107 protein-coding genes and 1 pseudogene (2 of these 108 cut by a window edge) are annotated in these 115343 nt (G+C 58.7%); 53 read left to right on the top strand and 55 right to left on the bottom strand.

All coding sequences use genetic code 11. The annotated features are described in order from the left end of the window. The 4 genes from ugpE to G518_RS0107505 form a co-directional block, all read left to right on the top strand. Nucleotides 1-744 carry the 3' portion of a sn-glycerol-3-phosphate ABC transporter permease UgpE gene (gene ugpE / locus G518_RS0107520; RefSeq protein ID WP_028602001.1) on the top strand. The gene continues 111 nt to the left of window position 1, outside the view, so the window shows 744 of its 855 coding nt (coding positions 112-855); its start codon lies off the left edge, out of view; it ends in the stop codon at nt 742-744. Between the two features lie 74 nt (nt 745-818). Next, nucleotides 819-1841: a sn-glycerol-3-phosphate ABC transporter ATP-binding protein UgpC gene (gene ugpC, locus G518_RS0107515; protein ID WP_028602000.1), complete on the top strand. Its 1023-nt coding sequence runs from the start codon at nt 819-821 to the stop codon at nt 1839-1841. A 65-nt stretch (nt 1842-1906) separates the two neighbouring features. Beyond that, nucleotides 1907-2644: a glycerophosphodiester phosphodiesterase gene (gene ugpQ, locus G518_RS0107510; protein WP_028601999.1), complete on the top strand. Its 738-nt coding sequence runs from the start codon at nt 1907-1909 to the stop codon at nt 2642-2644. A gap of 102 nt (nt 2645-2746) precedes the next feature. After that, complete coding sequence (locus tag G518_RS0107505; RefSeq protein ID WP_028601998.1) at nt 2747-3760, top strand: Bug family tripartite tricarboxylate transporter substrate binding protein; 1014 nt, start codon at nt 2747-2749, stop codon at nt 3758-3760. 65 nt (nt 3761-3825) lie between these two features. On the opposite strand, the gene G518_RS0107500 is transcribed toward G518_RS0107505, so the two are convergent. Continuing rightward, nucleotides 3826-4095, bottom strand: a complete 270-nt coding sequence (locus tag G518_RS0107500; protein WP_028601997.1) for a hypothetical protein — start codon at nt 4093-4095, stop codon at nt 3826-3828. A gap of 72 nt (nt 4096-4167) precedes the next feature. Between G518_RS0107500 and hemA the strand changes: the two genes are divergently transcribed. The 12 genes from hemA (at nt 4168) to G518_RS0107435 (ending at nt 17911) form a co-directional block, all read left to right on the top strand. Next, nucleotides 4168-5433, top strand: a complete 1266-nt coding sequence (gene hemA / locus G518_RS0107495) for a glutamyl-tRNA reductase (RefSeq protein ID WP_028601996.1) — start codon at nt 4168-4170, stop codon at nt 5431-5433. A 555-nt stretch (nt 5434-5988) separates the two neighbouring features. Further along, nucleotides 5989-6558, top strand: coding sequence for a GspH/FimT family pseudopilin (locus G518_RS0107490; RefSeq protein ID WP_084651561.1), 570 nt, complete (start codon nt 5989-5991; stop codon nt 6556-6558). Nucleotides 6559-6600: 42 nt separating this feature from the next. Beyond that, the gene (gene pilV / locus G518_RS0107485) at nt 6601-7212 is read left to right on the top strand and encodes a type IV pilus modification protein PilV (protein WP_028601994.1); all 612 of its coding nucleotides are present in this window, start codon (nt 6601-6603) and stop codon (nt 7210-7212) included. Then, nucleotides 7209-8213: a PilW family protein gene (locus G518_RS0107480; protein WP_051236183.1), complete on the top strand. Its 1005-nt coding sequence runs from the start codon at nt 7209-7211 to the stop codon at nt 8211-8213. Before pilV ends, G518_RS0107480 begins: the two co-directional genes overlap by 4 nt. A gap of 45 nt (nt 8214-8258) precedes the next feature. Continuing rightward, nucleotides 8259-8864, top strand: coding sequence for a pilus assembly PilX family protein (locus tag G518_RS0107475; protein WP_051236181.1), 606 nt, complete (start codon nt 8259-8261; stop codon nt 8862-8864). 34 nt (nt 8865-8898) lie between these two features. Further along, the gene (locus tag G518_RS34275) at nt 8899-9393 is read left to right on the top strand and encodes a type IV pilin protein (protein ID WP_036593827.1); all 495 of its coding nucleotides are present in this window, start codon (nt 8899-8901) and stop codon (nt 9391-9393) included. A gap of 85 nt (nt 9394-9478) precedes the next feature. After that, nucleotides 9479-13669, top strand: a complete 4191-nt coding sequence (locus tag G518_RS34270; protein ID WP_245597917.1) for a pilus assembly protein — start codon at nt 9479-9481, stop codon at nt 13667-13669. Between the two features lie 163 nt (nt 13670-13832). Further along, a complete protein-coding gene (prfA, locus tag G518_RS0107455; protein WP_028601991.1) occupies nt 13833-14915 on the top strand; it encodes a peptide chain release factor 1 in 1083 nt (360 codons plus the stop codon). A gap of 28 nt (nt 14916-14943) precedes the next feature. After that, entirely contained in the window at nt 14944-15309 is a 366-nt protein-coding gene (locus G518_RS0107450) for a BON domain-containing protein (RefSeq protein ID WP_028601990.1), read from the top strand. Next, nucleotides 15306-16160, top strand: a complete 855-nt coding sequence (gene prmC / locus G518_RS0107445; protein WP_028601989.1) for a peptide chain release factor N(5)-glutamine methyltransferase — start codon at nt 15306-15308, stop codon at nt 16158-16160. Before G518_RS0107450 ends, prmC begins: the two co-directional genes overlap by 4 nt. A gap of 6 nt (nt 16161-16166) precedes the next feature. Beyond that, nucleotides 16167-17111: an ATP-binding cassette domain-containing protein gene (locus G518_RS0107440; RefSeq protein ID WP_028601988.1), complete on the top strand. Its 945-nt coding sequence runs from the start codon at nt 16167-16169 to the stop codon at nt 17109-17111. Between the two features lie 38 nt (nt 17112-17149). After that, complete coding sequence (locus tag G518_RS0107435; RefSeq protein WP_051236209.1) at nt 17150-17911, top strand: ABC transporter permease; 762 nt, start codon at nt 17150-17152, stop codon at nt 17909-17911. A 23-nt stretch (nt 17912-17934) separates the two neighbouring features. Here the strand turns inward: G518_RS0107435 and G518_RS0107430 are convergent, their stop codons facing one another. Next, nucleotides 17935-18708, bottom strand: a complete 774-nt coding sequence (locus G518_RS0107430; RefSeq protein ID WP_028601986.1) for a helix-turn-helix domain-containing protein — start codon at nt 18706-18708, stop codon at nt 17935-17937. 137 nt (nt 18709-18845) lie between these two features. On the opposite strand from G518_RS0107430, the gene G518_RS0107425 reads away from it, so the two are divergent. From G518_RS0107425 to G518_RS0107415, 3 genes are all read left to right on the top strand, one after another. After that, nucleotides 18846-19844: a Bug family tripartite tricarboxylate transporter substrate binding protein gene (locus tag G518_RS0107425; protein ID WP_084651559.1), complete on the top strand. Its 999-nt coding sequence runs from the start codon at nt 18846-18848 to the stop codon at nt 19842-19844. A 135-nt stretch (nt 19845-19979) separates the two neighbouring features. Further along, nucleotides 19980-20948 (top strand): fumarylacetoacetate hydrolase family protein, encoded by a 969-nt coding sequence (locus tag G518_RS34265; RefSeq protein WP_084651558.1) that lies wholly within the window; start codon nt 19980-19982, stop codon nt 20946-20948. A 12-nt stretch (nt 20949-20960) separates the two neighbouring features. Beyond that, nucleotides 20961-21767: a molybdate ABC transporter substrate-binding protein gene (locus tag G518_RS0107415; RefSeq protein WP_051236178.1), complete on the top strand. Its 807-nt coding sequence runs from the start codon at nt 20961-20963 to the stop codon at nt 21765-21767. 36 nt (nt 21768-21803) lie between these two features. Here the strand turns inward: G518_RS0107415 and G518_RS0107410 are convergent, their stop codons facing one another. Next, a complete protein-coding gene (locus G518_RS0107410) occupies nt 21804-22370 on the bottom strand; it encodes a DUF2889 domain-containing protein (RefSeq protein WP_028601983.1) in 567 nt (188 codons plus the stop codon). 260 nt (nt 22371-22630) lie between these two features. Here G518_RS0107410 and G518_RS0107405 point away from each other — a divergent pair, with 260 nt between their 5' ends. Further along, nucleotides 22631-23485, top strand: a complete 855-nt coding sequence (locus G518_RS0107405) for a 3-hydroxybutyryl-CoA dehydrogenase (RefSeq protein ID WP_028601982.1) — start codon at nt 22631-22633, stop codon at nt 23483-23485. Between the two features lie 366 nt (nt 23486-23851). Further along, nucleotides 23852-24419, top strand: a pseudogene (locus tag G518_RS40935) (TerC family protein); the annotation flags it as partial. Between the two features lie 934 nt (nt 24420-25353). On the opposite strand, the gene G518_RS0107395 reads toward G518_RS40935, so the two are convergent. Then, the gene (locus G518_RS0107395) at nt 25354-27615 is read right to left on the bottom strand and encodes a protein-disulfide reductase DsbD family protein (RefSeq protein ID WP_036593825.1); all 2262 of its coding nucleotides are present in this window, start codon (nt 27613-27615) and stop codon (nt 25354-25356) included. Nucleotides 27616-27880: 265 nt separating this feature from the next. On the opposite strand from G518_RS0107395, the gene G518_RS0107390 reads away from it, so the two are divergent. The 6 genes from G518_RS0107390 (at nt 27881) to G518_RS0107365 (ending at nt 37162) form a co-directional block, all read left to right on the top strand. Beyond that, a complete protein-coding gene (locus G518_RS0107390) occupies nt 27881-29128 on the top strand; it encodes an SAM-dependent methyltransferase (protein ID WP_051236175.1) in 1248 nt (415 codons plus the stop codon). 483 nt (nt 29129-29611) lie between these two features. Then, nucleotides 29612-30439: a creatininase family protein gene (locus tag G518_RS0107385; protein ID WP_028601979.1), complete on the top strand. Its 828-nt coding sequence runs from the start codon at nt 29612-29614 to the stop codon at nt 30437-30439. A gap of 898 nt (nt 30440-31337) precedes the next feature. Continuing rightward, nucleotides 31338-32318 carry a Bug family tripartite tricarboxylate transporter substrate binding protein gene (locus tag G518_RS0107380; RefSeq protein WP_028601978.1) on the top strand — a complete coding sequence of 327 codons (981 nt, stop codon included), beginning with the start codon at nt 31338-31340 and terminating at the stop codon, nt 32316-32318. Nucleotides 32319-32481: 163 nt separating this feature from the next. Next, on the top strand, nt 32482-35346 hold the full coding sequence (locus G518_RS0107375) for a xanthine dehydrogenase family protein molybdopterin-binding subunit (protein ID WP_028601977.1): 2865 nt from the start codon (nt 32482-32484) through the stop codon (nt 35344-35346). Beyond that, nucleotides 35343-35888 carry a (2Fe-2S)-binding protein gene (locus G518_RS0107370; RefSeq protein WP_028601976.1) on the top strand — a complete coding sequence of 182 codons (546 nt, stop codon included), beginning with the start codon at nt 35343-35345 and terminating at the stop codon, nt 35886-35888. The genes G518_RS0107375 and G518_RS0107370 overlap by 4 nt, the downstream gene beginning before the upstream one ends. Continuing rightward, nucleotides 35888-37162, top strand: coding sequence for a cytochrome c (locus G518_RS0107365; protein WP_028601975.1), 1275 nt, complete (start codon nt 35888-35890; stop codon nt 37160-37162). The genes G518_RS0107370 and G518_RS0107365 overlap by 1 nt, the downstream gene beginning before the upstream one ends. A gap of 368 nt (nt 37163-37530) precedes the next feature. Here G518_RS0107365 and G518_RS0107360 read toward each other — a convergent pair whose 3' ends face one another. The 5 genes from G518_RS0107360 to G518_RS0107340 form a co-directional block, all read right to left on the bottom strand. Then, nucleotides 37531-38487, bottom strand: a complete 957-nt coding sequence (locus G518_RS0107360) for a threonine dehydratase (RefSeq protein WP_036593821.1) — start codon at nt 38485-38487, stop codon at nt 37531-37533. 11 nt (nt 38488-38498) lie between these two features. Next, nucleotides 38499-39410, bottom strand: a complete 912-nt coding sequence (locus tag G518_RS0107355) for a PhzF family phenazine biosynthesis protein (RefSeq protein WP_028601973.1) — start codon at nt 39408-39410, stop codon at nt 38499-38501. 166 nt (nt 39411-39576) lie between these two features. Beyond that, nucleotides 39577-40806 carry an aminotransferase-like domain-containing protein gene (locus G518_RS0107350; RefSeq protein ID WP_028601972.1) on the bottom strand — a complete coding sequence of 410 codons (1230 nt, stop codon included), beginning with the start codon at nt 40804-40806 and terminating at the stop codon, nt 39577-39579. A 44-nt stretch (nt 40807-40850) separates the two neighbouring features. Continuing rightward, complete coding sequence (locus tag G518_RS0107345) at nt 40851-41780, bottom strand: DMT family transporter (protein WP_028601971.1); 930 nt, start codon at nt 41778-41780, stop codon at nt 40851-40853. Further along, nucleotides 41777-42385: a LysE family translocator gene (locus G518_RS0107340; RefSeq protein ID WP_028601970.1), complete on the bottom strand. Its 609-nt coding sequence runs from the start codon at nt 42383-42385 to the stop codon at nt 41777-41779. Before G518_RS0107340 ends, G518_RS0107345 begins: the two co-directional genes overlap by 4 nt. Nucleotides 42386-42511: 126 nt before the next feature. Between G518_RS0107340 and G518_RS0107335 the strand changes: the two genes are divergently transcribed. Beyond that, nucleotides 42512-43975: an aminotransferase-like domain-containing protein gene (locus G518_RS0107335; RefSeq protein ID WP_028601969.1), complete on the top strand. Its 1464-nt coding sequence runs from the start codon at nt 42512-42514 to the stop codon at nt 43973-43975. A gap of 6 nt (nt 43976-43981) precedes the next feature. On the opposite strand, the gene G518_RS0107330 is transcribed toward G518_RS0107335, so the two are convergent. From G518_RS0107330 to G518_RS0107305, 6 genes are all read right to left on the bottom strand, one after another. Further along, nucleotides 43982-44377 carry a RidA family protein gene (locus tag G518_RS0107330; RefSeq protein ID WP_028601968.1) on the bottom strand — a complete coding sequence of 132 codons (396 nt, stop codon included), beginning with the start codon at nt 44375-44377 and terminating at the stop codon, nt 43982-43984. Nucleotides 44378-44577: 200 nt separating this feature from the next. After that, a complete protein-coding gene (locus G518_RS0107325) occupies nt 44578-46212 on the bottom strand; it encodes an AMP-binding protein (protein WP_028601967.1) in 1635 nt (544 codons plus the stop codon). Then, nucleotides 46209-47396, bottom strand: a complete 1188-nt coding sequence (locus G518_RS0107320) for an acyl-CoA dehydrogenase family protein (protein ID WP_245597916.1) — start codon at nt 47394-47396, stop codon at nt 46209-46211. The genes G518_RS0107325 and G518_RS0107320 overlap by 4 nt, the downstream gene beginning before the upstream one ends. Continuing rightward, nucleotides 47396-48253 carry an enoyl-CoA hydratase family protein gene (locus G518_RS0107315; RefSeq protein ID WP_028601965.1) on the bottom strand — a complete coding sequence of 286 codons (858 nt, stop codon included), beginning with the start codon at nt 48251-48253 and terminating at the stop codon, nt 47396-47398. The genes G518_RS0107320 and G518_RS0107315 overlap by 1 nt, the downstream gene beginning before the upstream one ends. Beyond that, nucleotides 48250-48717, bottom strand: coding sequence for a MarR family winged helix-turn-helix transcriptional regulator (locus G518_RS0107310; protein ID WP_028601964.1), 468 nt, complete (start codon nt 48715-48717; stop codon nt 48250-48252). The genes G518_RS0107315 and G518_RS0107310 overlap by 4 nt, the downstream gene beginning before the upstream one ends. Further along, nucleotides 48717-51077 (bottom strand): bifunctional salicylyl-CoA 5-hydroxylase/oxidoreductase, encoded by a 2361-nt coding sequence (locus G518_RS0107305; protein WP_156909313.1) that lies wholly within the window; start codon nt 51075-51077, stop codon nt 48717-48719. Before G518_RS0107305 ends, G518_RS0107310 begins: the two co-directional genes overlap by 1 nt. A gap of 172 nt (nt 51078-51249) precedes the next feature. On the opposite strand from G518_RS0107305, the gene G518_RS0107300 reads away from it, so the two are divergent. Next, complete coding sequence (locus G518_RS0107300) at nt 51250-51570, top strand: DUF1840 domain-containing protein (protein ID WP_028601962.1); 321 nt, start codon at nt 51250-51252, stop codon at nt 51568-51570. 180 nt (nt 51571-51750) lie between these two features. On the opposite strand, the gene G518_RS0107295 is transcribed toward G518_RS0107300, so the two are convergent. The 9 genes from G518_RS0107295 to G518_RS0107260 form a co-directional block, all read right to left on the bottom strand. Beyond that, nucleotides 51751-52752: a tripartite tricarboxylate transporter substrate-binding protein gene (locus tag G518_RS0107295; protein ID WP_051236173.1), complete on the bottom strand. Its 1002-nt coding sequence runs from the start codon at nt 52750-52752 to the stop codon at nt 51751-51753. A gap of 149 nt (nt 52753-52901) precedes the next feature. After that, nucleotides 52902-54158, bottom strand: a complete 1257-nt coding sequence (locus G518_RS0107290) for a phenylacetate--CoA ligase family protein (protein WP_028601960.1) — start codon at nt 54156-54158, stop codon at nt 52902-52904. 329 nt (nt 54159-54487) lie between these two features. Further along, the gene (locus G518_RS0107285) at nt 54488-55306 is read right to left on the bottom strand and encodes an ABC transporter ATP-binding protein (protein WP_028601959.1); all 819 of its coding nucleotides are present in this window, start codon (nt 55304-55306) and stop codon (nt 54488-54490) included. A 49-nt stretch (nt 55307-55355) separates the two neighbouring features. Beyond that, nucleotides 55356-55496 (bottom strand): hypothetical protein, encoded by a 141-nt coding sequence (locus G518_RS39870; protein WP_156909312.1) that lies wholly within the window; start codon nt 55494-55496, stop codon nt 55356-55358. Between the two features lie 171 nt (nt 55497-55667). Continuing rightward, the gene (locus tag G518_RS0107280; protein ID WP_028601958.1) at nt 55668-56996 is read right to left on the bottom strand and encodes an ABC transporter substrate-binding protein; all 1329 of its coding nucleotides are present in this window, start codon (nt 56994-56996) and stop codon (nt 55668-55670) included. A gap of 59 nt (nt 56997-57055) precedes the next feature. Then, nucleotides 57056-58132: a branched-chain amino acid ABC transporter permease gene (locus tag G518_RS0107275; RefSeq protein WP_028601957.1), complete on the bottom strand. Its 1077-nt coding sequence runs from the start codon at nt 58130-58132 to the stop codon at nt 57056-57058. A 13-nt stretch (nt 58133-58145) separates the two neighbouring features. Beyond that, complete coding sequence (locus G518_RS0107270) at nt 58146-59075, bottom strand: branched-chain amino acid ABC transporter permease (protein WP_028601956.1); 930 nt, start codon at nt 59073-59075, stop codon at nt 58146-58148. 84 nt (nt 59076-59159) lie between these two features. Then, nucleotides 59160-59948, bottom strand: a complete 789-nt coding sequence (locus G518_RS0107265) for an ABC transporter ATP-binding protein (protein ID WP_028601955.1) — start codon at nt 59946-59948, stop codon at nt 59160-59162. After that, a complete protein-coding gene (locus G518_RS0107260) occupies nt 59945-61879 on the bottom strand; it encodes an AMP-dependent synthetase/ligase (protein WP_028601954.1) in 1935 nt (644 codons plus the stop codon). The genes G518_RS0107265 and G518_RS0107260 overlap by 4 nt, the downstream gene beginning before the upstream one ends. A gap of 417 nt (nt 61880-62296) precedes the next feature. On the opposite strand from G518_RS0107260, the gene G518_RS0107250 reads away from it, so the two are divergent. From G518_RS0107250 to htpG, 3 genes are all read left to right on the top strand, one after another. Beyond that, entirely contained in the window at nt 62297-63004 is a 708-nt protein-coding gene (locus G518_RS0107250; protein WP_028601952.1) for a Crp/Fnr family transcriptional regulator, read from the top strand. 52 nt (nt 63005-63056) lie between these two features. After that, a complete protein-coding gene (locus G518_RS0107245; RefSeq protein ID WP_051236171.1) occupies nt 63057-63881 on the top strand; it encodes a pseudouridine synthase in 825 nt (274 codons plus the stop codon). A 376-nt stretch (nt 63882-64257) separates the two neighbouring features. Then, a complete protein-coding gene (htpG, locus tag G518_RS0107240; protein ID WP_028601950.1) occupies nt 64258-66342 on the top strand; it encodes a molecular chaperone HtpG in 2085 nt (694 codons plus the stop codon). Nucleotides 66343-67284: 942 nt separating this feature from the next. On the opposite strand, the gene G518_RS0107235 is transcribed toward htpG, so the two are convergent. After that, nucleotides 67285-68448, bottom strand: a complete 1164-nt coding sequence (locus tag G518_RS0107235; RefSeq protein ID WP_028601949.1) for an aminotransferase class V-fold PLP-dependent enzyme — start codon at nt 68446-68448, stop codon at nt 67285-67287. A gap of 183 nt (nt 68449-68631) precedes the next feature. Here G518_RS0107235 and G518_RS0107230 point away from each other — a divergent pair, with 183 nt between their 5' ends. The 3 genes from G518_RS0107230 to G518_RS0107215 all read left to right on the top strand — a co-directional run bounded on the left by G518_RS0107230 (nt 68632) and on the right by G518_RS0107215 (nt 71018). Beyond that, nucleotides 68632-69309 carry a MarC family protein gene (locus tag G518_RS0107230; RefSeq protein ID WP_028601948.1) on the top strand — a complete coding sequence of 226 codons (678 nt, stop codon included), beginning with the start codon at nt 68632-68634 and terminating at the stop codon, nt 69307-69309. 158 nt (nt 69310-69467) lie between these two features. Further along, nucleotides 69468-70436, top strand: a complete 969-nt coding sequence (locus G518_RS0107225) for a Bug family tripartite tricarboxylate transporter substrate binding protein (RefSeq protein ID WP_028601947.1) — start codon at nt 69468-69470, stop codon at nt 70434-70436. Nucleotides 70437-70805: 369 nt separating this feature from the next. Continuing rightward, a complete protein-coding gene (locus G518_RS0107215) occupies nt 70806-71018 on the top strand; it encodes a hypothetical protein (protein WP_028601945.1) in 213 nt (70 codons plus the stop codon). A gap of 47 nt (nt 71019-71065) precedes the next feature. Here the strand turns inward: G518_RS0107215 and G518_RS39185 are convergent, their stop codons facing one another. The 5 genes from G518_RS39185 to G518_RS0107195 all read right to left on the bottom strand — a co-directional run bounded on the left by G518_RS39185 (nt 71066) and on the right by G518_RS0107195 (nt 74306). After that, entirely contained in the window at nt 71066-71530 is a 465-nt protein-coding gene (locus G518_RS39185; RefSeq protein ID WP_156909311.1) for a tetratricopeptide repeat protein, read from the bottom strand. 173 nt (nt 71531-71703) lie between these two features. After that, a complete protein-coding gene (locus G518_RS39865) occupies nt 71704-72087 on the bottom strand; it encodes a DUF4279 domain-containing protein (protein WP_156909310.1) in 384 nt (127 codons plus the stop codon). A gap of 184 nt (nt 72088-72271) precedes the next feature. Further along, nucleotides 72272-72736 (bottom strand): tetratricopeptide repeat protein, encoded by a 465-nt coding sequence (locus tag G518_RS39180; protein WP_156909309.1) that lies wholly within the window; start codon nt 72734-72736, stop codon nt 72272-72274. A 163-nt stretch (nt 72737-72899) separates the two neighbouring features. Then, the gene (locus G518_RS0107200; RefSeq protein ID WP_169457910.1) at nt 72900-73388 is read right to left on the bottom strand and encodes an Imm42 family immunity protein; all 489 of its coding nucleotides are present in this window, start codon (nt 73386-73388) and stop codon (nt 72900-72902) included. A 231-nt stretch (nt 73389-73619) separates the two neighbouring features. Then, nucleotides 73620-74306, bottom strand: coding sequence for a YggS family pyridoxal phosphate-dependent enzyme (locus G518_RS0107195; RefSeq protein WP_028601943.1), 687 nt, complete (start codon nt 74304-74306; stop codon nt 73620-73622). A gap of 48 nt (nt 74307-74354) precedes the next feature. Here G518_RS0107195 and G518_RS0107190 point away from each other — a divergent pair, with 48 nt between their 5' ends. The 3 genes from G518_RS0107190 (at nt 74355) to G518_RS0107180 (ending at nt 77806) form a co-directional block, all read left to right on the top strand. Beyond that, nucleotides 74355-75398 (top strand): type IV pilus twitching motility protein PilT, encoded by a 1044-nt coding sequence (locus tag G518_RS0107190; protein ID WP_028601942.1) that lies wholly within the window; start codon nt 74355-74357, stop codon nt 75396-75398. A 330-nt stretch (nt 75399-75728) separates the two neighbouring features. Beyond that, nucleotides 75729-76865, top strand: coding sequence for a PilT/PilU family type 4a pilus ATPase (locus G518_RS0107185; RefSeq protein WP_028601941.1), 1137 nt, complete (start codon nt 75729-75731; stop codon nt 76863-76865). 23 nt (nt 76866-76888) lie between these two features. After that, on the top strand, nt 76889-77806 hold the full coding sequence (locus G518_RS0107180; protein ID WP_028601940.1) for an NAD(P)-dependent oxidoreductase: 918 nt from the start codon (nt 76889-76891) through the stop codon (nt 77804-77806). Between the two features lie 82 nt (nt 77807-77888). On the opposite strand, the gene G518_RS34255 is transcribed toward G518_RS0107180, so the two are convergent. The 3 genes from G518_RS34255 to G518_RS0107165 all read right to left on the bottom strand — a co-directional run bounded on the left by G518_RS34255 (nt 77889) and on the right by G518_RS0107165 (nt 79788). Beyond that, nucleotides 77889-78659, bottom strand: coding sequence for a BON domain-containing protein (locus G518_RS34255; RefSeq protein ID WP_084651553.1), 771 nt, complete (start codon nt 78657-78659; stop codon nt 77889-77891). Then, nucleotides 78656-79255, bottom strand: coding sequence for an SIS domain-containing protein (locus G518_RS0107170; RefSeq protein ID WP_028601939.1), 600 nt, complete (start codon nt 79253-79255; stop codon nt 78656-78658). Before G518_RS0107170 ends, G518_RS34255 begins: the two co-directional genes overlap by 4 nt. 143 nt (nt 79256-79398) lie before the next feature. Next, nucleotides 79399-79788: a YraN family protein gene (locus G518_RS0107165; RefSeq protein WP_028601938.1), complete on the bottom strand. Its 390-nt coding sequence runs from the start codon at nt 79786-79788 to the stop codon at nt 79399-79401. Between the two features lie 28 nt (nt 79789-79816). On the opposite strand from G518_RS0107165, the gene rsmI reads away from it, so the two are divergent. The 5 genes from rsmI (at nt 79817) to G518_RS0107135 (ending at nt 85736) form a co-directional block, all read left to right on the top strand. Beyond that, nucleotides 79817-80755 carry a 16S rRNA (cytidine(1402)-2'-O)-methyltransferase gene (gene rsmI / locus G518_RS0107160; RefSeq protein WP_051236169.1) on the top strand — a complete coding sequence of 313 codons (939 nt, stop codon included), beginning with the start codon at nt 79817-79819 and terminating at the stop codon, nt 80753-80755. Between the two features lie 631 nt (nt 80756-81386). Beyond that, nucleotides 81387-82070, top strand: coding sequence for a response regulator transcription factor (locus tag G518_RS34250; protein ID WP_051236166.1), 684 nt, complete (start codon nt 81387-81389; stop codon nt 82068-82070). Between the two features lie 73 nt (nt 82071-82143). Next, complete coding sequence (locus G518_RS0107145) at nt 82144-83907, top strand: ATP-binding response regulator (RefSeq protein ID WP_028601936.1); 1764 nt, start codon at nt 82144-82146, stop codon at nt 83905-83907. 95 nt (nt 83908-84002) lie between these two features. Then, on the top strand, nt 84003-85376 hold the full coding sequence (locus tag G518_RS0107140) for a hypothetical protein (RefSeq protein ID WP_028601935.1): 1374 nt from the start codon (nt 84003-84005) through the stop codon (nt 85374-85376). 63 nt (nt 85377-85439) lie between these two features. Further along, on the top strand, nt 85440-85736 hold the full coding sequence (locus G518_RS0107135) for a hypothetical protein (RefSeq protein ID WP_028601934.1): 297 nt from the start codon (nt 85440-85442) through the stop codon (nt 85734-85736). A 72-nt stretch (nt 85737-85808) separates the two neighbouring features. Here G518_RS0107135 and G518_RS0107130 read toward each other — a convergent pair whose 3' ends face one another. The 15 genes from G518_RS0107130 to hpaR form a co-directional block, all read right to left on the bottom strand. Continuing rightward, nucleotides 85809-86819, bottom strand: coding sequence for a DUF2272 domain-containing protein (locus G518_RS0107130; RefSeq protein ID WP_028601933.1), 1011 nt, complete (start codon nt 86817-86819; stop codon nt 85809-85811). Between the two features lie 725 nt (nt 86820-87544). Further along, nucleotides 87545-88792: a nucleoside recognition domain-containing protein gene (locus G518_RS0107125; protein WP_028601932.1), complete on the bottom strand. Its 1248-nt coding sequence runs from the start codon at nt 88790-88792 to the stop codon at nt 87545-87547. A gap of 59 nt (nt 88793-88851) precedes the next feature. After that, nucleotides 88852-89670: a YecA/YgfB family protein gene (locus G518_RS0107120; RefSeq protein WP_028601931.1), complete on the bottom strand. Its 819-nt coding sequence runs from the start codon at nt 89668-89670 to the stop codon at nt 88852-88854. Nucleotides 89671-89753: 83 nt separating this feature from the next. Next, complete coding sequence (locus G518_RS0107115) at nt 89754-90659, bottom strand: EamA family transporter (protein ID WP_028601930.1); 906 nt, start codon at nt 90657-90659, stop codon at nt 89754-89756. A 6-nt stretch (nt 90660-90665) separates the two neighbouring features. Then, nucleotides 90666-91667, bottom strand: a complete 1002-nt coding sequence (locus G518_RS0107110; RefSeq protein WP_028601929.1) for a 2-dehydropantoate 2-reductase — start codon at nt 91665-91667, stop codon at nt 90666-90668. Continuing rightward, nucleotides 91668-92420, bottom strand: coding sequence for a class II aldolase/adducin family protein (locus G518_RS34245; RefSeq protein ID WP_051236162.1), 753 nt, complete (start codon nt 92418-92420; stop codon nt 91668-91670). It abuts the gene before it with no gap. After that, nucleotides 92417-93223, bottom strand: coding sequence for an aldolase/citrate lyase family protein (locus tag G518_RS0107100; protein ID WP_028601928.1), 807 nt, complete (start codon nt 93221-93223; stop codon nt 92417-92419). Before G518_RS0107100 ends, G518_RS34245 begins: the two co-directional genes overlap by 4 nt. A 9-nt stretch (nt 93224-93232) precedes the next feature. Then, entirely contained in the window at nt 93233-94048 is an 816-nt protein-coding gene (gene hpaH, locus G518_RS0107095) for a 2-oxo-hept-4-ene-1,7-dioate hydratase (protein ID WP_028601927.1), read from the bottom strand. Nucleotides 94049-94051: 3 nt separating this feature from the next. After that, nucleotides 94052-94483 carry a 5-carboxymethyl-2-hydroxymuconate isomerase gene (locus G518_RS0107090; protein ID WP_028601926.1) on the bottom strand — a complete coding sequence of 144 codons (432 nt, stop codon included), beginning with the start codon at nt 94481-94483 and terminating at the stop codon, nt 94052-94054. A 17-nt stretch (nt 94484-94500) separates the two neighbouring features. After that, nucleotides 94501-95424: a 3,4-dihydroxyphenylacetate 2,3-dioxygenase gene (hpaD, locus tag G518_RS0107085; protein WP_028601925.1), complete on the bottom strand. Its 924-nt coding sequence runs from the start codon at nt 95422-95424 to the stop codon at nt 94501-94503. Between the two features lie 42 nt (nt 95425-95466). Next, nucleotides 95467-96429: a tripartite tricarboxylate transporter substrate binding protein gene (locus tag G518_RS0107080; protein ID WP_028601924.1), complete on the bottom strand. Its 963-nt coding sequence runs from the start codon at nt 96427-96429 to the stop codon at nt 95467-95469. A 2-nt stretch (nt 96430-96431) separates the two neighbouring features. Continuing rightward, nucleotides 96432-97901 (bottom strand): 5-carboxymethyl-2-hydroxymuconate semialdehyde dehydrogenase, encoded by a 1470-nt coding sequence (hpaE, locus tag G518_RS0107075; protein WP_028601923.1) that lies wholly within the window; start codon nt 97899-97901, stop codon nt 96432-96434. A gap of 56 nt (nt 97902-97957) precedes the next feature. Next, nucleotides 97958-98734: a fumarylacetoacetate hydrolase family protein gene (locus tag G518_RS0107070; protein ID WP_028601922.1), complete on the bottom strand. Its 777-nt coding sequence runs from the start codon at nt 98732-98734 to the stop codon at nt 97958-97960. Further along, a complete protein-coding gene (locus G518_RS0107065) occupies nt 98731-99396 on the bottom strand; it encodes a fumarylacetoacetate hydrolase family protein (protein WP_028601921.1) in 666 nt (221 codons plus the stop codon). The genes G518_RS0107070 and G518_RS0107065 overlap by 4 nt, the downstream gene beginning before the upstream one ends. Continuing rightward, on the bottom strand, nt 99393-99878 hold the full coding sequence (gene hpaR, locus G518_RS0107060) for a homoprotocatechuate degradation operon regulator HpaR (RefSeq protein ID WP_028601920.1): 486 nt from the start codon (nt 99876-99878) through the stop codon (nt 99393-99395). The genes G518_RS0107065 and hpaR overlap by 4 nt, the downstream gene beginning before the upstream one ends. Nucleotides 99879-99934: 56 nt before the next feature. On the opposite strand from hpaR, the gene G518_RS0107055 reads away from it, so the two are divergent. Together G518_RS0107055 and G518_RS34240 are read left to right on the top strand one after the other, a co-directional pair. After that, nucleotides 99935-100981: an NAD(P)H-dependent flavin oxidoreductase gene (locus G518_RS0107055; RefSeq protein WP_028601919.1), complete on the top strand. Its 1047-nt coding sequence runs from the start codon at nt 99935-99937 to the stop codon at nt 100979-100981. A gap of 778 nt (nt 100982-101759) precedes the next feature. Continuing rightward, on the top strand, nt 101760-102743 hold the full coding sequence (locus tag G518_RS34240; protein WP_051236161.1) for a Bug family tripartite tricarboxylate transporter substrate binding protein: 984 nt from the start codon (nt 101760-101762) through the stop codon (nt 102741-102743). Between the two features lie 26 nt (nt 102744-102769). Here G518_RS34240 and ruvA read toward each other — a convergent pair whose 3' ends face one another. After that, nucleotides 102770-103345 (bottom strand): Holliday junction branch migration protein RuvA, encoded by a 576-nt coding sequence (gene ruvA, locus G518_RS0107045; protein ID WP_028601918.1) that lies wholly within the window; start codon nt 103343-103345, stop codon nt 102770-102772. Between the two features lie 126 nt (nt 103346-103471). On the opposite strand from ruvA, the gene G518_RS0107040 reads away from it, so the two are divergent. Together G518_RS0107040 and ybeY are read left to right on the top strand one after the other, a co-directional pair. Next, nucleotides 103472-104425, top strand: coding sequence for a PhoH family protein (locus G518_RS0107040; RefSeq protein WP_028601917.1), 954 nt, complete (start codon nt 103472-103474; stop codon nt 104423-104425). A 73-nt stretch (nt 104426-104498) separates the two neighbouring features. Continuing rightward, nucleotides 104499-104972: an rRNA maturation RNase YbeY gene (gene ybeY, locus G518_RS0107035; protein ID WP_028601916.1), complete on the top strand. Its 474-nt coding sequence runs from the start codon at nt 104499-104501 to the stop codon at nt 104970-104972. 39 nt (nt 104973-105011) lie between these two features. Here ybeY and dtd read toward each other — a convergent pair whose 3' ends face one another. Beyond that, nucleotides 105012-105452, bottom strand: coding sequence for a D-aminoacyl-tRNA deacylase (dtd, locus tag G518_RS0107030; protein ID WP_028601915.1), 441 nt, complete (start codon nt 105450-105452; stop codon nt 105012-105014). Nucleotides 105453-105580: 128 nt separating this feature from the next. On the opposite strand from dtd, the gene G518_RS0107025 reads away from it, so the two are divergent. Next, nucleotides 105581-106126, top strand: coding sequence for a hypothetical protein (locus tag G518_RS0107025; protein WP_028601914.1), 546 nt, complete (start codon nt 105581-105583; stop codon nt 106124-106126). 322 nt (nt 106127-106448) lie between these two features. Here the strand turns inward: G518_RS0107025 and tyrS are convergent, their stop codons facing one another. Next, a complete protein-coding gene (tyrS, locus tag G518_RS0107020; protein WP_028601913.1) occupies nt 106449-107684 on the bottom strand; it encodes a tyrosine--tRNA ligase in 1236 nt (411 codons plus the stop codon). 152 nt (nt 107685-107836) lie between these two features. Here tyrS and G518_RS0107015 point away from each other — a divergent pair, with 152 nt between their 5' ends. Then, complete coding sequence (locus G518_RS0107015) at nt 107837-109180, top strand: M23 family metallopeptidase (protein WP_028601912.1); 1344 nt, start codon at nt 107837-107839, stop codon at nt 109178-109180. 119 nt (nt 109181-109299) lie between these two features. Here G518_RS0107015 and erpA read toward each other — a convergent pair whose 3' ends face one another. The 4 genes from erpA to rplM all read right to left on the bottom strand — a co-directional run bounded on the left by erpA (nt 109300) and on the right by rplM (nt 111251). Next, nucleotides 109300-109680, bottom strand: a complete 381-nt coding sequence (gene erpA / locus G518_RS0107010) for an iron-sulfur cluster insertion protein ErpA (RefSeq protein ID WP_028601911.1) — start codon at nt 109678-109680, stop codon at nt 109300-109302. 78 nt (nt 109681-109758) lie between these two features. Then, nucleotides 109759-110223, bottom strand: coding sequence for a bactofilin family protein (locus G518_RS34235; protein WP_051236159.1), 465 nt, complete (start codon nt 110221-110223; stop codon nt 109759-109761). A 183-nt stretch (nt 110224-110406) separates the two neighbouring features. Next, the gene (gene rpsI / locus G518_RS0107000) at nt 110407-110799 is read right to left on the bottom strand and encodes a 30S ribosomal protein S9 (RefSeq protein WP_028601910.1); all 393 of its coding nucleotides are present in this window, start codon (nt 110797-110799) and stop codon (nt 110407-110409) included. Then, on the bottom strand, nt 110796-111251 hold the full coding sequence (gene rplM / locus G518_RS0106995; RefSeq protein ID WP_028601909.1) for a 50S ribosomal protein L13: 456 nt from the start codon (nt 111249-111251) through the stop codon (nt 110796-110798). Before rplM ends, rpsI begins: the two co-directional genes overlap by 4 nt. Before the next feature lie 444 nt (nt 111252-111695). On the opposite strand from rplM, the gene G518_RS0106990 reads away from it, so the two are divergent. From G518_RS0106990 to paaC, 4 genes are all read left to right on the top strand, one after another. Further along, nucleotides 111696-112637, top strand: a complete 942-nt coding sequence (locus G518_RS0106990) for a 23S rRNA (adenine(2030)-N(6))-methyltransferase RlmJ (protein ID WP_028601908.1) — start codon at nt 111696-111698, stop codon at nt 112635-112637. Between the two features lie 857 nt (nt 112638-113494). Then, on the top strand, nt 113495-114523 hold the full coding sequence (gene paaA, locus G518_RS0106985) for a 1,2-phenylacetyl-CoA epoxidase subunit PaaA (protein WP_028601907.1): 1029 nt from the start codon (nt 113495-113497) through the stop codon (nt 114521-114523). After that, on the top strand, nt 114520-114849 hold the full coding sequence (gene paaB / locus G518_RS0106980) for a 1,2-phenylacetyl-CoA epoxidase subunit PaaB (protein ID WP_051236157.1): 330 nt from the start codon (nt 114520-114522) through the stop codon (nt 114847-114849). The genes paaA and paaB overlap by 4 nt, the downstream gene beginning before the upstream one ends. Before the next feature lie 55 nt (nt 114850-114904). Further along, nucleotides 114905-115343 carry the 5' portion of a 1,2-phenylacetyl-CoA epoxidase subunit PaaC gene (gene paaC, locus G518_RS0106975; RefSeq protein WP_051236155.1) on the top strand. Its footprint extends 383 nt past the window's final position, so only the first 439 of its 822 coding nucleotides appear in the window; its start codon is at nt 114905-114907; its stop codon lies beyond the right edge, outside the window.

The following is a 115343-nucleotide window of genomic DNA, read 5'->3' as shown; positions in this document are numbered from 1 at the left end:
GCGCAGCAGATTGCTGGCAGCCACCCGCTGTCTCTTGTGCCGGGAAGCAACTTTGCCTACACATACAAACTGGCTCTGCTAGGCGGAAAAACCGCCAACGGCGCCACCATTGCAGCGGGCTGGCCCATGCTCTGGGTGAGTTTTGTGACCGCAATGACCATTGCGCTGGGCAAGATTGCGATTTCCTTGTTGTCGGCGTTTGCGCTGGTTTACTTTCGCTTCCCTTTCCGCGGATTGGTGTTCTGGATGATCTTCATCACCCTGATGCTGCCCGTGGAAGTGCGCATTGGCCCGACCTATGAAGTCATTTCAGACCTGAAGATGCTCAACAGCTACGCGGGCTTGACCGTACCGCTGATCGCCTCTGCCACTGCCACCTTCCTTTTCCGCCAATTTTTCCTGACCGTGCCCGATGAGCTGGCGGAGGCTGCGCGCATTGATGGTGCCGGCCCCCTGAGGTTCTTCAAAGACATTCTGCTGCCTCTTTCCAAAACCAGCGTGGCTGCCTTGTTCGTGATCCAGTTCATCTATGGCTGGAACCAGTACCTGTGGCCCCTGATAGTGACCACCAGTGAAAATATGTACCCCATCGTGCTGGGGATCAAGCGGGCCATCTTCGGCGAAATCTACGTCGAGTGGAACGTCGTCATGGCCACCGCCATCCTGGCTATGCTGCCACCGGCACTGGTGGTCATGCTGATGCAGAAATGGTTTGTGAAGGGCCTGGTAGACACCGAGAAGTGATTGGCCGCTCGGCGGTAAAAACAACAACTTCCGACTCTGACGGCTCTCATCAACGCACAAAGTACAACTCCAACATGGCTTCCATCGAATTCAACAACGTCATCAAACGCTACGGCTTTGGTCCCAAGGCTAACCAGGTGATTCACGGCGTCAATGCCGAGATCAATGATGGCGAGTTCGTGGTCATCGTAGGCCCTTCGGGCTGCGGAAAATCGACCCTGTTGCGCATGGTGGCTGGGTTGGAGGAGATCACTGACGGAACCATCAGCATTGGTGGCCGCGTGGTGAACAATCTGGAACCCGCCGAGCGCGACATTGCCATGGTGTTTCAGAACTACGCTCTCTACCCCCACATGAGCGTGTTCGACAACATGGCCTACGGGTTGAAGATCAAGAAAGTGCCTGTCGATGAAATCAAGGCGCGGGTAGACAAGGCCGCAGGCATCCTGGAGCTGGGAGCGTTGCTACAGCGCAAACCACGCGAATTGTCCGGCGGCCAGCGCCAACGCGTGGCCATGGGCAGAGCCATTGTTCGGCAACCACAAGTGTTTCTCTTCGATGAGCCCCTGTCCAACCTGGATGCCAAGCTCCGCGCCCACACCCGGCTGGAGATTGAGAAGCTGCATCGCGAGCTCGGTATTACCAGCCTGTTCGTGACCCATGATCAGGTGGAGGCCATGACCCTGGCCCAGCGGATGATGGTTATGAATGGCGGACGCATGGAGCAGTTCGGCACCCCCGAGGAGGTGTATCACCGCCCCGCCACCGCATTTGTAGCCACCTTCATCGGCTCACCACCGATGAACTTGCTCAAGGGCGTGGAAGGCGTGCGCGATGGCGTATTGCTGGGTATCCGGCCCGAACATCTGCGTGTGGTGGAGTCAGGCGGCTGGCAACTGACCGTGGAAACCGTGGAAATGCTGGGAGCTGAGCGCCTGGTGTACGGCCATCTCGGCGGCGAACAGGGTCCATTAACCATTTTGCGCATGCACGAAACTGAAATGCCCCCCGCGATTGGCCAGACGCTTCAAGTTTTGCCGCTAGAGGACCGCATCCATGGCTTTGATGAGGCCAGCGGAAACCGGCTTGAGCAGTAGTGGACGCCTAAGAACGCGTTCCTAGGTAGGCCTTCGAGCAGAAAAAGGCTCTCCGCCCACACTCAATGACCACTGACTGGCCTTACCCGTTCTGGATTGCCCACCGCGGTGCAGGCAAGCTGGCTCCTGAAAACACGCTGGCAGCCTTTCGCCTGGGTGCGCAGCACGGCTGGCGCATGTTTGAATGCGACGCCAAGTTGAGCGCCGATGGCGTGCCCTTTCTCCTGCACGACAGCACCCTGGAACGCACAACGAGCGGCCAGGGCACGGCGGGAGACCTCGCCTGGTCAACACTGGCCCAACTCGACAGCGGCAGTTGGCATTCCCGGGCCTATGTGGGAGAGCCCATCCCCACGCTTGAAAACGCTGCCCGCTGGTGCCTGGCAAATGGCCACTTCCTCGACATTGAGATCAAACCCACGCCCGGTGAAGAAGAACGCACTGGCCAGGTCGTTGCTCAGCTCGCCGCCCGCCTTTGGGCCCAGGCCTCCACGCCACCTCTGCTCACCTCATTCCGGCCCGAATCTCTTCTGGGCGCCGTGAAAGCCGCGCCGCAACTGCCACGCGGGCTGCTGCTCGACACCTTGTGGGACGACTGGAGCGATTACGCGCAGCAGCTCCAATGCGCAGCGGTCGTATGCCAGCATGCACTGTGGGATGCAGCCCTGGTGGCCCGTGTCAAGGCGATGGGCATGCGCTGCCTCTCCTACACCGTCAATGACGAAAGCACCGCGGAGCGCTTGATCAGCCTGGGCACAGACGGCATCGTGAGTGACCGGGTGGACCTGTTCGTACCGGGTTGAAAAAAATCGCACAGGTTCGTGCTGTTTCAGCACCACATTGCTGACAATGTGCACGCAAAATCGGGCATCAAATAAGCCAATTCAACGAGGAAGATCTACGCCATGCATCCCACACAAGCTCTGAAAACCCCTCTGCGCCGCTCCGCCATGCTGGCTTGCAGCCTGTTCACCTTCATGGGCCTTACTGCAGCAGCGCTACCTGTGATGGCTGAAGACGCCAGCGCTTATCCCTCCCGCCCGATCACCATAGTGGTTGGTTATCCACCAGGGGGTAGCACCGATTTGATGGGCCGCCTTGTCAGCACCGAGCTGTCGGCCCGACTGGGGCAATCTGTGGTTGTCGAGAACGTTGGCGGCGCTGGTGGCACGATTGGCGCGCAGAAGGTGGCGAACGCCGCAGCCGATGGTTACACGCTGCTCGTCGGCGCCAACAACGAGTTGGCGATCGCCAAGCTCGTGAGCAAGAGCGTGAAGTACAACATCAACAACTTCACGCCTATCGGACTCATCGGCTCGCAGCCTATGGTGTTTGTCGCGTCGACGGCGTCGGGCGTGAAAACGGCGCCTGAATTCATACAGCGTGTGAAGAAAACCCCCGGAAAATTCAGCTACGGGAGCTCTGGCGTGGGCACTGCGCTGCATCTGGCGGGCGAGATGCTCAAGGAACAAGGCGGCCTTTACATGACGCACATTCCCTATCGCGGGGTGGCACCTCTCACGAATGATCTGCTCGGTGGGAACCTTGAGTTTGGAGTATTTGTGCTCTCCAGCGGGCTCCCGCAAATCAAGGCGGGCAAAGTCATCGCTCTGGGCACGACCGAAGCCAAGCGCTCAGCGGCCTCTCCTGACATTCCTGCGCTGGCCGAATTCCCGCAGTTCAAAAACGTGGACATCAGCTCGTGGTTCGCATTGATGGCCCCGGCAAAGCTGCCACAGCCCATCGCAGCCAAGATCAAAAAGGCGCTCGACGAGGCATTGCAGTCGCCAGAGTTTCGCCAGAAGATGGCCGCCGCGGGCTCAAATGTGGCCTCACCCAACGTAGAAATGAACGGTTTCCTCGCCGCCGAAATCGCAAAATACACAAAAATCGTTCAGTTCGCGAAGATTGAGGAATAACCCAGGGGGCGTGTTCAGCAAGCAGCGCCGCCCCAATTCCGCCACCCGTCAGCGGCCAGGTAGACCTATTTTGGCCTGAACACCATCTGGCTGGTAGCCACCACCAGCACCAGCGCGACATAAGTCCACATGCGCCCGTCGTGCCCGCTGAGCACCAATCCCGCCACGGACACCGCCAGCCCCGCAACAAAACTGATGGCGAACTGACGAAAAATTACCCGGGTAGAAAGCGCTTTTTTCATGAAAACCTGAGCGAGCAACGTGACACCGAGCGCCACAAAAAGAGCGGGTGCTATGAAGCCCGCAAGGTGCCAAAACAGGTCGATGACGTTCATATTCTTGATATTGATCAAGCCCTCGCACGATCGGAGAGCAGGAGTCCTCCTACAAATTTTATAATCAGGGCTATGGCCGTATGGGCACTTGGACTTAATCACAACACCGCGCCGCTAGATCTGCGCGGTCGTTTCGCGTTCGCGCTCGATCAATTAGCCCCCGCGCTCACTGGTCTGAGGCAGTCGCACAGCCGCCACCCGGAGGCGGCGATTCTCTCCACCTGCAACCGCACGGAGGTCTATTGCGCCAGTGAAAGTGTTCAGATCGATCACACGCTGGGGTGGCTAGCCCGCGCGGGCGATGTGCCTGCAGATACCCTGCGCGATCACACCTACGTTCTGGAAAACGGGCTGGCTGCGCGTCATGCCTTCCGCGTAGCCAGTGGCCTTGATTCCATGGTGCTGGGCGAGCCCCAGATCCTGGGTCAAATGAAAAGCGCCGTGCGCGCTGCCGAAGATGCCGGGGCGCTGGGCAGCACACTGAATCAGTTGTTCCAGCGCAGCTTCGCCGTCGCCAAACAAGTCAGAAGTTCCACCGAGATCGGCGTTCACAGCATCAGCATGGCCGCTGCGGCTGTGCGCCTGGCGGGCAACCTGTTCGAAGACATGCGGCAGGTCAAGATTTTGTTCGTAGGCGCCGGGGAGATGATCGAGTTGGCGGCCACTCACTTCGCCGCCAAAGAGCCAAAATCAATGGCCATTGCCAACCGGACGCTGGAACGTGGCGAAAAACTCGCTACCCGTCTGGGAGGGGAAGTGATGCGCCTGGCGGATCTCCCGGATCGTCTGCATGAGTTTGACGCCGTCATCAGCTGCACCGCCAGCACACTCCCCATCATTGGCCTGGGCGCCGTGGAGCGCGCACTGAAAAAGCGCCGCCATCGGCCCATTTTCATGGTTGATCTGGCTGTCCCGCGCGATATTGAGCCTGAAGTTCGAGAGCTGGACGACGTTTACCTCTATACCGTGGACGATCTGGCGCAAGTCGTTCAAACAGGCCAAGCCAACCGCCAGGCGGCCGTGGCACAAGCTGAGGCCATTATTGATGCCGGGGTGCAAAGCTTCATGCACTGGGTGGATCAGCGCGATCCAGCCGGCGGAGTCGTGCCCTTGATCCGCCAACTCAATGCGCAGGCTGATCAATGGCGCGACGTAGAGCTGGAACGCGCCCGCAAACGCCTGGCCAAAGGGGAAAGCACAGACGATGTGCTGGAAGCCCTGAGTCGCGGCCTCACACAAAAAATGCTCCACGGCGCACTCGCTGAATTGCGCACGGCCGATCCCGCCCAACGGGAGCAGATGGCCCAGGCCATTTCCCGGCTGTTTCTGCGGTCTTAGGCAGCCTCGTCAAAGCCATCAGCGCGGATCTTTAAACTCCCTGGCCCCTAGGAATGACGGCCGGTTTTGACTCCCGTCCCCTTTGGAGACGGCGGGTTTTAACTACCTCCCCCCATTGGAGACGGCAGTTTTAACTCCCTCTCCCCCTGAGAGAGCCTGATGCAAGCGCGCCTGCCGACTTGAGCCCAGAGCCCGAGGCCGTGAGCTGGTCTTACTCCCTCTCCCGCAGGCGGGAGAGGGTGGGGTGAGGGCAAGCGGCGGTTGATTGAGCGCTGCGGTAACCAATAGCCTTCCGCTCTTACACAAAGGCCCGAGGCCCAAATAGGCGAACCTATCTGGGCGCACCGGAACCGCCAGCCTCAACCTACAGATTCGCAGCTCTTCCCAGACCGCATCCCCATACCGGCTGAAAAACGTGAAATACCTCACACACAGTGAAACACACGTTTCCTTTCGTCATTTACCCATGACCGTTCGTCGTTGAGCTCCCCATCCAAACGGCCGATGAGGATAAGTTCAGCCTAGCCCCGCTCCGCTTTCCTACCCGCCACGCCCATGCGCTTACAGACCACCCGCTCCCGCCGAACCCATCGGCAGAACGGCTTTACCCTTATCGAGCTGCTGATAACGATCACCATTCTGGCGATCTTGATCGGTCTGGCTGCGCCTCCTATTGCACGCTTTCTCAACCAGTGGCAAGTGACGAATGCAACCAACGCCTTCACCGGCAGCCTGAGGACCGCGCGCACGGAGGCTATTGCACGCGTCAAACCCGTGGTGATGTGCCGTGTGGCCAACAACACCAGCGAGACCTGCCTTTCGGCGGTGGGTACAACGGGCTTCGCAACAGGCTGGATCGTCTTCGTCAACTACGACAACGACAGTAACTTCAACTACAACCCGAACAACGGAGATGAACTCCTGCTGCGCCAGCAAGCGCCCGGAGGCATTGAAGACATCACCCCCACCAACGCCGGCAGATTCGTGTTTTTGCCCAATGGTTTGCTCAATTCCAACAATAACCGTGTCAATTTCAATGGGGTCAATGGCATCCGCAAGGGCGTTTGCATAAGCACACCAGGACGTGTTCGGTATGTGGCTGACTCCGCCGACTGCACAGAGTGAATCAACATTTAGCTCCATGAACCTGATGTTCCCGGATTAACGATGATCAAGCGTAAACAAAACGGCGGCACATTAATAGAAGTGCTGGTGGCCATGGTGATTCTGGCCATTGCCCTCTTGGGCATGGCGGGCCTCACTTCCGCATCCATGAAGTACAACCAGATGTCGCGTGCGCGTGCAACTGGATTGAGCTTAGTAACCGATTACGCGGAACGTGCCCGCTCAAACCTATTTGGATTCGCCAACTACGCGTACACAGCGGCGTACACAGCGGGCACGCGAGAGGCCGCCACATCAGACCCCACCGATGCACCTGATGCCTGCTCAGTAGACACCAGTAATCCCAGCAGCATTGTCAATACATGCGCAGCCTCCATTGCCGCATACGACCAGGCACAGTGGCTCACCAATGTAGCCAACCGCCTTCCGGGCGGCACGGCCTATATTGAAACCTCGCTAACCAATGCGCCACCTGGCGTTGCTGGATTACCCCCTACGCGTGTTCTAGATATTTGGCTCATCTGGACGGAAATCGATCAACTTAAAGGCTTCAAGCAAAGCCAAACATGCCCCAGTGGCGCCAACATCTCAGAAAAAGATGATGGCTCAGGAGAGCTGGCGGTATCTTGCATGTACTTCAGGATTACGCTATGAGCGCAGCAGTACCCTTATTTAGCGCCAAGGCGTACCCCACGCAAATGCAGAAATCCAATGCAGGCTTCACGCTGCTTGAGCTACTGATCGCGCTCACTATTGGTTTGGTAATCCTAACTGCTGGTCTTGCTCTTTATTCTTCTACGAGCAGAGGCAGTCAAGTTTCCCAATATGAGGCGCAGCTGAATGAAGATGGGCTAGTTTCTTTGAATTTGATACAAAATCAAATCAAACAGGCCGGATATTCACAGCAAATCATCCCCACCAACGGAGCCACCATCTCCGGTAATTTTTTTGGTATTGCTGTTCGAGGCTGCGATGGCGGCTTCTCAAGTGAAACAGTCGCCTTTGGGAGCCTGGCTTGTACAACAGGATCAGGCAGTGATGCAATTGCTATTCGATACCAGGCAACGCCCCTTAACACCTATCGAACAGCGGGTGGCGCAGCAACCAATTGCATCGGAAATGGAATTACGGCGAACGCGGCCTCACAAGCCGCGCCAGCGCCGAGCCCGGCCCCTGGAACTTATGCCCTTGCGGACAATCGCTATTTTGTTAGGACTTCCAGCGGGTTACCCAACCTGATGTGCCGTGGAATAACCAATAGCATCCCCGCAACTCCTACGGGCGATACTCAGCCACTGATGCCCAATGTGGAAGAAATGCAGTTGCTTTATGGCGTAGCGTCTCATCCCAGCGCGGAGCTTGCGACCAGTTACGACCCTATGCGCCATCAGATCATCGCCTATCTGACGGCGACTCAGATCGATGCATTACCCTCCAGCAGTAAGTTACCGAATATTACGGATGATCGCTGGGGGCGCGTATTGAGCGTGCGCATCTGCTTACTCATACGCAGCGAACAACCCATGCGCGATGTGCCTACTGGGGGGCATGCCTATAAAACTTGCGACAACTCAGATGCCGCTGGAACTGATGGATATCTGCGCAGAACCTTTACGACGACTGTGCTGTTAAGAAATCGATTAATCATTCCTTGAATAAAATATAGAAATCGCAAAATCTATATTAAATTGAAGAATTATATGCCTGCTCCAAAAAAACTCACGCACGGAATTGCTCACCCTACATCAGAGAAAGGCGTAGTGCTGGTTATTACGCTCATCTTGATCGTCGTACTTTCACTTCTGGGCACTTTCGCGATTCGAAATGCAAACCAAACTGAACGGGTCGTTAATGGGGTTCGCACAAGTCAGGTTGCACAGGAAGCTGCCGAAACCGCATTAAGATTTTGTGAGCAAATTGTTCATTTTTCCGATGCAGGGAAAGATTATACGGAGTATGGCACAACAAACCTTAAAGAAAAGGTTATTCTGACCAACATCACCTCCGAGCAAGACACAAATGCAGAGTGGCGCACGGCGAGCAACTGGATTGGAAACAATGTCATTGACGTGCCAGATGCATATGTTAATAAATATAAAAACGCATCCGTTGACCCCGATGCTTCTCCGCTTGCAATTGCTCCGAAATGCCTTATTCAGAGAATAAGAAGCTCCAGCACGCCACCGCTGGTGGGCTACTTGATAACCGCCCGTGGATTCGCAAATAACGCCAACTACGATACATCCACCGGCAAGACAACGAACGGCGCAGAAGCCTGGATGCAATCCATCCTTATCAAGAGCTAGTTGAATAAGTACCCTCTATTTCTAGGAATTTCCTGTGTTTAAAGCTCAACCAAAATCACGATTCAGTAACGGCTTCACGCTCATAGAAGTGATGGTTGTCGTGACCATTATTGGAATTCTGGCTGCCATTGCATTGCCCAGCTACTCTGATTACATCAAGCGTTCAAAACGCAACGAAGCTCATGGGGTCGTGCAAGAAGCAGCTCAATTCATGCAACGGTATTACTCCGCGAACGACCGCTATACAGCCAGCGCAGGCACCACGTCTACCGAGTCGGAGCAAACAACGGGCACACCTGCAGCCAGCTTGCTACCCGCAGGGCTTCGGGCATCTCCTACATCAGGAACCGCTAGCTACACCATCAGCGTCTCAGCAAGGGATAGCCCGGCCACCTTCACCATCAGAGCCACCCCGACGGGAGGCATGGCCTCCGACGCGTGCGGCGAGCTCACCTTGAATAGCCGAGGTGTGAAAGCCATTATCCCACCCTCCGGCAGCACCAAGACGATCGCTGATTGCTTGAAATAACTGAACGCCTCGCACTGTTCTACAGGAAGATCCCATTATGTTCAGGCACTCAATCCCAAGCCCGACTATTATTTATTCAAATAATATGAGCTCATTAAATTCCATCCCGAGCACACTTGCATCGGCTAGCTATCGCCCTAGCTCCGGCAATTTCACAGCCTTGCTTTCTCGTGCCTCGTCAAATTTTCTGCGAAAACTCACCCAAACCCTGTTTGTCGCCATTGTCTTGCCAGGATTTAATGGAGCCTTCGCCGCCACGACGGCAAGTCAAACACCTTTATTTAGTGTGGTCTCGGGGGCGAAGCCTAACCTCGTATTCATGCTGGACAACTCAGGTTCGATGGCATTTGAGTTTCCTGAAGGATACTCACTTTCTGATGCATGCAAAGATGGAACAGATAATAGTGGGAACGGTGCCACCTGCACCGAAAATATCACATACTCGGTGTGCAGAACAGACTACAAAAGCAATACCACATACACCGAACCTACTGCAATAGCAGGCAGACATCGGCCCGAAAACTATACCGTCGCGGGAGTAACGCGAATCGGGTGCATGCGCAAGAGCGACAATCAATGGGTAGTTAGTAGCACGTCAGCACAAAACATTACGGCAGCGACCCCCAGCAAACATGGCTGGTACAAAATGCGGTCGAGCACATTCAATTCTCAATATTACAACCCTGCCATCACTTACGCTCCCCGCATCCAAGCAGACGGCACCAACCTCACCAATTCATTCAGGTTTGTAGATAACCAACGATCTAATGGATTTCATTATATTGCGGGAACCGGCGGTTACTGCTATCCCAATTGCACGGACACTAATGGGTTACTTACCTCTTATGTTCCAAGATATACAACCTACGGTCCGACGGCAGCTGTTCCAACAGCCGCAAGATTCAGCTACGTCAAATGTACGGATGCCAGTTGTTTATCACGTGAAGAGGTAGCGATTACGAACACCAGCACCGCCAGCGTTTCTTTACCCACGGGTCATGCACGCACAGATTGCGGGGCTGGCGCCACTAGTTGCTCTGCCGCATTGGAAAGGCAAAACATACTTAATTGGCATGAATGGTATCGTAATCGAATTTTGTCGGTTGGTACGGCGGTTGGCCAAGCCATGCAAAGCTACGATAATAAATTTCGCATCGGGTACGGGAGATATAGCAGCTCTACGGCCACTACTTATACAAACTCCATTAGCGTAGACCGAGGTGTTCGATACTTCAGAGACGAAACTAGTCCTGCCAATAGGTGGAAAACCGATTTTTACGGTTGGCTTTATGGTGTTAGAGCAGTTGGAGGCACGCCCTCGCACAATGCGCTGCAGGTGGCAGGAAATTATTACGCCAAGACCAATGTCGCTACGCTGGGGAACCCCTGGAAATCCAATCCAGCGGATACCAGTGCTGAAACCGCCGCAGCGGACCTCAGCTGCCGCCGCTCCTACACCATCGTGTTATCTGACGGCGCATGGAATTCAGGAACCAGCCTGGGAGCGGAAAGTAAGTTTGCAAGTATCAATGGAACTGTCAACTTCAGCGGAAACCCAGGAGGAAATGCCGCTGCACTTCAATACAACTTTAACGGTGCAGCCGGTTGGGACAGCACCAATGCAACTACCAAACTCACTGCACGTAGCGTCTACATTCCCTATGCGGATGGAGGTGCCAGCTTCAGGGGACTAGCCGACCTGGCTGCGAATTACTATTGGAATACTGACTTCAGTGCACTTCCCAATAACGTTCTCCCTATTCCAGGCCAGAACAACCCCGCGTTTTGGCAGAACATGACAACTTACACCATTGGCTGGGGGCTCACCCCTTCCGGCGATGCAGGCGTTGCGGGCGGGCTGACATGGGCTCAGATCAATAGCTATATCAATAACTGGCTGGCTGGCAACTCGACCACCCGGCCTAGTTGGGCAGACGGCAGAACGTCGATCGATCTAAATGGCACCATTGCCACTGACAGTCTGCGCATTAATGACTTCATACGCGCGGGTTATGCAGGCGGTGGACGGGCCTATAGTGTGTATTCCAGTGCCGATGTTCGCAAGGCTATTGACGGCGCACTTAGCAGCATGGTGGGCGCCGGCAACGACGCTGGTGTGGCTGTTTCTGGCAACAGCGGGGATTTTCAAACGCTTGAAAATCTTTTGAAGTACACCACAGAATACAACACCTCCAACAACACCGGAGATATCAAATCTTTCCTCCTGAATGCAAGCGGAGACTACGCGAATACGATAGGCGGTGTTCCTATTGCTACATGGTCAGCAAACGACAGGATGCCGCCAGTCACCACCCGGAAGTTATTTTCGCTTTCTGGCTACGATCCGGCCAGCCCTAGTACCAGCGCCGCACTGCGGAAGGAAATAGGTTACAACACAAATTTTTCGGACCTGCCTACGGATTTCACGGCATTGCTTAATTCCAACAGCCTGCAGAGAGCCGACCAAACCTTCCCCCGGTATTTATTAGGGGCCGATGGTGGATCAAATACAAGCGGCGCCGTTTATAGAATCAGGGATAAGCCTATAGCTGCGTCAGTGAACTCCCCTCCTGTTTATGTGGGAGGGCGGATTAATATGGGGTATGACCTAACCGACAGCAGTGTGGACGGAAAGGATGTCTACATTGATTACGTCAACGAGAAGAAAGACACGCCGGCCACTATTTTTGCCGCAACGAATTCAGGCAAAGTGCATGTAATCAACGCCGCTACGTCTGATACCGCGCTTTCGGTCAACAACGCCACAGTGCGCAGTGGTGCGGAAATCGCAGCGTTCATGCCAAAAGGAGCCATGGCCGCGCAAATCAATTTGGCGGACCCTACATTCCGGTTTCAATATGTACTGGATGGCCCTTTGGTTGAACACGACGTTCGCGACAGCGGTAACAAAACCCCTGCGGCCAACTCAGACCCAGCTTGGCGCACCTTGGTGTTCGGCTCCGGAGGCAGGGCTGGCAACTTCCTTTATGGGCTTGAATCCCCGTTGAATAAGTCCGCGACGAGTCCCATCAACCGAGTACCGACCAAAGACCACTTCTTGTGGGAAGTGGACGCTTCAATGACCAGCTATCAAAATCTGGCAAATGTAACCAATAACCCCACGGCTGGGCAGCTCGACAATGGCAGATGGGTCATGCTCACCCCGAGCGGGCACTACGGCGGGGCATCCAAGCAAGTTGGCCTCTATGTGGTCGATGCATTCAATGGACAACTGGTCTCTTTCATTCCCCTGCCAGCTGCCTATAACAACACCGGGACCGCCGTGCGTAACCGCGGATTGGGCGGCGTTGTGGCCGTAAGAGGCATGGACCGGAAAATAGCTGCGGCTTTCGCAGGTGATGCCAACGGCAACTTATGGCGTTTCGATCTGCGTTCAAGCCACTTTGCAGTCTCTTACAACATGCCCGTATTCACGACCCCCGGGGGAGCCGACCAACCCATCTATGCCGCGCCAGCCTGGGGCGCACACCCAGGGGACGGGACCAATTGCACCTACGGCACTACAACCCAGTGCGGAGCTATTGTGAATATTGCAACGGGTATTCTTTTGGACGACGACGACTTGGCAACGCCGGCTACCCGCCAGGGCATATTCGGTGTATGGGACCCCACCCCCATTGGCTCCGACGACAAAGCGGGTTTCACTACCATCAATAGCAGCCAGTTAGTTGAGCAGACCATTACCTTGGGTAGCGCGATAGCTGGGTCCGGTTCGGAAAGCACTGGCAAAACTTTCTACCAGGTCAGCTCGAACGCTGTGGATTGGACCAGTAAAAGGGGATGGTTCATGAATCTCGGGGTCATTACGATGGCTGGTGCCATGACGAATGGCGAGCGCGTCATCAGCGACCTCGCCAATATAGGCAGCAGTGTGCGGATTACTTCCTTCCTTCCGGAAGCCAGCAACTTGTCCATCGAATCCTGCACGGCTTCTGGAAGTTTGCCCAACATCATGTACGTTCTTGATGCTTCGACCGGAGGAAACAAATATTCATTCGATATTAATTCTGATGGCCGAGCAGATCTTTACTCGATTATGGCCATCCCGGCAGGTGGGTACACACGGGGCACCGTCACTTCACGCAATAGCCTGGGATTACCCAACGAGGGAGATGTAAAACTCAAGCCCAAAGTGACCTGCACAGATGAAACTGCGTTCGAAACTGGTAATGTCGAGTCTGCGCCGATTTTCGACGCCTGCCCCACCGTCGGATGGCGGCGGACGTGGCGCCCGGTGATCAGCCCGCCCTTCTAATCCGCAGAACGCGTGAGATACCGCGTATCATTCAAAAGGCGCAAATATTTGCGCCTTTTTTTCTGGCCCCTGTACGTGAACTTGCCGGCCGCCTTCATGGCGCGCCAATCTGCTGTGAAGCCCTCTTCCTGGCTAGGCAAGCATCACGGCTTGCTTCGTGCAAATGTCCCCATTTCTTCGCGTCCAACTCGCTCGCTACGCTGAACGCCTCGCGGAACTTGATTTCTTGCTTTCGCAGCCAGACATCATGTCTGACATGGCGCAGTTTCTGAAACTCTCGCGCGAGCACACTGAAGTGGCGGCCTTGACCAGTCGCTGGCAGCGCTATGTGCAGCGCGAAGCTGATTTGTCTGCAGCCAAGGAAATGCTGGCTGATCCCGACATGGCCGATCTGGCGCAGGAAGAAATCGCCGCCAGCGAAGCAGAACTGATCGATCTGGATGCGGAATTACAGCGCATGCTGTTGCCCAAGGATCCGCAAGACGTTCGCAACGCCTTCGTCGAAATTCGCGCCGGTACCGGGGGTGACGAATCCGCCTTGTTCGCAGGCGATCTGGCGCGCATGTACATGCGCTACGCAGAAAGACAAGGCTGGCGCTGCGAGATCATGAGCGAATCACCCAGCGAAATTGGCGGCTACAAAGAGATTGTGATCAAGGTCGAAGGCAATGGCGCTTATGGCCAACTGCGCTTTGAATCAGGCGGACACCGGGTGCAGCGCGTCCCTGTAACCGAAACCCAGGGCCGCATTCACACCAGCGCCGCTACGGTGGCAGTGATGCCGGAGCCAGACGAAGCCGAAGCGATTACGCTGAACCCGGCAGATTTGCGGATTGACACCTTCCGTGCGTCTGGCGCGGGCGGGCAGCACATCAACAAAACAGATTCTGCGGTGCGGGTGGTTCACTTGCCTACGGGCATTGTGGCGGAATGCCAGGATGGCCGCAGCCAGCACGCCAACAAGGCGAAGGCGCTGCAAGTGCTGCAGGCCAGAATCCAGGAAAAGGAACGCAGTGAGCGCGCTGCCAAGGAAGCGGCCACGCGCAAGGGGCTGATTGGCTCCGGTGATCGCAGCGACCGCATCCGCACGTACAATTTCCCGCAGGGGCGGCTCACCGACCACCGCATCAACCTGACGCTCTACAAGCTTTCCTACATCATGGAAGGCGACCTGACCGAGGTGATCGGTGCGCTGCGCGCCGAGCGCGAGGCCGAACAAATGGCAGAGCTGGAAGTCAACGCTTGAGAACGTTCTAAAGTAGGAGTCCTACCCTATGCAACACCCGAAAGCCTCGTTCGCCCTCCTCTGCGGCGCTGCGGTTCTGCTGGCCGGATGCAGTGGCGGCACGCCCTGGGGCGCTACGCCACAGCACATTCCCCTGCCGCGCATTGACAACATCGCCGCCACGCTGGATGCAGGCTCCACCGCCGGCTCACAGCGCCTGGCCGAACGCGTTCGCACCACGCTGGCAGCTGAGCCGCGCCTGGCCAGTTCCAGCCTGCGTGTAGAAGGCTTGGAAGGCGGCGTGATTGTGCTGAACGGCTCCCCACCTGGCGCTTCCGAGCGCGATCTCGCCGTGCAGACCGCGCGGAAGGTCGCGGGGGTACGCGATGTGGTGGACCGCATGGCCAGCCCTTGAGCTCGGTCTTGCTGGCTGAGGCGCTTGCGCAGGCGCAAAGCCTTGGGGTGGCGCGTGAGGATGCGCGGATATTGCTGCTGCATACGCTGGGGCGCCCGCTTCACGACCGGTCCTGGCTTGTGGCGCATGACACCGATGCTATGCCCCCGGATGCCATGGGCCAATACGAGGCCTTGCTTCTGCGCAGGCTGAAGGGCGAGCCCGTGGCCTACCTGACTGGCCGCAAACCCTTTTATGGCCTTGAATTGGCGGTGGACTCGCGTGTGCTGGACCCTCGCGATGACACCGAGACCCTCATCGACTGGGCACTTTCTCTGTGCCCCTCCTCGTCGCGGCCGGCACCCCTGCGCCTTCTCGATCTGGGCACCGGCAGTGGCGCCATTGCTTTAGCACTTCGCAGCCAGCTTCCGTCGGTAGAAATGACCGCCATAGACCGCAGCGAAGACGCGCTCGCCGTGGCAGCGGCGAATGCCGAGCGGCTAGACCTTCCGCTTCGCCTGTTGGCTGGTGACTGGTTCGCCCCTGTACAGGACGAACGGTTCGACCTGATCCTTAGCAACCCACCCTATATCTCTGAGAACGATCCTCACCTGCGTGCGCTGGTGCACGAGCCGCGCGCGGCCCTGGTCAGCGGCCCGGATGGATTGGACGACATCCGGCATCTGGTGGCCCATGCGCCGGCGCATCTGCTTCCCGGCGGCTGGTTGCTGCTGGAGCACGGCTGGGATCAGGCCGAGGCGGTGCGCGCGCTGCTCGCGGAAGCAGGCTTCACGCAGGTGCAATCGCGGCGTGACCTCGCCGGCATAGAACGCTGCTCCGGCGGATGCCTAGACAGTTCCAAGGCAAAATAGGCCGCTATGAATGTCCCGCCTCTTCTGGATGCCCGAGGTCTCGTCAAACGCTATGGTGAAAACCGCGTAGTCGATGGGGCTGAATTCTCCATTGCACCGGGCGAGTGCCTGGGTGTGATCGGCCCGAACGGCGCTGGCAAGACCACCACCATTCGCATGTGCCTGGGACTTACCGGCCTGGATGAGGGGCAGATCCATTACTTCACACAGGAAAACGGCTCCTCGTTGAGCATGCCCCGGGATGCACTCGCCATCAAGGCGAGGCTGGGCGTGGTGAGTCAGTTTGACTCCCTTGACCCTGATTTCACTTGCGCCGAGAACCTGTTTGTTTTTGGCCGTTATTTCGGGCTGGGGCGTGCTGCGCTGACGGAGCGCGTACCGCAACTGCTGGATTTCGCGGCGCTCGGCCACAAGGCGAATGCCAAGCCGGGCGAGCTTTCCGGCGGCATGAAGCGCCGCCTGTCTCTAGCTCGTGCACTAATCAACAACCCGGATCTGCTCCTGCTGGATGAACCCACTACCGGGCTAGACCCCCAAGCGCGCCACCTGATGTGGGAGCGGCTGCAGATGCTGCTGCAAAGCGGCAAGTCCATCCTGCTGACCACCCATTTCATGGATGAGGCCGAACGCCTTTGCAATCGCCTTCTTGTGATGGACCATGGCCGCAAGATTGCAGAAGGCCGGCCACGCGAGCTCATTGCGCAGCACCTTGAACCCGAAGTGGTGGAGGTCTATGGGCACGGGGCGCTGGCACTTGCGGAGTCACCCCTGTCGCAGCATGCTGCCCGGGTGGAGCGCAGCGGCGAGACGATTTTTTTCTATACCCACCATGCGCGGCCCTTGATACAAGCTCTAGAAGCGTATCCCCAGTTGCGCATGCTGCACAGGCCGGCGAACTTGGAGGATTTGTTTCTCAAGCTCACAGGCCGCCAGATCCGGGAGGACGGTTGAATAACGAAGCTTCCATCTGGGCACCTCCGCAGCTGACCATGCGCTGGTGGCCTATTTTTCTGCGCAACCTGCTGGTGTGGCGCAAGCTCGCTGTGCCCAGCTTGCTGGCCAACATTGCCGAGCCGCTTATCTGGCTGGTGGCCTTCGGGTATGGCCTGGGGGCGCTGGTTGGGCAGGTGAACATTCAGGGTCAGCAGGTGCCCTACATCCTGTTCCTGGCCAGCGGTTCGATCTGCATGAGCGCCATGAACGCAGCCAGCTTTGAAGCGCTGTACTCTGCCTTCTCGCGAATGCATGTTCAAAAGACGTGGGACGGCATTTTGAACGCCCCTGTGAGGCTGGACGACATCGTGCTCGCAGAAATGCTTTGGGCAGGGTTCAAGGCCTTGTTTTCTGTGACGGCTATTTTGTGCGTCATGTTCGCGCTCTCCATCAGCCACAGCCCGAAGTTGCTGGTCGCGTGGCCGGTGCTGCTGGGCGTGGGCATCACCTTCAGCTGCATTGCACTGATTTTTAACGCGCTGGCCAAAGGCTACGACTTCTTCACCTACTATTTCACGCTCGGGCTCTCGCCGATGATGTTCCTCTCCGGCGTGTTCTTCCCCCGTGAGCAGTTGCCCGGATTCGTGCGGGCCATTGCAGACTGGTTGCCACTGTCAGCGGCGATTGACCTCGTGAGGCCGCTTTTCCTGGACCAATGGCCCGAAAACGCCTGGCGCCATGCTGCCGTGCTGGCGGTCTACACCATCGCGGCTTTCTGGATAGCCCTGGCGCTTACGCGCAAGCGTTTCAAAGGCTAGAGTGTCGGCGACCGAAGGCACCTTCAAGGCGTCCCAGATGCTGAGATTCGCCTGAGGATCTCCTGCGCATACTCTTCGAGCTTGCGCTGATGCGAAACGAGGAGGTTGGCTGTCATCAACCTGCCGAATGTGGTCAGGCCCAGTACGCCCAGAATATCTTTTCCTTGGCCAATGGGCACTGCGATCGTGGCGCTTTCTCCATTGCGCAAGGGTAGTCGCAGCCCATACCCCTGACGGCGCGTTATATCCACCTTTTGCAAAAACAGCTTTTGGATAGCCTTGGGGTTCTGGGCTTGCGTCATCAGCGTCTCCACCAGGATTTCGCGCTGAACTTCATCGCAATGCGCCAAGTAGGCATTGCCCATGGCTGATTCAAGCAAGCCCAAGCGATGCCCTACCGTAGTGGCCTGCACTGCCAATGGGCTGTAAGGCATGGTGCTGAAGCGAACCAGGATGTTGAAGTTATCCAATACGCCAATCGCAAGTGGCCACCGGATCTTCTTCGTGGTTTGCCGAAGATAGGGCGCGGACACTTCCAGTAGCTGGCTGCGTTCGGTGTAGCCGCCAGAAAGCTCCAGAACTTTGGCCGTCAGCCTGTAGGTCTTGCTGCCCGCATCCACGGCAACAAAGCCAGCGCTCTTCAGAGTAGCCAGCAGCCTGTGTACGGTGGCTTTGGGAAGCTGGAGCTTCCTGTGAAGATCACTGATGGCAGAGGCATCGTTCTGGTTGAGCTCCCGCAGCAAATCCAGCACACGGACCACCGCCCTCACGTCTCCCACATCGTTCGCCTGGATCATCGGATACCTCGCAGCCTATTCGTTCCACCACGCGGAACAACTCAAGGAAAAAAGCTGAGTTTAGCCAAGGCCATCCTAAAGTCGCCGCATGGGGTCTTCGGTCATGGGAGAGCCCAAAACTAATAGGAGACATATTGATGACACCCCGCTTAGGAACGTATTCCCGGTCTATCTACTTAGGGCTCAAAATGGCCCTGGCATTCGGCATGCTCAGCGCGTTCGCGAACGCACATGCCCAGACGTTTCCTGATCGCCCCATCAAGTTGGTCGTGGCCTTCGCCGCCGGTGGTGCCAGCGACGCCCTGGCTCGATCAGTGGCGCAGGAGGCCTCCCAAAAAATTGGCCAATCCATCGTGGTTGAGAACATTGCGGGCGCCGGAGGAAGCGTGGCCGCCAGGACCGTGGTCAGGGCGCCTGCGGACGGCTACACGCTGATACTGGGAAGCCCTGGCAGCATGATCATCAACCCTTTGCTGCAGCCCAATCTCCCCTACGATCCTCAGCAGTTCACGCCAGTCAGCTCCCTTGCCCGCATCAGCTACGCGCTCATGATCCGCCAAGGCTTGGGCGTGAAAAATGTCAGCGAACTGGTGGCTCTCTCCAACTCCAAGCCAGAGGGCCTGACCGTGGGCTCGGCAGGCACAGGCTCGAACACCCACCTTGTCGCGATGGCGTTCATGGCCAGCACGGGCGCAAAAGTTCACCACATACCGTACAAGGGAACGGCACCGGCCCTGAACGACTTGATGGCCGGGAACATCGACATGCTGTTCGATTCTGTTCCAGTGGTGATTCCTCAACTGCAGAACAACAAAGTGACCGTCTTGGCGGTAACAGGCGCTCATCGTGAGAGCGCCATGCAGCAGGTGCCCACCATTGCAGAAAGTGGCTGGCCCAAGTTCACGGCCAATAACTGGTTCGGAATTTTTGCCCCGCCCAAAACACCTGCCGCTGTGGTGGAGAAGCTCAATCAGGCGTTGAATGCTTCCCTGCAAGACCCCGGACTTCGCTCACGCCTGCAGGCCAATGGCAACCGGCCCGAAGGAGGTTCCCCAAGCGACTTGAACAAGCTGGTGCAAGACGAAAGAGCCAGCTACCAGACATTGATCAAGCGCTCGAACATATCGCTCGAATAGCGAGCACAGAGTAAACAGGCAAGCAGCAGAAATACCGCTGCCTGCGTGTAAAGCGTCTCCCCACCTCCCTTCACCCCTCACACATTTACGCGACGGCGCCAGGGATGGCCCTGCGCCGTCCAGAGAAAGAAAGACATGAAACTCGCAAGCTTCGAATACCAAGGTGTCGCCGGTATTGGCATCGTCAGTGCTGACAACGATTCGATCTCTCACCTCAACCCCTTACTTGTGCAAAAGCTGGGCCTTGGCCACCAGTGTTCGATGATGGACCTCATCGAACACGCACCAGACTTCGCGCAGAAGCTTTCTGATTCGGAGGTGGCCACCGCCCCCAAGCTACCCATGGCGTCTGTGCAACTCAAACCACCTGTGCGGCGCCCCTCCAAGATCATCTGCCTGGCACTGAACAACAGCGCCAATAGTGACCGGATCATGAAAGGCCCCTCCAGCCCTGCGTTTTTCACCAAACCCGCCAGTGCGTTGATAGGCCATCAGGAAGCGATTGAGATTCGACCCGAAGATGGGCGAACACACCCGGAGCCTGAGCTAGCCCTGATCATTGGCAAAGGCGGCAAGAACATCCGCGCGCAAGACGCCTACCAGCACGTCTTCGGCTACACCGCGCACAACGACATCACCAGCGTGAAGATGCGCACTGACGACACTTTTTTCTATCGTGCCATACACCCCAAGAATGGCACTCTGGAAATCGAATACCTGGATACCTGGGTCACCTACTCCGGCCGCTACAAGGGAACCGACACTTTCAGCGCACTGGGCCCCTGGCTGGTGACCGCAGATGAAATCAGCAACCCCCATGATCTAGACATCGCCTGCCACCACCAGGGCACCTTGATCACCTCTGACAACACTCAAAACCTGACCCACAAGACACCGGAAGTCATTGAATACGTGTCGCGCTACGTGAGCCTGTGGCCAGGAGATGTCATCTCCCTGGGCACCGCCTTGAAAAAGTCAGGTGGGGGTGGCGCTGTTCAAAACATCGATCTCTTCAACTCAGGCGGCCCGGTATCCGTGACCATTCAAAAGATTGGCAAGCTCGAGAACCGCGTGAAACGCCTCGAACCGCAGCCTGGCCAATAAATGCGAGGCCCTATGACATATAAAACTCTGACGAGCGCCATACTGGGTGTCAGCATCGTCGCGCTTGCGGCTTGCTCCACCGGGGCCGCGAACACCGCAAAAACAACTGCACAACCCGTGTCGTTACTCGCATCCGGCGCATTCACCGACGCCCACGCTGAACTTCAACCGCTCTATCTGAGCGTAGTAGGAGCCCCTGTTAAAGCCGAGTTCGGGTCCTCTTTGGCTTCTGTCAGTACATCCGTGCCTGCGCGCTTACAGCGCGGCGAGAGCGCAGATGTCGTTCTGATCTCAAAGAGCACGCTAAATGATCTTGTTCAGAAGGGGCAGGTGCAAGCGGGAACGCAAGTGGACCTGATGCGCTCATCCATCGGGTTGGCCGTTCGTGCCGGAAGCCCCATCCCCAGCATCAAGACGGTGGAAGAGTTCAAACAAGCCTTGTTGAATGCCAAGTCCATCGCCTACTCAGCCAGTTTGAGCGGCGTTTACTACGAGAAAGAACTGCTGAAGCGGCTCGGGGTGGAGGCGGCCGTCTTGCCTAAAAGCAAGAAGGTGATTGGCGAAAAGGTGGGGCAAGTGGTCGCCAGGGGCGAAGCCGAGATCGGAATACAGCAGGTCAGCGAACTGGTATCAATCTCGGGAATCAGCCTGGTTGGGAAAATTCCTGAATCAGTTCAGCAGTACACAGTCATGTCGGCGGGGATTTCAACCAAAGCAGCCAACCCCTCAGGCGCCAAAGCGCTGCTGGATTTCTACAAGAACTCTCCGGAGGCTCACAAAATCTATGTGCGCAATGGGCTGGAGCCAGTTGGAAAGTGATCACGTGCGGGAAAGCATGCCTTTCCCGTGAAAGGGCTATTCGCCCGTGCTCACGGCCGGCACATACTTCTCCGGCCAGTGCACTTTCACCACCGCCCGATGGCGGCTGTAAGCGTAGCAGCTGTCAATTTTGGTGGCTCCGCCATCCGCGACCAGCGTTTTGAACCGCTCAGCGTCTGAGCCCCAGATACCTTGCAGCCCCGTTGTGGCCATAGGAATCAGCATTTCCATGAGGTGGGTGCAGCTCGCAGCCCCCCTCAAACGCTCCTTCACCTTGGCAGACCAGCCCCGCGCCAAAGGCTCGCCCACCAGCACGGAGAGCGTGTCCTGAGCTCCCTTGCAGATATCGTATGGCGTGACATCCGAAGCTGCCTCTATCGCCCTCACGATATAGTTTTCGTCCACCGTGAGACGAATCCAAAGGTCGTGTATGGGCTCTCCGGCCAGCACCGTCTTGGGAACGACCAGTGGCGAGAATTCGAACGGCTTGGTGTCCACCAGACGGGCTTCGACGTCGAACAGCCCGTCATCCCGGGCATAGGTTTTCATGTCGATCACGCGATGGTGAACTTCGCGTCGGGTAGCAGGTGCAGTCAGCGGCATGGCAAATACATGAAGTGGATGTACCAAAAAATCGCCCTCACTCACCCTGCCCAGGACGGCATAGTTTGCATGGATACGATTATTGAAAGGGTCAAGGATACTCCCGTAACCCCAAAGTGCGCATAGGCGGCCTGCTTTTGTGAGATACGCCGCTAGTCATCAGTCACCTTCGAAACGCCGTCGCCCTCGGCATTGCTCTAATATTCGCAATGGTGCCGGCGAGGTTCGCCGGCGTTTTTTACTTCACTGAGAACACGAATATGAGCATTACCACCGTTGGCATCGTTGGCGCTGGCACCATGGGCAATGGCATCGCACAGGCTTGTGCCGTATCTGGCGTCAACGTCGTCATGGTCGATATCGCGCAGGCGGCCGTCGACAAGGGCATCGCAACCATAGAAAAAAGCCTGGATCGCCTGCTGCAGAAAGAAAAAATCACCGAAGCTGACAAGGCCGCGGCACTCTCCCGGATCAAAGGCAGCACGAGCTACGACGCCCTGCAAGGCGCTCAGATGGTCATTGAGGCCGCCACCGAGAACCATGACCTGAAGAACAAGATCCTCAAGCAACTGGACGATCTGCTGGCGCCCGATGTCATCATCGCCACCAATACCTCTTCCATCTCCATCACGCAATTGGCGGCAGTGACCAAGCGTGCGGACAAATTCGTTGGCATGCATTTTTTCAACCCAGTACCGATGATGGCGCTGGTGGAAATCATCCGCGGCCTGCAAACCTCCGACACCACACACGATACGGTGAAAGACTTGGCCGTGCGACTGGGCAAATCGCCAATCACGGTGAAAAACGCGCCTGGTTTCGTGGTCAACCGTATTCTGGTGCCCATGATCAACGAAGCCTTCTTCGTTCTTTCTGAGGGCTTGGCCACACCAGACGATATTGACGCGGGCATGCGACTGGGCTGCAACCACCCCATTGGCCCTCTGGCACTCGCCGACATGGTGGGCCTCGATGTGTGCCTGGCAGTGATGGAGGTGTACCTGGAGCAGTTCGGAGACAGCAAGTACCGCCCATGCCCGCTGCTGCGCGAATATGTGGCTGCAGGCCGCCTGGGTCGCAAGACCGGGGAAGGCGTGTACAACTACGCGAAATAAGCTTTCCGTTCAGGCTGAACACTCCCCAGGTGCCTCTCGGGAAAACCCGAGTGCTACGGCATCTGGAGGGTGCTCTAATGATGTTGAAAGAAGGGGAGTAGCTCTGCACCACGCCGTTGTGTGATGTGCGTGGCATACGGCAGGTTGGCAACACAAAGCGCATCGTCGCTTCCGGCCTGCTGGGCGGAGGGGTCACGTCACGTGGCGCATCCGCCGAGCAAGACCTTTGATCACACGCCCCGCACAGGGCGGCTGATCCGAGTCGTTTTTGCTTTTGGGCTTGGCCGTTCGCAAGGCCTTTCGACAACAGCAACATCTCCAGCCGTACCAGGCGGTTCTGTCTCGCTTGAGTGAGGTTTTGCTGTCATGGAGTTTCTTTCTGCCCCCTGGTGGTCTGCCTTGTTGGCCATCATCCTGATCGATTTGGTGCTAGCTGGCGACAACGCGATCGTCATCGCGCTTGCGGCGCGCAATGTTCCCAAGCACTTGCAACAAAAGGCGATCGTCTGGGGCACTGTTGGCGCCATCATCGTGCGCACTGCCATGACTTTGGTGGTCGTCTGGCTGCTCAAGGTTCCGGGTTTGATGCTGGTCGGTGGCCTGGGCTTGCTTTGGATCGCCTACAAGCTGGTGGCCGCCCAGGGTGGCGAGGAAGGTGAGCACGGCCCTGCCGCCAGCACCTTCTGGGGTGCCATGAAGACCATCGTGGTGGCAGATGCGCTGATGGGCATCGACAACGTCCTTGGCGTCGCAGGCGCTGCGCACGGCGCGATGGATCTGGTGGTGATCGGCCTGCTGATCAGCGTGCCCATCATGGTATTTGGCTCCACCATGGTACTCAAGCTGGTGGACCGGTTTCCGATCATCATCTACCTGGGCGCAGCAGTGCTGGCATACACGGCGGCTTCGATGCTCGTCGGTGAGCGCCTGCTGGCCCGCTGGTTTGGCACCCATGAAGCCCCGGTGGAGTGGGCTCGCTGGAGCGTGATCGTACTGAGCATCGTCGGGGTGCTGGGCGCCGCTTGGCTGTCCAAACGAAGGTCTAAAGATGGGCGCACCGACGCGCTCCAGACTGATCATGAACTGAAAAGTCCGCCTGCGGCCAGCCCGGCCGCAGCCGTTCCCGGACCGGTATCGCCGGTTCTTTCAACCCTGAAGCAGGAGTCCAGTATGGAAACCGTCATTCTTTATGTCGACGACGCTGCCCACGCAGCCGAGTTTCTGGCACGGCAGCAAGCCGCACCTGCTGGCAAGGCCATTGACGGGCCACGCAGCTGGATCTTGCTGGGCTGCGTACCCCCACTGACCAAGCATGCCAGCCAGTGGACGAGTGCTGAAGCGCGTCAGCAACGGCGCGAAGACTGGCTCGCCGAGACGCTCAACACTCTGCGGCCGCTGCTGGAAGCAGATGGCAGTGTCGTGAAAGCCAAGCTGGCTCAGCTACCTCTGCTGGATCTCACGCGCAGCCTTCGGTTGGAAACGGGTGCCCGGTTGGTCATGGATGCCCGCCGGCCCAAGGCAGGGATTGACCTGGAGCCCGTTGCACCGGAATTAACGCCCGCCAAATCGGGTTGGGCAATGCACGGGGCGGTGGCCAGCATGGGCACCCTGCTCGTGCTCGTGAACGAGTTGGCGGAATAAGCAGCATCAGTCAGCTGGGGGCGCCGAGCTGGGGGCGCCTGGCCGCGCGGTTTGAGTTGCGTCGAATTGGGAAGCACCGTTCGGGCTGAGCTTGTTGAAGCGCCGCGCAAGGCTTCGACAAGCTCAGCCCGAACGGTCTTTTTGTCTCAACGCCACTCACCGTTCGTCAGAAACCATAAAACCCCAACGCGAACAGTTTCATACTTTTGAAAGCCAGTTAGTTGATATTAGAGGCGCCCCAGGGCTGCCTTGACATCCGCCACGCTCAGCACTTCGCTGAGGACAACAGGCTCTCGCCCGGGGGCGTGCAAAACGTACACAGGAACTCCGCTGCGCCCCAGGCGCTGCAGCTCCGCGCTGATGGTGGCGTCTCGCCGTGTCCAGTCTGCGCGCAGGGTCTGCACCTTGGCGGCATCCAGGGCGGCAAGCACCTCGCTGTTACTCAAGGTTGTCTTCTTGTTGTATTGGCAGGTCACACACCAGGCTGCCGTGAAATCGACAAAAACCGGTTGGCCCGCTGCCAGCGTTTGCGCCACACGTTCATGAGACCACGGCTGCCAGCGCTCGCTACTCACCCCGGCTGAGGAAGCCCGCACCTCCTCCATCGGCTGAACGACATTGGGGCCTATGGATTTCACCAGCAGCAACAAGGCCAACGCAGAAACCGCCGCCATCACCATGCGCGTGCGGCCGGCCAAACCCACCGCCCATAGCAACCAGGCGAATGCCACCAGCAACGCCAGAAGCGCCGCCGCACCGTCAATCCCGCTTTGCTGGCCAAGCACCCACAATAGCCAAGCCACAGTGCCAAACATGGGAAACGCCATGAACTGCTTGAACACCACCATCCAAGCACCAGGTTTGGGCAGCATCTGCGCCACAGCCGGCAGCCAGCTCGCCGCCAGATAGGGCAGCGCCATTCCCAAGCCAATGGCGCCAAACACCAGCAACGCCTGCATCGCTGGCAGGCCCACCGCCAATCCCAACGAGGCGCCCATGAACGGTGCCGTACAAGGCGATGCCACTGCCACCGCCAGCACGCCAGTCAGAAACGAATTGGCGGCGGGGTGTTTGGCCTCCATGGTGGCTACACGGCTAGGCAAGAAGCTGCCGAACTCGAACAGGCCCGCCAGATTCAGCCCAATCACCGTGAACAGTACCGCCAAGGCTGCCACCACCGCCGGTGATTGCAACTGAAAGCCCCAACCCAGTTGCTCCCCAGCTGCTCGCAGCCCCAGCATCAGCGCGCCGAGCGCTAGAAACGACAGCACCACGCCAGCGGTGTAGGCCAGACCGCTGACGCGGTGCGCACGCTTGTCCTGGGCGTGCTGGGCAAATCCCAGGACCTTGATCGCCAGCACAGGAAAGACACAGGGCATCAAATTCAGCACCAGGCCGCCGATGAGGGCACCCAGCAATGCCAGCAAAAAAGTACCCACTGGAACTGCAGTAGGCTCCCGCGATGGAGCTGGGCGCTCACTCGCATTGGCCTTCAAGGCCGCCTCCAGCGCCGGCGAAACCACCGCGGCCTGCGCCACGGGTGGCCATTCGCCCTGCACCGGCGCCTCTGCGCGCCAGCCTTGTCCCCCGGCGACCAACACCAGGGGCATCATGGATGGGCTTTCGGAGCGATCCTGGTTAACCGGGTAATCGGCTGTCCAGATATCGCCATCCCAGCGCTGAGACCAAGTGGAGGGTGTTACAGGCTGGCTTGACGACGCCGGCACGGCAGCAGTGAGCAGCACGTTCGGAGTCTCGGGAAACAGTTCGAGCGCCTGGCCCTGCAAACTGCTCGGCAAACCAGCCACACGCACAGACAGCCGCTGGCCGCCATCGATCAATTCAAGGCGATGAGCCCCTTGCACGGGCTGAGGCTGGTTTTTCAGCGCGGCTTCGAATACAGCGCCGTTCAGCGCGTTAGAGCTGCGCAGCGGGATCTGCAACGCAAACTCCGCTTCCTGAGGAATGCACTCCTGTTTGCACACCAGCCAGCTCGCCTTGAGTTTGACATCCAGCGTGCTGGCCAACACCAGTGGTTTGTACTCAGGGGTAATGGTGAGCGGTACCGGCAGAAGCACGGTGCCTTCATAGCCATAGTTCGCCAGTTGGCCGATTGGAATTTTCTTCGGCAGGGGCCATGCGATGTCTCCTGCCATGACGCCGGGAGGCAAGGTCCACTGAAGTTCGGTCGGCAAGCCGGAATCACCGGAATTCTTCCAGTACGTGTGCCATTGAGGCGCATGCGTCAGTTGAAGGCCAACCCACACCGGGGCGTCCTGAGTGGATTGGCCAGCGCCCCCTGCCACACCACTGGCGCTGCCCAGAGCCACACCCTGCGGCGCGTACGCCAGCAATTCCGCACGTACCTGATCAGTAGTGGCAGTGGATTTGAGGAGACGATCCTGGGCGACAGCTGGCGTGGGCCCCGCAGCGCCAGTCATGACAAAAGCAGCGATCAACGCGCCGCCGAGGAAAGAAAGCGTTCTCATGGGAAAGATAGGAGAGCCAGCGCCTTACGATCCCTGCGAGAGCGCAAGGTTCCCGAAACGGCCGGCAAGGGGCTGACTATAAGTAAAGGGCAGAAGGCCATTTCGGCATTCCTGAAGCAGGCAAGGCAGATCGCCTGTGCAAAATATTCGCGAACGTGGTAACTTTTTCACATTATTGACGAGTACGCCACCAAAGTCTTCCGTCTGCCCAGACCTTGGTGACTCCTTGCCCCGCTTGATCAGCACATAGGGAGCCGAGAGACCCATGAGACTGAGTCTTGATTCGTCCAACCTGGAATCTGCCCTCTCGCCTTGGGCAAAGCGTCTGCGCCGCCATATCGATCTGCCCTTGCTGGTGCGATGGCACGGTAGCCAAGGCGTGCGACTGGGTGAATTTGACACCCCGCGAGTGACCATCGACCTGAAAGACGCCACTGGCGTCGCCGCCTTGCTGACCCCATCGCTGGACAACCTGGGACGCGCCTACGTGGAGGGTCACATCGATGTAACAGGATCCGTGCAAGACGTGATTGACATCGCGCACGGGTTGGCAGAAAACGGTCATCACGAATCACACGCCGGTTTGTTGCAACGCCTGTTTCACCGCATCGTCGATGCCGCAAGCCACACCCGTGACCAGGATCGTGAGGCCATCCAATACCACTATGACGTCTCCAACGAGTTCTACGCCGAGTGGCTGGATCCCGCCATGGTCTATTCCTGCGCCTATTTCGAAACCGGCACCGAGACGCTCGCGGAAGCTCAGCGAAAGAAAATCGACCACATCCTGACCAAGCTGCGAATCGAGCCCGGGCAGACGCTGCTGGATATTGGCTGCGGCTGGGGCGCGCTGGTGCTGCGGGCGGCGGAGAAATTCGGCGCACGTTGCGTTGGCATCACGTTATCGGAAAATCAGCACCGTCTGGCTTGCGAGCGCGTGCGTGCCGCGGGATTGCAAAACCAGATCGAAATCCGTCTACAGGACTACCGGGATGTCAAAGGCTCCTTTGACCGCATCAGCAGCGTAGGGATGTTCGAGCACGTTGGGCTGAAAAATCTGCCGAGCTATTTCCGCATCATTCACGATCTGCTTGCTCCTGACGGTTGGGCCTTGAACCACGGCATCACCAGCACCGACCCAAAAAACGGCGAAACCAGCCACGGAGGCGGTCGATTTATAGATCGCTACGTGTTTCCTCAGGGCGAGTTGCCCCATATCGGTACGGTGCTGGCCACCATGCAGCAGGGAGGGCTCGAAGCCATCGATGCCGAAAACCTTCGCCGCCACTACGCCCGCACGCTTGAATGCTGGAGCGAGGCCTTCGAGGCGAAGGGGCAGCACCTTAAGTCGCTGGTGGATGAAAAGCACTGGCGTATCTGGCGCATGTATCTGGTGGGTAGCCAGTGGGCGTTTGAAAACGATGAAATAGCCCTCTTTCAGGTTCTGTGCCGGCGCAAAGGACAAAACGCGAAAAGCCTGCCTTGGTCACGGGGCTGGATGTATGGTGCGTAGTTCATGACCTCTACGGGGACCCAAGAGGTTGCGTGACGTGGAAGTCGCTGCTCGGCCAGCCTTGTCATTCTCGAATCCCCTCGTCATTCCCGGATGACCGGCACCGCGCGAAGGCGCACTGCTAAACGACGAGTCCTTCTGAAGGCGTTCATGCGATTGGATTATGGGAATATGCCTGCCCGACGACTTAAAAATTGCAATCCTCACGGTAACCCCTTCTCGTCATCCTCGCGCAGGCGGGCATCCAGGGTTAAAAAGCGCAGCGCTCGCAGACCACCGAACTAATTAGCCAGGAACTCAAGACTTTTGGGTTGGCGAGTGTGTGATTTAGGGCAAGTTGCGTCAGCTAATCCTGGATCCCCGCCTGCGTGAGGATGACGATTCAGGGGTGACGATTCAGAGGATGGCAATTCTGGAGATGGCCAGCGGAGATGGCCGCCCCCCTAACCGGACGAAGGCCTTCAGTTTCAGTAAGATGCCAACATGCCCACCCCGCTCCGTTTCTGGCACGACCTTGCCACCACTGACTTCGCCACGCTTTCCCTTGAGCGTGCCATCGCGGTGCTGCCCGTTGCTGCCACCGAGCAGCACGGCCCCCATTTGCCGCTTTCAGTGGACAGTGATCTTGCGCAGGGCATCATTGATGCTGCGCTGACGCACCTGCCTACTGACTCGCCTGCCCTCTTTCTTCCGGTGCAAGCCATAGGCTACAGCCCGGAGCACGCCAGCTTCCCGGGAACCCTCACGTTAAAAGCGGAAACGGTGATCCGCCTTTGGACCGAGATCGCTGAAAGCGTCGCTGCGACGGGTGTCAAAAAATTGCTGATCTTCAATACACACGGCGGCAATGTGGGCCTGCTGGATGTGGTGGCGAGAGATCTGAGGACGCGTTTGAATCTTCTGGTCTACACGAGCAGTTGGTTCAACCTGCCTTTGCTTGATGCCCAGGGGAATGACGTGAACGAACGCTTTTCAGCCGAGGAACATCGCTTTGGCGTCCATGGCGGGCAGATTGAGACCGCGATGATTCGGGCTCTCAAACCCGAGAGGGTACGTATGGAGGTTGCGCAGAATTTCCATTCAACCTCGAAGGACCGAGCGGCTGCGTTTCCCATTCTCGGCAATGGCAGAAGTGCCAAACTGGCCTGGGCAGCGCAAGATTACAACGTGGCAGGGGCGATGGGCGACGCGGCGGCAGCAACTGTCGACGACGGCCGCTTGCTGTTGGAGAGCGCCGGCCGATCACTGGCCGCATTGCTGGCAGAAATCGACCGTCTGCCACATGGCACCAACGCTCCGCGCCCCACATAGCCTGAGCAGCCCCGTGACAAGAAACGTGTTCACACGTCCTAAGTGCCTCCTTGGCCTACGTGTCTTTGGCACAGGAACGTAAATGCAGTGCGGGGCGCATATCCGGGTGTCAGACATCAACAGAAGCACAGAAGGCAATGCTCAAACGCTCCGAAAAAATCAAACGCCGCTAGCCCTCACGCCGCAGCCGGCCGCCCCCACCCTCTCCGCATGCGGGAGAAGGAGTAAAACCAATCGCTTGCGACTGACGGTTTCAGGGCCCAGCGGAGCGATGGCCCGAGTGGGTATCCCACCCCTTGAGGCCGTGCTGAGGAGCGCAGGTCAAGGGGCCGGCCATCCGGGGGCGGGCAAGAGCACTGCAAGATGCTCTTGTTTCAAGAACTAGCTTGCGGCAGCTGTTTGAGCGTAGAGAGCGAAGCGAACGAAGCGAGTTCTGCCGCACCGCCCCTTGACCAAGCACCGGAGGGTGCCCGGAGCGCAGCGCAGGGACACGGACTTGGGGTCGCCTTTTTTCTGCCTACTCTCTTTTGGCGCAAAAAATAGTAGGTGCGCTGCCGGGCGCAATTCCCGGCCTCCGACCTTAAGAAAAGAGCAGAAGGGAATTAGCAACCGCAGCGCCCACATCAACCGCAGCGCCTACATCAACCGCCGCTTGCCCTCACCCCAGCCCTCTCCCAGGGGGAGAGGGAGTTAAAACCCGCAGCCCCCAGCGGGGGAAGGAGTAAAACCAGCTCAGAGTCTCAGGTTCTGGGACTCAAGTCGGCAGACGAGCCTGCATCAGGCTCCATCTTTTCCGTCACCCCTTCTGACAAAGGCTGCGTAGCGTATTGAGAACTACCGCGCTGGCTCTTAGAATCAGATAGATACAACTGAAAATTCAGCTTCACCGGAGCCCCGCATGATCGATCGCCGCACTTTTTCCTCCCGACTGCTGGCTTCTGCCGCACTGGGCATCGCAGGGGCTCCAGCCTGGGCAGCGCGCGAAGAACGCCCGATCCACCTCTTGGTGGGTTTTCCGGCGGGGGGTGGTACCGATGTGATCGCCCGCCTTTTGGCAGACAAACTGAAAGATTTGCTGGGTCGCAACGTGGTGGTGGACAACCGCCCCGGAGCTGGTGGCCAGGTGGCCGCGCAGCAACTCAAAGCGGCTCAGCCAGATGGCACCACGCTATTTCTCTCCCACGATCACACCATTTCCATCTTGCCGCAGGTGGTTAAAAAGGCGGGTTACCTGCCACAAACTGATTTTGTGAACGTGGGAGGCTTCGCCACCTTCGTCAATGGCTTGGCGGTGTCTCCCGGCACGCCGGCCAAGAGCGTAGCCGAATATGTCGAATGGGTGAAAAACCAGCACGCCGGTAAAAGCGCGGTGGGCATTCCCGCCCCCGCCTCTACACCCGAATTCCTGGTTCAGCTTCTGAGCAAGAAGTACGGCCTGGATCTGGTGGCGGCGCCTTACAAGGGCAGTGCACCGATGATGGCCGATATGCTGGGCAACCAGATTCCTGCCGGTGTCGGCTCCGTGCAGGACTTCATCGAGAATCATCGCGCCGGCAAACTGCGCATGATTGGCGTGCTGGGCGGCCGCAGACAGGCCGCCTTGCCCGATGTACCCACCTTCAGCGAGCTTGGATTCAAAGGCCTGGAAGACGAGCCCTACTACGGCATCTGGGCCCCTAAAGGAACGCCCACGGCGTTCGTTGAGAGTTTTACCCGTGCGCTGCAAAACGTGGTGAGCAGGCCAGAAGTCAACAAGCAACTGACCGACATGGGCCTGACCGTAGGCTACATGGCACCACGCCAATTCGCCGCCCGCGAGCGCGCCTACACACAGGTATGGTCCCGCATCATCAAGGAGAGCGGGTTCCAGCCGCAGTAAGAACGTGTTGACGTTCTGAGCCAGGGGGAAAGTAAGCGGACATCCAACCGCGGCCGCAGAGCCAATGTGGAAAAGAGTAAGCCACGATTTTTCGTTTCGCTCGGATCCGCCTTCCCTTCCAAGGGGTTGTTTTTAGGCGGTCCTTCGACAAAAAAGGTATTCCATGCCGGACTTTCCCCTGTCTCGCCGCACACTGCTCAAGGCCAGTGTCATCGCGGGTATATCGGTCTATATAGCGCCATTGGGCAGCAGAGCCTTCGCTGCGCTGTTCGAAGACAAAATCCTGCAGCCAGTGCAGGTTGACCCAAAGACCGGAGCGCCGCGCTTTCGCATCGATGGTATGGCCAAGGTGACGGGTGAGAAGGTTTTCGCCCGCGACGTACGCGCTCGCGACATGCCTCACTGGCCGGATCAGCAATCACACGCCTTCATCTTGCGTGCCACCGAGGCAGACCGGCTCTATCAGGGCATTGATCTTTCGCGGCTGGGAGATGAGCTCAAGCCTGACCGCCTGGTCACCGCCGAAGATCTGGCACGGGACGGCGTGGCCTTTCCGGACTTCTATGGCACAGATATGCTGCTTCCCATCGGCAAGACGCCCGCTTATTTGGGCCATGCGGTCGCCATCCTGATTTATCACGATTTCGCGCGCTTTCGCTTCGCCAAGGACAAGCTCCAATTCCAAAAAGAGGTGATCCGCTATGGCGAGAAGACTGGCCCGTTGGAACGTGACCCCTGGGGCACTTTCCGCTTTGTGCGGGTGGGCGGCACCACGCCGTTCGATGATGACGTCTTCTCCAGCTTGAAAGACACGCCCATTTTCCCCAGCTCGATGCGCAAACACCTGCCGGTATGGCCAGATGGCAATGACCGCGGCAAATTGGATGAGCAGGGCATGGCGCGTGCGAACACCATCCGCAAGGAATTAGCGGAGCCCCCTGCCGACTGGCTCGTGCTGGATCGTGAATACAAAACCCAATCCGTCGACACCGCAGCGCTGGAGCCTGACAACGCCAATTGTTGGTATGACGCCCCCAACAAGACACTTCATATGGTGGTGGCCTCACAAGGCCCCTCGGAAGTGGTGGAAAGCGCTGCCGAGATGGCTGCCAAGTCAAAGGCAGCTTTCCCGGTGGAAAAGATCGTGGTGCACCCCTGCTACACGGTGGGATACGGCTCCAAAGACCACTACAACTTCCCGTTCTACGGCTTGGCCACTGCCCTGTATGCCGACGGCAAGCCCGTGCGTTTGGCCAATGACCGATATGAGCAGTTTCAAACCTCGATCAAACGCCATGCGTTCAATATGCGGTATCGCGTGGCGGTGGACAGAAAGAGCGGCCTGTTCCAATCCTTTCAAGCGGAGATGGATTGCGACGGCGGTGGCCGCTCCAATTTTTCACCCTCAGTCGCCATGGTGGCCGCCACGGCGGCGCAGTCCATCTACTATTTTCCCAAGAGCGATCTCAGCTCCGTAGCCTTGGCCTCACGCGCTATTGATGCGGGCTCCGCCCGAGGCTACGGAACGCTGCAAAGCATGGCAGCCATGGAAATGATGGTGGACGAGTTCGCAGAGCACCTCAAGATCGATCCCATCGAGTTTCGCCTGCGCAACGCTTTGCGCTCCGGTATGAAAAATACCCAGGGCGCTATTCCCGCGGGTGCGGTCCGTGCGGACGAAGTGCTACGCACTGCACAAGTACACCCGCTATGGACCGAGCGGACCAAGCGCAAGACCGAATACGAGGCCAAACACCCTGGTTGGCGCTACGGCGTGGGGTTTTCCTGCGTACAGAAAGACTTCGGCACCGGTGCCGAAGCTTCCATGGCCCGGGTAGAGCTGGCGCCCGATGGCCGGATTTCTCTGTATCACTCCGGAGCTGAAATTGGCACAGGGATGTCTACCTCGCAAGCGGTTGCCGTGGCGCGCTGGCTGGGCAAACCTGCCAGCGATGTTCGAGTGTCCGTGACTGAATGGCCAGAACTGCCCATGGTCACCAGCGGCAATCCCTACATGATGAGTCAGGCGGAGCAAGACCAACTCTCCGCCAATCCGCGCTGGTCGCCCGCCTCCGTATCTCCCGCAAGTGCCACCAATTCGGCTTACTACTACACGCACAGCACGCGTGAAGCAGCGCGGGTGCTCTTCATGCATGGTTTGTGGCCAGCTGCCATGGCCATCTGGCGCCAAGGCATTGGAGGCGGCCAGGCCGCTTCATTCGTGGTGCGCGTAGAGGATGCGCGCTGGGTAGAAGGCAAACTCACCGCTGGTGGCATGGAACTGCTGCCGCTGGAACAATTGGCCAAGAAAGCCCACGAGATGGGCTTGGTGACGGGTGCTACGGTGCACGTCTTCAACCGTTGGCAGTGGAGCGAGGCTGATTTCGACATCGATGGACAAAACGTGCGGCTTCCAATAGATGGCTTGGCCGTTCGCCATCCTCAAAGCGGCCCATCCGCCAAAGAAGCGAACGCCAGCGCCTCCACGAAAAACTCTGAGAGCGGAGCGCCAGATGGCAAGTGGAGTGTGCTCGACCGGAAGAAGGTCTACATTGCACCTGTTCAGCGGAACAACGCTGCGGTGACCTACTACTCCGCCGTGGGCACGTTAGTGGAGCTGGCGGTGCACGAGGCCAGCGGCGAAGTCAGCGTTCTCAAGCACCACTCGGTCATGGAATGCGGAACCCAGCTCTCTCCCGAGCTGGTGTCAGGCCAGCTGCAGGGCGGTATTGCTATGGGCATTGGCCACGCGCTGCACGAGTACCTGCCTCTGTATGAAGAAGGCCCTGGCAACGGCACCTGGAACTTCAACCGCTATCACTTGCCCCTCGCTAAGGATGTCGCAGTCTGGACGCAAACCGGCAGCACGCTGCCCCCCCTGTCTGAAACCGACCCACCGAAAGGGATTGCCGAAGTGGTGATGATCCCGGTCGTGGGAGCCATCGTGACCGGTATCGCGCATGCCATCGGCCATCGATTCACAGAGCTGCCGGTATCTCCAAAGCGAATCCAAGAGGTGCTGCAATGATCACCAACCAACCACTGTCTCTCACCATCAATGGCAAAGCCGTTGGCCCCATCGGGGTGCCAGAGGGCCTGATGATGATCGACTTTCTGCACGAGTACGTGGGTCTTACGGGCTCACGACTGGGTTGTGGACAAGGCGTATGTCGTGCCTGCGTGGTGATTCTTGACCACGCAGATGGCACCAGCGAGGAAAGGCGTACTTGCATCACGGGCGCGCATTTCTTTGCGGACAAGAAGGTGCGTACAGTCGAGGGCCATGCGCAGCGAAATGAGAAAGGCGAAGTTGTTGCGCTCTCGCCGATTCAACAGAAATTTCTTGAGCACTTCAGTTTCCAGTGCGGGTATTGCACGCCGGGTTTCGTCAATGGCGCCACGGTGCTGGTAGAGCGACTCAAACGCCAGCCTATTGCCAAAGACAAGGTGGAAGAAACCATCACCGAAGCCCTGAACGACCACATCTGCCGCTGCACCGGCTACGTGCGGTATTACGAGGCCGTGAAGGATGTCATCCTTTCTACGCCCGGGTTGGTCAAGGAGTCGTGATGCGCCGCCTTGCCTGCATTTTGTCGCTCTCTGCCATGGTGCTCGCGCTCGTCGCCTGTGGCAATGACGCGGCCATTCCGCCTGCGGCAGACCAGCCGCCCACCCAGCCTCTCAGCGATGTTCAGAAAGTGGAGCGAGGTCGATACCTGGCCCGCGCCGCTGACTGCGCCGCTTGCCACACCACTTCAACCGGCGCCACGTTTGCCGGCGGCGTACCGCTGGCCTCCCCTTTCGGCACCTTCTACGGCACCAACATCACGCCTGATAAAGAGCACGGCATCGGCAAATGGAGCGCTGAGGATTTCTACAAAGCACTGCACGACGGCGTCACGCCAGACAAGCATCTCTACCCCGCGATGCCCTACACGTCCTACCGGGGTATCTCGCGTGGCGACAGTGATGCAATCTATGCCTACCTGATGCAGCTGAAGCCAGCACCCGTGGCAAACCGGCCGCACGACCTCTCATTCCCCTACAACATCCGCATGGCCATGATTGGCTGGAACATGCTGTTCCTGAAGGATGAGTTGCCGGACGCCTCCATAGGAAAGTCTGATGCCTGGCTGCGCGGTCGCTACCTGGCCAACGCGCTGGGCCACTGCGCGGAATGCCACACCCCTCGCGCCATGATGGGACGCCTGGATGACGCCCTGCCCTTGAAAGGCTCTGCCCTGGCACGCGTTGCGGCACCTGATATCACCCCTGAAGGCCTGGCCTCGCGCGGCTGGACGGGCCAAGACCTGCGCAGCTTCTTTGCCACCGGTGTCGCCCCTCAAGGTTCCGCGTTTGGGGAGATGTACCCGGTGATTCATCTGAGCAGCCAGTACCTCAAGCCTGATGACCTTGGCGCCCTGACCACCTATTTGCTAGGCGACTCACCTCCTGCACCCAAACCGCTCCTGGCGCCTTCAGCCGATGCCGCGCAGCAGGTGCAAGGCCGCAGGCATTACGTGGCGCTGTGCGCAGGTTGTCATGGGGTCCAGGGCGAAGGCAAGCCGCACGTGGCTGTGGCCATGCACGGCAACTCCACAGTGCGCTACGCCGATGCACGCAACCTCATCGTGTCCATGCTTGATGGTATTGAGGCGCAGAAATTCCCAGGCCTGGAAGCCATGCAGGAGATGCCGGGCTTCGCTCGCGATCTGGATGATGCCGGGATGGCTCAATTGGCCAACTATTTGCGCACCGCGCACGGCGGCCAACCAGCCGACGTGACAGCCGCGCAGGTAAAAGCGCTGCGCTTGGCGCCAGGAGCTGGGCATCACGGCAAGTGATGCCTGAGCATTGGAACGTCGCCATAGAAAGCTTAACGAGCAGAATTTCTATTCGTTACCTCCAATAAGTTGACGACCTAAAAACCGTTTACGCTGAGCTTGCCCTGTCCTGCGGTTCTATCGTTTCGATCAACCTCTAAAACCGTTCGGGTTGAGCTTGGCCTGTCCTGAGCCCGTCGAAGGGTCGAAACCTCGCACAAAGATTCGACAGGCCCGAACGGTTTTTTTGTTTCAACGCCCCACTTCACAAAAACCCAAAACGGCAGGTCAGGCCAAGCCAGCACGAACGGATTTATGTTCTTGAAAGCAAGCTGCCGAGCTAACCCTGCAGAAGGGGCTGAAGACTTCCCAACGGCCGGCTCTACTGCCTACAGCAGCACACTCCTCATCAGCGGCGCATCCACATTTGCCCCGGTGATCACAACCCCTGCCCGCTGGCCGCGCAACCGGTCCCGCTCCTGATACGCCGCTGCAAAGCCGGCCGCTCCCGCACCCTCGGCCAGGTTGTGCGTGTCGCTATAGAGCGCACGCATGGCACCGGCAACTTCATCATCTGTGACCACCGCCACATGATCAAGATGGTTCGATAACAATTCAAGCGCACGCTCATCCGCTCGGCGCACCGCCATGCCATCGGCCAGCTTCGTGCCCACCGGTGCTTCGACGACGCGACCAGCCGCAATGGAATCAGCATAGGTTCTGGCGTGCGCGCTCACCACGCCTACGATGCGCGCCGGATGGTTCAAAGCCCGCTTGGCCACGATGGCAGCCGAGGCTCCGGAGCCCAGACCGATGGGGACATAGACCACATCAAGATCCGGCACAGCACGCAGAAACTCCCACCAGTAGGTCGCCACACCGCACACCAGGTCCATGTGAAAACTGGGCACCATCAGCGCCCCTCGCTCCGCCGCCAGTTGCCGCGCAAAATCAGCGCTCTCTGTGAAATCATCACCATGCTCAATAAGCTGCACACCCAGCGCGCGCATGGCCGAGTTCTTCTCAGCTGAATTGCCCCGCGGCACGACGATAGTGCAAGCCACGCCATGTGCCCGCGCAGCCCAGCCAATACTCTGCCCGTGATTGCCGCGCGTGGCGCTGACCACTTCCTTGGGTAACTCGCCGCGTACCGAGAGCGCGTGAAAGAAGGCCAAGCCACCACGGATCTTGAAAGCACCAACGGGGGTATGGTTTTCGTGCTTCACCCAACATTCAGTGCCCAGACGCTCCGACAAAAGCGCCCACCGGTATTGGGGTGTGGGCGGGAACTCGCGGTACACCACCTCGGCCGCAGCTTCGATCTCTCGCAAGGTCGGAATGTTCATTGTGGCTTCGCTCACAACAGCACCTTGCCTTCAATGCAAGAAACGCAATCACCGCCCACCCAGACCTGACCACTCTCATCACGCTGCACGTGTACGCGGCCTTCACGCCCCAGTGCGGTGCCTTGGCTCGCGATGTAGCTTGATGGCAGCTCGCCTGCTTCAATAAGCCACTGAGCCAAGCTGGCATTGAGGCTGCCCGTCACTGGGTCTTCAGCTACGCCACTAGGCGCCGCAAAAGCCCGCACTTCGATCAGCGGTGCATCGACTCTTTGGTGAGCACCGGTGAATGCCCGAGCCTCCCGGCTCGACCTGGAAATCAATGGGGCAGCAGGCGATTGATAAATTCCCAATACGCCCACCTTTTGCCCCAGCGCGGCGAGTTGCGCGTGGTTAGGTTCGATGGCCAGCACGGTGTCGGCACTGTCCAATTGAAGCGTCAACCAGACGGGGCCGTTGTCCAGCATTTGTGCGCGCTGTACCTGGTCTGCACGAAGGCCCATCGCTTGCGCCACCCGAGCAAGCACGGCTGGAGGGGGGGCGGTGAATTGCGTAGGAGGCGCAGCGAAAGCGAGCCGCTCACCTTCACGGCGTATCCGCACCAGCCCCTTGGCGCACTGCTGCACGATCTGTTCGCTGGATCTAGGTTGACCACCCGCAGCCAACCAGGCGAAGCACGAGCCCAGCGTTGGATGGCCTGCGAACGGCAACTCACCGCCAGGCGTAAAAATGCGCAAAGCGTAGTCGGCTTGAGGATCGCTCGGCGGCAGCACAAAGGTTGTCTCCGAGAGATTGGTCCAGCGCGCGAAACGCTGCATGGCCAATTCATCCAAGCCACGGCCATCCAGCACCACAGCTACTGGATTGCCGTAGCCGGGAACAGCAGTAAATACGTCAACCTGAGCGAAGGGGCGATGGGAGTTCATGGTGAGTGGCAATAATTATTGGTGCGGCCTTATGAAGTTTGAATTCCGTTCGCCCTGGGAAGGGTCTAAGCCCTTCGACAAGCTCAGGGCGAACGGTTAATACATCATGGTGTCGTATCCATAGGAGGGCTATCGGATTTGAAAATCACAGGCTGCAAATGGGCTGTCAGTTCGTGACCGCAGTCAACGCCTGCTTCACCACTTTCCCCAGCGCCGCCATGCCCCTGTCAATCTCTTCCGGCTTGGAAGTGACAAACGAGAGCCGCATCGTGCGGGTATCCGGATCGCGGGCGTAGAACGGAGCGCCGGGCACAAAGGCCATGCCGGCTTCCACTGCAATGGGCAGCAGCGCTTGCGCGTTCAAGCCTTCTGGCAAACGCACCCATATGAACATACCGCCACTCGGCTCGTTCCAGACGGATCCGGTGGGGCCCAATTCACGCGCTAAAGCCGCAACCATGGCATCGCGCTGGATTTTGTAGCGCGCACGGATTGTTGGCACATGCTGATCGAGGAAGCCATCCCGAATAACTTCAGCCACCAGGCGCTGGTTAAACCCAGGTGTGTGTAGATCGGCAGCCTGCTTGGCTTGCAGCAGTTTGGGGTAGAGCGCAGGCGGTGCTATCACATAGCCCAGGCGCAGGCCTGGTGCCAGGATTTTGCTGAAGGAGCCGAGGTAAATCACACCTTCCGGCCAGCGAGCCAGCAGCGGCCTGGCAGGTGGTTGGTCAAACCACAACTCCCCATAGGGATTGTCTTCAACGATGGGCAATCCGAACTCCCGACACACGGCCATCACGGCTTCGCGCCGCGCTTCCGGCATGCTCCGGCCAGTAGGGTTCTGAAAATTGGGAAGCAAATACATGAAGCGCGGCCGCTCAGCCATGCTTTCCAGTTGCGCGCGCAATGCCTCAGGCTGCACGCCTTGGTCATCGCTGCCAACGCTCACAATGCTCGGCTCCATGGGCGAAAAGGCTTGAAGCGCGCCAAGGTAGGTGGGGGTCTCGACCATCACCGGCGCACCCTTGTCGATCAGAACCTTGGCGATGAGATCAAGCCCCTGCTGGCTGCCCGTGGTGATCAACACTTGATCAGGGGAAACCATGGCGCCCTGCTTGCTCATCTCGGTCGCCACCCACTGGCGCAGTTCCGGCAGGCCCTCGCTCGCGGCGTATTGCAACGAGGGTTTGGCGATGGTGCTGCCTTCGGCCAGGATAGTGGCGCAAGCCGCACGCATGGCGTCGATGGGGAAAGTCTCAGGAGAAGGCAATCCCCCCGCAAAATTAAGGACGCCAGGGCGCTCCGTCACTTTCAGGATTTCGCGGATGGCGGAGGGATTCATGGCCTCAGCGCGTGCAGCGAGCTGCCAGGGGCGTTGATTGTCTTTCAGGTTCATGGGAAGCTCTCTTGGAAACAAGCAGTTGGGCTAGGAATGAGAAATTATGACGCGGGCATCGACAAGCGCCGGCTGACGAAAACGGTCGCCACCACGGCCAATGCGAAACCAATAGACACGGTATCCAGCCGTTCACCCAGCAACGGCCAAGCGAACAGCATGGAGATAAAGGGTTGTAGCAGCTGGGTCTGGCTCACCCGCAAGGTGCCGCCCCAGTCGAGGCCGCGGTACCAGGCGAAAAATCCCGCCCACATCGACACTGAGCCCACATAAACAAACGCTACCCAACTCATGGGCCGGATGGTGCTGGCCTCTGCCGGCCACATCCACACCGCGGCGGGAAGGGAGAATGGGAGCGCACCCAGGCACACCCAGCAGATCACGCGCTCGGCCCCCAGCACCGGTGTGAGCTTGGCACCGTATATATACCCCACGGACGACGCCAACACACCGGCCATCAGCAGCAGATCAGCCGGAGCAAAGCCAAAACCACCTTGCGTGTCCGCACGCAGCCAGGCAAACACGATCACCAGCACACTGCCCACTGCAGCACAGATCCAGAAGGCCGGGCGGGCGCGTTGGCCAAGCACCAAGGCAGCCACCACCGCTGTGGCCAATGGCGACAGCGCCGTGATGACAGTTGCATGCGTGGCGGTTACGCTGCGCAGCGCCCACGCCAGAAACAATGGGTACGCGATGACATTGCCCGCAATCGCCCACGCCAGCGCAGGCCAGTGCTCACGCTTGGGCCAAGCTGAACGCGTTGCCACCAGAAAAATCACCGAAAGCAGGCCGGCGAGCGCCGCGCGCCCTGCCGTGAGAAAGCCAGGTGGCAACTGTGGATCACCCGCAGAGCCAGTGGCCAACCGGGTAGCCGGCAGAGTGATAGCAAAGCAGGTCACGCCCAGTACACCCAGCCAGAAACCCGCCAGGAGACGCGAGTTGCTCTGCTGAGCATCCAGGGAGGTGCTCATAGCGACATCCACGCCATCCAGATGGCGGTAAGCGTGAGCACGAAGGCCATCACGCGGTTGAACCACACAAGGCGCTGCCCCTGTGCCAGCCATTGCCGCAGCAGGGAACCCACGAGTGCGTAGCTCAGGTTACTAAGGAAAGCAAAGCCCATCATCACCGGCACCACCAGCAGGGTACGCGTACCCCAATCGGGCCGGCCCGCGATCCAGCCAGCCACGATAGACAGCGCCAGCATCCAAGCCTTGATGTTCAGGAACTGCAACAGCACGCCCTGCTGAAAACTCACGTTCATGGGGGCGTCACCCGCCTGTGCCATCCGCGGTCTCGAAAACGCCAACCGCCCCGCCAACCAAAGCATATAGCCCACACCAAAAACGATCAACGCCCAGCGCAGCAGCGGCCACGCCACCAAAAGCGCTCCGACCCCAAACGTGCAAAGCAGCAGCAAGATGACCCAGCCCACTGGCACGGCGCACACGAACTGCATGGCGCCACGCAAGCCCCGGTTGGCCGCCAGCGCGGTAGACAGCGTGGTGTTTGGCCCTGGCGTAAAACTGGATGCAGTGGCCAGCATCAGCAGCGCTGCGAATTCGGTGAATGGCATGGTTTCAATGTATCCAAAATTTCAGTACACCAGCAATACAGTTGACAAGTTCAGAATACAAACTGTATTGTTCGCTGGAGCCACACACACTGTGGCTCGAGTTTCTGAAACGATCACGCCATCACCATGCTGCTGCGCTCCGCCTCCCAGTCTCTTTCCGACCAACTGGCCACCCGCTTCGCCACGCACATCCGCGACCACCTTCTGGCCGCTGGCACCCGCCTGCCCAGTGTTCGCAATTGTGCGGAGCAGCATGACGTGAGCCCCTCCACCGTGGTAGCCGCCTACGATCAATTGCTGGCGCAGGGACTGGTGGAAGCGCGCCGCAACCGTGGCTTCTTCGTACGGGACCGCTCGCAAAGACCGCATCCGGCCCCAGCCTCCCCGGTTGCAGGCGGCCTCTCAAACTCAAAAACGCTCCCACCGAACACTGCGCGGCCCTATGGAGCCACCATCAGCGCGACCACGCTCATGCGCGGCATGTTCTCCTATCAAGACGACAAGCCGCAGCCTGGTGTTGGCATGCTGCCGCCCAGCTGGATTGCCACCGACCCTCTGGTGACCTCACTGCGCAAGGTATCCAGCAGCGCGGCGCTGCGTGAAGCCAGTGTGCGGTATGGCGACCCCATGGGCGATGCTGGGTTGCGCCGAGTACTGGCAGCACGCCTCGGGGACCTAGGCATCAGCGCAGGCGCTGACCAGATCATCACTACTGTGGGTGCTACCAACGCGCTGGACATCATCAGCCGGACTTTGCTCAAACCCGGCGACAGCGTGATGGTGGAAGAACCCGGCTGGCCGGTCGAATTCACACGCTTGGCAGCACTTGGTGCGCGTCTGCTTCCCGTACCTCGACGTGCTGATGGACCTGACCTGGAAGTCATGGCGCGTTACTGCCAGGCACATGCCGGCACACCTGCCGCGCCTCGCCTGTTCATAAGCGTAAGCGTGCTGCATAACCCCACCGGTTACAGCATCACCCCTGCCAATGCCCATCAGCTTTTGCAAATGGCAGAGCAGTATGATTTTCATATTGCCGAAGACGATTGCTACGGGCATCTGGCGCCCGCCCACGCCACCCGGCTAACGCAGCTTGATGGCCTGCGGCGCACGCTCTATGTGGGGGGCTTCGCCAAAATCCTGGCGCCCAACTGGCGCATTGGTTTCCTGGCAGCGCCCCCAGCGCTGCTGGAGCCCCTGCTGGACACCAAACTCCTCGCCACCTTGACCACGCCCAGCCTGCTGGAGCGCGCGCTGGCGCACTGCATTGAACAGGGGTTGCTGCGCCGCCACGCGCAGCTCATCCGCACCCGGCTGGACGCGGCGCGTAGCCGCGGGGTGAAGCTGGCGCTGGCACACGGCTGCACTCTGGCAGCAGAGCCTGCCGGCATGTTTGGCTGGGTAGACACCGGTGTTGACACCGATCAACTGGCTATGCGCATGCTGAACGACGGCTACCTGCTCGCGCCCGGCGCCGTGTTTTACGCCGAACGCCGTCCCAGCACGCTGATGCGCATTAACTTCGCGACTACGCAGGATGCCGAGTTTTGGGGGAAGTTTGCGAAGGTGCGTGACGCGATGCGAGGGTGAACCCCATCAATCCGGCACCACCGCCGTCACCTCAATCTCCACCTTGGCACGCGCCTCCATCAGCCCAGCCACCTGCACACAGGTCATGGCCGGGAAATGCTTGCCGACGATCTCTCGGTACACCGCGCCCAACTCCTTCAACCGCGCGTTGTATTCCACGCGATCAACGACGTACCAGGTCATGCGCACCATGTGCTCTGGCCCGGCATTGCCCGCACGCAGCACGTCCATCACGTTGCTCAAAGTCTGGCGGCACTGTTCGATGAAATCATCTGTCTCGAACTGCTGCTGGGCGTTCCAGCCAATTTGGCCACCCACGTAAACCTGCGTGCCTCTTGCGGCCATGCCGTTGGCATAGCCCTTGGCGGGCGCCCAGCCTTCAGGTTGAAGATTCTTATGCATGTCAATGCTTTCGGTAATTTGATGTGAAGTGGCGTCGTACCAATTTGCGTGCAGTCAGTAAACACCATTCGGACTGAGGCTCCATGGTTGCGGTCAAGCACTAAAACCGTTCGGGCTGAGCTTGTCGAAGCTTTGCGCAACGCTCCGACAGGCGCAACGCGAACGGACTAGTATTCTTGAAAGCAAGTTGGCATTAGTCATTAGCCACCCGGTGTTTGCCGCAATCTGAACCGCTGCAGCTTGCCGGTTTCGGTGCGCGGCAGTACGGATACGAACTCGATCTCACGTGGGTACTTGTAAGGTGCAATCTGATTTTTCACGTGGTCTTGCAGCGCCTTGACCATCGCGGCGTTACCCTCAAAGCCAGCTTTCAGAACCACGATGGCCTTGATGATCATTCCACGGTCCTCATCGGCCTTGCCAACCACGCCACACTCCGCCACAGCTGGGTGCGTGAGCAAGCAATCTTCGACCTCCGGCCCACCCACGTTGTAGCCCGCAGTGATGATCATGTCATCGTCGCGCGCCTGGTAATGGAAGTAATCATCCTCGTCTTGCACAAAGGCATCACCAGGATGGTTCCAGCCGTCTTGCACATACTTGGCCTGACGCGCATCCTCCATGTAGCGGCAGCCTGTAGGCCCCTTCACGGCTAGCTTGCCCACGGTCCCACGCGGGAGTTCCTTGCCCTGCTCGTCCACCACCTTGGCCTGGTAGCCCGGAACCACTTTCCCCACGGCGCCGCGCCGGACATCAGCGCCGGCCGAGGAGATGAAGATATGAAACATCTCGGTAGCCCCAATGCCATCCAGCATCTCGATGCCAGTGGATTCCTTCCAGAGCTGGCGCGTGGCGTCAGGCAGCGCCTCGCCCGCACTCACACAAGTACGCAGCGTGGGGACACCTATGGCCTTGGCATAAGGGGCCATCTGGCGATAGAAGGTGGGCGCTGTGTAGCAGATCGTCACGCCGTGCTCGCGCATCTGCCGCACCATGGTCTCAGGGTTGTAGGGCACATCCGGGTAGTAAATGCTGGCCCCTGCCCACATGGGGAACAACAGCAAGCCGCCCAGGCCGAAGGTGAATGCCAGCGGAGGAGAGCCGGTCACCACGTCATCAGGACTGGCTTTGAGCACATGGCGTGGCCAGCATTCGCAGGCAGCCAGAACATCGCGGTGGGTGTGCACCACAGCCTTCGGAAGGCCGGTGGTGCCACTGGTGAAAGCGAGCAACGCGATGTCGTCTGCCGCAGTGGGGCAAGCTTCGAAGTGAGGCGAATGTCGCGCTGATAACGCGCCGAGATCACGCGGATCATCAGCCGCACCAAAGCAGGTTACATGGCGCAGAACTCCAGGGGCTTGAATCTGCGCTTGCTCCAGATCGGCAAGCAACCGGGCATCGCAGATAGCAGCCGCAGGTTGCGCCTTGTCAATCACTTTGACCAATTCCCCCGCACGCAAAAGCGGCATGGTGGCCACCGCCACCAGGCCCGCCTTGACCACAGCCAACCACGACAGCGCCATGCCGATGGAATTGCCTCCGCGCAGCAACACCCGGTTCCCTGGCTCCAGCTTCAGCTCATGAATGAGGTAGCCGGCGATCCGGTTCACGCGCTCGCGTGTTTCGGCATAGGTGAAACTAACTTGTGGAGAGCGCAGCAAAGGGCGGTCCCCCCACCCTTTTTTCTCAACCGCATCGTCAAGCAGTCTGGCTACCACATTCAGTTGCGCAGGAAACTCCAGCTCCGGCAAATCAAAGCGCAATTCGGGCCATTGATCTGGCGGTGGCAGGCGATCGAGGACGAAGCGGTCAGTTTGGGCGCTGGTTGATTTCATTGCAGCACGGCCTTGCCAATGATCAGTTGTTGAACTTCGGTAGCGCCTTCGTAAATGCGCAGGCTGCGGATATCCCTGTACAGCGACTCCACCTTGTTGCCCACCATGACCCCCAGGCCACCGTGCATCTGCAGCGCCATGTCAATCACGCGCTGAGCGTTTTCGGTGGCGGTCATCTTGGCCATGGCGGCGGCAACGCTGCGCTCTTTCATGGAGCCCTGTTGCGTGTCGCGCATCCAGGCTGCGCGGTAGGTAAGCAACGCGCCGGCATCGATCAGTGCGGCCATCTCGCCCAGCTTGGCCTGCGTGAGCTGGAAATCAGCGAGCGTATGCCCGAACATGCTGCGCTGGCGCGCGTGAGCAATCGCTTCGGCCAGCGCGCGGCGCGCCATGCCCAGTGCGGCACCTGCCACGCTGGCGCGGAAGATGTCGAGCGTCTGCATCGCCAGCTTGAACCCGCCATTGACCTCGCCCAGCGGCGCATTGCCTGCTACCGCGCAATGGTTCAGCTGCAGCGTGGCCAAAGGATGCGGTGCCATGACGTGGATGTGCGCGCTGTCATCCAGGCCAGGTTCGCCTTTGTCAACGATGAATGCAGTGATGCCACGGCTGCCGGCCTTTGGATCGGTCTTGGCGAACACGCAATAGAAATCGGCTATGCCGCCATTGCTGATCCAGGTCTTGGTACCGTTCAGGCGCCAGTCAGGTGTTTCCACCGCTTGCGTTGCCATGGCAGCCACATCCGATCCCGCATGAGGTTCGCTGAGCGCAAAGGCTGCGATTTTTTCACCGCGGCCGACGGCCGGAAGATAGGCGGCCTGCTGGGCTGCGGTGCCGCCCAGCGAGATCGCGCCGCTTCCCAAGCCTTGCATCGCAAACGCGAAGTCCGCCAGAGGCGAGTAAAAGGCCAGGGTTTCACGCAGCACCACGAGCGCCCGTGAATCCAGTTGGCTCATCGCACCGCCATGTTCGGCCGCCACGCAATAGCGCAACCACCCGTCTTTACCCAGTCTGCCCACCCAATCCCGGCAGGCAGCGCGATCATCGGATTCATCCAGACTTTGCGCATTCGCCCACTGGGGCAAGCGAGTGGCGATGTCCCTGTGCGTGGCATCAAAAAATGGCAGCGCCAGATGCTCCGTGGAAGGCTTCAACGCCGTGGGTTGCATGATGCCGCCGCTCATCAGTCGCCCCCAAATACTGGCTTGCGCTTGGCTGCGAAGGCTTCATACGCACGGCGGAAATCTTGGGTTTGCATGCAGATCGCCTGCGCCTGCGCTTCCGCTTCGATGGCCTGGTCGATGGTCATCGACCATTCCTGGCTCAGCATGGTTTTGGTCATGCCGTGAGCAAACGTGGGACCATCCGCAAGGTCTGCAGCCAAGGCAAGTACTTTCGCGAGCAACTCATCGCCTTCATACAAGGCATTGAAAAAGCCCCAGTTCAGGCCTTCCTGCGCCGTCATGGCACGCCCGGTGAACAGCAGCTCACTGGCCCGGCCCTGGCCAATCACACGCGGCAGCAGAGCGCAAGCGCCCATGTCTGCACCTGCCAGCCCGACACGTGTAAACAGAAAGGCCGTCTTGGTGGCTGCCGTGCCAAAGCGCATATCGCAAGCCAAGGCCATCATGGCGCCGGCGCCGGCGCAGATGCCGTCAATGGCGCCAATGATGGGCTGAGGGCAACCGCGCATGGCCTTCACGAGATCACCCGTCATGCGGGTGAATTCCAGCATCTCAGGCATGCTCATCTTGGTGAGCGGGCCGATGATTTCATGCACATCACCGCCAGAGCAGAAGTTGCCGCCGGCTCCTGTCACGACCACGGCCTTCACATCGGTGGCATAGCGCAGGCCGTTGAACAGATCACGCAGCTCAGCGTATGAATCGAAGGTAAGCGGATTCTTGCGTTCCGGCCTGTTGAGCGTTACCGTGGCGACGCCTGCCGCATCGCATTTCCAGCTGAAGTGCCTGGCGGTGAAGCTGGCTTGCGCGCTGTATTGCCCACTCATAGGGTTGGCAGTGCCGATGTAATGTTTCATGGTGTCTCCTGAAGAAAATGCTGCTTCACTTTGCCAAGCAGTTGGTGCAGGGCGCGTAATTCAGAGGTGTCGAGCCCGGCAAACGCCTCCACGATCCACCCCTCATGAGCCGTTGCCATGGTGTTGAACTCGCGCCGCCCCTTGGGCGTGAGTCTCACCAAATAGGCACGCCGGTCTCCTTCAACCCCTACGCGCTCCACCAAACCTTCGCTTTCCAGCTGGTCAGTGATGCCCGTCACGTTGCCTCCGGTCACCATCATGCGGCGGGAAAGCTCATTCATGCGCAGACCATCAGACGCACGCTCCAGTTGCGCCATCAAGTCGAAGCGCGGCAGGGTGGTGCTCCATTGCTCCCGCAAGCCAGCTCGAATCTCTTTTTCGATCAACTGCGTGCAGGTGAGCATGCGCAGCCAAAGGCGCAGCTCCTCAGGATGCTCGCTGTGGGCGCGGGCTTCGAGGTCCATCAGGCGCCTTGATCTTGAGCGTCTTGGCTAGCTTTCACCGGCGCCAAGCCAGCGCCAGCCTGTAGCGATTGCTGCCGGGCAATCTCACGGTAAAGCTGATCCCGCCCGCTCAAGTACGCCTTGGGCCAGGTCACCGCCCGGCTTTGCAGCTTCGCCGCTTCATGCAGCGTCCAGGCTGGATCAGCCAGGTGGGGGCGGGCCACAGCGCACAGGTCAGCGCGGCCGGCCGCAATGATGCTGTTGGCGTGGTCAGCCTCTGAAATGGCGCCCACGGCCATGGTCGCAATACCGGTTTCGTTGCGTATGCGGTCGGCAAACGGCGTCTGGTACATGCGGCCGTACACCGGCTTGGCAGCGCGCGTGGTCTGGCCAGAGGAAACATCCATCACGTCGCAACCGGCCGCCTTGAAAAGGCGAGCTATCTCGATCGCGTCGTCAGGCGTGGTGCCGCCCGGGGCCCAGTCATGCGCGGAGATGCGCACGCTCATGGGCTTATCTTGCGGCCAGACGGCACGCATGGCGGCAAACACTTCCAAGGGATAGCGGCAGCGGTTTTCAAGAGTGCCGCCATAGGCATCCGTTCGGTGGTTGGTAAGCGGGCTGATGAACGAAGCCAGCAAGTAACCGTGCGCGCAGTGCAATTCCAACCAGTCGAAACCCGCTCTCGCCGCACGGCGCGTGGATTCCACGAAAGCCTGCTTGAGCGTTTCCATTTGCTGCAGGCTTATCGCTGCGGGTGTCTGATTTTGTTCCCCATAAGACACGGCGCTGGCAGCCAACAGGGGCCAGTTGCCTGTTGGCAATGGCTCATCAGTGCCTTCCCAGCCGAGTTGGGTCGAACCTTTCGGGCCGCTATGACCAAGCTGAATGCCAATGGCGGCGTCACTTTGAGCATGAGCGAAATCCACAATGCGCTTGAACGCCTGCTCCTGTTCGTCGTTGTACAACGCAGGGCATCCGGGTGTGATGCGGCCGTCTGCATCAGGGCTGGTCATCTCCACCATGACCAGCGCCGCACCGCCCATTGCGCGAGCGCCCAGGTGCACAAGGTGAAAGTCGCCCACAACGCCATCCTTGGCGCTGTACTGCGCCATGGGAGAGACCACAATACGGTTCTTCAAGGTCAGGCCGCGCACTTGGAACGGCGTGAACATAGGAGGCACAGCCGGCCCTTTGGCCAGCCAGCTTTCATAGCCTTCCAGCCACTGCGCATCCCGCAGCCGCAGGTTTTCATGGCTGATGCGCTGGCTACGTGTGAGCAGCGAGTAGGCAAACTGCTCGATCTCCATGCCTGTGTAGCGATCGACGTTCTCAAACCACTCGGTCGAGTTGCGAGCGGCATTCTGGATCTTCAGCACTTCTACGCTACGCCGCGCTTCATACGCTTCAAGCACTGCCTCGGTTTCTGCACCCGTGGCGAATTCGTTCGCCAGATCAATCGCATCTTCGAGAGCCAGCTTGGAGCCGCTGCCAATCGAAAAATGCGCGGTGTGCGCGGCATCACCCATCAATACGATGGGCGTGCGCTTGCCCTGGATGTCTTCGTAGTGCACCCAGGTGTTGCAAATCACGCGAGGAAAGCGAATCCAGATGGCTGAACCACGCAGGTGCTTGGCGTTGCTGATGAGGTCATGCCCGTCCAGGTATTTCTCGAACAACTTCTGGCAAAACGCAACGCCCTCTTCCTGGCTCATCTTGTCGAGGCCGTGGGCATTCCACACTTCTTCCGGCGTCTCGACGATGAAGGTTGAGGTGTTTTCGTCGAACTTGTAGGCATGCGCTTGAAACCAGCCGTGCTCAGTCTGCTCAAAGGCGAAGGTGAAGGCATCAAACGTCTTGTGCGTTCCAAGCCAGACGAAGCGGCATTGGCGCAGGTCAATATCGGGCTTGAAAACGCTCTCATAGCGAGTGCGGATACGGCTGTTCAAACCATCGCAGGCAATCACCAGATCGGCGTTGTACTGGGCGGCAATGGCTTGGTCATCCGCTACATCGGTTTCAAACACCAGATCCACACCGAGCGCCAGGCAGCGGTCCTGCAAGATATTCAGCAGGTGCTTGCGTCCTATGCCGCAGAAGCCATGGCCGCCAGAGCGCACGCTGCGGCCTCTGAAGAACACCTCAATGTCATCCCAGTGATTGAAGGCATCACCGATCTGCTTGGCAGACTCTGGGTCCGCCACCTGAAGGTTGCCCAGCGTCTGATCAGACAGCACGACCCCCCAGCCGAAGGTGTCGAACGGGCGATTGCGCTCGATGACGGTCACTCGGCAATCGGGCTGCTGCTTTTTCATCAGCAAGCCAAAGTACAGCCCTGCGGGGCCGCCACCGATACAAACGATGCTGGACAATTTGTTCATGGCCAGATTGTTTATGCTTAAACAATAAATGTCAATTAAGGGTTCGCCCTAGTCAGCATGGAAGCCAGCTAAGGTCGATCCAGAGTCCTACGCACATTGAGGGCGCTTGCAGGCAGAATGAATGCCACGTACCGTTCCGCGTCTGGAATGGATTTAATTGAGGAGAAAACGCATGCTGTACAAATTCAAATCCCAGGCCGCCGCAGAGGTCATCATGCTGCGTGAAACCGGTGACGAGTTACTGAAGATCATCGGCAAGACCCCTGGGGCCACGGGCATCATTACCGTCGCGCAGATTCCTGATGCGATTGCAGCACTACAGGCAGAGGTCAAGCGGCGCGCAGCTCAGCCAGCTCCAAAGCAGGAAAATGAGAGCCAAGAGGATGCGACCCCAGCGGACGATCCAATTTCCCTGGGCCGCCGGGTTGTTCCATTCATTGATTTGCTACGGCAAAGCGCACAGGAAGGGAAAGACGTGGTCTGGGGGGTCTGACACCGACTTGCGTCTTAATCGTTAAACACCGCCTGGGCTGAGCAGCCCCAGCACGAAGGGAAGGCGGCAAAAAAAAGGATGGCCTCTAACGAGACCATCCTTCGGAGCCAGTGCAGCCTATTTCAAGCCGCTGGCTAGCCTGTTTGCAAAGGCGCGGAGGCACCTCTGCAAGGGACTTTATCAATCAGCGTACTGACCAGCCGCCTTGATCACTGCGCCCCACTTCGCCACTTCAGCAGCTACGAATTTCTTGTGGTCAGCAGGGTTGTTGCGTGAATCGTGCACCACCACGGCGCCCAGGCCCTCTTCCTTCTTGATGAAGTCAGCGTCCTTCACAGCTACCTTCAGCGCATCATTGAGCGCCTTGAGCACAGCTGGTGGCGTACCTTTAGGTGCGTACAAGCCGTGCCAAATGCTCACATTGAAGCCTTTCATGCCGGCTTCGTCCAGTGTGGGCAAGTCTTTGTACACAGCAGGAATGGTCACGCGCTTGCTGGTACTGACAGCAAAAGCCTTGATCTTCTTGCCTTCCACCTGGCTGGTGGTGTTGGTGGTCTGATCGCACATGATGTCGATCTGGCCGCCGATCAGATCGGTCATGGCAGGCGCCGTGCCTTTGTAAGGCACTGTCGTGATCTCGGTCTTGAGTGCGTTTTGCAGCATAAGGCCGCAAAGGTGAGAAGCACTGCCCAGACCGGCGTTGCCCATGTTGACCTTGCCCTTGTTCTGGCCAATCCAGGTGTTCAGTTCAGCCCAGTTATTGGCAGCCAGCATAGGCTTGGTCACCACCACCATAGGCACTTCGTTGATGAGGCCGAGATACTCGAATTCATCGTACTTGTAACCTGGGTTGCGATACAGCGTAGGCGTGGTGGCCATGCCCACATGGGTGACCAACAGCGTGTAGCCATCAGGCGTGGCACGGAAAGCCTTGGCGGTGCCAATGGTGCTACCAGCGCCACCAGCGTTGTCAACCACGATGGTGGTGCCATTCAAGGGCTTGCGCATGGCTTCAGCCAGATCGCGTGCTACTTTGTCAGTGGGGCCGCCTGCGGCGAAGGGCACGACCAGCGTGATGGTCTTGCCAGCGATAGGGAAAGCCTGGGCTTGTGCACCAGCGGCGCATGCCAGCGCAGCGGCTGCAGCGCAAAGGCGCAAGGCGGTGGGCAAACCAGTTGTCATGAGTGCGTTCCTTTTGAATTTGCAGAGGGATAAAACGGTGATCTTACGGAAAAAGAACGGCATGGCGCATCGGGGTTTGCGCGCAAACCCGCCCTTGATGTGGGGAATTTCCGCTTCACACGCCCTGCAAACAGGTTCCAAGAACGTGTTTACTGGTAGCTGCGTGCGTCCTCGATCACCTTGCCGTCATTGGGCAGGCTGCCAAGCGGCACGATTTGAACCTCGCCGCGCAGCTTTGTCACGTCGCGGATGGTGTCAGCCACCTGCCGCGGCCAATCATCGCCTTCTTTACGCTGGCTTTCAATGATCAAGGTCAATTGATCGTTAGCCATTTCACCGCTCACTACCAGTCGGGCACGGTTGATATCCGGGAAACGCCGGACAATTTCAGCCACCTGGGAGGGATGAACGAACATGCCACGCACTTTCGTGGTCTGGTCTGCCCGGCCCAACCAGCCTTTAATGCGGGTATTGGTACGGCCAGTGGGGCAAGCGCCCGGCAACACGGCTGAAAGATCACCCGTACCGAAGCGAATGAGAGGGTAATCCGGGTTCAGCACCGTCACCACCACCTCGCCAACCTCTCCCTCCGCCACGGGATCGCCAGTGCCGGGCCGAACGATCTCGACGATCACGCCTTCATCAATCACAAGCCCTTCACGCGACGATGTCTCATAGGCAATCAGCCCAACATCCGCCGTGGCATAGCTTTGGTAGATCTGCATGCCGCGCGCACTGAACCAGTCGCGCAAGCTGGGAGGAAAAGCCTCCCCGCCCACCAAGCCGTGCGTGATGCAGGAGATATCTGTCCCGGCTTCTTGAGCCTTCTCGACCAGAATGCGCAGGAAGCTCGGCGTTCCCAGATAGGCCTGGGGTTTGAGCTCCACGATGGCTTCCAGTTGCTGTTCGGTTTGGCCAGTGCCCGCAGGAAACACAGTGCAGCCCACCGCATGCGCACCTGACTCCATGATGAACGCACCAGGGGTCATGTGGTAGCTGAAGGCGTTGTGCACCAGCTCACCCGAGCGAAAGCCTGCTGCCACCATGGCACGGGCAGCGCGCCAGTAATCGCGCCCCGCGCCTTCAGGTTCGTAAATGGGGCCTGGGCTGGAATAAATACGTCGCATGAGCGGGCCACGCGCAATGGCGGCAAATCCGCCGAACACGTCCTGGCCTGCTGCGCGCTGAGCCTTTTGCCGCTCCAGCAATTCGCTCTTGCGCGTCACGGGCAGCTTCGCCAGCGCGGCGCGCGAGGTGACCTCACCAGCCCGCACGCCCGCCAAAATTTCGCTCATCGCCGTGCTATGGGCCTGGGCATGCGCAATCTGCCCCGATAGCGCCGCCATCAAGGCAGCCTCGCGCACAGCAGGGTCACGCGTTTCCAGAGTGTCGAAATACACGCTCATGATGTTTCCATATCAGTTATCGATGACGCAGCGTCTAAAGATCAAACGTCGTCATTCCCTCACCCCGCAGCCGGGCGCCCCTACCCTCTCCCGCAAGCGGGAGAGGGAGTAAAGCACCGCATCCGGCAATTCGAGAGGCTGCGGAGCAAGCCATGTGCACCTCTGCGCAAACCGAGCGTTGCCACTCGCAGCAAACCCACCCCGAATTGAATCCAGAGGATTCGAGAGGCTGCGGAGCAAGCCATACGGTGCGTGCGCGGAGCTGGCTTTGCCAGGCCGCTGCAGGCGTCCCCCTGGGGGGAAGGCGCGTAAGCGACTCAGGGGGGTCATCAAGCAAGCCAGCGCTTGCGACGCTTGTAGCTCTTGACGTCCTTGAAGCTCTTGCGTTCACCGCCACCCACGCCGAGGTAGAACTCCTTCACGTCCTCATTGGTCGCCAGATCGGAGGCTTTGCCATCCATCACTACACGGCCACTTTCCATGATGTAGCCGTAGTCGGAATATTTCAGCGCCATATTCGTGTTCTGCTCAGCCAGCAGGAAGGTGGTCTTTTCCCTGACGTTCAGATCCTTGACGATGTTGAACACCTCTTCAACGATCTGCGGCGCAAGGCCCATGGAAGGCTCGTCAAGCAGCACCATGCTGGGGTTGGCCATCAGCGCTCGGCCGATGGCGCACATCTGCTGCTCTCCACCAGAGGTATAGGCCGCCTGGCTGGTCCGGCGGGTCTTGAGCCGGGGGAAATAGTTATAGACCTTTTCCAGATTGCGGGCGATCTCGCCTTTATCTGTTCGGGTGTAGCTTCCGGTGAGCAGGTTTTCTTCAATGGTCAGATGCGCGAAGCAGTGGCGCCCTTCCATCACTTGCACCACGCCGCGTTTAACCAACTCAGCCGGGCTCAAGTTCTCGATGCGCTCGCCCTGGTACTCAATGGTGCCTTTGGTAACTTCACCCCGCTCGCCCTTGAGCAGGTTGGACACCGCCCGCAGCGTGGTCGTCTTGCCTGCACCGTTGCCGCCCAAAATGGCGACGATACCGCCCTGCGGCACGGTCAAGGAAACGCCCTTGAGCACCAGGATCACGTGGTTGTAGATAACCTCGATGCCATTGACGACAAGGAGAGTGGGAGATGCCGGTGTGTCACTCATCGGAAAGCCTTGATAAATGATCTCTGGAAAAGTTGACTTGCGTCCACCGCTACTGGACTCCTACCAACTTGCTTTCAAGAATAAAAATCCGTTCACGCTGAGTCTGCCCTTGCGCTGCACCAGGCTTAGACCCTTCGACAAGCTCAGCCCAAACTGTATTTATTGATAAACGCAATTCGGTATCAGACATTCGGCCCCTCATTCGGCACGCCAACCCATACCCTGCGGGTCTGCCAGCCAAGGATGGAATGAAGAAAACATGCGGAAATGCATCGATACCAATGCCTGTTGGGAGCGGCTGGCAGGGCGTGAACACGCCCTGCCAGCCTTTTAGTGGAACGCCGTACTAACCAATCTCGGATCAGCTGTTGCAATCGCTGGCCGGACGGGCCTGCGTTTTCTTGTCGGCCAGGTATTTGGCAGCGCCGCTCTTGACCATAGGCTTGAGTACCGCCTCATCGGCCTGGTACCAGTCGTTGCCAATATTCCACTTGGCACCGTCCCATGTTTGCACACGTGCCCAGGTTGAGCCCATGTGATCAGCACAGGTGGTTTGCATGGGGCGCATCACGCCGCCAAAGCCCAGTGCATCAAGACGCTTCTGGTCAAGATTCAGGTTTTCGAGGCCCCAACGCACCTGTTCGCCAGTCATCACTTTGCCTTTGCCAAAGCGCTCCTGCGCCTTGCGCACGGCTTCCACGCTCAGCATCTGAATAATGGCTCCACGCGTATAGAGCACTTGGCCCACTTCATCCTTAGGGCCGGTGCCTTGGCCTTTTTCGTGAACAAATTTCAGAATATCCTGCATCACCTTGGGCTGCTGGCCAGAACCGTTCAGTGCCAAGGCGTGATAACCCTTGGCGCCTGCGCCTACGTCACGAACATCAGGCTCGGCACCGGCCCACCACACGCCATACATTTTTTCGCGCGGATAACCAGTAGCCTGGGCTTCCTTCAAGGCGGTGGAGTTCATCACGCCCCAGCCCCATAGCAGCACGTAGTCAGGACGCTGCTGACGCACCTGGAGCCAAGTTGCTTTTTGCTCTACACCTGGTGCAGTGACCGGCAGAAGTTGCAGATCGAACCCGTGCATCTTCGCGCGCTCTTGCAACAGCGGGATAGGCTCTTTGCCGAACGGGCTGTCGTGATAGACCAACGTGATCTTCTTGCCTTTGAGTTTGTCGAGGCCACCGTTTTCCTTCCCAAGGTGTTGGATCAGGATGTCAGCGCCCGTCCAATAGCTGCCCATGAGAGGGAAATTCCATTTGAAGGCCAAGCCATCCTGAGCTACCGAGAGACCGTAGCCGAGTGTCAGCAGCGCGACTTTGTCGACAGGCGCTTTCTCTGTCAATGCGAAGGTGATGCCCGTGGCTTGAGGATCAAAAAGCGCGACGCCCGGCCGGCTTTTCAGGCGCTCGTAGCATTCCACGCCGCGGTCCGTGGCGTAACCGGTTTCACATTCCTCGAATGTCAGCTTGACACCGTTCACGCCGCCATCGCGCGCGTTAATCATCTTGAGGTAATCCTGCTTGCCGTTCGCCCAAGGCGTACCGTTCGGCGCATAAGGGCCGGTGCGATAAGACAACAGTGGGAAGAACTGCTCCTTGGCCTGGGCCAGCGCACTGCCCGCGGTGAGAAGCGTTCCGACAGCCACTATGGCGGCGGCGATCATGGTTTTTGTTGACTTCATGCTTGTCTCCTTCTTGAATTGAACACTACGGGAACTCTTAGAACACGCTCTTAAACAGATCAATGAGGGAACGGCCACAACCGCAGCTTCTGCTTGCCGGTGGACCACAGCTTGGCCAGGCCATGCGGCTCCACAATCAGAAACCAGACGATCAGGGCGCCAAAAATCATCAACTCAGCATGTGAGATGCCAGCGGTGGTGATGCCAATGCCAAAGAGGCTCAGCAGCCCTGGCAGGAATTGATTCAGGAAGATCGGCAGAACCACAATAAACGCAGCGCCGAAGAAAGCGCCCATGATCGAGCCCAGCCCACCGATGATCACCATGAACAGCAGGCGGAAGGAAACCTCTACGGAGAACGCCGCTGGCTCCCATGTGCCCAGGTGCACGATGCCCCATAGCGCCCCCGCCACGCCGATGATGAAACTGCTCACGGCGAACGCGCTCAGCTTGGCGTACATAGGCCGAATGCCGATGACTGACGCGGCCACGTCCATGTCGCGAATAGCCATCCATTCGCGCCCAATGGCGCCTCGCACCAGGTTCTTGGCCAGGAGTGCCATGACCACCAGAACAATCATGCAAAACACATATTTGGACATCCCGCTCTCCAGCGGAATGCCGAAGACGGTCGCGTTGGACACGGTGACGGAGCCGGAAGGCGAGTCATTAGTGAGCCACTTGATCCGGAGGAACATCCAGTCGCTGAAGAACTGAGCGGCCAGTGTGGCCACCGCCAGATACAAACCCTTGACGCGCAAACTGGGGAGCCCGAATACGATGCCAAAGAGCGTGGCACATAAACCTCCCAGGATCAGCGCCACGATGAGCGGCATGCCTTCGATGCGCGCAATCAAGTTGTAGGCGCCATAGGCCCCTACCGCCATGAACGCTCCGGAACCCAGCGAGATCTGGCCGCAATAGCCCACCAGAATGTTCACCCCCAGCGCCGCAAGCGCCATGATGGAGAACGGTATCAGCACTGCCCGAAACAGATAGTCACTGGCCAGCATGGGCACCACTACCAGCGCCACCGCCAGCAGCAGCGCTATAGCCCAGCGGTCCTGCGCGATCGGAAAGATCTGCTGGTCAGCCCGATAGGACGTTTTGAATTGGCCGTTTTCGCGATAGAACATGTCTTGATCCGCTTCAGACTCGATCAATGATTTTTTCGCCGAACAGGCCTTGAGGCCTGAACAGCAGGAACACCAGCGCCAACACGTAGGCAAACCAGATCTCGATACCACCGCCCACAAACGGGCCCAGGTAAACCTCTGAGAGTTTCTCACCCACACCGATGATCAAGCCGCCGATGATGGCGCCGGGCACGGAAGTCAGACCACCCAGGATGATTACCGGCAAGGCGCGCAATGCCACGGTGGTGAGCGAGAACTGCACCCCAAGCTTGCTGCCCCAGATCATTCCAGCCACCAGCGCCACGACACCAGCCACACACCACACGATCACCCAGATGCGCCCCAGCGGAATGCCGATCGATTGCGCCGCTTGATGGTCATCCGCCACAGCACGCAAAGCGCGGCCAGTCTTGGTCTTCTGGAAGAACAGCGACAACGCAACCACCAGCGCCGCGGCAATCACCGCAGCGACCACATCTTCCTTGTTCACCAAGATGCCGCCCTCGAACATCGATTCAAGGATGAATGCGGGATCCTTGGGCATGCCGATGTCGATCTTGTAGATGTCGCTCCCAAAGATCGTCTGGCCCAGGCCTTCAAGGAAATAGGTGATACCCAGTGTGGCCATCAGCAAGGTGGCTGTGTCTTGATTGACCAGATGCCTGAGCACCAGGCGCTCAATCAGCCACGCCACAGCGAACATCAAGATACCCGCAAGCAGGAAAGCAGTGCCGTTAGCGAACCAAAGGTTGCTTATGCCCGTCCACTTCGGAATCCATTCAGAAAAGCGCGCCATCGCCAAGGCAGCAAAAAGCACCATCGCCCCTTGGGCAAAGTTGAACACGCCGCTGGCCTTGAAGATCAGCACGAAGCCGAGAGCGACCAGCGCATACAACATGCCGGTCATCAGGCCGCCGAGAAGGGTTTCTAGGAAAAAAGCCATGTTCTTCTTGGTTGAGCGTTGAGCGGATAAAGGTGGGGGTTCAAGCTCAACGCCAAGCGTTGAACACTGAACCTTGAACTGCGTTTAGTGACCGGTTCCAAGATAAGCCCGGATCACGTCTTCGTTGTTGCGCACCTCTTGAGGCGTGCCGTCTCCAATCTTCTTGCCGTAGTCGAGCACGACCACGCGGTCGGAGATGTCCATGACCACACCCATATCGTGTTCAATCAACACGATGGTGGTGCCAAACTCATCATTCACATCAAGGATGAAGCGGCACATGTCCTGCTTTTCCTCTACGTTCATGCCAGCCATGGGCTCATCGAGCAGCAGGATGCGTGGCTCCATCGCCAGAGCACGGCCTAGATCGACGCGCTTTTGCAAACCGTAGGGCAACTGGCCCACTGGCGTTTTGCGATAAGCCTGGATTTCCAGGAAATCGATGATGCTTTCCACGAACTGCCGATGCCTGATCTCCTCACGCTCGGCAGGGCCGATGCGCAGCGCCTGCAACAGCAGGTTGCTTTTGATCTTCAGGTTTCGTCCCGACATGATGTTGTCGAGCACGCTCATGCCCTTGAACAGCGCGAGGTTCTGGAATGTTCGTGCCACACCCATCTCGGCCACCTGGCGCGAGTTCATGTGGCTGAAGGTTTTACCCTGGAAGGTGATCGTGCCTTCGCTTGGCGCATACACGCCGTTGATGCAATTGAGCATGGAAGATTTGCCCGCACCGTTAGGGCCGATGATGGCGCGGATCTCATGCTCACGCACATCGAAGCTGATGTCGGTCAGTGCCTTGACACCGCCAAAGCGCAAGCTGATGTTGCTCACTTCCAGAATGACATCGCCAACGCGGGAATTGGTACTCATGCGGCCTCCTTCACCATGGGAAAGATCTTGGCATCGAGAACCTTCAAATTGGCACTGACTTTGCCGGAGCGTCCGTCTTCGAACTTCACCGCGGTCTCTATGAACTGCTCACTGCGGCCTGAGTAAAGCGCTTCGATCAGCACCGCGTATTTTTCGGCAATGAAGCCACGCCGAACTTTCCGCGTGCGGGTGAGTTCATCGTCATCAGGATCAAGCTCTTTATGCAGCACGAAAAGTCGAGCGATCTGGGTATCTGCCATGCCTTCTTCGCCGGCGAGATCCGCATTCACCTTCTCTACGCATTCAGCCATCATCTTGAGCACCTCGGGCTTGGCAGCCAGGTCTACATAGCCTGCATAAGGCAGGCCTTGCCGCTCTGCCCAGTTGCCAACCGCTTCAAAATCGATATTGAGAAAGGCGCATACAGCGTCTCTGCCGTCGCCAAAGCAAACGGCTTCCTTGATCTGCGGGAAGAACTTGAGTTTGTTTTCGATGTAATTGGGCGCGAACATGGCGCCGCTAGCCATCTTGCCCACGTCCTTGGCACGGTCGATGATGCGCAGGTGGCCATCGGAATCAATCACGCCGGCATCGCCGGTGTGAAAGTAACCCTCCGCATCCATCACCTCGGCGGTGGCGTCTGGGCGTTTGTAGTATTCCTTCAGCACTGAGACACCGCGCACCAGCACTTCGCCAGACTCCGCAATCTTCAGCTCAATGCCTGGCGCAGCTTCACCCACGGTGTGCAGCTTCACGCGGCCATTCTTCTGAATACAGACGTAGGCACAGGTTTCCGTCTGGCCATAGAGCTGCTTCAGATTGATACCAATGGAGCGGAAGAACCTGAACAGATCCGGGCCAATGGCCGCACCGGCCGTGTAAGCCACCCGAATGCGCGACAAGCCCATGGCATTCTTGAGAGGCCCATACACCAGGAAATTTCCAGCCGCGTAAAGCAGCCTGTCGCCAAATGGCACCGGCTTTTTATCGAGAATGTCTGAGCCTACGCGGCGCGCTACCGCCATGAATTTCTCGTGCAGCCAGCGCTTCGGTTTGGCCGCATCTTCCATGCGGATCGATACCGAAGTCAGCATGCCTTCAAAAATACGCGGCGGAGCAAAGTAATACGAAGGCCCGATCTCCCGCATGTCAATGTTCACGGTCTCGGCCGACTCAGGACAATTGATGGTGAAGCCCGCCACCATCCACTGCGCCATGGAGAAAAGAAAATCGCCCACCCAGGCAGGAGGCAGATAGGACAGCACGTTATCCGAGCCATTGAGCCCATCGGTGCTCACACCGCCCCGCGCTGAACCAATGAAGCTCGCATGCGTCTGGCATACGCCCTTAGGTTTGCCGGTGGTGCCTGAGGTGTAAAGAATGACAGCCACATCATCTGACTTGCCATCAGCCACCGTGGCGTCAAAGAACCCTGGATGCTCCCGCTCGTGCTTGCGGCCCAGCTCGAACAGCTCATCCACGCTGATCAGGCCACTTTGCTTGTAATTGCGCAGGCCGCGCGGATCGTCATAAATGATGTGCGTCAAGCCGGGGGCGCTTTCACGCAACTCCAGCATCTTGTCTACCTGCTCCTGGTTCTCTGCGAATGCAAAGCGCACCTCGGCATCCTGCAAGACAAACGCCATCTCAGCTGCCACGGCATCCTGGTACATGGGCACCGGCACACCGCGCAAAGCCTGCACGGCCATGAATGAGAGATAGAGATGGGGCCTGTTGTCGCCGACGATAGCCAGGTTCTCGCCCGCCTTGAAGCCGAGCGCCGCCAAGCCACCGGAGAGCCAGCGCACTTCATCCAGTGCGCGCTGCCAACTCCAGGTCTGCCAGATCCCGAACTCCTTCTCACGCAACGCAGGCGCCACGGGGCGTTCGGCGGCATGCTTTTGCAGCAGGCGTGGAAATGTATCGGCCATGGACTCGCTTGTCTCCTATTAGAACGTGTTCACGATCTATCCGGGGTCGCGTTGGGTCGCAATCGGGATGAGTTCGAAGGTCATTCGCGCCGCATGGGCTAGTGCCCATGCAAGCGGATGGCCAAAGAAATCGCCCGATTTCGCCCCAACCCGAAGGGCAAGTGCCATTGCGGGCGGTCTGCGGCGTTGCGACGCTTGCCAATAGCACTGGCTATTGGCTGCGCGCCGCGCCTTGCATCCCATCCCGCACTGGCGCTTGCGCGACCCCGGATAGATCGTGAACACGTTCTTGTTGCGCTCGGCTGTTGCCGTGCTTTGTATGAGGAAGATGATATGCCGATGCTTTGACGTCATGTTGTCGTTTGGACGACAATTCAGACTTAATCCACTAAGGTATTTCCCCTAGGGGTATTCGTCATGCAACAACCCACCCTGCACGATCGCCGACGGCCACTCACGCCTAAGGAGCTGGCTGGCGTGCCCTGGTTATCGCATCTTCGGGCCGAAGAAACCGAGCGCGTGATCGCTGAGTTGCGCGTCAGTGAAGCGCTCACGGGAGAGCTTGTGTTTCGTATGGGACGACCGTCGACTTATTGGTTTGGAGTCATCGATGGTTTGCTCAAAATGACTACCGATACAGCGCAGGGCCAAGCGAGGACCTTCTCCGGCCTTTCGCCCGGTGGCTGGTTCGGCGAAGGCACCGTATTGAAGCGCGAAACCTATCGGTACAACGTTCAGGCCTTACGTCCCAGCCTGGTGGCAGGGTTGCCTGTAGACACGTTTCACTGGCTTCTGGATCACTCCATTGGCTTCAATCGCTTCGTCATGAATCAGCTCAATGAGCGGTTGGCCCAATTCATCGGCGCGCGCCAGGCTGATCGCAGTAAAAGCCCGGAAACACGCGTGGCGCTGAATCTTGCGGCGTTGGTCAACCCGGTGCTTTTCCCCGGCGTGGGCGATTTGCTGCGCATCACGCAGCAGGAGCTGGCCTACCTGGTGGGGCTCTCGCGCCAGCGCGTCAACGAAGCCTTGCAGGCCTTGAGCGATCAGGGCATGGTTCGAATCGAGTATGGTGGTCTTCGCATTCTTAACCCAGTGGCGCTTCGCAGCTGGGATTCAGAATAGACACTAGTTTCTTAAAATACCCCCAATACGCTATTTATTTAATAGTCATCTCATGTCCGAACCACCCCGTTTCCGCCGCGTGACAGCCCCTCTAGAGGCTGGCCAGGCACCCACCACTTCGCGGCTGAACAAGCGCATGTCCGAATTAGGCCTTGCCTCACGCCGCGAGGCCGATGCGTGGATCGAGCGCGGCTTGGTGCGTGTGAATGGCGAGATCGCACGTATGGGCCAGCAGGTGTCTGTGCTGGACCAGATCACGGTCTCCAAGCAAGCAGCCGGTGAGCAGGCCGACCGCGTGACGATCTTGCTGAATAAGCCAATGGGCTACGTGAGCGGCCAAGCAGAAGACGGCCACTCGCCAGCAGCCAGCTTGATCGGGCCGCACAGCCATTGGAGCGAGGACCGCTCCAAGACCCGATTCGCGCCCCATCAAATGCGCGGTCTGGCGCCTGCGGGCCGGCTTGACATTGACTCCATCGGCCTGCTGGTTCTTACACAAGACGGGCGGATTGCCCGCCATCTGATCGGGCAAGATTCCGAGATTGAAAAAGAGTACTTGGTGCGCGTAACGCTCTACGACGCCCCCGAAGCCCAACCCCAAAATACCCAGGCCCGCGTGGACCCCGAGAAAATCGCCCTCCTGCGCCACGGGCTGCAACTGGACAATCAGCCGCTCAAGCCCGCCAAAGTGAGCTGGCAAAACGAGGAGCAGCTTCGCATCGTGCTGCGCGAAGGCAAAAAGCGCCAGATTCGCCGGATGTGCGAGCTGGTAGGCCTGAAAGTGGTGGGTCTCAAGCGCGTGCGGATTGGCAGCGTCGCACTGGGCCAGCTGCCGGTGGGCAAGTGGCGCTATCTTGCGCCGGGCGAATTGTTTTGAAGCAGCGTGTATATGGTGATGAGCTTGAAAACCTTGCCTGACACCCTCAACTAAAACAGGTCCCGATCCCACCTTTGGGTCGCCGTCATTTCCGGTGACCGCCCGCCCGGGTGGCCACTAAGGATTGACGAAAAGCATAGAACCTAAAAAATCCGTTCGCGCTGAGCTTGGCCTGTCCTGAGCATGTCGAAGGGTCGAAGCGTTGCGCAAGGCTTCGACAAGCTCAGCCCGAACGGTTTAATTCCTAACCGAAACCATAGAACCTCAGCCGAAACGGTGTTTACTGGCTCAACGCAAGACAGCGCAGTATTAGTGGCATGCCAAAGCCTCACACCAACCCATTTTTCATTACCTTCCTCTTCTCTCATCCCAACTTATGAGCAAGCAAAAACATTCCTTCCAGGCCGAAGTAGCGCAACTGCTGCATCTGGTCACGCACTCGCTGTATTCCAACAAGGAAATTTTCCTGCGCGAGCTGATTTCCAACGCCTCAGATGCCTGCGATAAGCTCCGCTTCAATGCGCTGGCTGATTCGGCTCTGTATGGCGATCAGCCCGACCTGGAAGTGCGGATCAGCTTCGATAAAACGGCCAAGACCCTCACGGTCACGGATACCGGCATCGGCATGAGCCGCGATGAAGCCATTGATCACCTGGGCACCATCGCCAAGAGCGGCACCAAAGACTTCGTCTCTCGCCTGTCGGGAGATCAAAAGCAAGATTCGCAGCTCATCGGCCAGTTCGGTGTGGGCTTCTATTCAGGCTTCATCGTGGCTGACAAGATCACCGTCGAATCGCGCCGCGCCGGTCTGCCCGCTGAAGAAGGCGTCCGCTGGATCAGCTCCGGCGCCGGAGAATTCGATGTGGAGAACATCACGCGCGCCGAGCGCGGTACCAGCGTCATCCTGCATCTGCGAGACGATGCCTTGGAATACGCCGATGGTTGGCGCCTGAAAGAGCTGATCGGCAAATACTCCGACCACATCAGCCTGCCCATCAAGATGGAAGGCGAGAAATGGGAAGAAGGCAAGGAAGAAGGCCAGCCCGGGGACATGGTGAAAACCGGCGAATGGGAAACCATCAACCAGGCCAGCGCCCTGTGGACCCGCCCCAAGAAAGACATCACCGACGAGCAATTCAAGGACTTCTACAAACAAGTCGCACATGACTGGGAAGATCCCCTGGCCTGGTCGCTCAACCGCGTGGAAGGCTCTACGGAGTACACGCAGTTGCTCTATCTCCCCTCGCACGCGCCGCAAGACCTGTGGGATAGAGACAAAAAAGCCGGTGTGAAGCTGTACGTCAAACGCGTGTTCATCATGGACGACGCGGAGCAACTCATCCCCCGCTACCTGCGCTTCATCAAAGGTGTGGTCGATTCTGCAGACTTGCCGCTGAACGTGAGCCGTGAACTGCTACAGGAAAGCCGCGACGTCCGCTCCATCCGCGAAGGCAATACGCGCCGCGTACTCTCCATGCTGGAAGACTTGGCCAAAGCTGAGCAGGCTGCTGCCAATGCCCCTGCAGCTGCAGCCAGCACTGAGACAAGTGCCGACGCCAAAGTGGATGTGGGCTCTGGCGAATCCACGCCCACGCCCGAACCGACCGAGTTGCCAGAAGACGGCGTCTCCGACGTCGTCGACAAGAACGAAGCCCCCACTGCGGCTGACGCCGCCGTCAAGTTCGCTGAAGAAGCTGCGCAAGAAGGCAAGTACACCACCTTCTGGCGTGAATTCGGCGGCGTGCTAAAGGAAGGCCTGGGCGAAGATGTCGCCAACCGCGAGCGTATTGCCAAGCTGCTGCGCTACGCGTCTACAGCCGGTGATGCCACCAACGTTTCGCTGGCCGACTACAAGGCTCGCATGAAGCCTGGTCAGAAAGCCATTTACTACATCACTGCAGATACCCTGGCCGGTGCACGGAACAGCCCACAGATCGAAGTGTTCAAGAAAAAGGGCATTGAGGTCCTCTTGATGACCGATCGGGTGGATGAGTGGTCGCTTTCCTACATGCAAGACTTCGACGGCACGCCGTTGCAGTCCGTGGCCAAGGGCGCGGTCGATCTGGGTGATCTGCAAGACGAGGCCGAGAAAAAGGCCGCTGAAGAGGCAGCCGAATCAGTCAAGCCCTTGCTGGAACGCCTCAAGGAAGTCCTCAAGGACCAAGTGGAAGACGTGCGCGTTACCACCCGCCTGGTCGATTCGCCGGCCTGCCTGGTGGTCAAGGATGCGGGCATGAGCATGCAACTGGCGCGGATGCTCAAGCAAGCCGGTCAGAAGCTGCCTGATACCAAGCCGGTGTTGGAAATCAACGCGGAGCATGCGCTGGTGAAGAAGCTGGAAGGCAATCCGCGTTTCGATGATCTGGCACACATTCTGTTTGATCAGGCGGTGCTAGCAGAAGGTGGTTTGCCGGATGATCCTGCGGCGTATGTGCGCCGTGTGAACGCCCTGCTGGTCTAAGTGCCTTGCGCCTTCGGCGCAGGTGTATTGACTCCCTCCCCCTCTGGGAGAGGGTTGGGCGGGGCCGGCCAACCGGTGAGGGCAAGCGGCGGTTTGTATTAACCCCCTCTCCCCCTGGGAGAGGGGGGGGCGGCCGGCTGCGGCGTGAGGGCAAGCGGCGGTTGATTTATTGGTAGCGCTTGATAGTTACCTTCTCCTCTTCTCTTGAAGTCGGAGGCCGGGATTGCGCCCGGCGGCGCAGTCCCTTTCTTTGCTCGCACAAAGCAAGTAACCAAAGAAATGCGACCCCAAGTCCGTGTCCCTGCGCTGCGCTCCGGGCACCCTCCGGTGCTCGGTCAAAGGGCGGTGCGGCAAAACTCTCTTCTTTCGCTTCGCTCTCTACGTTCAAACAACTGCCGCAAGCTAGTTCACGAAGCAAGAGCATCTTGCAGTGCTCTTGCCCGCCCCTTGCCCTGCGCTCCTCGGCACGGCCTCAAGGGGTGGGGAGCCTCACTCGGGCCATCACTGCGCTCGGCCCTGCACTGTCAGTCGCAAGCGAGTGGCTTACCCCCTCTCCCGCCAGGCGGGAGAGGGTTGGGCGGGGCCGTCCAACCGGTGAGGGCAGCGGCGGTTGATTGAGCGCTGTAGTTCTCAGCTGCTACTCTTCTCACAAGGCCGGAAGCCGGCATTAGCGCACACGCCTCTCGCTGGCCAACATCGGAAAGTTCGCTGTTACCGCTGAACTCCCGCTCGGCACTCGGCGTATCTGCAAGCGCCATCTATCACGCGCAGCCAACCCAATCACCGAACGAGCGTCGGCCGCTGCGCTAGCCCAATCACCCCTATTGCGGCTCACCCGGCACCACCGGCTCCTCCACCGGACTCCTGTGCGGAACCCCAGGTTGATCCGGCTGCGGTGGCGCCTCTTCCGGAGTGGGATTGCGATGTTCCATCAACCCCATCTCAAGAAGCCTGGGAAGCTACCGCCTTCTCAGGCGCCACCTGCTCCAGCGCCGCCGCCAGTTGGCCCACGCTGCGATCCACATCGTGCCACTTGTCCAACCCAAACAGCCCAATGCGGAACGTGCGGAAATCCGCAGGCTCATCACACATCAAAGGAACACCGCCAGCAGTCTGCAAACCTACAGCGATAAATTTCTTCGCGTTCTGAATATCTGGATCAGTGGTGTAGCTCACCACCACACCCGGCGCCTTGAAGCCCTCGGCCGCCACACTCGGAAAGCCCTGGCTTTCAAACAGCGCGCGCACCTTGCGCCCTAATTCCACCTGCTCCGCCTGCACCTTGGCAAAGCCGTACTTGCGCGTCTCCTGCATCGCGTCACGCAGATCCAGCAGCGCCATGGTTGGCATGGTGGCGTGATACGCATGGCTGCCAGTCTCATAAGACTGCATGATCTGATGCCACTTCTTCAGATCGCAAGAAAAACTGCTGCTGGTGGTGCCTTCCATGGCCTTAAGCGCACGCTCAGACAAACCCACCATGGCGCAAGCCGGGGAGCTGCTCCAGCCCTTTTGCGGCGCGCTGACCAACACATCCACACCAATGGCCCGCATATCCACCCACATCGCGCCCGATGCAATGCAATCCAGCACAAACAAGCCACCGGCCGCATGCGTGGCTTCTGCGACCCGGCGCAGATAGCCATCGGGAAGGATCATGCCGCTGGCAGTTTCAACGTGCGGGGCAAACACCACGGCGGGCTTTACACGCGCAATGGTCGCTTCCACTTCCTCAATGGGCGCGGGCACCCAGGGCGCTTGGGAATCTTCATTCACCCGGCGCGCTTTCAACACCGTGATGTTTTCTGGAGCGGTGATCTTCCCCATCTCCAGAATTTGCGACCAGCGGTAGCTGAAGAAGCCGTTGCGCAAAATCACAACCTTCTGATCACCAGCGAACTGCCTGGCCACCGCTTCCATACCAAAGGTGCCGCTGCCAGGCACCAGCGCCGTGGAATCCGCGCCGTAAATCTCTTTCATGACGCCAGAAATGTCTTTCATCACGCCCTGAAAGCGCTTGGACATGTGATTGAGCGCACGGTCGGTGTAAACCACCGAGAATTCGAGCAAGCCATCTGGATCGACATCAGGCAACAATGCTGGCATAAAAGTCTCCACTATCGGGCGCTGGTCTAGCGCCTCATGAAAAAAAGGCCCCCACGCTCCCCGCTTCGCGAGGTCCGCGGCCCCCGAGGGGGTGCTTTTCATTTTGGGGCGGCCCGCAATAAAAAAGCCAGCTTAGCACGTAGTGCGCTGGGTAGAAATTCCTCAAACGAATACATTAGTGCTATGGAAATTCCTGCATTCGCCCTTTTATTTGGCAAAAGCTTTCTGTTCGCACTCGCGGCGGTACTGCCCATCGTCAATCCCCCCGCCTCCGCGCCGGTGTTCGTCAACCTCACCCAGGGGCTTGACCGCTCCACGCGCAGCATGCTCGCCCGCCGCGTTGGCATCAACGTGGTGCTCATGCTCACAGGAGCCATGCTGATCGGCACCTACGTGCTCGATTTCTTCGGTGTGTCCCTGCCCATCGTGCGCGTAGCCGGTGGCTTGATCGTGGCATTCACTGCCTGGAACATGCTGTATGCCCCGCAGATCACCAACGACCACAAAGCCGAGATGGCGCAGTCGCTGACACAAGAAAATGTGCGGATTCAAGCGTTCTATCCCATGGCCTTCCCGCTGACATGCGGCCCCGGGGGCATTTCCGCTGCCATCACCGTGGGTGCCGCCTTACACAGTAGTCAATGGTCTACTTCCCTGGCCAACTTTGGCGGAGGCGTCACCGCCATGCTGGCCACCGGCCTGCTGGTCATGCTCACCTACCGCTATGCGGGCCAACTCCTGCGCCCACTGGGCGAGGTAGGCTTAATCGTTTTTCTCCGCTTATCTGCCTTCATCCTGCTTTGCATCGGGGTGCAGATTCTTTGGACTGGCGTTACGGAGTTGATACAGGAAATCAAGTGACCTCCGGCGCATGAGTTGAGCCCTGCGACACCACGAGGTGTTCCTGCGCTTTTTTTCTCGCATCCAGAGATTTTGAAGACGCAGTTAGGGAAATGCCCACCGCACAAACTCCCTGGGCGCGCTTACCATCCGGCCATATTCCATCAAGGTCAGAGCCCATGTTGCCCAAGCGCTTCCCCGCCCTCATCGCTACCCTGCTGGTAGCCGCCAGCACTCAGGTGTTTGCCGCCTTCCCAGATAAACCCATCAAGGTCGTGATTGGTTTCCCCGCTGGCGGCCCGCTAGACCAGCACGCCCGGTTGCTGTCAGAAAAACTGCAGGCCGTACTGGGCCAGCCGTTGATCGTGGACTACAAACCCGGTGCGGGTGGCTCAGTAGGAGCCGAATCAGTGGCACGCAGCCCGGCAGACGGCTACACCATCATGCTGGCCAACACCGGGGTCATGGTGATCAACGGCGCGCTCTACAACAAGCTGCCCTACAACACCCTGAAAGACTTCGTGCCTATCGCGCGCACGGCTCAGCAGCCTCTTGCGCTGCTGGTGAACAACAACGTACCGGCCAAGAACCTGAAGGAATTCCGCGACTACGCCGCCAAGAACCCGGGCAAACTCAACTATGGCTCGGCAGGCAATGGGGGCATCTCCCACCTGGTGCCTGAAATGTTCAAGAACGCCACCGGCCTGTTCATGGTGCACATTCCTTACCGCGGTAGCGCCCCGGCTTTCACCGACCTGATGGGCGGCCAGGTGCAATTCATGGCCGAATCCATCCCCCAAGCGGCCAGTTACCACAAGCAGGGCAAAGTACGTGCCCTGGCCGTGACCAGCCGCGAGCGCAACCCTGCCCTGCCTGACATCCCGACCGCTATGGAGTCTGGCCTGAAAGATTTTGAAGTGGTGGGCTTCTACGGCTTCCTGGCTCCCGCCGGCACTCCGCCTGACGTAGTAGCCAAGCTCAGCGACGCCTTCAAGCAAGTGCTGACCAACCCCGAAATGCGCAACCGCATGGTGTCCCAGGGCGCCGATCCGGCCTTCCTGGACAGCGCAGGCTTTGCCAAGTTTCTAGCAGCCGAAACGCCGCGCTGGGAAAAGGCAGTGAAGGCATCCGGCGCCAGGATGGACTAAGCATAGAGCGGGTTTAAAGTCTCCTCGCAGCCCCATGGCAGGTTCTGCCGTGCGGCTTGCACTTTCACCCGCAAGCAGCCCAGGCGCTGGACAGCACACCCAATTTGGGTGTGATCGTACCCATTTTGGATTTCGAAATGACCTCCACTCCCGACCACGAGCCTCGCGGATACGTTGACCGCGCTGTGATTCCCACCTTCCCGACTCATGCGGTTCACTCCAAGCGCCTGCAAGCACAAGAGCCCTTCTGATTCGGGAACGTGGGCACCCGAGATCTGGCTCGCCAGAGGTAAAGTGACCTCGCCATTTGGAAATCCCAGTGTCCCGGGAAAACTTCGGCAGGCACAGCGGCCAGCAGAATACAGGGACATGAAGCCCGAAAACTCGGTGAGTGCAAAGACGATCCAAGTAGACGATCTCACCGTCACTGATTTGGTGGATGATTCAAACACGTCGCAACCAAGCTTGACGCGCTGGCATCGGTCTTCAACTGAAAAAAGAAAGTCCAGCCACAACTTCAGGATTCAGTCGCAAGTGCCGTTGGTCGATTTCGATGCCGACGGCTATCGTCAAGCTTCGTAGATGACCATGTCGGGCTGATGCAAGGCAACAGGTAATTTACTCAACCTCTATCGGTCGGTCACCCTTAACGCATCTGCTCGCCGAAACCAAATCTCTGCAATTTTTCGGTCGCGATCGACTCCGATTCCCAAATAAAGGCAACGTCCCACTGCAGCGTGCGATTCTTTATCACCATTCAGAGCAGCTGCTAAATAGTGCCTATACGCAGCTCGATAATTTTTTCTTATCCCATATCCAAGTTCGTAGCTAACTGCCAAGTCAAAATGCGCATCGGCAACATCGGCTTCAGTTGCACTCTTCAGGAGCTTAGTAGCCAGCTTTATGTTAGCCGGGTACTCTCCATGGCCATGGAGGTACCACGTAGCCAACGCGTAACTTGCTCGGCGATCCCCGTCCTGATGCGCTTTTTCAATCAATGATTGAACCAACTCCTTGTTTGGATTGCTGCTTGCAGCCTCTTTTAAAGCCTGGTCGTGAGTATTTTTGGATACTTCGCACGTAGTTTTTCGCACAGATAGGACTCTCAGTTGAGTTCGAGCTTGAGACGAGATAGGCGCGCCCCGCGACTTAGCTACACAACACGGCCGGATCCGCCCGCGCGGCCCATAGGGTTTGTCACGCACGAGAACAAAAATATGCGATCCCTGGCAAACTATCGCTGACTCTCATAAATACGGCAACCCCATCAATTCAATCTATTTATTTCCAAAGATACGCGCAAATCACCCAATAATTTAAGTTGAGAGCTATCGAGGGTAGTACCAGAAAAACCATTCGAATCAAGACTGATGAATAAACTTAGGTGCCCCCCTGAATTTGAGAAATCTTCAATATCATCTCTTTTTTTTGCTAGCGTTGCGGCAATATTTTCAATTGTCTGCCCGAGATCGAAATTGTCATTCTCCTCAATTTCACAAACACAGTATGAGTAGTCTGCTGTTCTATTTTTTGGCAAGCTGTCACCATTGCTCCATATTCTCTTAATATTGAGTCCGAGAGTATTTGCAAGACAACTCAAGTCACCCTCTTTTTTTCTGAGGCGCAGCGACAGGAAAAAATCATTTTTCATTTTTACAACCCAGTGAGCCCTTGCGTATAGCCATCGAACGTTGAGTTCCTATCCGGATCAGTGCTGTTACGTCTCCCTTAGAAGCGGCGCCTGTCCAGTCGCACGGGTCGGCCCCAGCGTTCTAAACTCTGAGGAGGCCGCTCGATGACACCCCTAAGTTTAAGGGGGCGCTTTCCGATGAGCGCTATCGCTCGGTTACCCCTAACGCATCCGCTCGTCGAAGCCAAATATCAGCAATTTTTCGATCCCGATTGACTCCAATCCCATAATAAAGGCAGCGCCCCACTTCAGCGTGCGCTTCTTCATCGCCATTAAGAGCAGCTGCCAAATAATGTCGGTACGCAGTTCGAAGATTTTTTCTTATCCCAAGTCCAACTTCGTAGCAATATGCCAAATCAAAATGCGCATCGTCGATGTCGGCTCCAGCTGCAGTTTTTAGCAGCTTAATAGCCTGTTTTAAGTCTACTGGATACGCCTTATCCCCATGGAGATACCAAGTTGCCAATGCGTAGCTTGCGCGAGGATCCCCGCCCTGATGTGCTTTTTCGAGCAATGATTGAGCCAACTTCATATCTGGATGGCTACGCGTCGCTGCTTCTAGCGCAAGATCGTAAGGATCTTTCGAAATTTCACACTTCTTTTTGCGCACAGATAGAACTCCCAGTTGAGGTCAGGCTTGAGACGAGATAGTGGCACCACGCTTTAGCGACACAGCACCGCCCGACGCGCCCAATCGGCCCAAGAACATAAGCATAGATATTCCTTATAACCATCCCGAGAAAATTCCATCGACGTCAAAAGAATTAACTGACTTATGGCGAACCTTCATTTATCCAAGCGAGAACATCCGACAACAATATATTCACATAACTTTCTTCAATTTCCAACGATTCATAATAGTCCCCTTCTCTATTTCCAACGAGTATTTTCGACTTACCATCAGACATCGTAACCAAGTAGATTACATAGCCCAAATCTCCAATTGCAAGATCAAATAAATCATGAAGTGAATATTTGTCTCTGAAATTCTCAAACATACCAGCCCGCCAATCCTCTCCATACATATTTCTGTGTAGATATGAAAAGGCAACACGATCCACCTGCTGGTTAATTTTTCTGAGACCAGCAAATTTCAACAATGAATTTATGGCCAATACCACTGTACCGTGCATCTCCGTTTCCTCAAAATCTCCTAATTCTTCATCATTAATATAAAAATGTGCCCGCACAAAAGCAATTCCATCACGAAAACTAGATTTCTCACATTCAATTGCGAATATTTCTTTATTTCCAAAAATCAATTTGTCTTCCTCCCTGGATACTGGCGCGAGACCTCCTCGATGGATGGGCGCACCGATCTCTTTGTTTGGTCACAATTTGGCACAGCTAACGCTAAATATTCTTAACGTGGATCAGAAATTCCACTGAATCACGCAAAAGTGGACGAAGAAGCAAAAAGTCGTCTCGATTTAAGAGGCAAGGCGCTGACAGCCTGATCGCTGAAATCAAAAGGTAGTTCGCCAGGGCTGGAGTTAGCCCCCCCGAGATCCAAAAATAGCCGTTCCCACCCGCACCATAGTGCTGCCCGCCGCAATGGCAGCCTCAAGATCAGCACTCATACCAATCGACAAGGTATCCAGCGTAAGGCCCTCGCCGCGAAGCTCTTCGAATACGAGGCGTGCCCGTTCATGCAGAGCAAGTGCGCTGACGAAATCCGGAGCAGGCTCTGGAATGCACATGATTCCGCGCAAGCGCAAGTTGGGCAGTGCCGTTATGGCACGCGCCAACGCCATAGCTTCGCTAGGTACAACGCCGGATTTCGTGGGCCCGCCGTCCACATTGACCTGGATACAAACCTGAAGCGGTGCCATGGTGGCAGGCCGCTGCGCGGAGAGTCTTTCTGCGGTCTTCAACCTGTCGATTGTGTGCACCCAATCGAAGTGCTCGGCCACCAAACGCGTTTTGTTGCTCTGGATGGGGCCAATGCAATGCCATTGCAGGGGCAGATCGCGCAGGGCGGTGATCTTTTCAACGCCTTCCTGGATATAGTTTTCTCCAAAAGCCTGCTGGCCGGCAGCATAGGCCTCGCGCACGGCGTCAGGTCCGTAAGTCTTGGAGACGGCCAGCAGCGTGACCGAATTCGCCGAGCGGCCGAATTGTGTGGCGGCGGTCTCGATTCGTTCGTGCACTTTGTGCAGCTTGTCTGCGATCATCGTCATAATCCTCGCAGCGTACCAAACTGAAAACAACCCTGACTGAGGAACTTCGTGGACATTACGCAATTACTGGCGTTCAGCGTCAAGAACAAGGCATCCGATCTGCACCTTTCTGCAGGCTTGCCACCGATGATCCGCGTCCATGGCGATGTGCGGAGGCTGAACGTAGAGCCGCTGGAACACAAACAAGTGTTCGCGATGATCTACGACATCATGAACGACACCCAGCGCAAGGCGTATGAGGAGTTCCTGGAGATCGATTTCTCCTTTGAAATTGAGGGTTTGGCGCGTTTTCGCGTTAACGCTTTCAACCAGGCTCGTGGCGCAGCGGCGGTGCTGCGGACCATTCCAAGCAAGATCCTGACGCTTGAGCAGTTAGCAGCGCCAAAGATCTTTGGTGACCTTGCGCTCAAGCCCCGGGGCCTGGTGCTGGTAACCGGCCCCACGGGTTCCGGCAAATCGACCACGCTGGCCGCCATGGTGAACCACCTGAATGAAAACGAGTATGGCCACGTGCTCACGGTGGAAGACCCGATCGAATTTGTGCACGAATCCAAGAAGTGCCTGATCAACCAGCGCGAAGTGGGCGCCATGACGCAAAGTTTCTCCGCCGCGCTGAAATCAGCCTTGCGGGAAGACCCTGACGCCATTTTGGTGGGGGAACTGCGCGATCTTGAAACCATTCGCCTGGCCATGACGGCGGCCGAAACGGGCCATTTGGTGTTTGGCACACTGCACACGTCCTCAGCCGCTAAAACGATTGACCGGATCATTGACGTATTTCCAGCGGCGGAAAAGGAGATGGTGCGCACCATGCTCTCTGAATCGCTGCAGGCGGTGATTTCCCAGACGCTGTGCAAGACCAAGGATGGGCATGGGCGCGTAGCCGCTCATGAAATCATGCTGGGCTCCAGCGCCATTCGAAACCTGATTCGCGAAGCTAAAGTGGCTCAGATGTATTCGGTGATCCAGACCAGTGCGAATACCGGGATGCAGACGCTGGATCAAAACCTGACGGACCTGGTGAAGCGCAACCTCATCAGCGTGGGTGAGGCGCGGAGCAAAGCGAAGACCCCTGAGAACTTCCCCGGCTGAGATGGGCACCCCCCTGAGGCGCTTTGCGCCATCCCCCCTGGGGGGACGCAGCCAGCGGACTGGCAAAGCCAGCTCCGCGGCTACTCACGCATGGCCTGCTCCGCGGCCGTCTGAATTTGGGTGCCTCAATCGCTTATGGGGTGGGGCGAGGGCTACGATAGCTAGGAGTCAGCGGTCTAGAAAAGCCAGCTCCGCGGCTACTCGCGCATGGCCTGCTCCGCGGCCTTCTGATGTTGGGTACGTCAGTCGCCTATGGGATGGGGTTAAGGCTACGATAACTAGTGTCGTGTGGGTAGGTCACTAAGATCATCATTTGGTGAGGAGAAAGACATGGAACGCGATCAGGCGAGTAAATTCATTAATGACTTGCTCAAGCTCATGCTTGCTCGCAAGGGCAGCGACCTTTTCATCACCGCCGACTTTCCACCCGCGATCAAGGTCGACGGCATGGTTACCAAGGTGTCACCGCAGCCGCTGACGGCGGCGCACACCCTTGCGCTCGCTCGCGCCGTGATGAGCGACAAGCAGGCGGCTGAGTTTGAACGCACCAAAGAGTGCAACTTTGCGGTCGCGCCGGCCGGTGTGGGCCGCTTTCGCTGCAACGCTTTTGTGCAGATGGGCAAGGTGGGCTTGGTGATGCGGGTGATCCCGGCCGATCTGCCGACGATCGACGATTTGGGTATGCCGCAGATTCTGAAGAGCGTGGCGATGTCCAAGCGCGGGCTCACCATCCTGGTGGGCGCCACGGGCTCAGGCAAATCGACCTCGTTGGCAGCCATGGTGGATTGGCGCAACATCAACTCGCAAGGGCACATCGTGACGGTGGAAGACCCTGTGGAATTCGTGCACCCGCACAAGAACTGCATCGTGACGCAGCGTGAGGTGGGGCTGGACACGGAAGATTGGGGCACGGCGCTCAAGAATTCTCTGCGGCAAGCGCCCGATGTGATTTTGATGGGCGAGATCCGCGACCGCGAAACCATGGAGCATGCCGTGGCCTTCGCCGAAACCGGCCACCTGTGCCTGGCCACGCTGCATGCCAACTCTGCCAACCAGGCTCTGGACCGCATCATCAACTTTTTCCCGGAAGAGCGGCGCGGCCAGTTGCTCATGGATCTTTCATTGAATCTGCGCGCGCTGATTTCGCAACGCCTGATCGTGCGGCAAGACGGCAAGGGCCGCACGGCTGCCTTCGAGATCATGCTGAACTCCCCCCTGATTTCAGACTTGATCTTCAAAGGCGAAGTCACAGAGATCAAAGAAATCATGAAAAAGAGCCGTGAAATCGGCATGCAGACCTTTGACCAGGCGCTTTTCGACGCCTTCGAGAAAAACCTGATCAGCTATGAAGATGCGCTGCGCAATGCGGATTCGGCCAATGACCTGCGATTGCAGATCAAGCTGACGAGCAAGCGGGCCAAGTCTCTGGATCTCGCCGCAGGCACCGAGCATTTACAAATCGTCTGAGGGCAGGCGCCCTCCTTTTTCTTATGACCATTCAGATCAACTCCAAAACCTACGAACCAACCTCTTCGCGCCAAGTAGCCTTTTTGGGTCTTGGCGTCATGGGCGCGCCCATGGCCGGCCACCTGGCCAAAGCTGGCCACAAAGTCACGGTGTACAACCGCACTCCCGCGAAGTCAGAAGCCTTGTGCGCCCAGTTGGCGTCTACCGGCCAAGTGAGCCGCGCGGACACGCCCGCGCAGGCTGCGGCGCAAGCAGACATCGTATTCTGCTGCGTTGGAAATGACGACGATCTGCGCTCTGTGGTTCTAGGCGATACCGGTGCTTTCGCTGGCATGAAACCAGGCGCCATTTTTGTTGACCATACAACCGCTTCAGCCACCGTGGCGCGCGAGCTTGATAGCGCCGCCCGCGCCCTTGGTCTGCGCTTTATCGACGCGCCTGTATCCGGCGGCGAGGCAGGTGCGCAAAATGGCCTGCTCACGGTGATGTGTGGCGGCGAGGCGCCAGCCTTTGATGAAGTTACGCCAGTGGCCATGGCCTTCTCGCGCGCCTTCACGCTGATGGGGCCGAGTGGTTCGGGCCAGTTGACCAAGATGGTCAATCAGATCTGCATTGCTGGCTTGGTTCAGGGCCTTTCTGAAGCCGTGGCCTTTGGTCAACGTGCCGGCTTGGATATAGAGCAGGTTCTGCAAGTGATTGGCAAGGGCGCGGCCCAGAGCTGGCAGCTGGACAATCGCGGCTCCACCATGGGGAAGGGTAAATTCGATTTTGGCTTTGCGGTCGATTGGATGCGCAAAGACCTGGGGCTGGTGTTCGATGAGGCCAAGCGCAATGGCGCACGCGTGCCGGTGACGGCCCTGGTGGATCAGTTTTATGCGGATGTGCAGCAAATGGGTGGTGGGCGCTGGGATACCTCGAGTCTTGTTAAAAGACTGAAGTAAGCAAGAAACCGGCGGCACCGCTTCGCCCTGGGTGCCGTTCGTCTACCCCTCTACCCCATCAGGAGGCCGAGGGGATCTCTCTCTATTTGACTGGAGGTAGCGTCTGCACCTGAATAGGTGGGCGGGCTTCCTGAACAGTCGGTTGTATGACCGGCTGAGTCACCACACCAGTGGCAGGCTCACTCACTGGCGCTGCTGCAGGGCTACCAACAGAGCCAGCAGGTGCAACCGCAGCCGTGCCGGCCTTCGCCGCAGGCGGCTCTACGATCAAATCAATCACGCGCACAACGCGCTCGACTCCTGACGTCTGGCGCACCACCTGCGTGGCAAATTCCGCCTCCTGCGCGGACAAGCGCCCCATGATGTAGGTAGTGCCGCGCTCTGTGATCGTGCGGATGGCATTGGCAGGCACTCCATTGGCATCCATTAGCCGTGCCTTCACCTTGCCGGTGACATACGTATCGCTGGAGCGTTGGGCAGGACCGGAATTAGGCATGACTGCCAACTCATTGACGATGCCCTGCACACCAGGCGTGCCATTGACAAGAGAGTAGACCAATTGCCGATCTTGCTCGGCAGGCACCTCGCCAGTGAGCAAAACCTTGCGGTAATAGCTGGTGACCGTGACATGGCCACGCCCACCCAGCGCATTGACCACGCTTTGCTGCGCTTCTTGCTCAATGGTGCGGTCGGCCGTCTGTGTGTCATTACTTCTGCGCTCGGCCGCGAACATCAGCGTTCCAGCCCCTGCCGCACCGCCCACAATCGCTAGCGGCACGCAGCCAGATACGCCTGCACCAGCCAGCGCCGCCACCAGGCAAACACCCGCCAGCCGATTCATGCAAAAAGTCATCCAGCACTCTCCTGTTCACCCAGAAGTTGAAGATCAAGTCCATCGCACAAACAATGCAGTACCAACTGATGTGCCTCATGGATACGTGGTGTGCGCTCGTGTGGGACACACACGTGCACATCGGTGTCTCGCAGCATCATTCCCAAATCTCCTCCGCCAGAGCCGGTGAGCGCAATGACGCTCATTTCCCGTTCGTGGGCAGCCTGTGCGGCGCGCAAAAGATTGCTGGCACGGCCATTGGAGGAAAGGACGAGAAGGACGTCGCCCGCGCTGCCCAGGGCACGCACCTGAGCGGCGAAGGCATCGGCGTATTCGCCGCGCCGGGCCACGGCAGTGAGCGTAGCCACATCAGTGCCAAGCGCTAAAGCGGGCAGTTCAGGGCGGGAGCGTTCAAGGCCCCCCACCAGCAGGGCTGCGAGGTATTGCGCAAGCGCCCCCGATGCGCCATTGCCGCAAATGAGTATCTTGCCGCCACCCGTGACGCAGGCCAGCAGCGATTGTGTGGCCTCAGCCACGGCACCGGCCAGCGCTTCCGCCCATTGGTACTGGAGATCGGCGCTGTCTATGAATTGTTGTTGTATACGTTGCGCGAGCATCGGGCTGAATGATAACGCCGGAAAGGCGGGCCAGTGCAAATTTAGGAGCAAATCAGTTCAAATTCAGGAGCAAACGTGTCAATTTGCATCAGGCTTGCAGGCCCGAACGGTTCCTCAGTTTAAACCCCCGCGCCCTGGAGACCTTAGCTGGCATCAAATGCGCCGATCAGCCACTCAATACGTCCGGCGTCTATCGCCACCACATCGAATCGGCAAGGTGGCGGAGCGCGAAAGCGCCGCAGGTAGTGCCGAGCCGCAAACACGATGCGCTGCTGCTTGACGGCGCTGACGCTGGCTGCGGCGCCCCCATGGCCAGCTCGCGTGCGTGCACGCACCTCCACAAACACTAGCGTGCCCCCTTCACCCCGCATCACGAGATCAATTTCACCACCGCCGCGCCCGGGCGTCCGATAATTGCGGTCAATGAGCCGAAGCCCGGCGCCCTCCAGGTGCGCCAGGGCGGCGTCTTCTGCTGAATTCCCATGCTCGCGCGTGGTGGTGCCTGCCGGCGGCTTGAGTGTCCAAAGCGCCATCCGAGTTGTCTTCTCTTTAAGTTAAAAAATGTCCTTGCCAGCCACTGAACTCGTACCCATAGGCAAGCCATCCTTTCAGCATGCGCTGGAGGCGGCACGCGCGGCCGCTGGGGGCCAGCATTATCCATCTGGCGCCTTGTATGTTGTTGCCACGCCCATCGGCAACCTGGCCGATGTGACTTTGCGCGCGCTCCATGTGCTGTCTACCGTGGATGCCATTGCCTGCGAGGACACGCGGCACACGCAACACCTGCTGCGTGCAGTGGGCATTCAGCGCTCCAGCGGCGAACTCATCGCCCTGCACGAACACAACGAGGCCGAGGCGGCGCAGACGGTGATCTCCAAGCTGCTGGAAGGCCAGCGCGTGGCTTATGTCAGCGATGCAGGCACCCCGGCTGTGAGCGACCCAGGCGCCCGCCTAGTGGCGGCCGTTCATGCGGCCGGCTTGCGGGCGGTACCGCTGCCTGGTGCGAGCAGCGTGATCTGCGTTTTGAGTGCGGCGGGGGTCACCGGGGATCCTGGCTTTGTTTTCACGGGTTTTCTGCCCTCCAAGCAGGGCGAGCGTGTGAGTGCCGTGGCTGAGTTGGCGCGTGAACCACGCGCCGTGGTTCTGCTGGAGGCCCCTCACCGCATTGCGGCGCTAGCAGAGGCGCTGGCCACGTTGAATGAGCGATTGGTTACTGTTGGGCGGGAACTGACCAAGCAATTCGAACAGATAGCCACTATGGCGTGTGCAGCTTTGCCGGAGTGGCTGGCGGCAGATCCACAGCGGCTGCGCGGCGAATTTGCCTTGGTGCTTCATCCGTATGAGGCCGGTGCCGCGCCTAGCGATGATGATCGAGTGTTGCGCCTGCTGATGGCTGAGTTGCCACTGAAGACGGCGGTCAAGCTGACAGCGGAGATTACCGGGCAAGCTCGGAATGCTTTGTATGAGAGGGCTTTGCAGCAGCGGGACAGTGAGCGTTGAGCTTGGGGGTCTTCACTCCCTCTCCCTCTGGGAGAGGGCGGGGGTGGGGGCAAGCGGCGGTAGATTTGTTGGCAGCGCTTGATAGTTACCTTCTGCTCTTTTCTTTAGGTCGGAGGCCGGGAATTGCGCCCGGCGGCGCACCTACGTTTCTTTGCTCGCCAAAGAAATGTAGGCCAAAGAAAAGCGACCCCAAGTCCGTGTCCCTGCGCTGCGCTCCGGGCACCCTCCGGTGCTCGGTCAAGGGGGCCGGCCATCCGGGGCGGTGCGGCAGAACTCACTTCTTTCGCTTCGCTCACTACGTTCAAACAGCTGCCGCAAGCTAGATCTTGAAGCAAGAGCATCTTTCAGTGCTCTTGCCCGCCCCTTACCCTGCGCTCCTCGGCACGGCCAAAGGGGTGGGGAACCTGATTCAGGCCATCGCTGCGCTCGGCCTCCAACTGCCAACCCCGAGAAAAGAGCAGAAGGCCATTAGCAACCGCTGAGCCTAAATCAACCGCCGCTTGCCCTCACCCCAACCCTCTCCCAGGGGGAGAGGGAGTTAAAACCCCGACTTGCCTAGGGTGCCGTCGCAGAGCCCCCGTTACTTTCGTCACTTCACCAACGCACTCATAGCCTCTAACATGCGTGCATGATGCCCTCAGAGTCTCTTGTCACGCCAGATCGTCCCCAGCTTCTGATCGTGGATGACCATGAGTTGGTGCGCCTCGGCTTGAGTTCCCTGATTGCTTCACAGGCAGCAGGCCACGATCAACCGGGTACTTTGGAGGCGAGTACTCTGGCTGAGGCCATAGACCTTTACGCCTTGCATCAAGACAGCTTGGCGCTGATTTTGCTGGATCTGCACCTGCCCGACGCGCACGGGCTTTCTGGCCTGCGCCAGCTGCTGGCGCGTTTTCCGGCTGCGCCAGTGGCAGTTCTCTCCGGCGACGCGGACCCCGCTTTGAAGCGGCAGGCCCTGGAAATCGGAGCCCGCGCCTACCTTCCAAAGTCCGGCCAATTGGCGGATGTGATTACTTACTTGCGAGCGCAGGGGCTGCTTGGTCTGCCCACTTCCGCTGGGGCCACCGCCGGAATGGCACAACCCGAGGGCCAGGTCAGCGAAGCAGCGCGCATGGTGCAAACCCGGGATGGGGAGCGGGTGCGTCTCACGCATCGCCAGGCAGAAATGCTTGATTGGGTTCTGGCAGGGCAATCCAATCGTGAAATCGCCGAAACAGCCCATCTTTCTGAAGGCACGGTCAAGAACCATGTCTCGGCGCTGCTTTTGATGTTCGGCGTGCGCTCACGTGCGCAACTGATCAGTCGGTTACGCTAGTGTCTAGTGGGGTGTCCCGTAGATACGTGAACAAAATGAAGTCGATCCATTCGCGCTAAGGGCAGCACACTAGATGAATTCGCTGCCCCCAGACGTTGCAGAGCGCGTATTGGCCTCCAAGGTCGATGCGCAAGCTCGCACAGACCGCGACGCGCGCTGGCTGGAAACCACGGTCAATGCGCTCGTGGCTACTTTCTATTTCTGGCAAGCGGGCTCTTTCCTGGCCGTGGTCTGGGTTGGCCTGCGCGTGCCAACCCATTTGGTGGGCAGGTGTATATCCAAAGGATATTTCGCCGACCCGCAGCGGGAGAGGCACAGTGCCAAATGGGAACGCCGGTTCGCCACCTCCACGGCCTTGGACAGCACGCTCTGGGGCCTTGGCTGCTGGCTTTTGCCCCCCACAGGAAGCCCTCTCCTTCACGGCTTGCTGGTGATTCTTGTAGGGGTGGCCAGCAGCGCTGCGGTGTACGGCACGCAACTGTGGTCGGTCGTACTGGCCTGGGTGCTGCCTATGAACATCGGGCTGCTGACTGCCCTGCTTTGGCAGGGCGAGCCCCTGTTTCTGTTCATGGCCGCCTGCGTGGCCATCAACCTGGGGATCGTGCTGTACTTTGGGCGCCAGCAGCAGCAGCTCATGACACAAACGCTCATGGTCCGGTACGAGAAAGAAGACTTGGCCAACCAGCTGGCTCGGCAGGTAAAGATCGCGCACCAGGCGAACGAAGACAAGACGCGCTTTCTGGCTGCCGCCAGCCATGATCTGCGCCAACCCATGCACGCGATCACCCTGTTCGGTGCCGTGCTTGAGAAAGAACTGGCGGGACATCCCCAACACGCGAACGCTCAACGGTTGATGCGTGCGGCTGATGCCTTGAGTGGCTCGCTTGGCACCATGCTCGACACCTCCCGCCTGGATGCAGGCGCGATCGAGGCGGCGATCACCCCGGTGGCGCTCAATTCCGTTCTCCGCGCACTCAGCCAGACCTTCGTGCCGGATGCCGAGCAACGCGGCCTCCAACTACGGGTGCGTGCCACGCCGCTGTGGGCCTTCACCGACGCGGACCTGCTGCAGCGCATGCTGAGCAATTTGCTTGAAAACGCGCTCAAGTACACACCGCAGGGCGGCGTGATCGTGCTGACACGGGCGCGCCGCCAGGAGGTGTGGATTGATATCGTAGACACGGGCATTGGCATTGCTCCAGAGCACCAGGAGGCGGTATTCGCCGAGTTCTACCAGGTAGACAACCCGGGGCGCGACCGTTCTCGTGGTTTGGGCATGGGCTTGTCCATCGTGAAGCGACTCTCGCATTTGCTCGGGCACCCGGTTCAACTGCACTCCCGACTGGGGCGAGGTAGTCGTTTTCGCGTGGTGCTAGCGGCTGCCCCCCCTCAAACCGAACTCGCTCCGCCCCTGGAAGCACCTTCTGCACCTCCCATTGAACTCAGCCAGACACCCAACGCGCGCGTGCTTTTGCTGGAAGACGAGATGGACATCGCCCAAGCCATGCAGGCGCTGCTGAACGCACACGGGATTGAACTGGTGCACGCCACAACCACCGCGCAGGCCTACCAATGGCTGGAGCAGGGGCTGGCTCGCAAACAACCGTTCAACGCGCTGATCTGCGATCTGCGGCTGGCGGAAGGCGCGGATGGCCTGGATTTTGCCCAGTCGCTGCACGCCCGTGGAATAGTGCCGCCCCCTACCCTGCTCATCACCGGCGAAACGGCGCCAGGACCCCTGCAGCGCGTGAGGCAAGCGGGCCTGCCGGTGCTGTTCAAGCCCGTCACGGCGCCTGCCTTGCTCGAAGCCCTCGCCAGCATGCTGAACAGAAGCTGACTTCATCCGCGCCGTGACTTTCGGCACTGGCGGTGAGGTCATTTGCACTTTATCTTCCATTGCACTAGGGAGACCTACCTTGCTTTGGAGTCCGCATGCACAACTCGCTTCGTCACGCTCGCACCATGCTGGCGCTCACCGCCTGCCTGGCAGCGTGGCCCACATTCGGTGCCACGCTCAGCTACCCGGGCGCGGCACCTTGTAACGGCACCCTTCAAGCGTGCATTGATGCGGCAGATCCCGGTGATGTGATTGAGCTGGCCTTCGACACCACCAACGCAGAAGGGCTGGACATCCAAAAGTCCCTCACCCTAAGGCCAGCGGCTGGCCGCACCCCCACCCTCACCACGGCCATGGCCTACGCCACGAACGAAAACATTGAGGTCACGATTCGCTCTCTCAATTTCGCGGGAAGCGTGCTCGGTTTGCTCGGCGACGGGGGCGGCAACTTGCGGTTGCAAGTGATAGACAACACCTTCCCCGACTCCGAAGGCACCAAAATCGAAGTGCGGACTACTACTGCCGGCGACCTCTACGGCAGCATCTCCGCCCTTATCGAAGGCAACCGGCTGGGTATAAGAGGAGTCACCGACTTCTGCACTGATGGCGTGTCGGTGGCGCTGTATCAGGCGGGAGAAGCTCGCTCAGACGTGGTGATACGCAACAACGACATCACAGCCAACAACCTGGATCAATGCGGTGCCATCTTCGTCTACCAAGCTGCCGGCGGCCTGGACGTGACGATAGACCGTAACCGGGTGCATGGGAGCATGTTCAACAACGGCATCGACTTGCGTACCCTTGGAGGTGAAACCCAAGCAGGCATCTTCAATAATCTGGTGTACGGTCAATCGGGCAATAGGGGCGGCCCAGGCGCGCTTGTGGTGAATGCCATGGGAATCAGCAACGTCACGGCACATATCGTCAATAACACCGTGGCGCACGGCAGAACCGGGATGTGGGTTGCCGCGCGCACTGACGAAGGTGCCCAGTTGCGCGGAACGATGCGCAACAACATAGCGGCTTTTAACACCAGCTACGGCCTGAACTACCCATTCGACTTGGCCCCCGGTTTTGTGGAATCACACAACCTGATCCATGGTAATGGTGAGCTGGAGACGCCACTGCCTCCCGACCCATTTCGACGCACGGGCAATCCTGGGTTTGCCAATCCCGCAGGCGGCGATTACACACTCACTCCCGCGTCTGACGCCCTCAACCGAGGCTTGAACAGCGCCCTTCCCAGCATTTTCAACCTGGATCTCGCCAGTGCCACCCGCATCATCGGCAGTGCCATCGATATCGGCGCCTTCGAGTATCCGAGGGTGATCGCCTTGCCTCCAACCAGCACACCCCCTCCGAGCGTCACAGCTGTCCCCACCCTAGGCCAATGGACCTTGCTTTCGCTTTGCTGCCTGCTGGGATTGCAAGGGATGCGCCGCTTGCAGCGCCGGCAGAAGCCAAGCTGAGGCACCACAGACACCAGCAAGGTACTCGCCTCACACCCCACGGCATTACTCTGGAGATAACTCATGGCCCGTTCCTCCTACCGTGCATCCTGGATAGTGGCATCAGCACTGATCATCATCAGCGCTCCTGGGCTAGCTGACCGGGACAAATCACGAGACGCTCGCGAAGAGGCCCAACGCAAAGAGTCCGCACTCCGCAATGCAGAACATCAAAGGAAAATGCAGGGCGTCGCGCAAGATGCCCAGCTTAAGACTTATCGCGGCTTGTTGGGCGCCAAGGCCACCGGCAAAAGCGATGCAGAAGTGATCCAGATGGGCAAGCAATGGGAAGCCGATATGCGGCGCCAGGCAGGCAAGTAACCGCATCTCGCAATACAGCTGGGAACTTGGTTGAAACCTGCCGCGAAACGTGCGGCCGGTTTGTAAGCCGGCTCATTCCTGCGGCGGTAGTGCTCCGAGCTTGAGCTTGGCCGTTCGCATTTTTCCGCCTGCGGAATCGAGCTGAGAATCTGCTCCACGCAGTTGCAGCAGCACACTCCACGGTTTTCTATTCAGGTAGGTATCGGGCAGCATCGCCTGTGCGAGGCCTTCTGCCACAGACACAGCTTGCTCCCGGGCTCGGCGGGTGTGCTCTGATTCAAAGTACGCGGACCATAGACGCCCAGACCCATCTGACTCCAACCCGAGGCGCCGCATGGTGACCGACTGAACCACATTCCCGCCCACCGCCTCGATGTTGGCCGAATCCCGCCTCACCACCAGATCACAATGCATGCTGACGTTGCGTGCTCCCAGCGACTGCCTCAGCTTGTGAAAGGTGTCTTCCCGGCTGTCACGATCACGCGCAAAGCATATGAGGTCGCCCACACGCGGGGCGGTAACACCCAGGTCACAGGCCCGGTAAGCGTATGGAGTGACATCTCCACGCTCCTCCGTCTCAGTGCTACGAAAGGCGGCACGCACATAGTCCTGATGGCTGGCAGAGTACCGGAACTCCCGCTCATCCAAACCGGCTTGGCGCATGACGTGGCCAATGAACACCGCCGACCAAGGCTGATCCACCAGCATGGCGCGCAATTGCGCCGGCGAAGGGTGTGCGGCCATGGCAGAAGGTGGACCTGCGCGGGTGGAGCGCCAGTAATTCCACACACGCTGCCAAGTGGGGCGATCGGATTCGGGGGCGCGGTCCTGCTCTGCTTCTGCAAAGCCTTGGCGGATCAGGCCGCCGCCTGCATCAATCAAAGCACCGCCCATGAGCTTGTGTTCGCGCAGAGCCACAGAGGAAAGGCGATGCGCCAGTGAAGATGTGTCTGCACGCGCTTCGCGATCGCAGGCTGCCTGCTCAGCTTGCGAGGGAGCAGGGGCCGCGAGCCAAGCTGCGCACAAGACCGCCAAGGTGCGGTTGGTTGCTGAGTGGCAAAGCGAGGTGGTGTGGCGGTGCATGATGAGTTCTCACCATATCGGGCGGTCTTCGCCCTCACCAGTGCCGAACGTCATTGGGCTTGGAAACAGGGGGTAACAGCTTCTTTCGATATCGGCTTGCTGCTGGCTCCCGCTTGCGGGAGAGACTGATGCAGGCATGCCTGCCGACTTGAGCCCCAGAACCCGAGGCTGTTCACTCCCTCTCCGTGTGGGGGGGGGTTGGGGTGGGGGCAAGCGGCGGTTGATTTGTTGGCAGCGCGTAATAGTTACCTTCTGCTTTTTTTTGAAGGCGGAGGCCGGGAATTGCGCCCGGCGGCGCACCTACTTGTTCTTTGCTTCGCCACCGGAGCGCCGGCCGAAGAAAAGTAGGCAAAAGAAAGGCGACCCCAAGTCCGTGTCCCTACGCTTCGCTCCGGGCACCCTCCGGTGCTCGGTCAAGGGGGCCGGCCATCCGGGGCGGTGCGGCAGAACTCTCTTCTTTCGCTTCGCTCACTACGTTCAAACAGCTGCCGCAAGCTAGTTCACGAAGCAAGAGCATCTTTCAGTGCTCTTGCCCGCCCCCGGATGGCCGGCCCCTTGCCCTGCGCTCCTCAGCACGGCCTCAAGGGGTGGGATACCCACTCGGGCCATTGCTGCGCTCGGCCTTCGAGTGGCTAGTCTTTTCCCATTGGGAAAGACAAATTTTAACGACCATGACACGCCAGCTGGGAAGACTTTGAAAGGGCGAAGGTAACGCTTCTCTCGCCCTACTTGAAGAATGCGTAGGCCACCATCACTGCGGCCACCAGGCCAACCAAGTCAGCAAACAGCGCACATGGCAGCGCATGGCGTGTGTTCTTCACGCCCACGCTGCCGAAGTACACGGCGAGCACGTAAAACGTGGTCTCCGTCGAGCCCTGAATAATGGCGGCGAGTTTGGCAGGGAAAGAATCAACGCCGTAGGTCTGCATCACGTCCACCATCAATCCGCGTGCGCCGGAGCCGGAAAGAATCTTCATCAGGCCTACGGGCAAAGCAGGTAGAAAATCTGTGGGAAGGCCTAGTGCAGCCACGCCGGAGGCAATGGCATTCATCAGCAGCTCCATCAAGCCTGCAGCGCGGAACACTGCAATCGCCACGAGCATGGCGACCAGGTAGGGGATGATTTGCACCGCGACGCCAAAGCCCTCTTTGGCGCCTTCTATGAAAGTCTCATATACGTTGACGCGCCGAACCATGCCGCCGATCAAGAACAGCACCACTACGGAAAATATGAAGCCCGCGCCAATGACCCCCATCCACTGCGCCGCCTGATCAGGAGGAAAACGGCTTAACCACATCACGAGGCCAATGACGGGCACCGTGAAAGCAAGCAGCGGTAACAACAAACCCGCTCGCCACAAGGGCAGACGCTGCACCACCGCGACCGCAATCAGAGCAGAGAGAAATGAACACCCGGTGGCCAGCAAAGTCGGCAGAAAAATGTCAGCTGCATTGAAGTTCACCAGCCCCTGCTTGACGGCCATGGTCTGACGGATGGCAATGACCGATGTGGGGATCAGCGTCAACCCGGCGGTGTTCAGCACCAGGAACATGATCTGCGCGTTGGTGGCGGTGTCAGGCTTGGGGTTGAGCGTCTGCAGCTCCTGCATGGCTTTCAGACCCAGCGGAGTGGCGGCGTTGTCCAGGCCAAGCAGATTGGCGCTGATGTTCATGGTCATCGCGCCTTGGGCCGGATGCCTGGGCGGAATGCCGGGAAACAGGTGGCGGAAGACAGGATTCACGCCGCGCGCGAACGCATCGATCATGCCTGCGCGCTCTCCTATCTTCATGAAGCCCAGCCACATCGCCATGATGCCGACCAGGCCGATGGAGATCTCGAAACCCGTCTTGGCAGATTCGAACATGGCGGTGAGCAGCCGGGGCAATACCGTCAGATCACCGAGCGCCAGTTGAATCAGCGCCACGATAAAGGCGCTGAGGAAAAAGCCGAGCCAGACGAGGTTCAGGACCATGTCTAGCGCTCAGAAGGCGTGAATGAGTCCGGCATGTCCGAAAGAGCCGTCAAAAACCGCTACGCGCCACAGCACTTCTTGAATTTCTTTCCGCTTCCGCAAGAACACGGGTCGTTGCGCCCCACCTTGGCATCATTGCGTATGGGATCGACGCGGGGGCCCAGGCTTTTCGCGATGGCGTAGAGGTCATAGACCGCCCACAAAGCTTCGCCGAATTGCTCCATGCGTTCCTCACTCACGCTCGGTGGGCCCTCTTCCTCGAAGAGATTGAGCGCGGGTTCGGCGGTGTCATCCGAGCACAGCGCACGGATGCAATCCAGCGCATCGGCCATATCGGAAGCAATGGCCTTGTCGCGTGGGGGTTCCCACTCCTGATCCCAGGTTTCGACGACAGCCATAAAGCCTTGCGCCCAAGGGTAGGCGAACGCGGCCAACGGCTCTTCGTTCTCCTCCTCTGGTGAGGCGTCCTCAAGTGGTTGAGCGGCCACCATGCCACGCATGTCCATCACCACAGGATCGAGCGCGCGTGGATCATCGAGCGCTTCTACCGGGGCATCCAGCGACGCGCGGATCTGTGCTTCTCGCGCCAGCCAGTTCATCTGAAAACGCGTGCGCTGCGCTTCGCTGGCAAAGCCGGTGGCTGCGTTCAACTCGTCTGCATTCAGGCTCAAAATAACGGAGAGATACTCGTTTTCAGGTATCTGCCGGCGGGTACATAGCAACGCCGTGATGGCGCCATCACAAAACTCCCACATCGGGATGGATTCGTGATGCTCGCTCAATTCGCCAAGCACTTCGTCAAGCGCTTCGATGATCACGAGGGTAGCGTCGTCCTCGGGGGAGTTTCCGTCGGAATCAGGGGCAGATAATGAAGTCATGGGCTGGATCGTATTACAGGCTGGCTCAGGCCGGATTTTGCGCTACTTCAGGCGGCTATCGGACTTGGGGCACGGCTGACCCCTCAGCGCCTTCTCATTCCCAGCCACATCACCGCCCCAACAACAATCAACGCCCCCAGCACCTGCACCGGCGAAATAGCCTGCCCCAGAATCAGCCAGGCCAACACCAGCGAAAAAACGGGCTCCACATTCATGATGGCCGAGTTACCCACTACACCCAGGCGCGGAAGCACGGTAAAAAGAATGGTGATGCCACTGCCGTAGAGCAGCGTTAAAAGTGCCAAACCCCACCATCCCGCCGGTGCAGTCGGAAGGTGTGGCCCGCCCTGCCACAGCACACCGCACACTGCCAGCACGCTCACGATGGACATGGTAGAGAAAGTGCGTAACCGGCCATCGAGGCCGCCTGCTTCATGCTGCGTCAGCACCAAAGCCAGGCCAAAGGTGGCGGCCGCTCCAAGGGCGAATGCCACTCCAGCGCCAATTTCACGCCACTGGCCAGCGGCCCCCAACCCGGATGCTTTCCCAAATACATCCAGCGCCAGCACCAAACCGATCAAGATGGCAGGCATGGCTAGAAGCAACGCACGTTCGGGCTGATGCTGATAGAAAAGACGAGCCCACAGCGCGGTCCATAAGGGGTAGCTATTGAAGGCCAACAGGGCCAACACCACCGGCAACCGCGCCACAGCCGAATACAGGCACAAACTTTGAACTGCAATCAGCAAGCCAATAAAGAGCAATCCCTTTCTCTGGCGGGCATTCAATTTGACGGTGACGCGCTGCACTACAAGCAATGCACCCACTACCAACGCCGTGGCGAAGCAGCGAACAGCCACGGCGGTGGCCACGTCCACACCATGATCGAATGCCATCCTGGCAGCCACATGATTGGCCGCCATCAGCAGAGCAATGGAGAGCAGCGTAATAAACGCGGTGCCGCTAAGCGCGCGAGTGGTGCCGCTCATTCACACTTACCCGGGATACAGGCCATGCACACGGGCGTGCAGGCGAGCCAGCCCCAGCAACGCGTCTGTGAAAGGCGTAGGCACCTTGGTGATCTGGCCGAGCTCGCGCACCGCTGAAACCAGTGCGTCGATCTCTACCGCTTTGCCAGCACGCACATCCTGCAACATGGAAGGGGTGAAGGCACCCAGCTTGCGTGTCACCACATGGCGGTCTTCGGGCTCCTGGGTAATGTGGATGCCTATCTTCCCGCCAATCTCGCGGGCTTCCAGCATCACGGCGCTGACAAAGGAACGCACCAGTTCATCATCCATGATGCGATCCGCAGTAGCCCCGGTGAAGGCGCTAATGGGGTTGATGGTCATGTTGCCCCAGAGCTTGAACCAGATGTCTCTCTGAATCTGCGGGGACACGGTGCAATCAAAGCCTCCCTGCTTCAAGAGTTCGGCCAATGCGCGTACCCGAGGGCTTTCTCCCCCTGCTGGCTCGCCAATGATCAAGCCTTTCCCGAAGTGATGCCGTATCACACCAGGTGCATCGACCGAGCAACTGGCATGCACGACACAGCCCACCACATGTGACGGCGCAATGGCTCGCTCAATAACGGCGCCGGGATCAACCGACTGCAACGTCTGGCCTTGTGCCTCACCGCCAAAGCCTTGCAGGAACCACCAAGGCACTCCGTTCATGGCCGTGAGCACCACCGTTTCCGGCCCCAGCAAGGGCGCGATGCGGCTCGCCACATCCGCCATCCCCGGGGCCTTGACGGACACGATCACCAGGTCTTGCACACCCAGAGCGGAGGGGTCTTCACTGGCGCGTACCGCACAAGTGGTTTCCAGCTCCACCCCATCGGCGCCCTGACCCCGCAAACGCAAGCCATACTGACTCAGGGCCTCCAGCGTGGCGCCTCTCGCCACCACACTGAGCTCCGCGCCTTGTGCCGCCAAACCCGCGCCCAACCAGCCACCAATGGCGCCGGCACCATATATTGCTATTTTTTTGAACATTCAGCGTTTATAGCTCTCATCCATCCGATCCAGTTGCCGCACCATCGCGTTCCATACATCGCGCCCTGCCCCATGCTTGGGATCAAACTGCAGGGCATCTCGTGTGCAGTTGGCCGCAATGGCTTCTGAAACGGGAATCACCGCCTGTGCGCCACCCATGCTGAAGGCCGCAAACTGGATCTCGCAGGCACGCTGCAAAGTCCAGAGAATGGCGAAGGTCTGTGGCAACGTCTCTCCTAAAGCCAGCAGCCCGTGATTGCGCAGGATCACCGCACGCTTGTCTCCAATGCTCGCGAGCACGCGCGGGCCTTCTTCAGCGTGCACAGTAATGCCTTCGAAGGCGTGATACGCCAGCATGCCGTGCAGTTGCGCGCTGTAGAAATTGGTTTGCTGCAGGCCTTCCTTCATGCAAGCCACGGCTACCCCGGCCGTAGTGTGCGTGTGCATCACGCAATGCGCGCCTTCTATTCCGCCATGGATAGTGCTGTGCAGCGTGTAGCCGGCAGGATTGATGGGGTAAGCCGACCCATCCAAAATCTCCCCCGCCAGGTTGACCTTCACCAGGTTGCTGGCGGTGACCTCCGTGTAGTGCAGGCCAAAGGGGTTGATCAGGAATTGATTTTCTCCACCCGTCGCCTCATCAGGCAGGCGCAGCGTGATGTGGTTGTAGATCAATTCCGTCCAGCCGAGCATGGCGAAGATCCGGTAGCAGGCAGCCAGTTGCTGCCGCGCCTGCCATTCTTGCTCGTTCATGGCGCTACCTTTGCGCTAGATGCGAAGGCGCTCGCCAGACGCTGGGTCTCGCGCGCCAGGCTCAATGTATCTATCCCCACGGCCACGAAGGTGGCGCCCCACTCAATATAACGGCGTGCCGCAGCCTCGTCAGGCGTCAGGATGCCGGCGGCCTTGCCAGCGCGTACGATGCGGCGGATGGCATCTTCCATGATGGCCTGCATTTCAGGGTGCGCTGCGTTGCCTCGATGACCCATGGAAGCAGAAAGATCGGCGGGGCCAATGAAGACACCGTCTACGCCATCCACCGCGGCAATAGCCTCCAGGTTGTCGATAGAGGTGCGTGACTCTGCCTGCACCAGAATACACACACGGTCGTTGGCTTCGTGCACATGGCGCGGATACCGGCCCCAACGCGCCGCCCGCCCGCCAGCCACCCCTCTGATGCCGCCTGAGCCATCAGGGCCTGGATAGCGCGCGGCACGCACGATAGCCTGGGCCTGCTCAGCCGTATCGACCATGGGCACCAACAGGGTTTGCACCCCCAGATCAAGGTACTGTTTGATCAGCATTTCACCTACGTGGCCGTGTCCCATGGGCATGCGCGCGATGGGGTGCGTGCCTGGGTAGGCGGCAATGGTTTGCAACTGGTGCAAGATGGTTTGCAAGCTATGCGTAGTGTGCTCGCCATCAATGAGCAACCAGTCAAACCCCGCACCGGCACAGATCTCTGCCGTGGTGGTGTTGGGTACGTTGAGCCAGAAGCCAATTTGTTGGCGCTTTTCCAATAAGGCTTGCTTGAAAGGATTAAGAGGCGTTTCCATTGTTGTCCTTCAAATGAACTTGAATGCCAGCATGCCGAGCGGGCCGTAATCCGCCTCGAACAAGTCGCCCGCTTGCGCGGCCACGGGACGCGTGAAGGAGCCTGCCAAGACAATCTGCCCCGGCTGCAGCGACTCTCCCCAAGGCGCCAGCTTGTTGGCCAGCCAGGCAATACCCACTGCCGGATGCCCCTGCACGCCCGCGGCCAAGCCGGTCTCTTCCACCGTGCCATTAAGGCGAAGAATGGAGCCCACCCAGGGTAGGTCTACGGACATCGGGTGCACGCGGCTGGCACCAACCACGATGGCGGCGTTAGCGGCGTTGTCACTGATGGTGTCGTAGACCTTGCGCATCGCTTTGGTGTGGCGATCAAACTGCTCAATGCGCGAATCGATGATTTCGATAGCCGGGGTGACGTATTCCGTGGCTTCCAGCACCTGCTCCACATCTACGTTCGGGCCTTTCAAAGGCGATTTCAGCACGAAGGCCAGTTCCACCTCCACCCGCGGCGCGATGAAGCGGTTAGTGGGAATCTCAAGCACCTGGCCGGGCGGGGCGGTGTAGAGCATGCTGTCCAGCAAGGTGCCGTAGTCAGGCTCGTCGATTTGGCTGCTGATCTGCATGGCGCGCGAGGTCAGGCCAATCTTGTGCCCTATCACCTTGCGCCCTTCGGCCAGTTGAAGCGCTACCCACGCACGGCCGATGCGATAACCGTCTTCCACGGCCATCTCAGGAAAACGCTTGGAAAAGTGCTCCACCTGCACGCGTGTCTTCTCGGACTCGTGCAACTCACGGGCCAGTTGCTTGATTTGTTCAGGGTTCAGCATGGTTCAGGGCTTCTTGAACAGGGGGTGTAGCGTGCTGTGTTTGGCGTCAAACACCTCCGCACCTTCGTCTACGTTGACGGTCAGTCCAATATGCTGATGCTTCATGATGGGGTCTATGCACTCGCGCGCTGCAGCCAGCAAAGCCTCCCCGGCCCGCTGCTGCGTGGCGGCGCTGCGCCCCCGCGCCATGCGCAGATTCAGGTAGATGAAGGCATAGTCCCCATCACCTCCCGCGGCCTTGCCGGCAGCTCCGCCATCGGCCACTGCGTAATAGGGCGCTGGGTAGGCCAGCACTCGTGTGCCACCTGTGGGGAAAACCTGGGCGCCCGCTTCGTCCCTCACGGTGAGCATGGCGTCAGCAAGGCTGCGGCATAGCAAACTCATATCAGTGAGCTTGTCGAGGTTGCCGGTGTAGAGAACAACAAGATGGGGCATAACAATATCCGTGGGCTTCAAATTCTGGAGAAAGAGCGGTAGCTGGTCGCGCGAGACGCTTCTGGCTGCGGCACGGCCTGGCCGTCTTGAGGCGTCACCGGGAAAATGGCATTGATCTGCCCCGTGCCTGAAGCTGCAAAGTAAGGCGTCACCACCTCGGCTTTTCCATCGTAGGCAGACCAACCCAGTGCGCCCAGCAGCATGGCGGTGTCGTGCATGAAACCCTCACCATGACCTTTGGTAGCGTACTCCGGCAACATGGCGCAGAAATCGCTCCACTCACCGCTCTTCCACATGCGGATGACTTCGTCGTCCAGCTTCTCAAGCAGGGGGCTCCAGATCTTGAACGCGAACTCCGGCGCCAAACCGTTCTGCGCGAAGCGGTGCGAGAGCGATCCACTGGCGAGAAACGCAACCTTGCCGTCATAGTGCTTTTCCACCGCCTCCCGCATGGCCCAGCCGAGGCGGGCGCTGTCGTTCAGATAGTGGCTGGTGCACAAAGCAGAAACCGAGATCACCTTGAAATGCTTGTCGGCATTCATGTAGCGCATGGGAACCAACGTGCCGTATTCCGGCGCCAAGGTCGTAGCGTCGTGCGCCAGTGTTTCCACGCCCTGCTCGCTACACGTCCTGGCCAGCAATCGCCCTAACTCTGGATTGCCTGAGAAACCGTATTCCATATTGCTGATGAAATGCGGCAGCTCATTGCTGGTGTAGGTGCCTGACCACCGCGGCGCGCAATTGAGGTGATAGTTGGCATTCACCAACCAATGTGTATCGAACACCACGATGGTGTCTACGCCCAGCGCACGGCAGCGGCGACTGATTTCGAGGTGCCCATTGATGGCATCTTGGCGTGTGCCATGGCGATCGCCCGGCAGTTCGCTCAGATACATACTGGGCACATGGGTGACCTTGGCAGCGAGGGCAAGTTGGCCCATGGTTTGTCTCCTTATTGGCGTTCAGCGGTCAGTGGTGCGCGATCAGCTTTCGGACGCGATGCCAGCTTTCTTGATGACTTCGGCGTAACGCACGATTTCGCTGTCGATGTAGTCCGAGAATTGCGCCGGGCTACCGCTCTTGGCGGCAATACCACCCTTTTGAAACGCTTCCACCAGGGTGGGCGACTGCATGGCAGCGATCACGGCTGCGTTCATGCGTTGCACGATGGCATCCGGCACAGCGGCTGGCGCCAACAAGCCATTCCATGAGTTGGATTCGACTTTCAGACCTTGTTCGGTCAAAGTGGGGACATTTGGCGCATAGGTAGAGCGTTGCGCCGTCGCCATGCCCACCGCCACCAGCTTGCCCGATTGCACGTGGTTGCGAAACTCGGGCCAGTTGCCGAACATCATCGAAACTTGTCCACCCAGCAGATCAGCCAACGCAGGCGCTTGCCCTTTGTACGGCACGTGCACGATGTCCAGGCCCAACTGCGTCTTCAGCATTTCTCCGGCCAAGTGCGCCGAAGTTCCGTTTCCGAACGAGGCATAACTCAGCTTCTGGCCAGCCTTGGCCTGTGCCACGATGTCTGCCACGGTCTTGAGCCCGCTCGCGGGGTGAGTGGCCAGCACGTGTTCCGACAAACCCATCAAGGCTACGGGGCGAAGGTCCTTGCGTGTGTCGTAAGGCAGCTTCTTGATCAGCGTGGCGTTCACGCAGAAGCTATTGGCCACCGTGACGAAGCTGTAACCGTCTGGTGCAGATTTGGCCACGCTGTCGACACCGATCACCGTGCCCGCACCAGGCTTGTTCTCCACCACAATGGTTTGGCCCAGAGACTTGGCAGCTTCAACGGCCACCAGGCGTGTGACGAAATCCGTGGTGCCACCTGGCGTGAATGGCACAACGATGCGGATAGTCTTTCCCGGCCAGGCTTGAGCACGTACGGACAGAGGCAGCGCGCAAGCGGATGCAGTGGCCAACAACAATTGACGACGTTTCATGTTCAGACTCCCCAGTGCGGTATGTGATGGGAACCCAGCGACACCGCCACATTCTTGGGTTCCAGGAAAACTTCATAGCTCCAGGTGCCTCCCTCACGACCAGTGCCTGAAGCCTTGGTTCCCCCGAAGGGCTGGCGCAGATCGCGCACGTTCTGGCTATTGACGAAGCACATGCCCGCCTCAACGGCGGCGGCTACACGGTGGGCGCGGCCAATGTTTTCGGTCCAGACATAGCTGGAAAGACCGTAGTCAATGTCATTGGCTTGTCGGATGGCATCCGCCTCATCTGTGAACGGAATCAAGCACGCTACAGGGCCAAAGATTTCTTCTTGCGCAATCTTCATGCGGTTGTCAACGTCAGCGAATACCGTAGGCCATACATAGTTGCCCTTGGCTACACGGCCAGGCAGTTCCGGCGCGTAACTTGGCCGGTCCAGCCCGCCGCACAAGAGTGTTGCCCCTTCTTTAGGGCCCAGCTCAATATAGCTACGCACTTTGGCCAGATGATTCTTGGAGATCATGGGGCCGATGATGGTGTTCTCGTCTTGCGGATCGCCTACCGTGATCCTCTTGGCCCTCTCAGCAAACTTTCTGGCGAACTCCGCATAGATGCTTTTCTGCACCAGAATGCGGCTACCTGCGGTGCAACGCTCGCCGTTGTTGCTGAAAATCATGAAGACGGCGGCATCCAGCGCCCGGTCAAGATCCGCATCATCAAACACCACAAAGGGGCTCTTGCCTCCTAGCTCCATGCTGAATTTCTTCAAGCCAGCCGAGCGGACGATGCGGTGGCCCGTGGCCGTGGAACCGGTGAAAGAAATGGCCCGCACATCCGGGTGCCCCACCAGGGGTTCACCGGCTTCCTTGCCGAAGCCATGAACGAGGTTCAGCACACCCGCAGGAATGCCGGCCTCCAGAGCCAACTCACCCAGCCGAGCCGCTGTCAAAGGAGACAGCTCGCTCATCTTGAGTACCGCCGTGTTGCCAAAGGCCAGGCAGGGAGCGACCTTCCAGGTGGAGGTCATGAAAGGCACGTTCCACGGGCTGATCAAAGCGCAGACCCCCACCGGGTGGAACAGCGTGTAGTTCAGATGCGTGGGCGTGGGATAGGTGTGACCATCCACGCGTGTGCACATCTCTGCGAAGTAGGAGAAGTTGTCTGCCGCGCGCGGCACCAGTTGCTTGCCGGTCTGGGAGATGACCTGCCCGGTGTCATCCGTCTCGGTCTTGGCAATCTCCGGTACATGCTTGGCAATCAGTTCGCCCAGAGCGCGGATTTTTCGGGCGCGCTCCGTGGCAGGCAGTCCCGCCCACTTGGGGAACGCTGCTTTGGCAGCGGCCACGGCAGCATGGATTTCCGCCTCGCCCCCGGAGGCGACCTCAGCGAGTGTTTCCTGGGTAGCAGGGTTCACTGTCTCGAAATAGTCGGCGCCGGCGACCGGCTTGCCATCGATGAGATGATCGATTCTCATAGTTGTCTCACAGCTTTCTAGGCTTGATGCCACTTGGAGGGTTTGAAGAAAGTGTCCTAGGAATTTGGATGGACGATGGTGTTTTCCAGCACGCCTATGCCTTCGATCTCGCACACCACGTGGCTGCCTGCAGGGCAATCAACCACGCCGTCAGGCGTACCAGTAAGGATGACGTCGCCGGGGTAGAGCGTCATGAAGCTCGTGAAATACTCAATCAACGTGGGTACGTCAAACACCATGTCGGCTGTGGTGCCCTGCTGGGTTACCTTGCCATCTACTGTGGTTTTGAGCGCCAGCTTCATAGGGTCCGCAATATCTGCCGCATCCACCAGCCAAGGGCCAATAGGGGTACATGTATCGCGGTTTTTCACGCGCAGATTGGGGCGATACCAGTTTTCCAGGTAATCGCGAATGGCGTAATCGTTAGCCACCGTGTAGCCGCGAACGAAGTCATACGCATCTCCCTTCTTCACGCGGCGTGCTTCGCGCCCAATCACCACGGCAAGCTCACACTCGTAGTGCATATTGGTTGCATCCAGAGGCCGCACGGTAGAGGCGCGATGGCCGATGAACGAGGCATCACTCTTAGGGAAGGCCAGAGGCTCCTCAGGTGGCTTGAACGCCAGCTCTTTCGCGTGATCTGCATAGTTGATGGCCAGCGCCAGCACGGAGCGCGGCCTTCGGGGCGGCATGGGGGCAAGCGGCGGCAGCCACACCACCTCTGAAAAATCCAGGCGCTTCCCTTTGAAAGCAGTGGTTACGAGTTCAAGCTGGCCGTCTTGCAAGATCGCGTCATGCACGGCGCCAGCCCAGGCAATGCGGGCGTGTTTCATGCTTCCTCCGCGGTCAAAGTGTGCGCGAGGGGCGCAAAGCCCGGCGCGGTGATTTCAATACGGTCGCCCGCCTTGGCCCTTGGCCGCGTACCGCCCTCCAGGCAATCCGTGCCCAGCATCAGCACATCGCCCGGCTGCAAAGTCATGAATGCGCTTACGTCTTTCAGCAACGTAGCGGCGTTACGCACCAGGGTGGATAGATCCACACGCTGTACCAATTGGTCGTTGATGCGAACCTCAAGCGTGAGGGCAGAGGGATCACCCATATCTACAATGGACCGCTCCGCAGAGCCGCAGACAAGAAAACCATCAAGGTTTCTGAACCTAAGCGGCGGACGGTAGTAGCTCGCGTGGGGAATGCTCAGATCGTTCATCAGCACGCACCCGGCCACGCTATTCCATGAGCCAGACGCGGCTTGGTTCCCTGCATCTGCTATCACTAATCCGAGCGTGGCACCTACATCCACCTCACCTGTTACAGCAACCACAGAGTCGCAGGGTGCGAAAGTGTTGGCGGTCTTGATGTAGAGCACGGGTGCCTTGGGCGGCGCCTTGTACGGAGCTTCATTCATCTTTGGCGCCCAAAGATCAAGCTCGCGCCGGAAATTAAGCAAGGTGCCGTACACCGTGCCTTGCGGCAGCCACGTATTCGTCGCACTCATAAATCGTCCTCGGTCATTGCAATCCCCTCTTTCTGGTCTATCTGCTGCAAGGCGATCAACTCGTCCAGCAGCGCGTAGAGCTTGTTCAATTTGGGTTGGCCAATCGTTGCTTCCAGGTCGCTGTATTGCGATTCGATCACCACAGAAAGCGAGATGGCCAGCGCCTCTCCCACCTCTGTGATGCGAACCACGCTACGGCGCGCATCCGCCTCACTGCGCTGGCGCAGAACCAGCCCATCACGCTCCATCCGCGAGAGCACTCCCGTCAGGCTAGGTCCCAGCAAGTGCGCTTCACGCGCCAAGCGACCAGTTTCCAGCCCCAAAGCATTCGCCGGGTCAGACAACACACGCAGAACGCGCCACTGCTGGTCTGACAGCCCGTGGCTACGCAGTGCTGGCCGACGAGTCTCCATCAGCGCTTCACGCGCCTTAAGGAGCAGCAAGGGCAAATTGCGGTGTTTGAGGGCGGTCGATTCAGCCATTTATTTAATATATTAAATATTTCCAGAATGCGCAAGTCCCCGGCGACAATACGCACATGAATACCTTGAGCGAACACTTAGGCGTTTCCTATCCCCTTATCCAGGCTCCAATGGCAGGAGTCCAGGGCAGTGCGCTCGCTTTGGCGGCTAGCGATGCTGGTGTGCTGGGCTCCTTGCCCTGCGCCATGCTGGCGCCCGATGCGTTGCGCGCTGAGCTGCAGAAGATGCAGGCCGGGGGGGTGCCGTACAACGTCAACTTCTTCTGCCACACCTCACCCCCGCCTGATGCGGCGCGTGATACCGCTTGGCGCCAGGCGCTCGCGCCTTATTACGTAGAACACGGGCTGGATATGGCCGCCATCCCCGGCGGCCCCGGAAGATTGCCATTCAGCGCGGAATCGGCTGCGTTGCTGGCCGAATTCAAACCAAGGGTAGTGAGCTTTCACTTCGGCCTTCCGGCGCCTGATTTGCTGGCTCGCGTCAAGGCGTGGGGGGCATTCGTGCTCTCATCAGCCACTACCGTGCAGGAGGCGCTATGGCTTGAGGCGAATGGAGCCGATGCCGTGATCGCGCAGGGGCTGGAGGCTGGCGGGCATCGCGGGCATTTTCTGAGTATGGACCTGACGGAGCAGATGGGCACCTTCACTCTTCTGCCGCAAATAGTGGCTGCGGTGCGTGTGCCGGTCATCGCCGCAGGAGGCATCTCCGATGCTGCGGGCGTACGTGCTGCCATGGCACTGGGTGCTGCGGGGGTGCAGGTGGGTACCGCCTATTTGTGTGCTGACGAGGCGAGCACCTCGGCAGCTCATCGCGCAATCTTGCAAAGCGAGGCGGCGCGCCACACGGCACTTACCAACGTATTCACTGGCCGGCCAGCCCGCGGTATCGTCAACCGCGTCATGCGAGAACTAGGCCCTCTCAGCTCTGCCTCACCTGAGTTTCCGCTGGCAACCAATGCGATGGGGCCTTTGCGGGCAGCGGCAGAGAAAAAGGGCAGCACCGATTTCACTCCGCTTTGGAGTGGGCAGAATGCCAGTCAGTGCAAGTCGGCCTCTGCGGCGGACATTACGGCCGCGCTCGCCAAAGGATTCATTCCTAAGTAGCTTCCCATTCGCCGGCTTCCGCGCGGGTGCTTCACCCCCTCTTTCTCTGGTCCGTCAGCGCTGCGGAGTTAACTCCCTCTCCCTCTGGGAGAGGGCGGGGGTGAGGGCAAGCGGCGGTTGATTAAGCGCTGCCGTTGTAAATTACCTTCTGCTCTTCTCTTTAGGTCGGAGGCCGGGATTGCGCCCGGCTGCGCAGTCCCTTTCTTTGCTCGCACAAAGCAAGGAACCAAAGAAATGCGACCCCAAGTCCGTGTCCCTGCGCTGCGCTTCGGGCACCCTCCGGTGCTCGGTCAAGGGCCGGTGCGGCAGAACTCGCTTCGTTCGCTTCGCTCTCTACCCTCAAACAACTGCCGCAAGCTAGTTCTTGAAGCAAGAGCATCTTTCAGTGCTCTTGCCCGCCCCCGGATGGCCGGCCCCTTGACCTGCGCTCCTCGGCACGGCCTCAAGGGGTGGGAGCCATGCTCGGGCCATTGCTTCGCTCGGCCTTCGCATAGTTAGTCTTTCCCAATCGGGAAAGAAAAATTTATGCCTTTGGCAGAGCACGCGCTAACCGCACGCTCACGATATGCGCAGGCTCATATGTTCACTTCAATATGAAAAATCAGCGCGTCATCAGGGCGCTTGGGTAGAGCGGCTGCGGCGTGAGGACTAGCAACGGTTGATTGAGCGCTGCGGTTATAAATTACCTTCTGCGCTTACAGTCAAGTCGGAGCCGAGGATCGCGCCCAGCGTAGAACCTACTTTTCTGTGCTCCACTTCATCCTCCAAGGAGACATTCATGAATGCTGCAGGACTGACCCATTGGCTCAAGGCCACGCTGGCACTCTGCGCAGCCGTAGTCTCCGTCGCCCCCACTTTTGCGCAGGAATGGCCCACACGCACGGTCACACTGGTTGTTCCTTACCCGCCGGGCGGAAACGTAGACAACTTGGCCAGATTGCTGGCCACAGAGTTCACTCGCAAGATCGGTGGAACATTCATCATTGACAACAAACCAGGTGGAACCGGGCTGGTCGGCACCAATCTCGTGGCCCGCTCCAAACCCGATGGCTACACCCTGCTCATGGGCTCGTACTCCACCTTCGCCACACTGCCGGCGCTCTCCAAGATGGATCCCGAGCCTCTGGACACGATTGACGTAGTGGCTGGAATTGCGGGCTACATCCCCGTGCTGGCCGTGAGCAAACAATTGGGCGTCAAGAACATGCAGGAGCTGATTGCTCTAGCCAAGCGCGAACCCGGGAAGCTGACGTTTGGATCGGTCGGGGTGGGCTCGTCTTCGCACGTCAATGGCGAAACCTTGAAGCACGCCGCAGGTATTGACATGCTGCACGTTCCATTCAAGGGATCCAGCCAGGGCGTCACCGCCCTGATTGGCGGCCAGATCGATGTCGTGATCGATGGTGTGACTGTGGCCCCAGCCCAGGGTGACCGCGTGGTGCCCTTGGCTGCGTTCTACAAGAGCCGACACGAAGTTCTACCCAATGTACCGACTGCGCAAGAAGCTGGCGTAACCGCGAGGCTTCCCACCAGTACGACCTTCGGGATGTTCGCGCCAAAGGGGACCCCACCCGCCATCGTTACCAAGCTGCAGAACGCGCTGGAAGAGATCACCAAGGACTCTGCGTTCAAGAGCAAGGTAGTCGCAATGAGCCTGAGTTCAGACTACACCCCTGCCGCGGAATACCGCAAGGCACTGGAGGTTGACCTGAAATACAACCGCGTATTCCTTCCAAGCATTGGTTTAACTGCGGAAAAGTGAGCCTCTCAAGGTTGCGGCTGGCGCGGCTATTTGGCCAGGGCACGCAAAGCCAGCCGAATCCCCTCGCTCACCCCCACTCCGGCGGGCAGCGCCTTCATGCTGGCCGCGGCCTCGCGATCGTTGTAGCCCAACGCGAGCAAGGCTTGAAGAATGTCAGATTCCGCATCGCTCTGCGGGTTGGCGGCTGCGGCTCCTAGTTCCACGCCCAGCTTGCCCTTCAACTCCAAGAGCAGACGCTCAGCCGTTTTCTTGCCGATGCCAGGCACTTTGACCAAGCGACCTGCCTCCTGCAGGGTAACGGCCTGACCCAACTCGGCCACACTCATGCCGGAAAGCACCGCCAGTGCGGTCCGCGGGCCAACCCCGCTGATACGGATCAGTTGCCGAAACGCCTCGCGTTCGGGCCCACTCGCGAAGCCGTACAGAATTTGTGCATCTTCGCGCACCACAAAGTGCGTGAGCAGCGTGATCTTCTCTCCCACAGCAGGCAACAGGTAAAACGTGCTCATAGGCACATCCACCTCGTAGCCCACGCCGTGGCAGTCGATCAGCAGTTGCGGAGGATTTTTTTCGGCCAGCAAGCCGGCAAGGCGTCCGATCACAGAGGCTTTCAGTAGAAGAGGGATGACATGGCAGTCAGTTCACACATGATAAAACGCTTGAGCACGCTACCGGCGGCATTCCATCACTTGATGGACAATGCCCCACAAACGTTAAACAAGTTCTAAGTGATCCTCCGCCACAACTTTACCCCCCACAACAACACCCGCCTGGCCAATCTGTGTGGGCCGCTGGACGATCACATTCGTACGCTTGAGACAAGCCTGCAGGTATCGGTTGCCCACCGCCACGAGCAATTCAAGATTGACGGTCCCAAAAAGAGCGCCGAGCGGGCACTTGAAGTTTTGCAAGCTCTCTATGAGCTGGCAGATCGACCTATCCGGGCTGAAACCTTGCAACTGATGCTGGCTGGAGAAGGTGCGCCTCTGTCCGAGAACGATGATGGCACGCAGCGCCTGCAAACGCGCCGCGCTGATCTGAAGGCACGCACGCCCAACCAGACCGCCTACCTGGAAAACATTGCCAGCCACGACATCACCTTCGGTATAGGCCCCGCAGGTACCGGAAAAACCTATCTGGCGGTGGCGTGCGCCGTAGATGCCCTGGAGCGCAGCGCAGTGCAACGCATCGTCCTGACACGGCCAGCCGTGGAAGCAGGTGAGCGCCTGGGGTTCTTACCCGGCGATCTCACGCAAAAGGTCGATCCCTATCTCCGGCCTCTGTATGACGCGCTCTACGACCTGATGGGGTTCGATCGCGTGGTGAAGGCCTTCGAGCGCAACCAGCTTGAAATCGCGCCGCTGGCATTCATGCGCGGGCGCACGCTCAACAATGCCTTCATCATTCTCGATGAAGCGCAGAACACCACCCCCGAACAGATGAAGATGTTCCTCACTCGCATCGGCTTCGGTGCACGATGTGTGATCACTGGCGACGTCAGCCAGGTCGACCTGCCCAAAGGAGCTACGAGCGGGCTGGTGGATGCAGAACGCGTCTTGAAGCGCGTCAAGGGCATGGCGTTCACGCGCTTTACCTCAGCTGACGTGGTCCGCCACCCTCTGGTGGCCCGCATCGTTGACGCTTACGACGCCCAGACCCGCCGTACACGTGCCGGCGACTAGCAGTGTGGCGTTCGATTTCTGATCGGCACCCCACACCGCGCGTTCGACTCCACCATCACTTAAGCTTTTAGCCATGTCCTTGCCTCCCCTGGCCTTGTCCTTGCAATGGGCCCGCTTTGATGGCGTCGCTCTGCATCGTGCTGCACTGCCCCGCCACAAGGCCATTCGTTGGGTACGGCATGCCTTGCAGGCACCCGCCGAGATCACTGTTCGCATTGTCGATACCGAGGAAGGCCGTGCACTGAACCTTTCCTATCGAGGCAAGGACTACGCCACGAACGTACTCACCTTCGATTACGCCCGACCGCCTGAAGCCCCCGTAGTCAGCGCTGACCTGGTGCTGTGCGCGCCGGTTCTCGAACGGGAAGCCGCTGAACTAGGTAAACCGCTCGCTGAACACTACGCCCACCTGCTCGTACACGGCACACTCCATGCGCAAGGCTGGGACCATGAAACCAGTGCCGAGGATGCCGAGGCCATGGAAGCTCTCGAAACCAGCATCATGGAAGGGCTCGGTTTCGCCAACCCTTATGGTCCGACTGATTAGAGCTCTGAATTGTCAGTTCGCTGCGAACATCCGCCCGACTCACGAAATCTTCATCGGGATCGTCACCGGTCCATCGTTGATCAAATGCACTCGCATATCGGCGCCGTACTCGCCGGTGGCCACTGGCGCGTGCTCAGCCCGGGCTTGCGCGACAAAATAGTCGTATAGCTTGCGTCCCTCATCCGGCGGCGCTGCGGCTGTGAAGCTGGGGCGATTTCCTCCGCTCGTATCGGCAGCCAGCGTAAATTGGCTCACGATCAGCAGGCCGCCGGCGATGTCTCGGACACTAAGGTTCATTTTCCCGGCAGCATCCGAGAAGATTCGCAGCTTGAGCAACTTAGCCAGCAATCGATCCGCCTGAACCGTCCCATCTCCACGCTCAGCACACAGCAGCACCAGCAGACCCGCACCGATTCGGCCAGTTTCCCTGTCGTCCACAGTCACATGTGCTTGCGAAACTCGCTGGATCAATGCTTGCATTTGGTCTATCTTTGAGGGTGTGCCCTTGCCAAGCGCCTGGCAAGGTACGTCCGGCCGAGGTTGCCCGAGGCAGTGGATCAATACCGAGAGAAGTGCACACACTTGCACGACTAAAAGAGGAGTATTGCATGAAGATCTTAAGCATGATGGTGCGGGCGCTTACGGCGTTTGCTTTGGTGCAAACCATGCTGTTGGCGCCTCTGGCGCAGGCACAAACCAACTCATCGCAAGCCGCTGAAGCCGCGCGCAAACACCGTGCGGAGAAAAACCAGGCTCCACCCCCCAAAGCCGCGCCTGCGCGCTCCAGCGCCGCTACAGCGCCCCCGCCGTCTTCGAATCAGGCCTATCGCTCTAGTGCCAATCCCAACGCTGATCCCAATGCCAGCCTGAAAAGCTGCATGGACCACTCAGGCATGAACCCGCTTGCGCGCGACCGATGCATGCGCAAGCACTGTGAAGGTCGCTGGGGGCAAGGCGATTGCCCGGCCAGTGGGGGAGATTTCATGGCCAACAAAGGAGCCTCCGGTACACCGCTTGGCCAGTGCCTGCGGGAGGCAGGAGCGAACCCATTCAAACGTGACGCTTGCGGCTGGCAGCATTGCAGAGGCAAATGGGACGCCACCGCGGAATGCGCTGCCCTGCGTCCACGCAAGTCCGAAGAACCAGGCGGCTAAACAAGATTTGAGCTCAAGGAACCGTTCACGAACGGTTTTTTGACATCTAAGAGCCTGTTCAAAGTCTCTGCGCGAGGGCTATTGTGTTCGAAAGACTGTGGATGCAAGGGGTGCGCCCATGCGACGAAAAACGCAGGGATACCTCGTGGTATCGCGAGTATTTTTAACGCCGCAGACGCTGTTTTTCGAGCGCAATAGGACCGCGAGGAGACGTTGAACAGGCTCTAAGGCCCAAGGAGACTCTCGGACCTGGAAATCGCCGGCGGCAAAATGGGCCGCAGCGGTGTATTTTCGCTATCGGCGCTCCAAGCCCGACAAACTCCTAGGCCGTCAGCTCCACCTTGGCGAATTTTCGCTTGCCGACCTGGACGACATAGGTACCAACCTGAAGCTTCAGGCCTTTGTCGCTGATCACACTCGAATCCACGCGCACGCCGCCGCCATCAATGAGGCGCCCGGCCTCGCTGGTGGATGGTGCCAATCCCGCAGATTTGAGCACCGCCCCAATACCCAGAGGTGCGCCACTGAGCGACACCAGTGGAATGTCATCAGGCACGCCGCCCTTGCTGCGATTGATGAAATCCTGCTCCGCAGCTTCAGCCGCCGCGGCGGAATGAAAACGAGCAGTGATTTCCTTGGCAAGCATCACCTTGGCATCTTTTGGATTGCGCCCCTGGGCAATTTCCTGCCGGAGCGCATCAATATCCGCCATCGATTTGAACGATAGCAAGGTGTACCAGCGCCACATCAGCTCGTCTGATATCGAAAGCACCTTGGCGAACATGGTGTTGGCTTCTTCCGTGATGCCGATGTAGTTGTTCTTCGATTTCGACATCTTCTCGACGCCATCAAGGCCTTCGAGCAGCGGCATGGTCAGGATGCACTGCGGCTCCTGCCCGTATTCGACCTGCAGGTGGCGGCCCATCAACAAATTGAATTTCTGGTCCGTGCCACCCAGTTCGATGTCGCTGCGAAGCGCCACCGAGTCATAGCCCTGCATCAGCGGATACAGAAATTCGTGCACGCTGATGGGCGTGCCGGCCTTGAAGCGGTCATGAAAGTCATTGCGCTCCATCATCCGAGCCACTGTGTACTTGGCCGCCAGCTCGATCATTCCCCGCGCTCCAAGCGCGTCGCTCCATTCGCTGTTGTAGCGCAGCTCGGTCCGGGCTGGGTCCAGCACCTTGAAAGCCTGGGTTTTGTAAGTTTCAGCGTTCTGCTTGATCTGCTCAGCTGTCAGTGGCGGACGGGTAGAGTTGCGCCCGGACGGATCGCCGATCAAGGTGGTGAAATCGCCAATCAGGAAAATCACCGTGTGCCCCAAATCCTGGAGCTGGCGCATCTTGTTCAGCACCACCGTGTGGCCAATGTGAATGTCAGGCGCCGTAGGATCGAGCCCCAGCTTGATACGAAGTGGCTTGCCAGTGGCTTCGGATCGAGCCAGCTTTTTTAGCCAATCTTCCTGGGGAAGCAACTCCTCGACGCCCCGCAAACTGACCGCCATGGCCTCGCGAACCCGATCGGAAACGGGGTGATTTGTAACAGGATCTGAGTTCATAAGGTGTTTTGGCTTGTAGGTCCAAGCCTACGCCGGTATACTCCGCCGACTTGGGGACCCGTGATTCTAGGGTCCCGCCTCTCGCAAGATTGACAGAAAGCGGTAATTTTCCTCATTGCCGTGTCCAAAACCCCCAAGATTTCAGGACACTAGTGAAGCAAAAGCTGATCTCCACGGGCCTAGCGCTCGCCGATTTGATCCATCGCCACCCGAAACGCATCACCGCAGTGATTGCGGCGTTCCTGCTCGGCGGCGGTGGTGGTGCATTCGCCGTGGCCTCGTTGGCCCCTACGGCGCCCACCGAACCAGTTCGTCTCGTTTCAGAAGCAGTAGAGCCATCTTCCTTGTTGGCTCAGATCGATGCGCTTGAAGAGTACGCCTTCAAGCTCTACAGAACCGAAGTCACCCGAGCCCCGGAAACGCCTGAAAGCCTGCTTAAACGCATGGGTGTGGCCGATCCAGCGGCGGCAGCCTTCCTCCGCCGCGATGAAACCTCGCGCCAGGTACTATTTGGTCGCGCCGGCCGTACCGTCACGGTAGAAGCCAGTGCAGAGCAAGCCCTGCTCTCGCTACGCACCCAATGGCTGGAAAAAAGCACAGACGAGCAGTTCAAACGACTGGTCGTGGAAAAAACCGCTACTGGTTTTACCGCACGTGTGGAAACAGCGCCCCTGGTGGCCTCCCAGCGCTTGGCAAGCGGGATCATTGAATCCACCTTGTTCGCTGCTACCGATGAGGCCCGCGTCCCTGACAGCGTGACCAAGCAGCTCACTGAAATGTTCGACAGCGATGTCGATTTTCACCGGGGCCTGCGCAAAGGTGATCGTTTCTCCATCGTCTATGAAACGCTTCAAGCTGACGGCGAGCCCATGCGCGCCGGCCGGATCTTGAGTGCCGAATTCGCCAATCGCGGTAAAACCCTTCAGGCCATGTGGTTTCAAGAACCCGGTGCCAAGGGCGGCTATTACGCTTTTGATGGCCAAAGCCTGCGCAAGGCCTACCTTCTTGCACCGCTCGAGTTCTCACGTATGAGCAGCGGCTTCGGCATGCGCAACCACCCTGTGCTGGGCTATCAGCGTGAGCACAAGGGCGTAGATTACGCAGCGCCCACTGGCACAGCCGTGCGCACCATCGGTGACGGCGTGGTTGAGTTTGCAGGCGTTCAAAACGGTTACGGTAACGTGATCTACGTGAAGCACCGCAACAAAAGCGCCACCGTGTACGCGCACTTGTCTCGCATCTCCGTTAAAACGGGCGATAACGTGATGCAAGGCGAAACCATAGGCGCGGTGGGCATGACCGGTATTGCCACCGGCCCCCACCTGCATTTTGAATACCGAATCAACAACGAGCCGCAAGACCCATCCATACTGGCTGAGCAGCGCGAGAACGTGCCTGTGTCTCCCGGTAGCAAGGCTGCTTTCGCCAAGTTGGCTGCGGGCATGAAGCTTCAGCTGGCTGCCGCTGGGCAGATCTCCAGCGCAAGCGCGCAATAGGTTCGTTGGGCGAGGCCTCCCTGGAGCCGAGCGGCTTTAGGGACCCTCTGCGAACACCGCCCAAACAAAAAGCCCGCTGAAAAACAGCGGGCTTTTTGCTTGGGTGAGGTCGTTACTTCTCAGCTCTCAGCTGTTGAGAAGGAAGAACCGCAGCCACAGGTGGTCGTGGCATTCGGATTTTTGATGACGAACTGCGCGCCTTGAAGGTCTTCCTTGTAGTCGATTTCAGCGCCCAGCAAATACTGGTAGCTCATGGCATCGATCAAGAGGGACACACCGTGCTTGGTCATGGTGGTGTCGTCTTCGTTCGCGATTTCATCAAATGTGAAACCGTACTGAAAACCTGAGCATCCGCCGCCTTGGACGAAGACGCGTAATTTCAGATCAGGGTTGCCTTCTTCCGCAATCAAATCAGCCACCTTGGCAGCTGCGCTGTCGGTGAAGACGATGGGATCGGGCATCTGCGTGGGGGTCTGGATATCCTGGGCTAGAGCGCTCATGTCGCTACTCCTATGATTTTGCTTGGAATAGTATATCAAATCAGTGGGTTTTTTGCTTGGCAGGGGTATTGCCCAAGCTTATTGCCGCTCGAGATCGAATGTGGGCTCCGTCGGCCCTGAGGATCCGGCTGATGCGGCGGGCTCCAAGGCTTGCGCCACGGGCTCCTCGCGCTCAACCGGCAGGAGCGGCGGAGTCACCTGCGGTTGCAACTGGCCGGCAATGACCGCACCCTGCTGCATTTCCAGTGTTTTGTATTTCACATCACCTTGCACACGCGCCTTGGATTGCAGTTCCAGCAATTCGCGGGCGTAAACGGGGCCGGTGACGCTGCCAGAGATCACCACATGATCGGCGGTTACGGCGCCTTGCACACGGCCGGTTTCGGTGATCACCAGCGTGTTCGAAGGCCCGGGATCGGCGGTCACGTTGCCAATCACCTCACCATCGATCTGCAGGCCATCCTGGAACGTGCAATCGCCTATGACGCGCATGCCGGCGCCAATCGTGCTGCGCGTGGATGCCTGCTTTTTGATGCCTAACATGAACTGGAACTCCTGAACGCCTAGACGCCCACCTGGGAGTCGCTGTCGCACTCCTGGCAGACGTACAAAACACTCTTTGTACCACGCCACAAAGCAAAAACCGCGCATCTCACGAAGAGAGGCGCGGTTTGAAGCAAGCTCCAAGGGAGCCCAAGCTGACTTGGACCCCATGAAACAAACGAATTAACGCTTGCTGAACTGCTTGCGGCGGCGAGCGGAGTGCAAACCAACCTTTTTACGTTCGACTTCACGCGCATCGCGTGTCACGAAACCAGCCTGGCTCAGAGCCGGCTTGAGGGTTTCGTCATAGTCGATCAGAGCACGGGTGATGCCGTGACGAACGGCGCCGGCTTGGCCGGATTCACCCCCGCCATGGACATTGACCAGCACGTCGAAAGTTTCGACATGGTCAGTCAGCACCAGGGGCTGTTTGCAGATCATGATGGAAGTCTGACGGCCGAAAAACTCGCCAACATCCTTGCCATTGACAGTGATCTTGCCGCTGCCTTTTTTGATGAACACGCGGGCCACGCTGGATTTGCGTCGGCCGGTGCCGTTGTTCCAATCACCAATCATTTAGCCACTCCCTTGGAAAGAGCCGCGATTTCGAGCACTTTCGGTTGCTGTGCGCTGTGCGGATGCTCAGCGCCACCATAGACCTTCAGTTTCTTGATCATGGCGTAGCCCAGAGGACCTTTAGGCAGCATGCCCTTGACGGCCTTTTCCAGCGCGCGGCCAGGGTGCTTGGCTTGCATGTCGCGGAAATTGGTTTCGCGGATACCGCCCGGATAACCGGTGTGGCGGTAATAAATCTTGTCGAGCTCTTTGGCTCCGGTTACCCGGATCTTGGAAGCGTTGACGATGACAATGAAGTCACCTGTATCGACGTGAGGCGTGTAGATGGCTTTGTGTTTGCCGCGTAGACGGAGGGCCACTTCGCTGGCAACCCGACCGAGCACCTTATCGGTGGCGTCAATCACAAACCACTCGTGCACCACGTCAGCTGCTTTTGCGCTGAACGTATTCATGAGTTTTTTCCTGTGAAGGATTTAATTAGGCTCTTTTCCACGGTCGGCACTCCTCTTTAGAGAGTCTCTTAGGTGGGGTTCGCCCCTAAGGCACGTGCATATCAAACACAAGCACCCTTAGAGCGTCTGCCGCGGAGCCAGTTTCGCTGCAGAACCCGGCATTATATGGCTAATTTGGTTTTGGGCACAACTTAGCGGACATGCTGGCCGAGCAGTTGCTAAAAGCTTGACCGCAGGGCTTAAGGAGCCTCTGCAAAACCCATCGTGGATGCCGGGCACTGGCCGCGGGATGGGCTGCAAGGCGAATTTTGCAGTCAATAGCTCGCGCTATTGGCAAAAAAGTCAACGCCGCAGACCGCCCGAGGGCAGCGATCCGGCGCCGTGAGGGGTTTTGCAGAGACTCCTTAGCCGCCCTCAAGACCTATTTACCCTTACCATCAGCCCATGTTTAGTTATCGCCACGCCTTTCACGCCGGCAGCCATGCCGACGTCCTCAAGCACCTTACGCTCATCGCGACCTTGCGTCATTTGATGCAAAAGCCCACGCCGCTCACCATGGTAGACACCCACGCCGGCGCTGGCCTTTATCGGCTGGATGGCGACTATGCGCAAACTTCAGGGGAAGCGGCAGGCGGCATATTGCGTCTGGCCGGACTTCGGCAACCCGCAGGCGCCAACACACTTAACGACGCCCTGGCTGATTATTTGGAAGTGATCGACGCCTTCAACACCGAAGGCAAAGATTGGCGCATTTACCCGGGCTCGCCCTTCGTGATCCATCACATGATGAACCAAGCCGAGCGCTCCAGCGTGCGCGATCGGCTCAAACTCTTCGAGCTCCACCCCACGGATTCCAAAACCCTGGAAGCCAATATTGCCCAGTTGGAGGCCGGCCGCCAGATTACGGTGACCGTCCAAGACGGCTTTGAGGGCTTGAAGACGCTCTTGCCGCCACCTCCTGCCCTCGGTGGGTCACGCCGCGCGCTGGTGCTGATGGATCCCAGCTACGAGATCAAAACCGACTACGCCAAGGTGCAAGCGGCCATGCAAGACGCGCTGAGGCGCTTCCCCACGGGCGTTTACCTCGTCTGGTATCCCATCATTGCCCGGCCAGAAGCCCACGATCTGCCACGTAGACTGAAGACCATGGCTACGCAGGCCGAGCGTCCTTGGCTGCACGCCACACTGAGCGTGGGCGCCCCTGAAGCGGATGGCAGCGAAGAGCATGGCAGCCCTGAGCGGCGCGGGCTCACCAGCAGCGGCATGTTCGTCATCAATCCGCCGCACTCGCTGAAACCCGTGCTGGAAGCGGCCTTGCCGCAGCTTCTTAAGACGCTCGGGATGGGCTCCGGGAAGGGCTGGCAGGTTGAAGCGCAACGGTCTTGAACATCGGGAAGGGGTGAGGGTTTTAACTCCCTCTCCCTTTGGGAGAGGGCGGGGGTGAGGGCAAGCAGCGGTTGATTTATTCGTGGCGCTAGCTAATCACCTTCTGCTGTTTTTTCGAGGTCGGAGGCCGGGAATTGCGCCCGGCGGCGCACCTACTATTTTTTGCGTCGCCAAAAAATAGTAGGCACAAAAAAGGCGACCCCGCCGGACGCGTCCCTGCGCTGCGCTCCGGGCAACTTGCGATGCTCGGTCAAGGGGCGGTGCAGCCGAACTCACTGCGTTCACTTCGTTCTCTACGTTCAAACAGCGGCTGCAAGCTAGATTACGAAGCAAGAGCATCTTTCAGTGCTCTTGCCCGCCCCTCGCCCTGCGCTTCTCAGCGCGGCCAGAGGGGTGGGATACCCACTCGGGCCATTGCTACGCTCGGCCTTCGGGATATTAGTCTTTCCCAGCCGGGGAAAGAATTCAAGGACCTGAAAGGCATGGCTCTGAGAGCGGCCCTTCAAAGCATTTGAAGCGCGCTCCAGCGATCGGATTCGGCCTTCGGGTATCTGCCAATCCCAGAGAATCCTCAGACACCTAAGATCACAGACAGGCTTTCAAGAGCCTCTCAGCGGGCTCCTCTGCGCTAAAACGCCCTCTCGGCCCCTCTGCACTCCATGTGGACGAGCGCGTTCTTGCGGGCGCAGCCACCATCGAAAGCGCCCTCTTCCGCAGACCATCGGGTAAACCCCTAAAGATCACTCAATAATTAGCCGACCGATCGGTCGGCTAATTATTTATACTCGAACGTTCCGGAAGTCAGGGCGTGAGGACGCCCCCAAGCCACTCAGGCGCTGAGCGCCAAGGAGATCAGCATGTATACCCAATCGTTTTCCGTGCCTGATGAGGCAGAAGCCAAGGCCGCGGGCCTGAGGCCAGTACCTAAGGCGCTGAGCCAGGCAGAAGTTGCCCTGCAAGCCGCTTTTGACGAAAAAATCAACGCTGATGGGCGGATCGAGCCGCGCGATTGGATGCCAGAGGCTTATCGCAAGACGCTCGTGCGCCAGATCAGCCAGCATGCTCATTCCGAAATCGTCGGCATGTTGCCCGAAGGCAATTGGATCAGCCGAGCACCTAGCCTCAAGCGCAAAACCATCCTCATCGCCAAAGTTCAGGATGAGGCGGGTCACGGCCTGTACCTTTACAGCGCGGCGGAAACCTTGGGCACCGGCCGGGACCAAATGCTCGAGGGCTTGCATTCAGGCAAAGCCAAGTACAGCAGCATCTTCAACTACCCCACGCTCAATTGGGCTGATGTGGGTGTCATAGGCTGGCTGGTCGATGGCGCGGCCATCATGAACCAGATTCCCCTTTGCCGATGCTCCTATGGGCCATACGCAAGAGCCATGGTGCGCGTTTGCAAGGAAGAGTCATTTCACCAGCGCCAAGGCTATGAAGCCTTGCTGGTGATGATGAAAGGCTCGCAGGCGCAGCGCGACATGGTGCAAGACGCCGTGAACCGCACCTGGTGGAAATGCCTGGCCATGTTTGGCCCTCCTGATGCGGACAGCCCCAACAGCGAACAAGGCCGGCGCTGGGGTATCAAGCGCATCAGCAACGATGACCTGCGCCAGAAATTCGTTGACGCCACTGTGCCGCAAGCCAAGGTGCTGGGCGTAACCCTGCCTGACCCGGATCTGAAGTGGAACGAGGCACGAGGCCAGCACGACTACGGCGCCATCGACTGGGATGAGTTTTGGCAAACAGTGAATGGTCACGGCCCCTGCAACAAGGAACGCCTGGCCACGCGGGTCAAAGCCCATGAAGACGGCGCCTGGGTCCGTGAAGCCGCCCTGGTGCATGCGGAAAAACAAAAACAGCGCGCGATGAAAGAAGCAGCATGAACGACAAATCAACTCCCTCCTCCAAGCCTGCGGGCGCCAAAGCCCTGCGCGACTGGCCCTTGTGGGAAGTTTTCGTACGCAGCAAGCAAGGCCTTGAGCACAAACATTGCGGCAGCCTGCACGCCAGCGATTCGCAACACGCCCTGCAGATGGCCCGCGATGTGTATACGCGCCGGCAGGAAGGCGTATCGATCTGGGTCATTCCATCGCACCTGATTTCCGCCAGCGAGCCGGAAGATAAGCCCGAGTTCTTTGAGCCAGCCAGCGACAAGATTTACCGCCACCCCACCTTCTACGAAATTCCGGAAGAAGTGGGACACATGTGAGGTAAAGGCGTTCGGCGCTTCGCGTTCAACGCGGAGCGCAACACCAGACAAGACCATGAATACGCTCAACGCTCAAAGCTCAACGCTCAATCAGGCTGCTCCAGCGGCTTACCTCCTGCACTTGGCCGACAACGCCTTGGTGCTCGGTCAGCGTAATGCTGAATGGTGCGGTCACGCTCCGATCCTGGAAGAAGACCTGTCGATGGCCAACAACAGCCTCGATCTCATCGGCCAGGCACGCATGCTCTACCAACACGCTGCAGCCTTGCAAGGGAACGGCGCCACGGAAGACTCCTTGGCGTACTTCCGCGACGTGCCCGATTTCCGCAACTACACGCTGCTGGAACTCCCGCACAGCCCCGCTTTGCTACCCTCGGCTGCGGCCGAGCGCGACTGGGCGACCACGATCGTCAGGAACTTCCTCTACAGCACCTTGATGGTGTTGGTGTGGGAGCGCCTTGAGCAATCGACCGACTCGCAACTCGCAGCCATTG

The sequence above is a fragment of the Ottowia thiooxydans DSM 14619 genome (genome assembly GCF_000422885.1).
GTDB classification, from domain to species: Bacteria; Pseudomonadota; Gammaproteobacteria; order Burkholderiales; family Burkholderiaceae_C; genus Ottowia; species Ottowia thiooxydans.
Note: the sequence above shows the minus strand (reverse complement) of the source record. Positions and strands in the feature narration are given on the sequence as shown.

Coding starts and splice junctions, on each gene's coding strand:
- ugpC (WP_028602000.1), top strand. CDS start 819: ATGGCTTCCATCGAATTCAACAACGTCATCAAACGCTACGGCTTTGGT.
- ugpQ (WP_028601999.1), top strand. CDS start 1,907: ATGACCACTGACTGGCCTTACCCGTTCTGGATTGCCCACCGCGGTGCA.
- G518_RS0107505 (WP_028601998.1), top strand. CDS start 2,747: ATGCATCCCACACAAGCTCTGAAAACCCCTCTGCGCCGCTCCGCCATG.
- G518_RS0107500 (WP_028601997.1), bottom strand. CDS start 4,095: ATGAACGTCATCGACCTGTTTTGGCACCTTGCGGGCTTCATAGCACCC.
- hemA (WP_028601996.1), top strand. CDS start 4,168: ATGGCCGTATGGGCACTTGGACTTAATCACAACACCGCGCCGCTAGAT.
- G518_RS0107490 (WP_084651561.1), top strand. CDS start 5,989: ATGCGCTTACAGACCACCCGCTCCCGCCGAACCCATCGGCAGAACGGC.
- pilV (WP_028601994.1), top strand. CDS start 6,601: ATGATCAAGCGTAAACAAAACGGCGGCACATTAATAGAAGTGCTGGTG.
- G518_RS0107480 (WP_051236183.1), top strand. CDS start 7,209: ATGAGCGCAGCAGTACCCTTATTTAGCGCCAAGGCGTACCCCACGCAA.
- G518_RS0107475 (WP_051236181.1), top strand. CDS start 8,259: ATGCCTGCTCCAAAAAAACTCACGCACGGAATTGCTCACCCTACATCA.
- G518_RS34270 (WP_245597917.1), top strand. CDS start 9,479: ATGAGCTCATTAAATTCCATCCCGAGCACACTTGCATCGGCTAGCTAT.
- prfA (WP_028601991.1), top strand. CDS start 13,833: ATGTCCCCATTTCTTCGCGTCCAACTCGCTCGCTACGCTGAACGCCTC.
- G518_RS0107450 (WP_028601990.1), top strand. CDS start 14,944: ATGCAACACCCGAAAGCCTCGTTCGCCCTCCTCTGCGGCGCTGCGGTT.
- G518_RS0107440 (WP_028601988.1), top strand. CDS start 16,167: ATGAATGTCCCGCCTCTTCTGGATGCCCGAGGTCTCGTCAAACGCTAT.
- G518_RS0107435 (WP_051236209.1), top strand. CDS start 17,150: ATGCGCTGGTGGCCTATTTTTCTGCGCAACCTGCTGGTGTGGCGCAAG.
- G518_RS0107430 (WP_028601986.1), bottom strand. CDS start 18,708: ATGATCCAGGCGAACGATGTGGGAGACGTGAGGGCGGTGGTCCGTGTG.
- G518_RS0107425 (WP_084651559.1), top strand. CDS start 18,846: ATGACACCCCGCTTAGGAACGTATTCCCGGTCTATCTACTTAGGGCTC.
- G518_RS34265 (WP_084651558.1), top strand. CDS start 19,980: ATGAAACTCGCAAGCTTCGAATACCAAGGTGTCGCCGGTATTGGCATC.
- G518_RS0107415 (WP_051236178.1), top strand. CDS start 20,961: ATGACATATAAAACTCTGACGAGCGCCATACTGGGTGTCAGCATCGTC.
- G518_RS0107410 (WP_028601983.1), bottom strand. CDS start 22,370: ATGCCGCTGACTGCACCTGCTACCCGACGCGAAGTTCACCATCGCGTG.
- G518_RS0107405 (WP_028601982.1), top strand. CDS start 22,631: ATGAGCATTACCACCGTTGGCATCGTTGGCGCTGGCACCATGGGCAAT.
- G518_RS0107395 (WP_036593825.1), bottom strand. CDS start 27,615: ATGAGAACGCTTTCTTTCCTCGGCGGCGCGTTGATCGCTGCTTTTGTC.
- G518_RS0107390 (WP_051236175.1), top strand. CDS start 27,881: ATGAGACTGAGTCTTGATTCGTCCAACCTGGAATCTGCCCTCTCGCCT.
- G518_RS0107385 (WP_028601979.1), top strand. CDS start 29,612: ATGCCCACCCCGCTCCGTTTCTGGCACGACCTTGCCACCACTGACTTC.
- G518_RS0107380 (WP_028601978.1), top strand. CDS start 31,338: ATGATCGATCGCCGCACTTTTTCCTCCCGACTGCTGGCTTCTGCCGCA.
- G518_RS0107375 (WP_028601977.1), top strand. CDS start 32,482: ATGCCGGACTTTCCCCTGTCTCGCCGCACACTGCTCAAGGCCAGTGTC.
- G518_RS0107370 (WP_028601976.1), top strand. CDS start 35,343: ATGATCACCAACCAACCACTGTCTCTCACCATCAATGGCAAAGCCGTT.
- G518_RS0107365 (WP_028601975.1), top strand. CDS start 35,888: ATGCGCCGCCTTGCCTGCATTTTGTCGCTCTCTGCCATGGTGCTCGCG.
- G518_RS0107360 (WP_036593821.1), bottom strand. CDS start 38,487: ATGAACATTCCGACCTTGCGAGAGATCGAAGCTGCGGCCGAGGTGGTG.
- G518_RS0107355 (WP_028601973.1), bottom strand. CDS start 39,410: ATGAACTCCCATCGCCCCTTCGCTCAGGTTGACGTATTTACTGCTGTT.
- G518_RS0107350 (WP_028601972.1), bottom strand. CDS start 40,806: ATGAACCTGAAAGACAATCAACGCCCCTGGCAGCTCGCTGCACGCGCT.
- G518_RS0107345 (WP_028601971.1), bottom strand. CDS start 41,780: ATGAGCACCTCCCTGGATGCTCAGCAGAGCAACTCGCGTCTCCTGGCG.
- G518_RS0107340 (WP_028601970.1), bottom strand. CDS start 42,385: ATGCCATTCACCGAATTCGCAGCGCTGCTGATGCTGGCCACTGCATCC.
- G518_RS0107335 (WP_028601969.1), top strand. CDS start 42,512: ATGCTGCTGCGCTCCGCCTCCCAGTCTCTTTCCGACCAACTGGCCACC.
- G518_RS0107330 (WP_028601968.1), bottom strand. CDS start 44,377: ATGCATAAGAATCTTCAACCTGAAGGCTGGGCGCCCGCCAAGGGCTAT.
- G518_RS0107325 (WP_028601967.1), bottom strand. CDS start 46,212: ATGAAATCAACCAGCGCCCAAACTGACCGCTTCGTCCTCGATCGCCTG.
- G518_RS0107320 (WP_245597916.1), bottom strand. CDS start 47,396: ATGAGCGGCGGCATCATGCAACCCACGGCGTTGAAGCCTTCCACGGAG.
- G518_RS0107315 (WP_028601965.1), bottom strand. CDS start 48,253: ATGAAACATTACATCGGCACTGCCAACCCTATGAGTGGGCAATACAGC.
- G518_RS0107310 (WP_028601964.1), bottom strand. CDS start 48,717: ATGGACCTCGAAGCCCGCGCCCACAGCGAGCATCCTGAGGAGCTGCGC.
- G518_RS0107305 (WP_156909313.1), bottom strand. CDS start 51,077: ATGAACAAATTGTCCAGCATCGTTTGTATCGGTGGCGGCCCCGCAGGG.
- G518_RS0107300 (WP_028601962.1), top strand. CDS start 51,250: ATGCTGTACAAATTCAAATCCCAGGCCGCCGCAGAGGTCATCATGCTG.
- G518_RS0107295 (WP_051236173.1), bottom strand. CDS start 52,752: ATGACAACTGGTTTGCCCACCGCCTTGCGCCTTTGCGCTGCAGCCGCT.
- G518_RS0107290 (WP_028601960.1), bottom strand. CDS start 54,158: ATGAGCGTGTATTTCGACACTCTGGAAACGCGTGACCCTGCTGTGCGC.
- G518_RS0107285 (WP_028601959.1), bottom strand. CDS start 55,306: ATGAGTGACACACCGGCATCTCCCACTCTCCTTGTCGTCAATGGCATC.
- G518_RS39870 (WP_156909312.1), bottom strand. CDS start 55,496: ATGTCTGATACCGAATTGCGTTTATCAATAAATACAGTTTGGGCTGAG.
- G518_RS0107280 (WP_028601958.1), bottom strand. CDS start 56,996: ATGAAGTCAACAAAAACCATGATCGCCGCCGCCATAGTGGCTGTCGGA.
- G518_RS0107275 (WP_028601957.1), bottom strand. CDS start 58,132: ATGTTCTATCGCGAAAACGGCCAATTCAAAACGTCCTATCGGGCTGAC.
- G518_RS0107270 (WP_028601956.1), bottom strand. CDS start 59,075: ATGGCTTTTTTCCTAGAAACCCTTCTCGGCGGCCTGATGACCGGCATG.
- G518_RS0107265 (WP_028601955.1), bottom strand. CDS start 59,948: ATGAGTACCAATTCCCGCGTTGGCGATGTCATTCTGGAAGTGAGCAAC.
- G518_RS0107260 (WP_028601954.1), bottom strand. CDS start 61,879: ATGGCCGATACATTTCCACGCCTGCTGCAAAAGCATGCCGCCGAACGC.
- G518_RS0107250 (WP_028601952.1), top strand. CDS start 62,297: ATGCAACAACCCACCCTGCACGATCGCCGACGGCCACTCACGCCTAAG.
- G518_RS0107245 (WP_051236171.1), top strand. CDS start 63,057: ATGTCCGAACCACCCCGTTTCCGCCGCGTGACAGCCCCTCTAGAGGCT.
- htpG (WP_028601950.1), top strand. CDS start 64,258: ATGAGCAAGCAAAAACATTCCTTCCAGGCCGAAGTAGCGCAACTGCTG.
- G518_RS0107235 (WP_028601949.1), bottom strand. CDS start 68,448: ATGCCAGCATTGTTGCCTGATGTCGATCCAGATGGCTTGCTCGAATTC.
- G518_RS0107230 (WP_028601948.1), top strand. CDS start 68,632: ATGGAAATTCCTGCATTCGCCCTTTTATTTGGCAAAAGCTTTCTGTTC.
- G518_RS0107225 (WP_028601947.1), top strand. CDS start 69,468: ATGTTGCCCAAGCGCTTCCCCGCCCTCATCGCTACCCTGCTGGTAGCC.
- G518_RS0107215 (WP_028601945.1), top strand. CDS start 70,806: ATGAAGCCCGAAAACTCGGTGAGTGCAAAGACGATCCAAGTAGACGAT.
- G518_RS39865 (WP_156909310.1), bottom strand. CDS start 72,087: ATGAAAAATGATTTTTTCCTGTCGCTGCGCCTCAGAAAAAAAGAGGGT.
- G518_RS0107195 (WP_028601943.1), bottom strand. CDS start 74,306: ATGACGATGATCGCAGACAAGCTGCACAAAGTGCACGAACGAATCGAG.
- G518_RS0107185 (WP_028601941.1), top strand. CDS start 75,729: ATGGAACGCGATCAGGCGAGTAAATTCATTAATGACTTGCTCAAGCTC.
- G518_RS0107180 (WP_028601940.1), top strand. CDS start 76,889: ATGACCATTCAGATCAACTCCAAAACCTACGAACCAACCTCTTCGCGC.
- G518_RS34255 (WP_084651553.1), bottom strand. CDS start 78,659: ATGACTTTTTGCATGAATCGGCTGGCGGGTGTTTGCCTGGTGGCGGCG.
- G518_RS0107170 (WP_028601939.1), bottom strand. CDS start 79,255: ATGCTCGCGCAACGTATACAACAACAATTCATAGACAGCGCCGATCTC.
- G518_RS0107165 (WP_028601938.1), bottom strand. CDS start 79,788: ATGGCGCTTTGGACACTCAAGCCGCCGGCAGGCACCACCACGCGCGAG.
- rsmI (WP_051236169.1), top strand. CDS start 79,817: ATGTCCTTGCCAGCCACTGAACTCGTACCCATAGGCAAGCCATCCTTT.
- G518_RS34250 (WP_051236166.1), top strand. CDS start 81,387: ATGCCCTCAGAGTCTCTTGTCACGCCAGATCGTCCCCAGCTTCTGATC.
- G518_RS0107145 (WP_028601936.1), top strand. CDS start 82,144: ATGAATTCGCTGCCCCCAGACGTTGCAGAGCGCGTATTGGCCTCCAAG.
- G518_RS0107140 (WP_028601935.1), top strand. CDS start 84,003: ATGCACAACTCGCTTCGTCACGCTCGCACCATGCTGGCGCTCACCGCC.
- G518_RS0107135 (WP_028601934.1), top strand. CDS start 85,440: ATGGCCCGTTCCTCCTACCGTGCATCCTGGATAGTGGCATCAGCACTG.
- G518_RS0107130 (WP_028601933.1), bottom strand. CDS start 86,819: ATGCACCGCCACACCACCTCGCTTTGCCACTCAGCAACCAACCGCACC.
- G518_RS0107125 (WP_028601932.1), bottom strand. CDS start 88,792: ATGGTCCTGAACCTCGTCTGGCTCGGCTTTTTCCTCAGCGCCTTTATC.
- G518_RS0107120 (WP_028601931.1), bottom strand. CDS start 89,670: ATGACTTCATTATCTGCCCCTGATTCCGACGGAAACTCCCCCGAGGAC.
- G518_RS0107115 (WP_028601930.1), bottom strand. CDS start 90,659: ATGAGCGGCACCACTCGCGCGCTTAGCGGCACCGCGTTTATTACGCTG.
- G518_RS0107110 (WP_028601929.1), bottom strand. CDS start 91,667: ATGTTCAAAAAAATAGCAATATATGGTGCCGGCGCCATTGGTGGCTGG.
- G518_RS34245 (WP_051236162.1), bottom strand. CDS start 92,420: ATGAACGAGCAAGAATGGCAGGCGCGGCAGCAACTGGCTGCCTGCTAC.
- G518_RS0107100 (WP_028601928.1), bottom strand. CDS start 93,223: ATGGAAACGCCTCTTAATCCTTTCAAGCAAGCCTTATTGGAAAAGCGC.
- hpaH (WP_028601927.1), bottom strand. CDS start 94,048: ATGCTGAACCCTGAACAAATCAAGCAACTGGCCCGTGAGTTGCACGAG.
- G518_RS0107090 (WP_028601926.1), bottom strand. CDS start 94,483: ATGCCCCATCTTGTTGTTCTCTACACCGGCAACCTCGACAAGCTCACT.
- hpaD (WP_028601925.1), bottom strand. CDS start 95,424: ATGGGCCAACTTGCCCTCGCTGCCAAGGTCACCCATGTGCCCAGTATG.
- G518_RS0107080 (WP_028601924.1), bottom strand. CDS start 96,429: ATGAAACGTCGTCAATTGTTGTTGGCCACTGCATCCGCTTGCGCGCTG.
- hpaE (WP_028601923.1), bottom strand. CDS start 97,901: ATGAGAATCGATCATCTCATCGATGGCAAGCCGGTCGCCGGCGCCGAC.
- G518_RS0107070 (WP_028601922.1), bottom strand. CDS start 98,734: ATGAAACACGCCCGCATTGCCTGGGCTGGCGCCGTGCATGACGCGATC.
- G518_RS0107065 (WP_028601921.1), bottom strand. CDS start 99,396: ATGAGTGCGACGAATACGTGGCTGCCGCAAGGCACGGTGTACGGCACC.
- hpaR (WP_028601920.1), bottom strand. CDS start 99,878: ATGGCTGAATCGACCGCCCTCAAACACCGCAATTTGCCCTTGCTGCTC.
- G518_RS0107055 (WP_028601919.1), top strand. CDS start 99,935: ATGAATACCTTGAGCGAACACTTAGGCGTTTCCTATCCCCTTATCCAG.
- G518_RS34240 (WP_051236161.1), top strand. CDS start 101,760: ATGAATGCTGCAGGACTGACCCATTGGCTCAAGGCCACGCTGGCACTC.
- ybeY (WP_028601916.1), top strand. CDS start 104,499: ATGTCCTTGCCTCCCCTGGCCTTGTCCTTGCAATGGGCCCGCTTTGAT.
- dtd (WP_028601915.1), bottom strand. CDS start 105,452: ATGCAAGCATTGATCCAGCGAGTTTCGCAAGCACATGTGACTGTGGAC.
- G518_RS0107025 (WP_028601914.1), top strand. CDS start 105,581: ATGAAGATCTTAAGCATGATGGTGCGGGCGCTTACGGCGTTTGCTTTG.
- tyrS (WP_028601913.1), bottom strand. CDS start 107,684: ATGAACTCAGATCCTGTTACAAATCACCCCGTTTCCGATCGGGTTCGC.
- erpA (WP_028601911.1), bottom strand. CDS start 109,680: ATGAGCGCTCTAGCCCAGGATATCCAGACCCCCACGCAGATGCCCGAT.
- G518_RS34235 (WP_051236159.1), bottom strand. CDS start 110,223: ATGTTAGGCATCAAAAAGCAGGCATCCACGCGCAGCACGATTGGCGCC.
- rpsI (WP_028601910.1), bottom strand. CDS start 110,799: ATGATTGGTGATTGGAACAACGGCACCGGCCGACGCAAATCCAGCGTG.
- rplM (WP_028601909.1), bottom strand. CDS start 111,251: ATGAATACGTTCAGCGCAAAAGCAGCTGACGTGGTGCACGAGTGGTTT.
- G518_RS0106990 (WP_028601908.1), top strand. CDS start 111,696: ATGTTTAGTTATCGCCACGCCTTTCACGCCGGCAGCCATGCCGACGTC.
- paaA (WP_028601907.1), top strand. CDS start 113,495: ATGTATACCCAATCGTTTTCCGTGCCTGATGAGGCAGAAGCCAAGGCC.
- paaB (WP_051236157.1), top strand. CDS start 114,520: ATGAACGACAAATCAACTCCCTCCTCCAAGCCTGCGGGCGCCAAAGCC.